This window comes from Photobacterium proteolyticum (assembly GCF_001939735.1).
GTDB classification, from domain to species: Bacteria; Pseudomonadota; Gammaproteobacteria; order Enterobacterales; family Vibrionaceae; genus Photobacterium; species Photobacterium proteolyticum.
Window position 1 is genome coordinate 57,672 of the sequence record NZ_MJIL01000084.1, and the last position, 115,343, is coordinate 173,014.

Annotated in this window: 104 protein-coding genes and 1 CRISPR repeat array (1 of these 105 only partly in view); of the genes, 51 read left to right on the forward strand and 53 right to left on the reverse strand. The window is 46.4% G+C overall.

The annotated features are described in order from the left end of the window. On the reverse strand, positions 1-130 hold the beginning of the coding sequence (locus BIT28_RS16660) for a hypothetical protein (RefSeq protein ID WP_075765749.1). It extends 524 nt beyond the left edge of the window; the window shows 130 of its 654 coding nt (coding positions 1-130); its start codon is at positions 128-130; its stop codon lies beyond the left edge, outside the window. A gap of 264 nt (positions 131-394) precedes the next feature. Further along, on the reverse strand, positions 395-850 hold the full coding sequence (locus BIT28_RS16665) for an acyl-CoA thioesterase (RefSeq protein WP_075765751.1): 456 nt from the start codon (positions 848-850) through the stop codon (positions 395-397). 426 nt (positions 851-1,276) lie between these two features. On the opposite strand from BIT28_RS16665, the gene BIT28_RS16670 reads away from it, so the two are divergent. Beyond that, positions 1,277-2,323, forward strand: a complete 1,047-nt coding sequence (locus BIT28_RS16670) for a bZIP transcription factor (RefSeq protein ID WP_075765753.1) — start codon at positions 1,277-1,279, stop codon at positions 2,321-2,323. 64 nt (positions 2,324-2,387) lie between these two features. Here BIT28_RS16670 and BIT28_RS16675 read toward each other — a convergent pair whose 3' ends face one another. Both BIT28_RS16675 and BIT28_RS16680 read right to left on the reverse strand, forming a co-directional pair. Then, complete coding sequence (locus tag BIT28_RS16675; RefSeq protein ID WP_075765755.1) at positions 2,388-2,768, reverse strand: hypothetical protein; 381 nt, start codon at positions 2,766-2,768, stop codon at positions 2,388-2,390. Positions 2,769-2,785: 17 nt separating this feature from the next. After that, positions 2,786-3,094, reverse strand: a complete 309-nt coding sequence (locus tag BIT28_RS16680) for a monooxygenase (RefSeq protein ID WP_075765757.1) — start codon at positions 3,092-3,094, stop codon at positions 2,786-2,788. A gap of 103 nt (positions 3,095-3,197) precedes the next feature. On the opposite strand from BIT28_RS16680, the gene BIT28_RS16685 reads away from it, so the two are divergent. Next, positions 3,198-4,097 (forward strand): LysR family transcriptional regulator, encoded by a 900-nt coding sequence (locus tag BIT28_RS16685; RefSeq protein WP_075765759.1) that lies wholly within the window; start codon positions 3,198-3,200, stop codon positions 4,095-4,097. 91 nt (positions 4,098-4,188) lie between these two features. Here the strand turns inward: BIT28_RS16685 and hppD are convergent, their stop codons facing one another. Beyond that, a complete protein-coding gene (gene hppD / locus BIT28_RS16690; RefSeq protein WP_075765761.1) occupies positions 4,189-5,265 on the reverse strand; it encodes a 4-hydroxyphenylpyruvate dioxygenase in 1,077 nt (358 codons plus the stop codon). Between the two features lie 310 nt (positions 5,266-5,575). On the opposite strand from hppD, the gene BIT28_RS16695 reads away from it, so the two are divergent. Both BIT28_RS16695 and BIT28_RS16700 read left to right on the forward strand, forming a co-directional pair. Further along, entirely contained in the window at positions 5,576-6,541 is a 966-nt protein-coding gene (locus tag BIT28_RS16695; RefSeq protein ID WP_075765763.1) for a CHAD domain-containing protein, read from the forward strand. Positions 6,542-6,618: 77 nt separating this feature from the next. Next, positions 6,619-8,448 (forward strand): hybrid sensor histidine kinase/response regulator, encoded by a 1,830-nt coding sequence (locus BIT28_RS16700; RefSeq protein ID WP_075765765.1) that lies wholly within the window; start codon positions 6,619-6,621, stop codon positions 8,446-8,448. A 178-nt stretch (positions 8,449-8,626) separates the two neighbouring features. Here BIT28_RS16700 and BIT28_RS16705 read toward each other — a convergent pair whose 3' ends face one another. Continuing rightward, complete coding sequence (locus BIT28_RS16705; RefSeq protein WP_075765767.1) at positions 8,627-9,106, reverse strand: glutathione peroxidase; 480 nt, start codon at positions 9,104-9,106, stop codon at positions 8,627-8,629. A 197-nt stretch (positions 9,107-9,303) separates the two neighbouring features. Here BIT28_RS16705 and yhfZ point away from each other — a divergent pair, with 197 nt between their 5' ends. From yhfZ to BIT28_RS16750, 9 genes are all read left to right on the forward strand, one after another. Next, on the forward strand, positions 9,304-10,200 hold the full coding sequence (yhfZ, locus tag BIT28_RS16710) for a GntR family transcriptional regulator YhfZ (RefSeq protein WP_075765769.1): 897 nt from the start codon (positions 9,304-9,306) through the stop codon (positions 10,198-10,200). 40 nt (positions 10,201-10,240) lie between these two features. Continuing rightward, positions 10,241-10,618, forward strand: a complete 378-nt coding sequence (locus BIT28_RS16715) for a hypothetical protein (RefSeq protein WP_075765771.1) — start codon at positions 10,241-10,243, stop codon at positions 10,616-10,618. Next, the gene (locus BIT28_RS16720) at positions 10,612-11,490 is read left to right on the forward strand and encodes a phosphotriesterase family protein (RefSeq protein WP_075765773.1); all 879 of its coding nucleotides are present in this window, start codon (positions 10,612-10,614) and stop codon (positions 11,488-11,490) included. The genes BIT28_RS16715 and BIT28_RS16720 overlap by 7 nt, the downstream gene beginning before the upstream one ends. Before the next feature lie 16 nt (positions 11,491-11,506). Then, entirely contained in the window at positions 11,507-11,866 is a 360-nt protein-coding gene (locus BIT28_RS16725) for a DUF2620 domain-containing protein (protein ID WP_075765775.1), read from the forward strand. 12 nt (positions 11,867-11,878) lie between these two features. Then, a complete protein-coding gene (locus tag BIT28_RS16730) occupies positions 11,879-13,180 on the forward strand; it encodes a YhfT family protein (RefSeq protein ID WP_075765777.1) in 1,302 nt (433 codons plus the stop codon). A gap of 99 nt (positions 13,181-13,279) precedes the next feature. Beyond that, positions 13,280-14,458 carry a YhfX family PLP-dependent enzyme gene (locus tag BIT28_RS16735; protein ID WP_075765779.1) on the forward strand — a complete coding sequence of 393 codons (1,179 nt, stop codon included), beginning with the start codon at positions 13,280-13,282 and terminating at the stop codon, positions 14,456-14,458. Beyond that, positions 14,451-15,662, forward strand: coding sequence for a phosphopentomutase (locus BIT28_RS16740; protein ID WP_075765781.1), 1,212 nt, complete (start codon positions 14,451-14,453; stop codon positions 15,660-15,662). The genes BIT28_RS16735 and BIT28_RS16740 overlap by 8 nt, the downstream gene beginning before the upstream one ends. A gap of 250 nt (positions 15,663-15,912) precedes the next feature. Next, positions 15,913-17,238, forward strand: a complete 1,326-nt coding sequence (locus BIT28_RS16745) for a PTS sugar transporter subunit IIC (protein WP_075765783.1) — start codon at positions 15,913-15,915, stop codon at positions 17,236-17,238. A gap of 146 nt (positions 17,239-17,384) precedes the next feature. Continuing rightward, positions 17,385-17,966, forward strand: a complete 582-nt coding sequence (locus BIT28_RS16750) for a hypothetical protein (protein ID WP_139310485.1) — start codon at positions 17,385-17,387, stop codon at positions 17,964-17,966. A 59-nt stretch (positions 17,967-18,025) separates the two neighbouring features. Here the strand turns inward: BIT28_RS16750 and BIT28_RS16755 are convergent, their stop codons facing one another. From BIT28_RS16755 to csm6, 3 genes are all read right to left on the reverse strand, one after another. Next, a complete protein-coding gene (locus BIT28_RS16755) occupies positions 18,026-19,045 on the reverse strand; it encodes an adenosine deaminase (protein WP_075765787.1) in 1,020 nt (339 codons plus the stop codon). 69 nt (positions 19,046-19,114) lie between these two features. Beyond that, entirely contained in the window at positions 19,115-19,393 is a 279-nt protein-coding gene (locus BIT28_RS16760; RefSeq protein WP_075765933.1) for a hypothetical protein, read from the reverse strand. A gap of 265 nt (positions 19,394-19,658) precedes the next feature. Continuing rightward, positions 19,659-20,990, reverse strand: coding sequence for a CRISPR-associated ring nuclease Csm6 (gene csm6 / locus BIT28_RS16765; protein ID WP_075765789.1), 1,332 nt, complete (start codon positions 20,988-20,990; stop codon positions 19,659-19,661). 553 nt (positions 20,991-21,543) lie between these two features. Here csm6 and BIT28_RS16770 point away from each other — a divergent pair. Next, entirely contained in the window at positions 21,544-22,686 is a 1,143-nt protein-coding gene (locus BIT28_RS16770; RefSeq protein WP_075765791.1) for a GlyGly-CTERM sorting domain-containing protein, read from the forward strand. A gap of 115 nt (positions 22,687-22,801) precedes the next feature. Here the strand turns inward: BIT28_RS16770 and BIT28_RS16775 are convergent, their stop codons facing one another. The 10 genes from BIT28_RS16775 to csx16 form a co-directional block, all read right to left on the reverse strand. Continuing rightward, positions 22,802-23,575 (reverse strand): lipid-binding SYLF domain-containing protein, encoded by a 774-nt coding sequence (locus tag BIT28_RS16775; RefSeq protein ID WP_217696642.1) that lies wholly within the window; start codon positions 23,573-23,575, stop codon positions 22,802-22,804. Between the two features lie 53 nt (positions 23,576-23,628). Beyond that, positions 23,629-24,162, reverse strand: coding sequence for a molybdopterin adenylyltransferase (gene mog, locus BIT28_RS16780; RefSeq protein WP_075765793.1), 534 nt, complete (start codon positions 24,160-24,162; stop codon positions 23,629-23,631). A gap of 168 nt (positions 24,163-24,330) precedes the next feature. Further along, complete coding sequence (cas6, locus tag BIT28_RS16785; protein WP_075765795.1) at positions 24,331-25,227, reverse strand: CRISPR system precrRNA processing endoribonuclease RAMP protein Cas6; 897 nt, start codon at positions 25,225-25,227, stop codon at positions 24,331-24,333. Next, positions 25,227-27,512 carry a TIGR03986 family type III CRISPR-associated RAMP protein gene (locus tag BIT28_RS16790; protein ID WP_075765797.1) on the reverse strand — a complete coding sequence of 762 codons (2,286 nt, stop codon included), beginning with the start codon at positions 27,510-27,512 and terminating at the stop codon, positions 25,227-25,229. The genes cas6 and BIT28_RS16790 overlap by 1 nt, the downstream gene beginning before the upstream one ends. Then, positions 27,512-28,027 carry a hypothetical protein gene (locus BIT28_RS16795; protein ID WP_075765799.1) on the reverse strand — a complete coding sequence of 172 codons (516 nt, stop codon included), beginning with the start codon at positions 28,025-28,027 and terminating at the stop codon, positions 27,512-27,514. Before BIT28_RS16795 ends, BIT28_RS16790 begins: the two co-directional genes overlap by 1 nt. Further along, complete coding sequence (locus BIT28_RS16800; protein ID WP_075765801.1) at positions 28,024-29,496, reverse strand: RAMP superfamily CRISPR-associated protein; 1,473 nt, start codon at positions 29,494-29,496, stop codon at positions 28,024-28,026. The genes BIT28_RS16795 and BIT28_RS16800 overlap by 4 nt, the downstream gene beginning before the upstream one ends. Continuing rightward, positions 29,489-31,081, reverse strand: a complete 1,593-nt coding sequence (locus BIT28_RS16805; protein WP_075765803.1) for a type III-B CRISPR module-associated Cmr3 family protein — start codon at positions 31,079-31,081, stop codon at positions 29,489-29,491. The genes BIT28_RS16800 and BIT28_RS16805 overlap by 8 nt, the downstream gene beginning before the upstream one ends. Before the next feature lie 2 nt (positions 31,082-31,083). Further along, positions 31,084-31,695 carry an RAMP superfamily CRISPR-associated protein gene (locus tag BIT28_RS16810; protein ID WP_075765805.1) on the reverse strand — a complete coding sequence of 204 codons (612 nt, stop codon included), beginning with the start codon at positions 31,693-31,695 and terminating at the stop codon, positions 31,084-31,086. Continuing rightward, positions 31,692-33,407: a Cas10/Cmr2 second palm domain-containing protein gene (locus tag BIT28_RS16815; RefSeq protein ID WP_075765807.1), complete on the reverse strand. Its 1,716-nt coding sequence runs from the start codon at positions 33,405-33,407 to the stop codon at positions 31,692-31,694. The genes BIT28_RS16810 and BIT28_RS16815 overlap by 4 nt, the downstream gene beginning before the upstream one ends. A gap of 150 nt (positions 33,408-33,557) precedes the next feature. Then, complete coding sequence (gene csx16 / locus BIT28_RS16820; RefSeq protein ID WP_075765809.1) at positions 33,558-34,790, reverse strand: CRISPR-associated protein Csx16; 1,233 nt, start codon at positions 34,788-34,790, stop codon at positions 33,558-33,560. Positions 34,791-34,956: 166 nt separating this feature from the next. Between csx16 and BIT28_RS16825 the strand changes: the two genes are divergently transcribed. Beyond that, complete coding sequence (locus BIT28_RS16825; RefSeq protein WP_075765811.1) at positions 34,957-36,093, forward strand: Card1-like endonuclease domain-containing protein; 1,137 nt, start codon at positions 34,957-34,959, stop codon at positions 36,091-36,093. Positions 36,094-36,490: 397 nt separating this feature from the next. Then, positions 36,491-37,872: a CRISPR direct-repeat array (repeat unit 35 nt; unit sequence GTATTTCTACTGCCCGGTTTAGACGGGATTAAGAC). A gap of 11 nt (positions 37,873-37,883) precedes the next feature. Here the strand turns inward: BIT28_RS16825 and BIT28_RS16830 are convergent. The 3 genes from BIT28_RS16830 to BIT28_RS16840 are packed head-to-tail and all read right to left on the reverse strand — an operon-like array spanning position 37,884 to position 40,484. Beyond that, complete coding sequence (locus BIT28_RS16830) at positions 37,884-38,966, reverse strand: hypothetical protein (RefSeq protein WP_139310486.1); 1,083 nt, start codon at positions 38,964-38,966, stop codon at positions 37,884-37,886. Next, positions 38,963-39,523 (reverse strand): hypothetical protein, encoded by a 561-nt coding sequence (locus BIT28_RS16835; protein ID WP_075765815.1) that lies wholly within the window; start codon positions 39,521-39,523, stop codon positions 38,963-38,965. The genes BIT28_RS16830 and BIT28_RS16835 overlap by 4 nt, the downstream gene beginning before the upstream one ends. A 16-nt stretch (positions 39,524-39,539) precedes the next feature. Continuing rightward, positions 39,540-40,484: a hypothetical protein gene (locus tag BIT28_RS16840; RefSeq protein ID WP_075765817.1), complete on the reverse strand. Its 945-nt coding sequence runs from the start codon at positions 40,482-40,484 to the stop codon at positions 39,540-39,542. 153 nt (positions 40,485-40,637) lie between these two features. On the opposite strand from BIT28_RS16840, the gene BIT28_RS16845 reads away from it, so the two are divergent. Further along, positions 40,638-41,636: a PorV/PorQ family protein gene (locus BIT28_RS16845; RefSeq protein WP_075765819.1), complete on the forward strand. Its 999-nt coding sequence runs from the start codon at positions 40,638-40,640 to the stop codon at positions 41,634-41,636. Between the two features lie 38 nt (positions 41,637-41,674). Here the strand turns inward: BIT28_RS16845 and BIT28_RS16850 are convergent, their stop codons facing one another. Genes BIT28_RS16850 through BIT28_RS16875 form a run of 6 tightly spaced genes read right to left on the reverse strand, consistent with a single transcriptional unit; the run spans position 41,675 to position 46,487 of the window. Next, entirely contained in the window at positions 41,675-42,400 is a 726-nt protein-coding gene (locus BIT28_RS16850; protein WP_075765821.1) for a 3-ketoacyl-ACP reductase FabG2, read from the reverse strand. Next, on the reverse strand, positions 42,397-42,861 hold the full coding sequence (locus tag BIT28_RS16855) for a hotdog family protein (RefSeq protein ID WP_075765823.1): 465 nt from the start codon (positions 42,859-42,861) through the stop codon (positions 42,397-42,399). Before BIT28_RS16855 ends, BIT28_RS16850 begins: the two co-directional genes overlap by 4 nt. After that, positions 42,854-44,086: a beta-ketoacyl-[acyl-carrier-protein] synthase family protein gene (locus BIT28_RS16860; RefSeq protein WP_075765825.1), complete on the reverse strand. Its 1,233-nt coding sequence runs from the start codon at positions 44,084-44,086 to the stop codon at positions 42,854-42,856. The genes BIT28_RS16855 and BIT28_RS16860 overlap by 8 nt, the downstream gene beginning before the upstream one ends. A 57-nt stretch (positions 44,087-44,143) precedes the next feature. Further along, on the reverse strand, positions 44,144-44,572 hold the full coding sequence (locus BIT28_RS16865) for an acyl-CoA thioesterase (protein ID WP_075765937.1): 429 nt from the start codon (positions 44,570-44,572) through the stop codon (positions 44,144-44,146). Between the two features lie 52 nt (positions 44,573-44,624). Next, a complete protein-coding gene (locus tag BIT28_RS16870) occupies positions 44,625-44,993 on the reverse strand; it encodes an ApeI family dehydratase (RefSeq protein ID WP_425439641.1) in 369 nt (122 codons plus the stop codon). Between the two features lie 18 nt (positions 44,994-45,011). Continuing rightward, on the reverse strand, positions 45,012-46,487 hold the full coding sequence (locus BIT28_RS16875; protein WP_083651917.1) for an AMP-binding protein: 1,476 nt from the start codon (positions 46,485-46,487) through the stop codon (positions 45,012-45,014). 1,051 nt (positions 46,488-47,538) lie between these two features. Between BIT28_RS16875 and BIT28_RS16880 the strand changes: the two genes are divergently transcribed. Beyond that, positions 47,539-49,278, forward strand: coding sequence for a CHRD domain-containing protein (locus BIT28_RS16880; protein ID WP_075765829.1), 1,740 nt, complete (start codon positions 47,539-47,541; stop codon positions 49,276-49,278). A gap of 54 nt (positions 49,279-49,332) precedes the next feature. Here BIT28_RS16880 and BIT28_RS16885 read toward each other — a convergent pair whose 3' ends face one another. From BIT28_RS16885 to BIT28_RS16900, 4 genes are all read right to left on the reverse strand, one after another. Further along, positions 49,333-49,704, reverse strand: a complete 372-nt coding sequence (locus BIT28_RS16885; protein ID WP_075765831.1) for a hypothetical protein — start codon at positions 49,702-49,704, stop codon at positions 49,333-49,335. Positions 49,705-50,209: 505 nt separating this feature from the next. Continuing rightward, positions 50,210-51,061 carry a GNAT family N-acetyltransferase gene (locus BIT28_RS16890; protein WP_075765833.1) on the reverse strand — a complete coding sequence of 284 codons (852 nt, stop codon included), beginning with the start codon at positions 51,059-51,061 and terminating at the stop codon, positions 50,210-50,212. A gap of 50 nt (positions 51,062-51,111) precedes the next feature. Beyond that, positions 51,112-51,891 carry a ribonuclease H family protein gene (locus tag BIT28_RS16895; protein ID WP_075765835.1) on the reverse strand — a complete coding sequence of 260 codons (780 nt, stop codon included), beginning with the start codon at positions 51,889-51,891 and terminating at the stop codon, positions 51,112-51,114. Between the two features lie 162 nt (positions 51,892-52,053). After that, positions 52,054-52,962 carry a LysR family transcriptional regulator gene (locus tag BIT28_RS16900; protein WP_075765837.1) on the reverse strand — a complete coding sequence of 303 codons (909 nt, stop codon included), beginning with the start codon at positions 52,960-52,962 and terminating at the stop codon, positions 52,054-52,056. Positions 52,963-53,114: 152 nt separating this feature from the next. On the opposite strand from BIT28_RS16900, the gene BIT28_RS16905 reads away from it, so the two are divergent. Continuing rightward, the gene (locus BIT28_RS16905) at positions 53,115-53,663 is read left to right on the forward strand and encodes a carboxymuconolactone decarboxylase family protein (RefSeq protein WP_217696640.1); all 549 of its coding nucleotides are present in this window, start codon (positions 53,115-53,117) and stop codon (positions 53,661-53,663) included. Positions 53,664-53,737: 74 nt separating this feature from the next. After that, positions 53,738-55,318, forward strand: a complete 1,581-nt coding sequence (locus BIT28_RS16910) for a 2Fe-2S iron-sulfur cluster-binding protein (protein ID WP_075765841.1) — start codon at positions 53,738-53,740, stop codon at positions 55,316-55,318. 45 nt (positions 55,319-55,363) lie between these two features. Here the strand turns inward: BIT28_RS16910 and BIT28_RS16915 are convergent, their stop codons facing one another. Further along, the gene (locus BIT28_RS16915; RefSeq protein WP_075765843.1) at positions 55,364-56,263 is read right to left on the reverse strand and encodes an AraC family transcriptional regulator; all 900 of its coding nucleotides are present in this window, start codon (positions 56,261-56,263) and stop codon (positions 55,364-55,366) included. 186 nt (positions 56,264-56,449) lie between these two features. Between BIT28_RS16915 and BIT28_RS16920 the strand changes: the two genes are divergently transcribed. Next, entirely contained in the window at positions 56,450-57,601 is a 1,152-nt protein-coding gene (locus BIT28_RS16920) for an iron-containing alcohol dehydrogenase (RefSeq protein WP_075765845.1), read from the forward strand. A gap of 36 nt (positions 57,602-57,637) precedes the next feature. On the opposite strand, the gene BIT28_RS29610 is transcribed toward BIT28_RS16920, so the two are convergent. Both BIT28_RS29610 and BIT28_RS16925 read right to left on the reverse strand, forming a co-directional pair. Beyond that, the gene (locus BIT28_RS29610; RefSeq protein WP_175577553.1) at positions 57,638-57,808 is read right to left on the reverse strand and encodes a hypothetical protein; all 171 of its coding nucleotides are present in this window, start codon (positions 57,806-57,808) and stop codon (positions 57,638-57,640) included. A gap of 314 nt (positions 57,809-58,122) precedes the next feature. Continuing rightward, entirely contained in the window at positions 58,123-58,575 is a 453-nt protein-coding gene (locus BIT28_RS16925) for an Lrp/AsnC family transcriptional regulator (RefSeq protein ID WP_075765847.1), read from the reverse strand. 160 nt (positions 58,576-58,735) lie between these two features. Here BIT28_RS16925 and BIT28_RS16930 point away from each other — a divergent pair, with 160 nt between their 5' ends. Beyond that, the gene (locus tag BIT28_RS16930) at positions 58,736-59,671 is read left to right on the forward strand and encodes a DMT family transporter (RefSeq protein WP_075765849.1); all 936 of its coding nucleotides are present in this window, start codon (positions 58,736-58,738) and stop codon (positions 59,669-59,671) included. 102 nt (positions 59,672-59,773) lie between these two features. Here BIT28_RS16930 and BIT28_RS16935 read toward each other — a convergent pair whose 3' ends face one another. Together BIT28_RS16935 and BIT28_RS16940 are read right to left on the reverse strand one after the other, a co-directional pair. Next, positions 59,774-60,607 (reverse strand): MipA/OmpV family protein, encoded by an 834-nt coding sequence (locus tag BIT28_RS16935; protein ID WP_245823724.1) that lies wholly within the window; start codon positions 60,605-60,607, stop codon positions 59,774-59,776. 157 nt (positions 60,608-60,764) lie between these two features. Further along, on the reverse strand, positions 60,765-61,772 hold the full coding sequence (locus BIT28_RS16940) for a succinylglutamate desuccinylase/aspartoacylase family protein (RefSeq protein ID WP_075765851.1): 1,008 nt from the start codon (positions 61,770-61,772) through the stop codon (positions 60,765-60,767). Between the two features lie 225 nt (positions 61,773-61,997). On the opposite strand from BIT28_RS16940, the gene yidA reads away from it, so the two are divergent. Then, the gene (gene yidA, locus BIT28_RS16945; RefSeq protein WP_075765853.1) at positions 61,998-62,807 is read left to right on the forward strand and encodes a sugar-phosphatase; all 810 of its coding nucleotides are present in this window, start codon (positions 61,998-62,000) and stop codon (positions 62,805-62,807) included. 64 nt (positions 62,808-62,871) lie between these two features. On the opposite strand, the gene BIT28_RS16950 is transcribed toward yidA, so the two are convergent. The 4 genes from BIT28_RS16950 to BIT28_RS16965 form a co-directional block, all read right to left on the reverse strand. Beyond that, positions 62,872-63,192 (reverse strand): protease inhibitor I42 family protein, encoded by a 321-nt coding sequence (locus BIT28_RS16950; RefSeq protein WP_075765855.1) that lies wholly within the window; start codon positions 63,190-63,192, stop codon positions 62,872-62,874. A gap of 70 nt (positions 63,193-63,262) precedes the next feature. Further along, the gene (locus tag BIT28_RS16955; protein ID WP_075765857.1) at positions 63,263-63,562 is read right to left on the reverse strand and encodes a hypothetical protein; all 300 of its coding nucleotides are present in this window, start codon (positions 63,560-63,562) and stop codon (positions 63,263-63,265) included. 356 nt (positions 63,563-63,918) lie between these two features. Then, a complete protein-coding gene (locus tag BIT28_RS16960; RefSeq protein WP_075765859.1) occupies positions 63,919-64,110 on the reverse strand; it encodes a hypothetical protein in 192 nt (63 codons plus the stop codon). 302 nt (positions 64,111-64,412) lie between these two features. Then, entirely contained in the window at positions 64,413-64,823 is a 411-nt protein-coding gene (locus tag BIT28_RS16965) for a GFA family protein (RefSeq protein WP_075765861.1), read from the reverse strand. Positions 64,824-64,932: 109 nt separating this feature from the next. On the opposite strand from BIT28_RS16965, the gene BIT28_RS16970 reads away from it, so the two are divergent. Further along, positions 64,933-65,292 carry a winged helix-turn-helix transcriptional regulator gene (locus tag BIT28_RS16970; protein WP_075765863.1) on the forward strand — a complete coding sequence of 120 codons (360 nt, stop codon included), beginning with the start codon at positions 64,933-64,935 and terminating at the stop codon, positions 65,290-65,292. 130 nt (positions 65,293-65,422) lie between these two features. Here the strand turns inward: BIT28_RS16970 and BIT28_RS16975 are convergent, their stop codons facing one another. Next, positions 65,423-66,406, reverse strand: coding sequence for a SphA family protein (locus BIT28_RS16975; protein WP_083651915.1), 984 nt, complete (start codon positions 66,404-66,406; stop codon positions 65,423-65,425). A gap of 735 nt (positions 66,407-67,141) precedes the next feature. Between BIT28_RS16975 and BIT28_RS16980 the strand changes: the two genes are divergently transcribed. The 10 genes from BIT28_RS16980 to trxC all read left to right on the forward strand — a co-directional run bounded on the left by BIT28_RS16980 (position 67,142) and on the right by trxC (position 77,230). Further along, a complete protein-coding gene (locus BIT28_RS16980; protein ID WP_245823725.1) occupies positions 67,142-68,683 on the forward strand; it encodes a hypothetical protein in 1,542 nt (513 codons plus the stop codon). A gap of 14 nt (positions 68,684-68,697) precedes the next feature. Next, on the forward strand, positions 68,698-69,534 hold the full coding sequence (locus tag BIT28_RS16985; protein ID WP_089153686.1) for a hypothetical protein: 837 nt from the start codon (positions 68,698-68,700) through the stop codon (positions 69,532-69,534). Between the two features lie 133 nt (positions 69,535-69,667). Then, a complete protein-coding gene (locus tag BIT28_RS16990) occupies positions 69,668-70,954 on the forward strand; it encodes an OmpA family protein (protein WP_075765867.1) in 1,287 nt (428 codons plus the stop codon). Between the two features lie 322 nt (positions 70,955-71,276). Next, positions 71,277-72,344: a dihydroxyacetone kinase subunit DhaK gene (gene dhaK / locus BIT28_RS16995; protein ID WP_075765869.1), complete on the forward strand. Its 1,068-nt coding sequence runs from the start codon at positions 71,277-71,279 to the stop codon at positions 72,342-72,344. 14 nt (positions 72,345-72,358) lie between these two features. Further along, complete coding sequence (gene dhaM / locus BIT28_RS17000) at positions 72,359-73,084, forward strand: dihydroxyacetone kinase phosphoryl donor subunit DhaM (RefSeq protein ID WP_075765871.1); 726 nt, start codon at positions 72,359-72,361, stop codon at positions 73,082-73,084. A gap of 237 nt (positions 73,085-73,321) precedes the next feature. Then, positions 73,322-73,735, forward strand: coding sequence for a FixH family protein (locus tag BIT28_RS17005; RefSeq protein ID WP_245823726.1), 414 nt, complete (start codon positions 73,322-73,324; stop codon positions 73,733-73,735). Between the two features lie 97 nt (positions 73,736-73,832). Continuing rightward, entirely contained in the window at positions 73,833-74,981 is a 1,149-nt protein-coding gene (locus BIT28_RS17010; protein WP_245823728.1) for a cytochrome-c peroxidase, read from the forward strand. 31 nt (positions 74,982-75,012) lie between these two features. Beyond that, positions 75,013-76,032 (forward strand): hypothetical protein, encoded by a 1,020-nt coding sequence (locus BIT28_RS17015; RefSeq protein ID WP_075765875.1) that lies wholly within the window; start codon positions 75,013-75,015, stop codon positions 76,030-76,032. Positions 76,033-76,441: 409 nt separating this feature from the next. Next, on the forward strand, positions 76,442-76,639 hold the full coding sequence (locus tag BIT28_RS17020) for a hypothetical protein (RefSeq protein ID WP_075765877.1): 198 nt from the start codon (positions 76,442-76,444) through the stop codon (positions 76,637-76,639). Positions 76,640-76,792: 153 nt separating this feature from the next. Continuing rightward, positions 76,793-77,230, forward strand: a complete 438-nt coding sequence (trxC, locus tag BIT28_RS17025) for a thioredoxin TrxC (protein ID WP_075765879.1) — start codon at positions 76,793-76,795, stop codon at positions 77,228-77,230. 208 nt (positions 77,231-77,438) lie between these two features. Here trxC and BIT28_RS17030 read toward each other — a convergent pair whose 3' ends face one another. Then, complete coding sequence (locus BIT28_RS17030; protein ID WP_075765881.1) at positions 77,439-77,798, reverse strand: DoxX family protein; 360 nt, start codon at positions 77,796-77,798, stop codon at positions 77,439-77,441. Positions 77,799-77,881: 83 nt separating this feature from the next. Here BIT28_RS17030 and BIT28_RS17035 point away from each other — a divergent pair, with 83 nt between their 5' ends. Next, the gene (locus BIT28_RS17035; RefSeq protein WP_075765883.1) at positions 77,882-78,802 is read left to right on the forward strand and encodes a LysR family transcriptional regulator; all 921 of its coding nucleotides are present in this window, start codon (positions 77,882-77,884) and stop codon (positions 78,800-78,802) included. A 622-nt stretch (positions 78,803-79,424) separates the two neighbouring features. Then, complete coding sequence (locus BIT28_RS17040; RefSeq protein WP_075765885.1) at positions 79,425-82,967, forward strand: Ig-like domain-containing protein; 3,543 nt, start codon at positions 79,425-79,427, stop codon at positions 82,965-82,967. A gap of 54 nt (positions 82,968-83,021) precedes the next feature. On the opposite strand, the gene BIT28_RS17045 is transcribed toward BIT28_RS17040, so the two are convergent. Genes BIT28_RS17045 through BIT28_RS17060 form a run of 4 tightly spaced genes read right to left on the reverse strand, consistent with a single transcriptional unit; the run spans position 83,022 to position 87,944 of the window. Then, the gene (locus BIT28_RS17045; RefSeq protein ID WP_075765887.1) at positions 83,022-83,858 is read right to left on the reverse strand and encodes an FAD/NAD(P)-binding protein; all 837 of its coding nucleotides are present in this window, start codon (positions 83,856-83,858) and stop codon (positions 83,022-83,024) included. Further along, positions 83,851-84,939 (reverse strand): 4Fe-4S dicluster domain-containing protein, encoded by a 1,089-nt coding sequence (locus tag BIT28_RS17050; protein WP_075765889.1) that lies wholly within the window; start codon positions 84,937-84,939, stop codon positions 83,851-83,853. The genes BIT28_RS17045 and BIT28_RS17050 overlap by 8 nt, the downstream gene beginning before the upstream one ends. Position 84,940: 1 nt before the next feature. Next, positions 84,941-87,037 carry a formate dehydrogenase subunit alpha gene (fdhF, locus tag BIT28_RS17055; protein WP_245823730.1) on the reverse strand — a complete coding sequence of 699 codons (2,097 nt, stop codon included), beginning with the start codon at positions 87,035-87,037 and terminating at the stop codon, positions 84,941-84,943. 58 nt (positions 87,038-87,095) lie between these two features. Then, positions 87,096-87,944, reverse strand: a complete 849-nt coding sequence (locus BIT28_RS17060) for a formate/nitrite transporter family protein (protein WP_075765891.1) — start codon at positions 87,942-87,944, stop codon at positions 87,096-87,098. A gap of 200 nt (positions 87,945-88,144) precedes the next feature. On the opposite strand from BIT28_RS17060, the gene BIT28_RS17065 reads away from it, so the two are divergent. Beyond that, positions 88,145-88,996: a hypothetical protein gene (locus BIT28_RS17065; protein WP_075765893.1), complete on the forward strand. Its 852-nt coding sequence runs from the start codon at positions 88,145-88,147 to the stop codon at positions 88,994-88,996. Positions 88,997-89,308: 312 nt separating this feature from the next. On the opposite strand, the gene BIT28_RS17070 is transcribed toward BIT28_RS17065, so the two are convergent. Further along, complete coding sequence (locus tag BIT28_RS17070; protein ID WP_075765895.1) at positions 89,309-90,238, reverse strand: carbamate kinase; 930 nt, start codon at positions 90,236-90,238, stop codon at positions 89,309-89,311. Between the two features lie 769 nt (positions 90,239-91,007). On the opposite strand from BIT28_RS17070, the gene BIT28_RS17075 reads away from it, so the two are divergent. The 4 genes from BIT28_RS17075 to BIT28_RS17090 all read left to right on the forward strand — a co-directional run bounded on the left by BIT28_RS17075 (position 91,008) and on the right by BIT28_RS17090 (position 95,910). Further along, positions 91,008-92,363 carry a serine/threonine protein kinase gene (locus tag BIT28_RS17075; protein ID WP_075765897.1) on the forward strand — a complete coding sequence of 452 codons (1,356 nt, stop codon included), beginning with the start codon at positions 91,008-91,010 and terminating at the stop codon, positions 92,361-92,363. Beyond that, positions 92,360-93,826, forward strand: coding sequence for a chromosome partitioning protein ParA (locus BIT28_RS17080; protein WP_075765899.1), 1,467 nt, complete (start codon positions 92,360-92,362; stop codon positions 93,824-93,826). Before BIT28_RS17075 ends, BIT28_RS17080 begins: the two co-directional genes overlap by 4 nt. A 3-nt stretch (positions 93,827-93,829) precedes the next feature. Beyond that, positions 93,830-94,393: an ECF-type sigma factor gene (locus BIT28_RS17085; protein ID WP_075765901.1), complete on the forward strand. Its 564-nt coding sequence runs from the start codon at positions 93,830-93,832 to the stop codon at positions 94,391-94,393. 152 nt (positions 94,394-94,545) lie between these two features. Further along, positions 94,546-95,910, forward strand: coding sequence for a hypothetical protein (locus BIT28_RS17090; protein ID WP_075765903.1), 1,365 nt, complete (start codon positions 94,546-94,548; stop codon positions 95,908-95,910). 78 nt (positions 95,911-95,988) lie between these two features. On the opposite strand, the gene BIT28_RS17095 is transcribed toward BIT28_RS17090, so the two are convergent. Further along, on the reverse strand, positions 95,989-96,609 hold the full coding sequence (locus tag BIT28_RS17095; RefSeq protein ID WP_075765905.1) for a LysE family translocator: 621 nt from the start codon (positions 96,607-96,609) through the stop codon (positions 95,989-95,991). A 160-nt stretch (positions 96,610-96,769) separates the two neighbouring features. Here BIT28_RS17095 and BIT28_RS17100 point away from each other — a divergent pair, with 160 nt between their 5' ends. After that, complete coding sequence (locus BIT28_RS17100) at positions 96,770-97,072, forward strand: DUF1330 domain-containing protein (protein WP_075765907.1); 303 nt, start codon at positions 96,770-96,772, stop codon at positions 97,070-97,072. 53 nt (positions 97,073-97,125) lie between these two features. Here the strand turns inward: BIT28_RS17100 and BIT28_RS17105 are convergent, their stop codons facing one another. Beyond that, positions 97,126-97,701 carry a TetR/AcrR family transcriptional regulator gene (locus BIT28_RS17105; protein ID WP_075765909.1) on the reverse strand — a complete coding sequence of 192 codons (576 nt, stop codon included), beginning with the start codon at positions 97,699-97,701 and terminating at the stop codon, positions 97,126-97,128. 99 nt (positions 97,702-97,800) lie between these two features. On the opposite strand from BIT28_RS17105, the gene BIT28_RS17110 reads away from it, so the two are divergent. Then, complete coding sequence (locus tag BIT28_RS17110) at positions 97,801-98,256, forward strand: HPP family protein (RefSeq protein ID WP_075765911.1); 456 nt, start codon at positions 97,801-97,803, stop codon at positions 98,254-98,256. Here BIT28_RS17110 and BIT28_RS30010 read toward each other — a convergent pair. Further along, a complete protein-coding gene (locus tag BIT28_RS30010) occupies positions 98,242-98,613 on the reverse strand; it encodes a PhzF family phenazine biosynthesis protein (RefSeq protein WP_245823732.1) in 372 nt (123 codons plus the stop codon). The two genes, BIT28_RS17110 and BIT28_RS30010, sit on opposite strands and share 15 nt — an antisense overlap. Between BIT28_RS30010 and BIT28_RS30205 the strand changes: the two genes are divergently transcribed. Continuing rightward, positions 98,562-98,690 carry a hypothetical protein gene (locus BIT28_RS30205; RefSeq protein WP_281251580.1) on the forward strand — a complete coding sequence of 43 codons (129 nt, stop codon included), beginning with the start codon at positions 98,562-98,564 and terminating at the stop codon, positions 98,688-98,690. The two genes, BIT28_RS30010 and BIT28_RS30205, sit on opposite strands and share 52 nt — an antisense overlap. 36 nt (positions 98,691-98,726) lie before the next feature. Continuing rightward, positions 98,727-99,830, forward strand: a complete 1,104-nt coding sequence (locus BIT28_RS17120; protein WP_075765913.1) for a DNA alkylation repair protein — start codon at positions 98,727-98,729, stop codon at positions 99,828-99,830. Positions 99,831-100,695: 865 nt separating this feature from the next. Here the strand turns inward: BIT28_RS17120 and BIT28_RS17125 are convergent. Further along, positions 100,696-103,800 carry an efflux RND transporter permease subunit gene (locus BIT28_RS17125; RefSeq protein ID WP_075765915.1) on the reverse strand — a complete coding sequence of 1,035 codons (3,105 nt, stop codon included), beginning with the start codon at positions 103,798-103,800 and terminating at the stop codon, positions 100,696-100,698. A 3-nt stretch (positions 103,801-103,803) separates the two neighbouring features. Continuing rightward, positions 103,804-104,895, reverse strand: a complete 1,092-nt coding sequence (locus BIT28_RS17130) for an efflux RND transporter periplasmic adaptor subunit (protein WP_075765917.1) — start codon at positions 104,893-104,895, stop codon at positions 103,804-103,806. 133 nt (positions 104,896-105,028) lie between these two features. Here BIT28_RS17130 and BIT28_RS17135 point away from each other — a divergent pair, with 133 nt between their 5' ends. The 7 genes from BIT28_RS17135 (at position 105,029) to BIT28_RS17165 (ending at position 115,283) form a co-directional block, all read left to right on the forward strand. Continuing rightward, positions 105,029-105,964, forward strand: coding sequence for a LysR family transcriptional regulator (locus BIT28_RS17135; RefSeq protein ID WP_075765919.1), 936 nt, complete (start codon positions 105,029-105,031; stop codon positions 105,962-105,964). 315 nt (positions 105,965-106,279) lie between these two features. Further along, positions 106,280-110,365 carry a protein kinase domain-containing protein gene (locus BIT28_RS17140; protein ID WP_075765921.1) on the forward strand — a complete coding sequence of 1,362 codons (4,086 nt, stop codon included), beginning with the start codon at positions 106,280-106,282 and terminating at the stop codon, positions 110,363-110,365. Positions 110,366-110,378: 13 nt separating this feature from the next. Continuing rightward, entirely contained in the window at positions 110,379-111,296 is a 918-nt protein-coding gene (locus BIT28_RS17145; RefSeq protein ID WP_075765923.1) for a hypothetical protein, read from the forward strand. Between the two features lie 68 nt (positions 111,297-111,364). Next, entirely contained in the window at positions 111,365-112,588 is a 1,224-nt protein-coding gene (locus BIT28_RS17150; RefSeq protein WP_075765925.1) for a YcaO-like family protein, read from the forward strand. Beyond that, positions 112,585-113,916 (forward strand): TfuA-like protein, encoded by a 1,332-nt coding sequence (locus BIT28_RS17155; RefSeq protein WP_075765927.1) that lies wholly within the window; start codon positions 112,585-112,587, stop codon positions 113,914-113,916. Before BIT28_RS17150 ends, BIT28_RS17155 begins: the two co-directional genes overlap by 4 nt. After that, a complete protein-coding gene (locus tag BIT28_RS17160; protein WP_075765929.1) occupies positions 113,916-114,260 on the forward strand; it encodes a hypothetical protein in 345 nt (114 codons plus the stop codon). Before BIT28_RS17155 ends, BIT28_RS17160 begins: the two co-directional genes overlap by 1 nt. Positions 114,261-114,299: 39 nt before the next feature. Continuing rightward, positions 114,300-115,283, forward strand: a complete 984-nt coding sequence (locus BIT28_RS17165) for an FHA domain-containing protein (RefSeq protein ID WP_075765931.1) — start codon at positions 114,300-114,302, stop codon at positions 115,281-115,283. Positions 115,284-115,343: the final 60 nt, after the last annotated feature.

A 115,343-nucleotide genomic window follows, 5' to 3' on the forward strand; every position in this document is an offset into this window, starting at 1 on the left:
CATCCCCTGAAGCAGCCTGATTGTACAGGTTGATAATGGCTTCGATTTCACTTGCCTGGACAAAGCTCGGTACCAATAACAAAGTGCTGACTAACACCACCCGTAACTTTTTGGCAATTATCTGAATCATGTGTCTCTCCATTTACGTTGATATTTGTCTCGATAGTAAACACGGGGATTAAACGGCGTGTATCAATGCGACAAATTGCAAAACCAGAGAGCGAAACGAAGTAAAACGCGACCGAACTGTCACGCTATAGAGCGAAAGAAAAACAGTATAGAAGACAAAGTAAAAGGGAAGTGAAAGGAAAGGTTAGATAATTTTTTGCAACCAATGCGGCAACGTAAGCTGCCGCATTGATACCCGAACAGTCTCAAGGTCTTTCAGTGAGAATTACTCAACCGTTACCTGCTCGGCCGAAACGCGCGACTCAATGCTTTCAATGGCTTCAACTAGCGAAGGTAACAAATTGGCTTTTTGGTTGGTTTTGAAGTTGAACATGACCACTTTTGCTTTCCCTGACGTCGTTACCGCCCCGAGCTTCTTGCTGACGATCTCGTATTCCATGGTGAACCGATCTTCCTTGAGTTCGGAAACCCGGCTACCGACATATAGCGTATCCGGATACGTCACCGGCAACTTGTAGCGGCAGCTAGTTTCACCCAGAACCGGGCCAATACCTGTATGTTGTATCTCCTCCATCAAGGCGACCTCTCGGAAGTACTCAATGCGTGCGGTTTCGAGGTAGCGGAAATAGACGACATTGTTTACGTGATTAAGTGCGTCCATTTCTCCCCAAGCCACCGGGATCTCAGTGATCACTGGGTATCCTTTCAGCAGGTCTTTCATGCGTGCTCCTTGCGTTATGGTGATGATGCCGTCCCGCCCGATACAACTACTATTCTATTCACTACAGTCCGGCCATAGAGCTTTTAATCTAACCCCGCACTAACAATATAGCAACATTTAAGCAAATATCATCTTGAATTCACCACTGTATTCAAACCTTTCCGACAAGTGATCACTTCAGGCTGGCAGGTCTTAGTAGCACTAAAATGACGTATTAGTTATTCCCCACAACCAACAGTTGACGAACTTTTCTTCAGTTATGAAAGCTCAGTGTAAAAATCCGTCGAAAAACGTGCGGAGGCCTTATTTAATAAGGGCTAACACCTTGTTTTAGGGTATGCTTAGCCACCTTTTTTTTATTGCCCAGCGGCTAAAGCCGACGGGTTAAACATGAGCAATGGCGCTCATAGTTAAAGACACTGTTATATGCTTTACAACAACAATCTACCGGTGCGGTTCCCGAAAGGAACGTTCGCGATGTGGACGGTATACAGTTTCACCGGCGCATCCATTTTTGCTTCCATCATCTTTTCGCTGCTTCTTTTCCTCTCCATTGACGAAAATCCAGTGATGCAACTACTGTTTGGCGGCCTCGCGGTCATTTTCGAGCTGGGAAAATTCTTTGCCTGGTATGAATTTGGAGAGCGCCGCGCCCGCCGCAACTATACCGGTGCCTTCTCTGCTTTTGCCTTCTATGCCGTCCTTGCTGCTATCTCTATTGGCGGCTCAGTAGGCGGGATCAACAGCGCCACCAACAAGGCGCAAGGGCATGTCAATGTTCAGCAAAGCAAGATCAGCACATACAACATGCAAATTGACGCAATTGAGAAACAAATCGAGCTCAACAATATCGCTGCCGAAAAATACATCCAGATGGAGCGAATCGCAACGGGTGTCGCCCGGATCCAGAAAGAAAATGAGCAACTGCGCCGCCAACAGCAAGCCCTTGCAGCAGAGCGAGACAGCCTGCCGGTAGTTAATCAGGGGTCAGTCATTGGCCTTATCGACAGTTTGGCTAAGTCGCTCAATGTAAAAACGCAAACAGCACAATTAGGTTTGGTCATCTTCCTGTCTGTGCTATTAGATTTCTTCGCGGCTTTCTTTGTCGGATTAATTGGCGAGGAGCTTCGTTTCAGGAACCAATTCCGCCGCGTCAACCCAATCACTATCGATGCGTTCGAATCGGCAGAGCCCAAAGAGCCTGAGCTGCTTACCAATACAATGGAAACCAGTAATGAAGCCGAGCCTACTGCAGTACAGGAAGTCGAACCCGAACTGCCAAAGAGCCCTTATGAGAAAGCGATTGAAGCCTTGAGTTCTAACCAGGTTAACTGCACCAAGCGAGCTGTCACCCGATTTCTTAAGATCAACAACGAGGAAGTGGATGACATCTTCAAGCAACTACTCGAGGAAGGGATTGTGAGCAAGAAGCCCAATAACCATTACCAATGGCATGGTGTAACAGAAAGCTAACACTTCTCCGCAACATCCAAAGCCCGCAGTATTGCTACTGCGGGCTTTGTTATATATGAGCGTATTAGCCAAGCTGTACTTTCTTGTACTGTGCATAGCTTAGGAAAGACAGCAGAGCAAAAAACGCAGGATCACTCCAGCCAAATCCAGCAAAAACACCAGTAAAACACGCATACAAGGTAATCACGACACCTAGCAGGTTGGTAACCAACAAGCCCTTAAACAACTTTTTCGCCACTAAGCCCTGCTCAATCTCACGAAGCAAAAAACTGATCGCTGCGATTCCACCCAGGAAAATACTGTTATGCTGCGACAGAAAAAGTGCATATTGGTCATTGAGTTCAACGCCGTACATCGGCCACATCAAAGCGGGTACAAAAAACAAAGCCAGTGCAAAAACACCATAAATTGCAGCATGTACCGTCAGGAATGTTTTACTGTTCATCTCACTACTCCCGGCCATTACTTGTCGATCGGACCTTTGTTTATCAGTGACAAAGGCTCGTTTATATCAAACACAATACCTCTGACATCGGTAATGCCCATTTGCTGCAACCGAGCTGTATGCATTTCCAGATAAGCGAGGGCACTCTGCTCATCTTCGAATAGATAAACCCCTCCACCCTGCTGAGTCTGTGCATTCTCTGTCCAGATTTTCCAAATCATTCCCGGCTCTTGATTAATCGATTCTGCCAACTCTTTCAGCAGTGCTGACATCTCCTCACCAAAAGGGCCCTGAAAAGTAAAATCGACCTGTAGCAACTTACGCATAATTTAGTACTCCACTCTCTTCGGTATGTGCAATAATCATAATCAGCAAAAATTGAACAGAAAAGTTCAAAGTTTCCCCACTTACTGTGCAAAAAATTGACCAATGAGACTTAAAACTACCTTAGAACAATGGCTCACCTTATATGAAGTCAACCGCTCGGGGAGTATTCAGGCTGCTGCAACCCAGCTAAACAAAAGCCATACCACGCTGATCTACGCGATCAGAAAACTCGAAGAGCAGCTGGATATTTCACTCGTTCAGGTAAAAGGACGACGAGCAGTACTGACTGACGATGGCCAGTCTTTACTTCGCAGAGCAACCTCCATGCTTGAACAGGCCCGTGATCTTGAACTAATCAGTAACCAGCTATCCATGGGGGTAGAGTCTGAAATCACGGTATCAATCGATCATTTATGCTGCCGGGAATGGCTATATCAGCCCTTATCCGAGTTTTTTGTGCAAAACAAAAACACCTCGATTCAGGTGGTTGAAACATCGCTATCAGGTACCACTGACGCTGTGGTCTCAGAGAAATCCGACGTGGCTATTATCAATCTTCCAGTTATCAATTATCCGGCAGATGCCTTCGGTATCGTTACTATGGTGCCCGTTGCTGCCCAAAAGCATCCACTGGCACAAAAAGACAACCTTTGTTTCAGTGACATGACTACCGAAACCCAAATCGTCATCAGAGATCTTGGCGTCGATCCTGAGCAGGAAAAGCAAAACGTTGGTTGGCTTAAATCCCAGCAGCGCATAACTGTAGATAATTTTGACCATGCCTGGCGCGCTGTTGTCAACGGTTTGGGGTTTTGCCGTCTGCCAGAGCATATGGTCAACGAGATGAATTGTGATGATATCGTGAAGCTGTCAATTGAAGGGGCGCAGCGCTATCAGGTGCCGCTTCATATTACTCTGCCCAAAGGTGCCAAAACCGGTCCAGCTGCTCGCGATCTGTACGATCTTCTGCTCGCCCATGCTTCAAAGCGTCTTGGCAGCTAATCAGGTTGGCTAATAACGCTATTACCAAAAACACATTGGACAGGAGGATTACTATCCGCCTGCCCAATGCAACAGCTAATCTCAACTGCCATTACTTATCGCTGGCATCCAACACACCGCGACGGATCTGGTCTAGCTCTATAGATTCAAACAAGGCCTGGAAGTTACCTTCACCAAATCCCTCATTCCCTTTACGCTGTATAATTTCAAAGAAGACAGGTCCGATAACGGTATCTGTGAATATTTGCAACAAAATACCGGTCTCATCACCATCAATCAGAACTTTCAGCTCATTGAGCTTAGCCACATCTTCATGGTGACCGGGAACCCGCTTATTGATGCCCTCATAATAGGTATCAGGGGTGTCCATGAACCCCAGCCCACCCTGCTTGAGCTTTTCGACTGTCGCCAGGATATTTTCGGTACTCAAGGCAATATGCTGAATACCTTCACCATTGTATTGGTCCAGATACTCGGCGATCTGGGACTTGTCATCACTTGACTCGTTAATTGGGATCCGGATTTTGCCGCACGGTGCCGTCATGGCCCGCGAGAGCAAACCGGTCATTTTACCTTTGATATCGAAGTGGCGTATTTCACGGAAGTTGGCTATTTTTTCATAGAAACTTGCCCACAAATCCATATTACCGCGCTTAACGTTATGGGTTAGATGATCAATAACCTCCAGCCCTGCATCCAGCGCTGCCATCCGCTCTTTGTAATCGGGATAGTAGTCAAAATCAATGTCGTAGATATCGTGCTCGCCATAGCGGTCAACCAGATAAATCAGTGACTCGCCGATACCATAGATAGCAGGAATGTTCAGCTCCATCGGTCCCGCCTGAGGCGCACACGCCGTGGCACCTTTCTCAACCGCATAAGCAAGTGCCTGACTAGAGTCAGCCACGCGAAACGCCATGGCATTCACGCTGGCACCGTGTATACCTGCAAAACCTGACGCCTGAGAATGAGCCTCACCATTAACAATAAAATTAATATCGCCCTGTCGATACAGCCACACCGACTTGTGCTTGTGCTTGGCGACCTCGGCAAACCCCATTAAGCGAAAAAGGTTTTTCAAATTTGCAATACCCTCTGGGGTGGGTGCGGTGTATTCCACAAATTCAAAGCCGTCCGTGCCCATTGGATTATCAATCATCTTGCTCATCCGTATTATCCTCACTGTATGTCTTCAGCTGCCGTGTTTCAGGAGATCCGGCGCTTACTAATAGGATTAGCATTTCTGGCGAAATGATGAGACATTTCCCGGGCGAAAAATGTTACGCAAATGTAAATCAATTTCGTAAACTCAGATTGACAATATGCAACTTAAGTCTTTAGCAAGGTAAAGAATAAAAAGTTGCCAGATAATATTGGTAACAAGATTATTTATATTTTTTGCAACCCAGCTAGCAGTTTCGAAAGCTTTACGCCATTCCTCTGCAACAACAACTAAGCTTTGTTAAAGAGGTGAAGGAATGAACGTTAATAAGAGAGATCAGTTAAAACTACCCAAAAGAGTTAACCCTAAAATAAAGCTGTCGGCCTCAGCTGAAATATACCTACCCACTTTCCATTTTCTCAATAATGAATATCTCCATGCATTACGGCATGAAAAAGGTATTATCCGTGACGATGATATCGAGTTTCTTCACCAGTACCGAGTAGCACTTCGCCGTTGCAGGACGCTAATCAGCTTGCTCAAGGCCTTGTTCGAGCCTCGCCCAAAAGCCATGCTCAACAATGAACTCAAAACCATGATGCAAAAGACCAACCTCCTGAGGGATCTCGATATCTTTCTGTTCAAGATGGATGAGTATTTTGTCTGCCTGGACCACTCTCACCACCAGGGGCTGATAAGGTTTATCGACGAGCTGCAAGACGAACGGCAAAAAGCTTTCAAGGAACTAAAGAAATGGCTGAAAACAGAAAACTATGAACAGCAATGTACTCTTATTCAAGGCTTGCTGGCCGAAATGGAAAGTCACCAAACAGAAAAAGGACATATCAATAGCCGGGAGTTTGGCCATCTAGTCATTTGGCGCCACTTTCAGGGAACACTGTCACTCTGCAACCAACTCGATAGCAATAGTACTGACAATGCCATACACCGACTAAGAATTCGCTGCAAGAAACTCAGGTACCTACTCGAATACTTTGCCCCTATCCTGCCGCCTAAAGCCCGTAAAAAGCAGATAAAATGTTTAAAACAACTGCAAGATGAACTCGGTGAGTTCAATGACTCTTCGGTACAGATACAATTTTTCGAGCACTACCTCCTTGGTAAGAAAACAAGTACCCACCACTATAAGGCAGTCACCCAACTCAAAGAGATATCTCAGCGACACCATATCAAATCAAAACAACAAGTTATTACCAAAATCGCATTGTTTACCCAGCCCGATAACGTTGAAAGCTATAAAATCTACTCTCCTAAGAAATAGCTATTTTTTCGTGATAATTCATATTGTTGAACTATACTCGCAAATGAAACCAATTGAATTACCACTGGATGCACCTTATGCCTCAAGACCTAAACAAGGTGAAAAAACTAAAAATCTATATCATTACCTTGATATGCATCCTGGGGTTTAGTGTAATCTCGCTCATCCCGTTTCTGGTCATTAATCTTCAAGAGAGAAATACCCTAGACAAGCACCTCCTAGCGGTTAAACAGGCAACTCAAGACATCATTTACTTTGACGAAGTATTAACCATGTCTGCCCGAATGTACGCATTCACCCAAAATGCTGATTGGGAAAAACGTTATTTGCTCACGGCAGAAAATTTAGACAACACATTAGAAGTGGTACAGTCTCTAGAGCCAAAAGTAAAAGATGCTATTCAAGCCACTTCAATAACTAATGACCAGCTTATTGCGATAGAAATGAACGCTATCGAGTTAGTCAAAAGCCAACGCTTCACTGATGCTCAATCTTTACTATTAAATGATAAGTACTTTGAATTAAAAGCCGAATACGAAGAGTATGTACACCAAGCACTACAAAATGCCATACACCACAATGAGGTAGTCATCTTACAAAAGATTACCAAAACCAAAAACTGGCTACTCAGTTCAGCGTTTTTACTCTCAATTTTGTTTTTTTCACTGGTTATCTACTTCTATTCTTACAACAAGAAAACAGAAGCTTTAATTCGCTCAAAAATTGATGAATTAAACAACAAAGTGCAAGAACTCGAAGCGTTAGCCTTTGAATTGGACTCAGCAAATAATGCAAAATCTGAACTGCTTGCGAAAATCTCCCATGAACTCAAAACACCTATCAATGGCATACATGGCAGCCTACAACTGATTAAGTATAAGAAAGTAAACGAAGAGGCGCTGTTGCTGGTTAACAATGCAATATCATGTAGCGACATGCTAGTGAGGCTAGTTGACGATATCCTGGACTTCTCCAAACTAAAATCAAGCAAATACACCCTCAATGCAGAAGAGTATGACCTCAGCGCTTTGTTCGCTTCTGTTCAACAGATCTACACTCAAGAATGCAATGCCAAAGGCATCAAGTTCCATTTATCTCAGAGGATAAGCTACCCAAATCGATTCTGCGATGGATTACGCCTGAAACAAATAATCTTTAACCTTCTCAACAATGCCGTAAAATTTACTCACAGCGGCACCGTCTCTCTTACCGTAAAAGAACAAACTACCCCGGAGGTAATATTCATAGAAATTACCGACACCGGAATCGGGATGAACCATTCAACACAAGCCAAGTTATTTAACGAATTTGAACAAGGTGACAGTTCAATCACGCGCGTTTATGGCGGCACAGGCTTGGGGATGTCTATCGTTAAAGCGCTTGTGGAGCTTATGGGTGGAAAAATACATGTTTCAAGTGAACCGAACATGGGGACCAAAGTTACTCTGAAACTTAACCTGACAATCTCCAAAGAAGTGGCAACGAAACCAGATACAACATGTAAGCCTGATTATCTTGATTCACTAAAAAACCTAGATGTTCTTGTGGTAGAGGACAACAAAGTGAATCAGTTCATCATAAGTAAACTTCTTAAGAGTATTGGTATTTCCCCTGCAATCACTAATAACGGACAAGAAGCACTGGATTCAGTCTCTAATGATACTCAACTGGTCTTAATGGACATTCAGATGCCGATAATGGATGGTGTGACCGCATGTCAATACATTAAACAATCCAGACCAGAGCTGCCTATTCTCGCTGTAACAGCAAATGCCCAACAGAGTGATATCAAATACTACCTCAATAAGGGATTTGAAGATGTTATTTCCAAACCTATTAAAATGGATGACTTATATCTGGCTATTCAAAAAGCCGTTGCTAGCTCCAACATTGATATACATTATTAATTTAGAGCCACTAGATTTTCTAATTGGTGCCTAGCCTGCACGGCCCGGCCACACCCCAAGTAATTCTCGCTGAAACGAGCATCTTGAGGTAGCTGGGGTATATATAGGGAAAGTAAAAAAGCCTGACTAGATCAGGCTTCCAGAGATAAGCTATTAGCAATTTAGCAATGAATCACAATCAACCCAAGGCTCTTTTGATATCACCTTCAATCGACTCCGGCGCTTTGGTCGGCGCATAACGCTTCATTGGCTTGCCGTCTCGGCTGATCAAAAACTTGGTGAAGTTCCACTTCACTTTCTGCCCCAACAACCCAGGCAGCGCCCTTTTCAAATATTGGAACACTTCATGGCTATCCGGGCCGTTCACATCCACCTTCTCGAACATCTGAAAATCAACGCCATAGTTAATCTGACAGGCTTCAGCTATTTCATCATTGGCACCCGGCTCCTGACCGCCAAACTGATTACACGGAAAACCTAAAATAACCAGTCCTTGATCTTTGTACTTGGCGTATAAGTCTTGCAGTCCCTGGTATTGAGGCGTAAAGCCACATTCACTGGCCGTATTAACAACTAACACCACTTTACCGGCGTAATCACTCATTGAAATCTGCTCACCCCGGATCGAATTAGCAGAGAGGTCGTAAAACGTTGTCATTTTGAATCTCCATTGGCTACCTTGCCCATCACTCTGATGCTAGCACTTATACGTAGTAACTTATCAGATCAGATTAGAATTATTATTCTAATTTTAATTTAAGAACCTGATCGCATATTTAATTTACCTCACTATAAATAAACCACTGCTGCTGCTAAATTAAACATTCAAAATATTGAAGATAAAATAACGACATTATGACAGCACAGTACATCAGTAAAGAAGGCGCGGCGATCATCAACGTTGCCCGGTACTTAATGACAACCTCAGTCAATGACAGACTGAGAACTATAGACTCTTTATCTGAAGAGATCGGTGTGTCTGTCGGTTTTATTCAAAAAGCGCTGATCACCATTGAAAAACAAGACGCTGTCGCGTTATCCAAACAAGGAAGAAATGGCACCTTTATCTCTCAACTAAACTATCAGGCTCTGGTCAAGCTTGCCGGATTTTTACATGTTGTTTGTGCCATGCCGCTGCCCTATACCAAGCACTATGAAGGACTTGCCAGCGGACTAAAGAAACAAATTGGTGACCTACCGCTGTACTTTGCCCATATGCGAGGTGCAGACGTTCGAGCCGAATGTTTAAAAGCAGGCACCTATGACATTGCAATCATGTCCAAGCTGGCTGCACAAACCTATTCAGACGGCTTTGTAACCGCCATCGACCTTGGTAAAAACTCTTACTCCCACGAACATAGGTTGATTTATCGAACAGGTGAATATGATGCCATTAAACGTGTCGGTGTTGACCCCGACTCACCGGATCAAAAAGTACTTACGACACTGGCATTTGAAAATTCACCTGTCGAGGTTGTAGAAATCAATTATGCCGATAGCCTTACTCACTTAGTTAACGGTGAAATAGATGCTGTTGTCTGGCTGCCGGAAGCCATCGACATGAAGAAGTATGGTCTTACGGAAAAATCACTGGGCCATATCGAGCAATGTAACCTGGCTTCAGATGCTGTGATGTTAGTACGCGGTGATGCAACACATATCAATGCACTGCTTCGAAAGCTCATCAATATTCCCGAGTTACTGGACCACCAACAGAAGGTCGTAAAAGGAATGATTACCCCGAGTTACTAAGCACTACCTGTGTATGGCTCAATAGATAGTAGAGGTTGCTATGAAGGAACGACTCGCATTGTTAAGGCAAGCTGATGTTATAACCCAACATGCCTATACAGGGACACTCGAGGCTGCACAGTTTCTTGCCGGGCACCTGAATATCGACACTCGTAATGAGCAATTCCAAATGGCAATGACGCATCTGGCAAGGGCTATCGATCGCATCACTGCCGGGGAGCCTATTTCAGAGGGGTTGGATCCAGAACTCCTCGGCGAAATCTACCAGGATGGCGCATATGAACAAATATCGGCACTCAATCTCGCCACGTTGACATTTTATGATATTGTCGCGGTTCCCGAGGCAGAGAATTCCTTTTTAATCAGTAATTTATTTTCGCTCTTCTACGCCAATCAGTTTGAGGAAGAAGCATGCTAATCAACGCCGACGGTTATACCTATTGCCACGAGCACCTGCACATCGATCTCTCTTTGCAAAAAGGGGATATCGACTGTCGACTCGACCAATACGAGCTTCTTCGCGACGAGATGCATGATTTAATCCACGCCGGTGTATATAACATCATCGAAGTGACAAATTCTTTTATGGGTAGAAATCCTCAATTTATTGAAAATTTAATCCGCGACACAGGTATTAACGTTGTTCTTTCAACTGGTTACTACATTGATGGCTTCTTTCCTACGCCATTGTACTCGCAATCTGCTCAAACGATCTGCAAAGAAATGGTCAGAGAAATCGTTGTCGGTATCAACGGTAGCCACCTCAAGGCCAGTGTCATCGGGGAAATTGGCAGTAGTGAGAACCGCTTTACAGATACTGAGCAAAAAGTCTTCAAAGCCGCAGCAATGGCACACTATGAAACGGGCAGACCAATTTCGACCCACCAGTCGATGAGCACTATGGGAAGGCACCAAATTGAACTACTTAAGGGCTACAGCGTCGATATGGAAAAAGTCACCATTGGCCACTGTGATTTAAAAGATAATCTCGACGATATTCTCTGGCTGCTTGATCAGGGCTGTTTCGTTCAATTCGATACGATTGGCAAAAACAGTTATTACCCCGACACCAAGCGTGTAGCAATGCTCAAGGCATTGTCCGAATACGGTTTACTCGAACGGGTGATGCTATCCATGGATATCACCCGTCGCTCTCACTTAAAACAAAATGGCGGATTGGGTTTTTGTTATCTGATCGACACCTTCATTCCAATGCTTCGGAACAACGGCATAAGCCAGAAGGAAATAGACGCCATGCTCAAACATGCTCCCTACTCACTATTCGGTTAAACAAAAGGTTATTCCTATGAAAAAGATTGGTATTGCAGGCCTTCAACGTGAGCAAATAAAAGAACAAATCAATATCGCAGCACCGGACCAATTCGAGTGCTTCATCCTCAACGATATGGATGCGGCAATGAAAGTGAAGGCCGGTGAGCTTGACTACTATATCGGCTGTTGTAATACAGGGGCTGGCGCCGCACTCTCCATCGCGATAGCCATTATCGGGTTTAACCAGAGCTGCACCATTGCCAAGCCGGCAATACGAGCCAAAGAAGGTGAAGTACAGCGTTTCGTCGCCGAAGGAAAAGTTGCCTTTGGCTTATCGGTCGAGCATGTCGAACATGCTGTCCCCATTCTCGTCTCAGCACTTGCTAACAACTGATAGGGCAAGAATATGGATATCATGAACTTAGGCCTGGTCGCCATACTCTGCGCCATGACGGCACTGATTGCCAACATGAGCGCCTCTGTCTTTCATGATGGGATCCGCCCCATCTTGCCGCAACTGGTCGAGGGCTATATGACACGCCGTGATGCAGGCTCTGTCGCCTTCGGCCTGTCGATTGGCTTTGTTGCTTCTGTCGGGATCTCGTTTACCCTGTCAACCGGCCTGCTAAACCCATGGCTGCTTTTTCTCCCGACCGATATTCTCGGCGTTATGATCGGAAGCAGGCTACTTGCGGCACTGGCAGGCGGTCTATGGGGCATACTGGTGGTAACTTCACTGAGCGGGGTTAATGCCGTCCTGACCGGGTTACCTATCGATGCACTGGGCGCATTAGGCGAACTCGGCACACCCGTTATGTCTGCCTTTGCTCTTTTCCCTTTGCTAGCCATCTTCTATCAGTTCGGTTGGAAAGCCGGGGCGTTAGCGGGTGTCGTTATTCTGGTATCACGCTTGCTTGTGATGAAATATACTGGTATTTATCCCGAATCTATCCAAATCTTTGTCGGTATGCTGATGCTGGTCGGTATTGCTATCAACAAAGACATCACGGATAAAAAGAACGGCATTAACCCGCCTGATATGTCCGGTATGCATAGCCTGTTCGAAGAGCGCACCAAGCGCATCGTAAAAAACCTGCCCTTGCTGGCAGCAACAGGGGCATTGATCGCCATTATCACCAATGCAGGGATCTTCGCAGGCTCGGAGGTATCCATTTATTCCCTGGCCGATGCCTACAAGATTGCCGATCCTCTCGAGCAAGATAGTGCTATCAAGCAGGTCGCGCTCTCTGAGTTTATGCGGGGACTTGGCTTCATCCCGCTGATTGCTACCACCGCTCTGGCAACAGGGGTCTACGGCGTAGTCGGTATGACCTTCGTCTTTGTCGTCGGCTACCTTTCACCCAATATTCCAGTCGCAGCCATACTTGGCGCACTGACAATCTGCGTTGAGGTGATGTTGCTACGTAAAGTCGGCCACTTTCTCGAGCGTTTTCCCTCTATCCGAAACGCGTCCGACAATATCCGGAACTCGATGAATACCCTCATGGAGTTTGCGCTGCTAATTGGTGGTGTCCTTGCCGTAATGAAAATGGGCGAGACAACCGGCTTCACCATTTTCGCCGTTTTGTACTTCCTCAACGAAGTAATGGGACGGCCAATCCTGAAGATAGCAGCACCGGCAGTGGCGGCCATACTGACAGGTATCATTTTAAACCTGCTCTATATTTTGGGACTGTTCGCTCTCTAACCACCGGGTCAACAGAGCCAGTCTCACTCCCCCAAATGGTCATGATTATTTGATTGCCCTTGTGGGACTGGCTCACCTCGTCTTGAAAAAGGTAATTTCATGTTCCTTACAGCGCTAAAACAGCAAAATCCGGCTCTGATTGATAGCGCCATCACATTGCTAGAACGTGGCTTGATCCTTCCCGATACCTACGTGATCGACGTTGATCAGTTCAGGGAAAATGCCCGGCTGATAAAAGCACAGGCAGATAACTACGGAATCCGCCTTTACGCCATGACCAAGCAGTTTGGCCGCAACCCCGTATTGGCAAAGATACTGATTGATGAGTTCGACTATGCCGGCATTGTCTGTGTCGATTTCAAAGAAGTCCGGACAATGCATCAGGCTGGGGTGAAAATCGGTCATATTGGCCACTTGGTGCAGCCGCCCAGCCATCATGTACCTTTCGTTGTTTCAACCATCCAACCTGAAGTCATCACCGTATACTCATTAGACAAAGCACAAGAAATATCACTCGCCGCGCAACAGGCAGGTCGATGCCAAAACATTCTGCTTAAGTTCTATCGCTCGACAGACCGTCTCTACGTCAATCAAGAGGCTGGGTTTCCATTAGAGTCACTCGCCGAGATCATCGCGCAAGTCAGCCAATTACCAAACGTCCATATTATGGGCCTTACGCACTTTCCCTGCTTTCTCTACGATGCGGAGGAAAACAGCACGCTGGCAACCCCGAATATGGACACACTGCGTTTAGCAAAACAACGTGCAGACGAACTGGGTTATCAATTGGAGCAACTCAATTGCCCCTCTTCCACCAGCTGCGAAACCATCCCTCTTATCAAGCAACTTGGAGGTACCCACGGAGAGCCCGGCCATGCCCTGACAGGGACGACACCATCGAACAGAAACGGGAGTCAGCCTGAAAAGGTTGCCATGCTGTATATCACCGAAGTATCCCATCAGTTCGAAAATAATAGCTACTGCTTTGGCGGCGGCTACTATCATCGCTGCCAGCTCGATAAAGGCTTGGTAAGAGAACAGCTGCCAAACCGCACCGAAGACAAGCTCGTCACTATCAGCAACGATGATGATTCGAATATCGATTACCACCTGAAACTTGATTATGCATGCGCCGTCGGTACACCGGTCGTCATGGCATTTCGAACCCAGGTGTTCGTCACCCGTAGCGATATCGCCCTTGTTGAAGGCATTTCTAGCGCACTCCCCAAGCTGCTTGGCATATACGATTCACTAGGAAATGAGGTTTATCATGGCTAAATTCATTGTTGTGGTATTAGATGGCTTCGGTGTCGGTGAAATGTCTGATGTACCGACCGTTCGTCCGCAAGACTGCGGTGCCAACACCGCTGGTAAGCTACTCAATCACTTTCCTCTCAAACAATTACCTACTTTGGAAAAGCTGGGACTAATCAACATCGTAAACGCAACAAACTCAATCATGACTCCCAACCCGGAGGCAAGCTGGGGGATAGCGGACTTAGCCCACTACGGTTGCGACACTTTCATGGGTCACCAGGAAATTATGGGTACCCGGCCCAAGCCCCCGTTAGAAATACCATTCAGTGAATCGATCGACGATATAGAGCAAGCATTGCAACTCGCCGGTTATCAAGTTAAGAGGATCTTCGTCAAACACCTTCAGATACTCATGGTCAGCAACAGTGTTGTTATTGGAGATAACCTTGAGGCAGACTTGGGCCAAGTTTACAACCTGACCGCAAACTTCAACCAAATTAGCTTCGAAGAGCTCAAAGAAATCGGTCAAATCGTACGATCTGCCAATGCGGTGAGCCGAAATATTGCCTTTGGTGGTTATGTCCCCTCAATGGACAATATTCTCAACGCCATTGAACTCAGAACAGATGAATTCGGAATCGAAAAGTATATCGGGATCAACTCGCCTGACTCTGGAACCTATGACGATGGGTTTCAGGTTGTTCACTTGGGGTATGGTGTCGATGCCAATACCCAGGTCCCTTTACAGCTAAACAAGGTTGGCATTCACACCTACCTGTACGGCAAAGTTGCCGATATAGTCCAAAACGAGACCGGGACGTCTTACACATCTGTTGTCGATACTGATCAGGTATTCGAGTTACTCATCAATGATCTTAAAGATAAAAGCGGCTTCTTTTGCGCCAACGTTCAAGAAACCGATCTCTCCGGTCATCAACAAGATCCCAAGAGATATTGGAATATTCTGGAAAAAGCCGATCGCGGATTAGCTGCCGTCATAGAGACAATGGACCAGAACGATCTTTTGGTGGTGATGGCTGATCACGGCAACGACCCTTTTATCGGTCACACCAAGCACACCCGTGAACAGGTTCCATTAATGCTTTATAGCTTAAAAATGCAGGGCGTTGCTTTAGGTAAACGAAAAACAATGGCCGACATCGGCGCCAGCGTTTCAAGCTACTTTAAAGCACAATTACCCGAATCAGGCCAATCCATAATATAGGAAACTAGAAACTAATTTATCACTATACATTGAACTATATAAACAAATTAATATTAATAACAAGGGATCAATATTAACACCGTTAATTACATCAAAATCAATTTGTAAATAGTCATCAAACTTAAATAAAAAAGGCTTATGCAATGAAACTACGTCTTTGCTGTTCAGTTGGCATATATATCTATATGCGAAAAACAATAGTGGAACGTGTAATAACAACTAATAACCCAATAACGTAGAAGGACCTACCATGTCTATTTTTTCAAAAACGATGGACTTTGTAGAAACAATAGTTTCTCCCATGGCGGCAAAGATATCTTCTCAACGCCACATAAACGCCATAAAGGATGGTTTTGTCGCTACAATGCCGTTCTTGATTGTCGGCTCACTGCTGCTGGTATTGGCTTATCCTCCCGGAGACGGTAACTTCTTTTTGGATGGCTGGCATGCACTGATAGACATCATAGGACAGCAAAACATCCTGGCTCCTTTCCAAATAAGCATGGGAATCTTTGCCATCTATGCCGCATACAGCATTGGCTACAGCCTTGCTGAATCCTACGGCCTGAGAGCACTTAACTCTGGCTTGCTGTCAATGTTTACCTTCTTGCTAGCCGTTGCCCCTGTGCAGTTCATCGACAATGTCGGCGGCATAATGCCTATCACCAATATGGGAGGTACCGGTGCGTTTACAGCCATCTTATCCGGCTTGTTCGTCCCAGAGCTACAGCGCTTCCTTAAAGCCAAGAATATCAGGCTCAACCTTCCTGAAGCTGTTCCACCCAAAATTTCCGCATCATTTGACTTATTGATCCCCGTTATTGTGATCAGCATTATTGTCACTGCAATCAACGCAATACTGGGTAATTATGATTTAAATATTCCATCGGCAATAATGGCTTTATTTGCACCGCTTATCTCTGCCTCAGATTCATATATTGCATGTCTATTTGCTGTCATTATGATTCAACTGCTATGGTTTGGTGGTATTCATGGTTCATCCGTTGTCGTTAGTGGTATTTTATATCCGATATTAATCATCAACCTTGGACTCAATCAAGACGCACTAGCCGCTGGTGAAGAGCTTCCTAAGATATTCGTCAACCCGATCCTCGACTTTTTCATCTTTGTCGGTGGCGCTGGCGGTACATGGGGATTTGTTGTTCTTATGATGCGTTCTAAATCAACCCATCTTAAAACCATTGGCAAGATGTCAATTATCCCAAGCTCATTTAATATTAACGAGCCCGTAATTTTTGGTACGCCTATCGTAATGAACCCTAACTATTTCATTCCCTGGATGCTTTCACCGATCGTGAACACCAGTATTGTATGGTTAGCTTTTAAAACAGAAATCATTTCAAAAATCATCGCCCTTCCACCCTGGACAATGCCGGCACCTATTGGTGCAGTCATTGCCACCAACTCAAGTACAGCTGCGATAGTTGTTGTATTGTGCGTTGTGGTCAGTGTCGTGATTTACTACCCCTTCTTTAAAATTCACGAGAAGCAATTGCTAAAAGAAGAAAATGCGAGCACTGACGAGACAACTGAACTGAAACCTTCAGAGGCCTAAGAGGTTTTGGTCAGAAGAAACACATAATCTAATCTCTTACCGGCAGGACCTTAACTCAAGGATAACCATATCGTTGAAAAGGTTCTGCCTTTCATGTTTCGACATGCGTATACTACCAGCAAGACATATCCTTTTTCTCGGGTACCATGACGCAACTACACAACGCGCTTCAACAAATGGGGCTTTCCGCGCTGGATTTCAGCGAACACGAGCATACTTTTCTCGATCAGTTTCTGAACATTAGTGCTCCTTTATTCGACAAGATCTGCCAGCATCGGCCAGACAAGCCCAGTCATGATTTGATACTCGGGCTATTAACCAAATCCCACCAAGAGGCACTCGATAACTTCCAGGCCACTGAACCTAAAACGGCTGAACTAAAAGCAATGTTCAGTGATAAAATCGGGGCAGAACATGCAGATAAGTTCACCGAACTGAGCCACGATGAAGTTACCATTATCTCAACCCTGTGGTTTATGGCTCAAGGTTATACCGGCATTGATTATAGCTATGCCAATGATCATGCAGTGGAAATCGCAGAAAAACTTAATCAAGATACGTCGGTCGAAACAAGGCAGGAAAAGACAGAGCTATACCGAAATCGCTTCATGAGAGCCTATTACACTGGCATCGACTTTGCGCGTAAAGAATCTAAAAAGAATAACAGTTCGACAAATCTAGTTGAGACGATCAAAAACGGTCTAAAAAGACTATTTGGTAACAAGTAACAAGTCGTTACCCATCACATTACTATGTATATGACGCCTGCCTAGCACAGGTAGGCATCTTAAATTATCGGTCTAAAATTCAGATCCAAATAATGCTGCAAGCGCGTACGGAGTGCCGCCTTCTCATCTGATGTCAGAAAGCTCGCCTCAATGGCATTTGAGCTAAAGTTGGCCATATCCTTTTTAGATAACTTAAACGCGTTAGCAACCGCCATGAAATTATCAATCATATAGCCATCGAAGAAAGCCGGATCATCGGAATTGATCGTGACACATACGCCCCTTTCAAGTAGGTCGGCAATATTGTGTTCGTTCATCGCCGAAAACACGCCCAGCCTGACATTCGACAAGGGACAGACTGTTAACGGAATACGCTTTGATACCAAGTGCTCGACCAGCTTTTCATCATCAGAACAACGCACACCATGGTCAATTCTGGCAACTTGTAATTGCTCCAAAACGTGCCAGATATTATCAACAGGGCCATCTTCCCCAGCATGTGCAACGGTTAGAAAGCCAGCCTGTCTGGCCTTTTCAAACACCTGAGCAAACTTATCGGGCGGATTTCCCGGCTCTGATGAATCTAAACCAACAGCAATGATGGAGTCTTTATACGGCATCGCTTGCTGCAATGTCTCCAATGCCTCTTCTTGCGATAAATCCCGCTGAAAACACATAATCAAACGGCTAGTGATCTCCAGTGTTGAACATCCTTCTTGCAGGGCTCGACTAATGCCATTAACCACAGTGCCAAATGCAACGCCCCTTCGGGTATGAAGCTGGGGATCAAAAGAAATCTCGGTATGCAGTACATGCTCTTCTTTGCACCGCTCTATGTACGCCCATGTCAGATCATAAAAGTCCTGCTCGGTTTTCAGTACTGAAACACCCAGGCTATACAGTGCGTAAAATGCTGACAAATCGCTAAATGCATAGGCCGCACGAACATCTGCAATAGTTTGATATGGGATAGACACCTGATTCCGCTTTGCCAATTCCAGCATCATTTCAGGCTTTAATGTGCCTTCAATATGGAGGTGTAACTCAATTTTAGGCAGCGCCCGAATAAACCCTTCCATACACACCTCTCTCGATAATCGCTCGCTGAAAGATCACCTGAGTAATAGTGTAGACGGCGCTAGCTAAGCTTAAAACTTATCAAGCTGACCTCGCATCATGAGCATGCCAAACAGAGACAGCACAATTCCGGTAGAAATAATGACCACGTTTTTATTCTTGGCTTCGGCAATGGCGTGCTCTGCGCTGAATGAAGAAAGCAAATCACCACCGCCAGCGGCCAAAAACTGGTTCATATCCGAGAACACCTGCTCCTGGCCGAGCATACCGCCCAGTGACACACCTCCCCATAATAACGAAAGCACACCAAGAAGAATTGATATCAGCCCCCAGCCTCTGTTAACATCCATATTATTACCCATGTGAATAGATGAGACGAAAATAAGATAGCGATACCATGCTAAAATCGTGAAGAAAGCCTGAATAAATATCAGTTTGATATGCGCTATGAATTATCTAAAAAGAAAATGATGACTAAATCAAAAGCAATTCACCAAGCTACGAGCCACCGCACTTAATGATAAAACTATTCTTTGTGGGGATGAGAATTTGCAGTGTTTATTTGACATATGGAGTCATAAACGACTCCATATCATTAAGTTTACTCACTATATATCAAAACACGCCAGACATTATCATTGACTGTTTGTACGATATATTTTCTGGCTTTAGCCACAGGCCATAAGCCCCTCCTTGCTGTCCACCTGATGAGTATTCCCTCAGCTTTGACCTATCATGCTTATCATAGACTTGTGCGGGCCGTATAACCTCAACAAATTCTATTGGAAAATGCTCTTTTAGCTTTTTAATCAATAAGTTTCTTTTGTCATTAAAGAAGCGATAAGACATGCCCTCTCTAATCTGATTGTAAGTCGCTGATAAGTCGGTCGTAACACCACCTCTTACCAAACCTTTCTCCGTAAGTTTACTGGCACGGGCAATAAATGCCTCCTCATCATAGGCGAATTCATCATTCTCCATGATCTCTTTTAGAAAGCAGTTTCTTTTCACACCAGCGATTTTTTCCATTTCTTGTAGAAATAATTCTGTCAGGATTAAACTTTTCTCACCATTTCGGAGAGAAAAAACATCTGTAAAACCATGTAACTTGATCTGGTTTGCTATCATGCTATAAAAGGCAAGAATAATGGAATCATCCTCAAAATAGATATCTTTTGTAGGTATAGTCTCACCACTAAAAGTAACTTTTCTCTGAACCAAATGAAAGTTAAGTTTAATTTCATCTATCTCATTGACACCATTCTGAAAAAGAGTCAGCTCCCTATATGATACATTTTCATTATTCTTCAAATAATCAGTATCTAAGTGACTTTGATGTCGAATATAAGGTATTTCTGCCAGTACAATAGTTGCTTCACTGGCATTTAGATATTCATTTTTACCTCGTCCTTCAATCCGACACGTTTTCTTGGTTCGATAGTAAAAATGAGGGTTAAGTTCGTACTTTGCATCGACTAATACATGAGTTAATCGGTCACTAGCACGAGAAAATAAAGCCATTGCATATCCAAGAAAGAAGGTCATCGTCTTTCTTCCACCTGCTAATGAAGCATGCAAGTGGACATTATCATCTGAGCATAAGCGAGCTACGTGCCTGACAATGAAGTTAGCCAACGCTTCTTGATCTTCGCACGTACGGGCATCATCAACAGCACAACCATTAGCATCCGGGATAACAAAGATCGTATCCTGACTAAAATGCGGAATCGGCACATTATATTCTTCACAAAACTGCTCAATAATCGTCTTCTCACCTTCATTCGCTGTAAGCAAATGTGTAACAACACGTTCTTTACCGGTAGCCGTAGTGATTATCTGCACTTCATCTGGCCAATCCAATCCACCATCAACAATACCGTTCAGTGTTTCAGTAACAACCTGAGGTGCTAGCCCAGTTATGGCCAGTAATACATTTTTCTTTGTCATTATTGTTGCACCTTTCTCTAACCCAGTTCACATAATATATATATCAACTGTTGAATCTGGGGCTTAATGCAAATTTGTGAAACTAACATGTAATATACCCAAGCTACCTCAAGATGCTCGTTTCAGCGAGAATTACTTGGCTTGTAGGCTAGGCACCGATTAGAAAATCCAGTGGCTCTAAATTAATAATCGGTAACAACGCATAGAAGTCCCTATCTATTTAAAAGAACTAGAACTCGCCCTTTGGGAGTGAGCCAGCGACCCATTTCTGTGTCAAATAACGTTGAAAGGGAGAAGCCATTCCTACCGTCATTTTCCTTGAACTGAGCTCGCTGGTCTCACTCTGAATCCTGCATCTTGAGGTAGCTTGGGTATAAACCATAATATTTCACTCGGCTTTCTTACTTATAGTGTTTAGTCACAAATTCGTGATGGAAAATTTATTTTTCCCTTATCGTTAAGCTTTCCCTCAACAAGTCACTATGAATGCAGAGACGAGTCATAAAAGTAGTTTGCCAATAGGAACTATTTAGTGACCCAAAGAGGGAATATCATGAAAAACTTAAATCTTACGCCAGTATCAATCACAATTGCCGCGCTTCTCAGCACTAATGCCATTGCCGAAACCATCACTCACGACTCTTATGTCATCGGAACTGATCAACCTCCGATTATTTTTACTGATGGTTCGATGGCTGTTACCAAACAATACCGAAAAGGTTACAACGATTATATCGTTAAATACGAACGACAAGACTTTAACGGTAATCTCGTTGAAGAGTTTGTACTTGACATGAAAGATAACTTAGTCTGGAAGGCCGCGTCAGAGAACGGTGATATGTGGCTCTATAATCGAAACCAGGAGCTAGGAGCATGGGATAACAGCACCAAATCCTTCTCTAAAATCAACGTTAACTTTAATGAGGATAGTGACACCGGTATCGTGAACGACAATAGTCATCTTGTATTCTTCGTCAAGTCATCAAAACAGCTGACCGAGTTCGACAATAAAATGAATACAGTGAATTATACAAACTATGATTCTTGCAACACCTCATCTGGCTACTTTGAGTGTCAAAGCGGTGGCAATACAGTGTTTGTCGACCCAACCAGTTTGGCTGAGTACTCAAACACCGATACGTTTAAAAAACTCAACATCAAATATAGCTATGTGCGTAACGGGAACAATATCCAAATTTCAGATAACAACAATACTGTCGTCTATGACTACCCTGTCCATCAGGATAGCAGAACCAGACCTGTCGCCTATTCCGACAACCTCATTGCCTTTGAAGTCTATAACGATGACAAAATTATTTTCACAGACTGGCAGGGAAATATCGTCGATACGCTTCACGCATTTCGCCCAAACAGTACCTATGTCTTCCACCCGGCCGGATACTTTATTTACGGCGAGTTTAAAACCCAGTACTTTTATTATAATGATCTGATATCTGTCAGCCGGTTCGACACCATGGATTACCTAAATAGCAAGAACCCGGCGACGATCAATGACTATTCAATTACATTGTCCGGAGAAATCACGCCTCCAAGTGAAAATAATGAAAGCATAATGCCCGACGGTTCTACAGCCCCCGGCGTATCTACTTCAACGTCTGGAGGTTCTGGAGGTAGCCTGGGTATAGCTGGAATTGGGTTACTCGCCTTATTGGGAATGCGCAGACGTAAATCGTAAACACAAAATCTAGGCCGCAAACCATACGCTACTTCTTTACCAATTCAAGGCTGAAGTAGCGTGTTTGCATAGGTTCTTTGCATGGTGACAAAAACAGAATTTTATCCAAACTATCTCAAGGAGTGAGATCAGTATCAATCCAGTATTTTGAACCAGATATATTGGCATCAAGCAAAAAGCCTTTTTCATCAATCTGATAGATTGCTATACCACCATTATATTTTGCCGTCAGCTCCGCACTTTCCGTGCCAGCCACTGCGCCCATTTCTGAGGTAGCCTCCCAGCCATCATCGACGAAGCCATCAAAGGTTTTCTGGTCTTCAAACAAAATAATCTGCTGATAAAACTTACCGCCAATTCCTGCTGCCAGTCCAGCGCCAAACATTTTCATGTAGGTGCGTTGATCTGTTTTCCGATTAACGGCAACGCCGGCCCCTTGACTGGTATGAAGCATCAGAGAAAATTTACGCGAATCAAATACGGCATAGCCATAGGCTTGGTCAAACAACAACTTCGCTGAGGGTTGCTCATTGAACAGCCGCACCAGCGCGGTATCAGACATCGTATCCAGGGCCAATCGTGCTTCCTCGGGGGTTTCAGGCTCCAGCATCTCATCGAGCTTGGCTTCACCGGCTGCCAGCCACTCTTTGCCCTTCTCGATAGAAGCATCTGTCCACTCACCGGCGGTATTAAACGCCTCCTCGCCCCAGCTTGATACCGAATCCCAAGTCTCTTTCGAAAACTCCGACACGCTATCCCAAGCTTTTTTTGAGCTTTCGCTGACTTTGCTGCCGATATCTGATGCTGTTTCCTTCAGCTTCTCCCAACTGGCATGTGCTGGCATCGCCAGCAAGCTCACCAGTACAACAAGTGCTTTTACCTTCACGATATCTCTCCGAGTAGTGCTGGCAACCCAAACGGCTACCAGCATATCAGTTACGATTACTTCTTTTTAGGACGGAAAGGCTTCATCACCTCTTCGTTACACTCAAGGTAGGGGCCTTCCATCAAATCAATACAGTAAGGTATAGCAGGGAAAACGGCATCCAGACATTCACGAATAGATTTCGGCTTACCCGGTAAGTTCACAATCAGGCTATCAGCACGAAGTCCTGCTGTTTGACGTGACAAGATGGCAGTCGGTACAAACTTCAACGACTCGGCGCGCATTAGTTCACCAAAGCCCGGCATCATACGATCACAAACAGCTTCTGTGGCCTCAGGAGTAACATCACGTTTAGCCGGACCAGTACCACCCGTTGTCACAATCAGGCTACAGTCGAGTTCGTCAGCCATTTTGATCAGCGTCGCTTCGATAACGTCCTGCTCATCAGGGATCACTTCGTACACCGGCTCCCATTCTGAAACGAGGTAGTCATTCAATGTCTCGATAATTGCCTTGCCTGAAATATCATCGTATACACCAGCACTTGCACGGTCGCTGACCGTTACAATACCAATTCTAGCTTTTGTCATTTGTTATCCCTCAGACTTACGTCTTGCATGTTAGGTAGATCCGTTACGAGCCGACAAAAACTAATCAGCCCGCAATACAATCAGATTAAATGCAAGTTTAAGGAATAAAATGAGCGGGATAAACCTCTAAATCACAAAAAACGTCCTGATTAAATCGGTTAACCGTTGTCATGCCAGCGATGGAGGTTGAATAAGCTGATACCGCCCCAATCCAAACGTTGTTTTTCCGCCAATATTCAGCTGTTCACCGACTACAAGTAACGGTAGTGCTTCACCTATCTCACCATAAAAGCTTACCTGCCCTTTTAGACCACCAAACGGTAGCTGGGATTTCGCTTTCATCGAGTAGCGCTGCCAATCTTCAAAGTAGCAATGGCTCGTCAGCTGATAACCACCAAGCTGCGGACGTTGCTCATAAAGGTGGTCAAACAACGACGCATCATCACACACCCAAAACTGACTGAGCTGTTTGAGTCGCCGTAATACGTGATTAAGCCAAAACTCCAACTCCGGCGGCTGCCGGTCAAGCAGCCTGCCATGATGTTTAAACCTCACTGGTGTTTGCAAATAGAGCGCCAACTCACAATCAGCTATCGGCAGTGTTGCCGGTAACGACTGAGAAAGCACCTGAGCCAACGTGAAGGTTTCAACACCAGCGCACACTCTTGACGGCAAGACTGAACTGACACTGATTACTTGAAAGGGAGTGTGTGCTCTGCCAAAGCCCATTTTCTCCCCCAACTTCAGTGCCAGTAACAGCTTGTCCACCAAACTTACAGCGCTTCCGAACAATGCTAATTCAAAGTGCAGCAGCTCCCCTTTCCTCCACTGAATCTTATGATCCTCTGGCGGAGAGATCAGGTACGGCTTTGGCTGACGATTAGCATGTTCGCCATAGCAAACAAAATACGCCTGTTCATCGGCTTTTTTCAGGGCATGGCCAAACCAGCCATGCAACATTGAGCCTTTGAAAGCCGGCAGCGTGCAATCTTGTTGTAATTGCACGCACACCCGCAAACGCAGCAGTTGAAACTGTTCGGCGAGGTAAGCAAGCGCTGGCCCCATTAGCTTTGCCCCTGAAGGCCATACTTATCTTCCAGCCTTTTCAGTTTTTCCTTTCGTTGATTTAATTTTGGCTTATTCCTTTTATTGTTAGCCAAATCCAAATAAGCACTTACCTTTTTGTCACAACACATATCATGAAACTCTTGATGAAAATCTCCTTCAATACCCCCTGCCAAGCACTGATCTAACAACGACTCAATCTGGTTATTGTAACTCTGCCGCATATCCTTGCTGGCCTTGACCTCGGTCAGGTTGAGCTTCTCTTTTAATGCATAGAACGCTTGTTCCTGTTCAGACATTGCCGCAAACTTCTCTGCTTTCTCTGCGACTTTACGCTCTTGCTCTGACGCTCCGAACAAATTGCCTTCATGGGTCGACAAACTGCCTTCATTTCGACAATGCTCAACCAGTGCACTTAACCTCCCCTGGCCGAAGGCACTCCCTACATCACTGTTGGTGAACAACTCATTGCGCGATAAGGATTTGCCCTTATGCCGCCAGTCTGGCAGTACTTGTTTTTCTCTACCCTTAAGCGCACTGGTATAAGTAGTCACACTATAATCCTTGCTTTGCAGCGGCATATAGGACAAAGGCTTACCTTCATTCTCAGCCAGATTGGCAAAGGCCAATAAGTGCTGTAATTGTGGGCTTTCCTCCCACTGTTTGCCGGGGTAGTGCTCTTCCATCATCGACTTGAATTTTGCAATATATGCCTGGCTGTTTTCAGCCATTTCGCCCCTTGCCGACTTCGCCTTGCACTGTTCAACGGATACTTTCACCGCACCAGCCCCAAGCGGTTTACCATGGCCCAGAATATGGTGAGCCTCTTCACAGCCCCCCCACTCTAACGCCCAAAGCAGTGCCCCCAACTCTTCAGGTTTGAGGTTATGAAATACTATTCTGCCGCTAAACTTGCTGCCAGCTTGCATTAGCTCAAGCTGAGTCTGAACTGCCGGTTTATTTTTCAAGTCCTGAGGCAGGTGAGCTTTAAACGTTGGCCTTGCCGGATAATACTTCCAACCTTTCAAGGTGGAATTGGCTTCATACTGGCTGAGTTCATTGTAAACAACCGCTTGTTTACCACCATTCTGCTCTAGGTATCCAGCCAAAAAACTTGCCTTGGGTTCACCGAGAATGGCCGGTGAAGAAGTCGATATCCCCTTGTTGTCATCACAACTGAGATCAGAGAAAAACACACGGCTCTTCAGGCTGAAACCTTTCTCGCGAATAGTACCAAACATCAGTTCTGCCATATCAAACACATGAGCCGATTCCGCCAGCTTTTGAGTCTGATGGGCAACCGTTTTGACCGACTTGTCATAAAGTTTTCGCGGCATCTGGGCAAAGCCGAGTGCCAGAATTTTCCCTTGTTTCTCTTTGGCAAAAACCGGAATACCCAACTGTGGGTGAGGATTTTTTTTCAGATAAGAAACCAAGCTTTCACTGTGATTATCGAACAGTTTATTTGCCATGCGATTTAAATCGGGCAGGCTAACCACGGTTTGCTCTTCACCGTAAAATAGGTAACTGAAATTCAGTCTTGTCGAAGTATACTTCTTGCTCCCTGGGCGGAAGCTGGTAAAAACAGGGTACCCATGAAGCTTACCATCACCCAGCGCGGCAGCCCGGGCCACCTTCACCATTTTGCCCTTTGTTCCCTCTATGCGCCTTTCTGCGACATCAAAAGAAATAGCATCATTTTTCAAAGGCCACTTTTGGTATTTCTCTTCGGCTGGCTGCTTGTGAGATTCATTAACGATTTTACATTTAGTGTGTTTATTAAACTCATCGTGGAACAAAACCGTATGGCTTGCTCTTCGCAACGTCCAACGTTTCAGCTCAGCATCAAATTTTAGCCAATAGGCTTGAGTGTCGGATTCGCGCACTTCTCTGGCGTATCGAGTCTCGGCATTTGAGATATCACGAAACGAATAATGATGATCATCAATGGAGCCAAATTTACCAAAGGTTGCTATTTCCAGTACATTACGGATCATGCCTTTGAGGCTGGTTGACGGAATAACCGGGTTGCCCAGCGGATCTCTGGCCCACTGAACCAAGGTTGGTTGAGTGCGCTTACCATGAACATCTTTCTTACCCTGCTCGACCTGGTGCCCGCCTACACACAAGGGTGTTTTGTTTTTCAGAGAGTATGTAATGACACCGCTCAAGCCATCTTCAAATGGCACATCATGGCTAACCAAGTTGGCCCAACTTGGCATAAAGTTCCACTTCGACAACGGTACAAAATGGTAAGGGGCATGAACATCTTTACGGTATTCCATTACTTACTCTCCTTGTGAAAGCCAACAAATTGCTGAGCCAATGGTATCCAGCGCCCTTTTCTCGGCCCCTGTTTCTCCTGCTGCCACCAAAGCCGATATATTGCTGCCTCAGGGTTCTCCAGAGCATCCACTGCCAACCCCGAACGTAAGTAAACCACTTGCTCCCGGCAGGCATGCTCCCCATTGTCTTTCTCGTCTAACTGCATGCTGATTAACTGGTAAGTACCATCGCCCAGCAGGCGAGTTTTCAGGCTATCCCCACCACGACACCATTCACCTTCAATAAAATCATGTCGACTCGGCGCCCTGTCATCAACCACCACTCGATCGCGGTACATTACCCAGCCCTGGACAGGTTGAAAGGCCTCTACTTCCGAGGCAACCTGTTCTGCAGTCAAGTCCCTAAAGGTATTAATAACTAAATGACACCCAGCGAGATCGGGCAATTCGCACCCGAGCACATTTTCCATGGCTTCGTTATGGCCTTTTAACTTCTGATAGTCGTTCATGCTCATTGTCCGGCCTCCTCAGCTACCGCCACAACGTTCAGCGTTGATTCATTCACCAACCATGGCTGTTCTTGATGGTGTTCAACCAGGCTTGCCCCTCGACCGCTTCCTGCACCCAACGGCAATAACCCGTGTTTCAAATCATCCAGCGTATCTATAATCGCCTGTGATAAAGCAGGGCTAACGGCATTGTCCGGAGCAACCCAGAGCTTTAAGGTAAATTCCGGCTGATACAGAAGCTGTTCGTTAAAAAGTGCCCCTTGACGGACACCACCGGTAAAACGGTCAATACTGTTGTGTTGGCGGATCACGGTATGCTGAAAACTTACCGGGCAATCATCAACAAATAGCTTACCAGCCAGAGAGTTATCGTGTTCTTCATCAGCAAGGCCAAAAATGGCGCTCAGTTCTTGGGGAGCCAGCTCCCACTGCTGATGGATAAAGTTGGCTTTGTGCGCCTCGGCTTCCCCTGGGGCATAGCGAGTCGCTTCCTGTTGCCAGGCTTGTTCGATAACTTGATCTTTTTGCTCGGCCCAGTCGCCACTGTGACGGCGGTAGTGGTAGGCAATACGATGAGCCAGCATGCCTTTGATGCTGCTGCCACACAATACTGGCTCAGCGTCGCCTAGCTTGCCGACATTATTCGACCAGTTTACAGCGGCCTCGCTGTAAGTCAGAATATCTACCTCAGCGTTTTCCTCTCCCAGCAAGACAGAACCCGCACCGCAACGCCAGTTATCCAGCGCCTTGAGTGGCAACGAGGCAAACAAGAGACCGTCATCATCTGTCGGCCAGCTCGCGTCCAGTGTTGTAGGTACCTTGTCGAGTTTTCTAGCATCTTGCAGCAGGCGACCGCTCTGAGGCCCGGTAGAAAGGTCGGCCTGAGTATACTCACAAGCTACAACCCGGATCTGCCCCAAGCCATTACGCGTATTGGCACCTAAAGCAAACCGTCTGTCGCCCCAGCAGGCCAGCAGCTCCGGCCATTGCACCTGCAACTCTTTGGCAGCGTTATCATGCCAGTCAATGCTCAGGCTAAACCTCACGCCTTTCGGCAGCAATAACTGATCAAACTTACCCGTATCGGCAGCAACGCCCCGATCATTGATGCGGACTCTCTCGCGGTGCAACGGGCGCTCCTGAGTCATCAGCGCCAATAAAGGGTCTGTCGTCAGCGACTGCTGACTTCTCAACCCGGTTACCGGACAATTCGTGCTATCGTGGATAAGGCCATTGGTAATGGTGAGTACCGAGCTCACCTCCGTCGAACCAAACCACAACTTGCGCACGTCCTTGCCAAGACGGGATTCAACCAGATGCGACCAGACACCGGCAACTGCCGTAGCCGGAATATATGGCAAGCCGTTCGCGTCTCTGGCTAGCTGGGCATCAAAACCCGTTTCACGCCCACCGGTATTGATAGCCATTGGCGACTGAGTTTCGATTACAACGCGATAATGGTGAACTTTACTCATCCGTGGTGTCCTCCAGTTCCTTATCCAACACCCTTGCCATTTGTTTCAAACCCTGCCATGTCGAGAGATCATAGCGGCACAGCCTTTCCAGTAATATTCGCATTGTCGCGATATCCATTGCCTTTCCGGCCGGATGGCTTATCCCCTTAAACAAAGAGGCAAAGGTCAGCAATTTGTCTGTTCCCTGCCACTGGATACCCCAACCCAACTCGTCATTTCCCGGTTTGCATATCGCATGCTCACCGTCAAAAATGCCTTCAGTCCAGCATCCTTCAGCCAAACGAACCCGCTCGCTAATCCGCCGCCACTGTGTAGAAGACGGGCCAGCCTCGTTGCTGATCAGAATATGGTTATAACGCCTTGCATTGAGGTACCCCTCGCAAATCTGGCCAAGCAACGTCTTCACCGTTTCCTCACGGGTAGAGTGAATATGATCCTGACCAAGCTGCTCCTCAACCCAGCGGATCAATGGAGAATCAACCCCCAAAGCGGATTTAGAAGTTGCCACTGGCGCCTCTATCGATGAAAACAACCGTTCAGATTGCAATACATCCTGATATGACCAGTCAGGATTTACATATACCCAACCCAAACCTTGCTGGCGGTTAATCCCGATACCTTGCTGCTCTATGGCATGAACAACCTCGCTTATCTCTGCCGGTGTCATTGCCTCTTCAAGTGCATATACCAATACCGAACCTTTGCTAATCAGCACCTGCTCACCATCTAACCCTTTACGTTTCTGGTTAAACCGGCTGATTTGCTGGCTGCGAACGAAAGTGCGATCTGCGACCAGAGAAGCCCGCAGCGATGGGTGAATTAAACTTGCCTCAGGCGACAGGGTTGGCATTCCATTGTTATCTAACAGCTCACAGTCACTCAGACACCACACGGTCAGATAGCCATTACCCTCGGCTCTGTCTGGTTGCAAAGCCGCGGTTTCCGGCAAGAAGGTAATCGTCACCCGTCCAAACTCGGTATTTCGTGACCGGCCAATTCGTAACGTACCCTCTAACGCTGCACGCAAATCCTGTTCATCCGCGCTATCGCAATCAACCCAGCCCGCAAATGTCTGATCCGACTCGATATAGGCATAAGAAAATAACTGACCTTCTTTTGCACTGCCGGTATCAGGATTCAATGCCGTTTTCGTGGTCAGGGATTGCTTGACGCTTGCAGCACCGCCTTCCGGGCTCAAGTAACCGTCGCGGCACTGCTTGAACTGGATACTTTTGTAGTTTTCATGATCACGCTCGAAAGTCACACAGGCATGATTGGTGATCACATCAACATCGTAGCGATCGGCATTTACCGCTTTTTTGCCTTTTTGAAAATGCCAGCTTGCTGGTGTAGGAAAGGCCAGTTTGCCTTCTACCACTGGATAACATGGGCTAAATCGAGTTTGGCCACTGTGAAAACGTCGCCAATTTTCAGCATCATTGCCTTTGGAATACAACTGAGCAGCAACAGCACCGAGTATTGCACTGCCAGGAATATAATCCAGGCACTCATGGTTATTGGTTGTTGCAGCACTTTGACTGACAATAACGGGATCACGTGTGGTTAATGTGTAGTAGATGCGCATGGTTACTCTCCACTGTTGGGCTGTACGGAAACCATCACCTGACCTAAGCCCCGATGGCGCTTGGCCCCCAACGAGGTGATCATCGTCACCGCTTCAGATAAATAACGAGAAAACAGCTCTTCGGTCAGCCCCGAGGCTGCATAAGACGGATGTGCCGTATTCATTGTGACTTCCGCCTCCAGCACTAAGGGCACGACTACCTCCATGCTCCGCAGGCTGCCTTTCAGTGCAACACCACTTTCATGGTCAATCGCCGTCGATTGCACCACACGGTATAAATACCGCTTTGCATCCGGGTGCTGAATAAAATACGCCTGCTCACCATCTGATAAGCGGCCACTGGAAATCTGCAACATTCCCTGAGCCTCAACGCCCGAGTACTCTTCAACCCCAAACAATTGGTTAACCAATGCATCACTGTTATCACCGAACCACTGATTTTTTGCGCAAAGACTAAATGCCTCCTTCAACAAGCCCTTAATTCCCTTGCCGGGCAAATAAGGCAGGCCGTGAGCATCTTTAAGAACCATTGCATCGGCATAGGCGCCGGCTTCTTTGCCATTACCGATATGCCAGTCAGAACATAACTCAAACTTTAAATACAACGTGCTCATAGTTCAGCCTCCTTACTGACTGGCGCTTCAACCGGGCGGAAATGATCAACAATCAGCAAATCGCCAATAATGCTCTCACTAACTCCCTTCTCTTTATGCCAGAACCATCCCGTTGCCTTTCCTTCCGGCGCAAAGGCACGGAGCATTTCTTCAAGCTCTTCCCGTAACATAGGTTGAGTCGTCAACGACATAGCTCGCTCATACAACCTGTCGGCTTCGGCAAAATTACCCTGGCTTAGCCAGGTCGCCATCTGACGCCAGCGGTTCATTGGCATAACGGCGCCCCGCTGTCGACAGCATTTAGCCAACCGCTGTAACAACTCAAGGCTGCCTCTTTGCCCCTGGGGCTCAACGAAAAAGGCTGACTGGGCGTAAGCAATACTGCGTTTGTTATCCAAATCAAACTGGTAGGTTTGCTTGTGCAATTGCTCAAAGTCATCGGACACGGCATTAGATAAACGGAAGATAGCCAGAGCTGCCGGGCCTACCTGCTTATCCGTTTCGTTTACCGACTTAGTCAGCTTCTTCGCGGCATCACATAAACTTTCAACCAAATGATGACTATGAGTAAACGGGTGGCCAGCCTTATGAAACAGCACGCCACCACTGGCGGTAAGGAAAGGCTTCAGGCTGGTTTTCTTGAGGTACTGACGGAAAAGTGGTTTCAGACACTGCTCCGAGGCTTTTTTAAATGTCTGGCAAAATACCCGGCTATATTCCAGAGCCAGATCGGCACGGCATAACAAGGTCAAATCATCGCCGCCCAGTACCAGCGGACGCATAGGCAAATAGGTTTTACCGTCTTTATTGTATCGTCCATGCTCGTAGACAACTGCCGTGGCCTCCCTGGCAGCCTGAATAGTGGCTTCCCCCAGCGATTCGGAAAAAAGCCTGAAGCCTTTACGGTATTCTTCATCCGTTTTGCCCTCGAGGGCATCACGCATCGCCATCAACAAAATACCCAGCCCATTCCCGTCAATATGAATCAGGGCGATATCCTTGGCCGCATCACTGTTATCGCCAATAACACCACTTGCCGAGAAGGCAAAATCTTCTTCGATATTAATAGGGTAATAAATCTCATCATGCCCAGTCGGAGTAAAGCGCTGCTGAAGCGGAGAGGTATTCCTTAGCCCTATTACCTGATAGGCCTGACGATGAAGCGAGGTATCAAGATCGAAGGTATCGTCTTCAAGCTCCGATTTCAAAGACGCCCGTTTGGCATCCTCAATCACGGGCACCCTAACTGCGCCAGTGCGTTGGTACCGAGAGGTAATCGCCGAGGCGAACGGTAGCTTAATCACCGGGGCGTTTCTATCTGCGGCCAACTGTTTATGCCCGGCGGAAACAGCCTCTCGCAGCGACGGCGCTTCCGTCAGTGCATCGGTAAACTCAAGGGTCGGAAACAACTGTTGTATCGACAGGGTCCACAAAGAACGTAACTGAACAAGCGGCGCTTCCTCGGCGCAATAGGCATAAAACGCCCCGCCTTTGCAGCGCAGAAAACGAATCAGTCCCGCTTTTTCTTCCATATCCGGTGACAGCAAGTCCGATATCAAACCTGCATTATTAAGTACATAGTGCAACACACTGGATTCCGAGGAATCAACCAGGCGGTCCAGCCTTTCACTGGCCGCAATCACATCCTTCAACTTGCCATTACGAAACAGATAACTCTGAATCGACTTTGCCTCGAAGAGATAACAAAACATAATCAGAACTACTCCCTGTCGATAATTCGAGAGAAAACCATACAAAAAACACATATTGACACAGAAAATATATTCAAGACGCTGCATAATGCACACTTTTAAACTTATGCAGCCTGTCTCATTACTTACCTGCCGAACTGAGTACCCGGCCTATTTTTTCTGTGGAAGATTCAACTGCAAATCATATTGCGTAAGTGACCCCGTTCCATCCGTGCTGACATACTGAAATTGCGCCCGGTTGTGCAAGGTAGCCATTGCACAGGCTGTACTTAAGGTTGACGTACCGCCTGTTATATCCACGGTGATATCCGTTTCGTCATATCCCTCTTCAATCAGGGAGCTGATCATCGTGTTATAAACGTGGTAGGAGCGGCTTACATCACTCACCTCGACAAACTCGGAATGAAGAATGATTTCAGTATTACTGCCTGCAAAATAAGACGACAGCAACTGCCTGGCCATCTCGCCACCTTTATCGGAGCCCGCAACTTCTCTCTCCCCGTTACGGGTTGTTTCGGTCATCACTAATATGATCTTCTCAACTTTATGCTGATGGCTATTAATACCGCGCAGCATTTGCGTCCAGTTCCACCTTATTCCATCACCTTCCAATTCAGTTAATGTCGAGATATCACTTTCTATATTACTGCCATGCAAGGTAACCTGCTTATTGTCATCAAAGTTAATGACGAACTGACCATTTTGTATTTCTAATTTATTTTTATTTTGCAAGGGAGAAAGATTAAAAATAAGCACCTTGGTAGGCTTTGACGTCTTGCGCATTTTGACATCGCGAATTGGCGGGAAAATTTTCCGGCCGACTTCAAATAATCGCCAGCTAAAAAACAAATAAAAGCAGAAAAACACCACACCAAAAAAGCTTTCGTAATTTTGCTCTTCATAAATGACTTTTGACGAGAAGAAATCTTTAAACACTTCGGTGCCAGAAATCGCGTCACCAAACCAGGCAAAGCTCAACAATGACAGCGTCGTATAAACCCACACCATAATGGCATGCTGCTCACAGCGTTTAAGCCATTTCCAGAACCGACCCGGCCAGCTTTTTATCGTTTTCAATTTTGATATCAAGTTGTTATTGCCTCGCTTAACTCTGAACTCTTCGATTTCCGCCCCCAGGCGATTCATTTCTTCGGCCGTCAGTTCCTTTCCCCGATGGCTTTCGTCAAGATTTAGTTTTATGTGGTAGTAACGAACACCGAGAAGGGTCAGTTTTTCAATCAGGTTAACAGGCAATGTTCCGACAACAGTATCTCCTGCCTTTAACTGAAAAGGATCGACATGTTCAAGCAACTGGTCAATAGCAATCCCTTTATTCTCCACCCACTCCTTTGCCCCTGAGTGACGGGTTACCAGATAGCGCATTAATTACCTCTGAATGAAGTGTTAATTATTTATTGAGTAATTAGTAAATATAAATATCCCTAAAACATCCTACCCAGCTCACAGCGAATATACTATCGAGCAGCTAACATATTTGGAGATAATACAAATTTGTGGACAATCGACTTAACATTTAACAGGAATGAATATGCTCGGTAAGCCCCATACGCAAATAGCCATTCTCGATGATGATCCTGTTTCGGTTATCACTCCCTTTCTTTGCCAGGATATTATCTGCGAGCGCTTAGTGCTACTTCATACTCAGCCATTATCATTCAAACTCAGCTGGCTGAAAGCGTATTTACACCAGTCGGGTACAGAGCTGGAAACGATTAATATCAAAGAGCAGTCGCTGGATACAGGGCTGTCGAAATGGAAGCAGCAACCTCTTGCCATTAATGTCACTCAGGGAAATATTGGCCTTCAGGCACAGCTTATAGAATGGGGGAAACAACAAGGCCATATTGTTTTCTGGCTAGACAGCCGCACCGACCAGCTTCGTTTTATTCACCCTGCCACACCAGAGGCGATTGACGTGCCAGATAAGATCTCAATCTCTGACTACCTCGGTATTCTTGGCATCCGTACCCTCTCGACCCAGCGAGATATTACCTCGCTAGCCCCCAGTCTCCCGCTTGCCAGATACTGGGCGAGTCATGCCACCGATGTTCAGAAGGCCCTTAAGCACCTCAACTACCTGGCAATCCAGACCAATGCGACATCACTCACCAGCCGTCCTCTCAACCTTGTACAGCAACAACATCGCGAGCTGCAAGCAATGATAGACGACATCTGTAGTGCGGGGCTGGCCCGGTACCGAGAGCAAAAACTATTTTTTGCCAGTAATGCCGCCCGGCAATTTTGCTGTGGCTACTGGCTGGAGCACTACTGTTTTGACCAGCTCCACCAGCTAAAAGCACAACGAAACGACATTCATGACCTGGCCGCCAATGTTGAAATCGAAATGGGCAGCCCGCACGATCCGCTACGCAACGAGCTTGATGTCGTCGCCCTGATCAATAATCGCCTGTATATTTTCGAATGCAAAACAAGCAATGCCGATGCCAAGGAAAGCCAGCGCACCTTATACCGCCTTGATATGCTGCGAGACCGACTTGGCGAACGAACCCAGGCATTCTGGGTAAACTGCCATCCCATATCGGACGTACTGAAGAAACGTGCGCGGCAGGCAGATATTTCGCTCATTGAAGCCGAAGCGATTGGTGATTTCGCCACTCTGGTTAATCGAGTCGCCAAGCGTCACCAGACACCGCAACAATCTTGACCTGCATAACTTCGGAGGACTACAGTACTTCCATTGCCCGGTCTAGACGGGATTAAAACACTATATCTTTAACGTATTCAGGACACTTCAATGAGTATTTCTACCGCCCGGCTCAGACGGGATTAAGACGGCAAGTTCAACATGGAGTGGGATCAATTTCCGCAACATTCTATGTTATCGATAATTAAAATCACGAGGTAAAAAACTGGATTTCTTATTCAGAAGATAGTGAAAATGAAGCACGCTTTACAAAACAGCATGTTATGGCAGAACAAACCTTAGCGAAGAGGCTTTTAATGATTATTTATTCAAATAAAATGAGTAGACTTAATTCACATCACATTCTGAAGCAGAGCACCTCTGCAGCCCTTGACCCATGCGGCCTCTGAGGGGTACAGTATTTCCATTGCCCGGTTTAGACGGGATTAAGACAAATCTTTTTGGTTGTTGAGAATGCCGTGCCACATACATGTATTTCCATTGCCCGGTTTAGACGGGATTAAGACCCATTGTCTTCAAAATGGCAGTTTTAAGACTATTAGTATTTCCATTGCCCGGTTTAGACGGGATTAAGACGTGATATTCTACAAAGTTTAAATTTACCTTCTGCGTATTTCCATTGCCCGGTTTAGACGGGATTAAGACGCCACCTGTTGTGGCAACTGTCAAGTAGTCACCAAATGTATTTCCATTGCCCGGTTTAGACGGGATTAAGACATAACTTTTTTCTACACCTTCACGCCAACATGAGTCGTGTATTTCCATTGCCCGGTTTAGACGGGATTAAGACCCAGAAAAAAACAGTACTGCCAGAAGAATCATTACGTATTTCTACTGCCCGGTTTAGACGGGATTAAGACTTTACGCTTACGGTGCTTACCGTTGCGAATATGAGTGTATTTCTACTGCCCGGTTTAGACGGGATTAAGACTCTTATGAAGCTTATTTACTTCAATCAGTTCAGTTGGAGGAGTATTTCTACTGCCCGGTTTAGACGGGATTAAGACCGTTGATTCGGCAAGCAAGAAGAAAAGAGTCAAGTATTTCTACTGCCCGGTTTAGACGGGATTAAGACTGAAGCTCATTCCCACAAATAAAGCGATAGAGCGTATTTCTACTGCCCGGTTTAGACGGGATTAAGACAAAGACTCTCCTTCTTTGGTTGCAATTGTTAGGTAGTCACGTATTTCTACTGCCCGGTTTAGACGGGATTAAGACGATCTGTTCCGACCCACGTGTAACCTTCTGCTGGTATTTCTACTGCCCGGTTTAGACGGGATTAAGACCCCGTTCTTACTTGCAGCATTCCCGCTACTACGGTATTTCTACTGCCCGGTTTAGACGGGATTAAGACGGCTCTTCTGCATAGAAGATATTGCCTGCAATGAAAGTATTTCTACTGCCCGGTTTAGACGGGATTAAGACGCCATCTTTGATGACAAATACGTCGGTAATGCGTACCATCTCTGTATTTCTACTGCCCGGTTTAGACGGGATTAAGACCTCCGTTAAAGAAGAGTTTTTGACTTGTTTCGTTGTATTTCTACTGCCCGGTTTAGACGGGATTAAGACCACAAGGCATAGGCGCCTTGCGATTTGCTTTTTGTATTTCTACTGCCCGGTTTAGGCGGGATTAAGACTATTTAAAATGGAAACAGCCCTACTGACGGAAAGCGTATTTCCACTGCCCGGTTTAGACGGGATTAAGACGGTAGTTTTTTGATGATTCTCTTAGGAACTTCATGTATTTCTACTGCCCGGTTCAGACGGGAATGATGAAAAAACAGCCATCAAGGCTGCTGGTAGATAAGATCTTCCATACTGGCGTAGCTAATGATGCTATTAAGATGAAGAGTCTGGCGGGTTTGGTTTCCGTCTGTGGCAATCAGCCCCGTGGTGAGGCGGTGCCGTTCCTGCAAGGTGATATCGGGGCGGAAATAGGCCTGAATGATCAGGCATCGGCTGGGTTTGATCAGCCGGATTTTTTCTGGCTCCAACTTTGAATAGTTGCTATCAATATCTTGCTTGTTGAGGCCAAGGCTAAGTTCATAAAGGCTCTGCTGCCCGTGGTTACACAGTTGATACTCCTGCATCGTTTTAACCCCGGCGGTAATCGGCTTATTGTCTGGCAACGGCGTCAGAGCAAGGTTTGGCGGTCGATATGCCCTAAGGGTTGTACTTAACGACAAATGGGTGTTCCCCTCCAGTGACTGATCCCGCTCTTTGGCCAGCATTGTCACCATGCCTTCCTGGGTCAGGCTGCCATAATGGTTTTTGATGCTAACCTCAAAGTGCCGTTTTTCTCCTACCTCTAAACTGGCAAGGTTATATTGACTCGGCTGAATGCTCAGCGAGGCTAGCTTACTCTGAAATACAAACATTAGCTCGTCGGCACGGCTTTCACCGATATTCTGTACGCTAATGTTCACCATCCCGGTTTCACCGGCATCTAGAATGCGGTTACCGTCAAGATCTTCCAGCCGAAGTTCTGCCTTGAGGCGCGGCGGGGCATCGAGCTTGGCCAGTCTTTCGCCCTTAATAACTAGCTGCTTTTTCTGATAACGGATCTTTGCCAGATACTCGTTCGGATAATACTCGACGCGGTTGCCGTAGATCTCTCGCGAGACATAGCACTTCTTGGCACATTCCAGACTTGAATACTCACTGCCTGAATCGACCAGGAGCTGTGAGTTATCTTGGCCCAGGTACGAGGTAGCCGCTAACATCATCTGCTCGGCGGTATCATAGTGGCCGTTATCAAACGCTATCGTGCCCTGTCGGTAAAGGCTATAGGCCTGATTGGCAATCGTATAATCCTGGGCACAGGCAGCCAGCATACTGGCTGCCATCATTACCGCATATCGCGTGTTCACACTTCCTCCTCATTGCTCAATCTAAGCATACTGCCAGCACTATGTGCCTTGCCGGGACGAGCCTGTTTGGCCTTTTCTCGCAACTGTAATTCAGCCAGCTGCTGCGCCCGCTTTATCTGGGCTTCCGGCAACCCCACCAATACCCATACCCGGCCTGATGCATCGGTAACAGTCCGGTACAGTCGCATGCCGTACATCTGGGAGGACAAGGTGGTGCTGAACACCCTCTGGTACGCTTCGGAAGACGTCTCCAATCCCAGCTCACTGTCGCGCTGGTATTCATCGTTGGTCTCCCTTCGTACCTCTAGCATCAGGGTTGAATACAGCTCCTGCTGCCCGCGGTTGACAGCCAGTTCTTTAACCAGTTCGTAATCTCCCGAGCCCTGGGCAGAGCTGACAACAAACCGGGTTGGCTCTTTAACCGGCACGGTTGGATCACATACCCAACTGGGCGCATCTTCGGCCGATGTCGGATAGGTACAGGTTTGAACAACCTCGACCTCACTGGCACAACCTGCCAGTGTCAGCATAACCAACGAAACAATCTGCTTTTTCATCGTAAATCCCCTCTTCTTACTCAAATGGTGTGTAACGAACGGTGGCATAGCGGTAGTGATTCTGTTTCATCGCTTCTATTACCTGTGAAAGCGCCTGCCGTTTAAGGTACGCTGCTGATAATCGCCCGACATTGGGCAAATACGGCCTTAGCGGCTCATCATGTTCCAGCAGCACAAACAACTGCGGCACCACAGGCTCGTAAACCTCAAACAGCCGTGAAACTGTTATACTTTGTTGCGAATGGCTGACATCAGCTTCGATAACTTCCAGTTCTCCAAGCTGACTAATACGTAACAAGGAAACAAAACGCCGCTTGGTTTGCCACGACAACTCTATCGGTTTGCGGTACTGGCTGAAGCTGTTAAATTGACCATCCAACCGAAGGTGCGACGGTGCCTGCTCAAGCATGTCCAGCAACTCGCCTCCGCTCAAAGCCACCTGCTCGCGATGGGTTTTCAGCCACCAGCTCTGGCCAAGCCGGACAACATGCCAGTTGCTCATCAGCCTGAACGCCTCACCAACCCCGTCTACGTTCGGGTGAAGCTGTTTTACCTCTGTAACAGAGGCCGACACTCTTTCTTCGAGTGGGCGAGTATCCAACTGTGCGACCACCATTTTGTCTCCGCCCTGACATTGGTAATAATCAAAACGAGCGCCATCAAATCGGTTTTGGGAAGAGAACTCTGCCACAGTGGTGAAGCGGGCATCAGCCTTACCAGCCACGATTCTTGCCTCTTCACGACTAAACACAAACACCTCCGTGCTATTACTCTGATTAAGGCTCCTAAGCGCCCTTTCTCTGGCAATCTGGTAATTTTCTCCCCGGCCTGTCCCGATCAATATTTCTACAGGTTTCCTGAGCGCTCTGGCTTCAATGACGTCGCATTGATGCATTGGCCCCGACTGCGCACAACCAAGAAAAAGCACTAGAGAGGCTACCCACCCTTTCATCACTGTCATCCCCCCTCTCCTTCTTGCCGTTCTGCCTTGTCGATACCGCCAAATTAGCGCCTCGATTTCATTTGTGTTGTGAATGCAAATTTGTGATACCGGATGAGTATCCACAGCGAGGATATGATGCAGAAAATTGCTCGCGTCAGAAGGGGAAATACGATGGCGATACACACTCAGCGTTGGCTAATGGCCTCACTACTAATGGCGTTATCTGCTAATGGACAGGCAACCAGTACCCGGGCTCTCGGCATGGGAGGCGCTTTCGTGGCCCAGGCAAATGATGTCAGTGGTATACCTATTAACCCGGCAGGCATGGCCAGCCTCTCTGAAAGGGGCGTTTTCGAGTTTGCCCTCGAAGGCAACCAAATCCTGCGCTATAACAACAGCGCAGAGACACCAGAGACTGAAAATATGGAACTCACTTATCTGGGGGCTATGCTGTCGGCATTTGATACCGGGCTCGGGCTCTATTGGAGCCAGGATGCCAAAACATCACCGCTATCAGTCCACAACACAACGGATATGGCACAACGAGGCGTGTTGGGTATGGGGGCCGGAAAAGGATTTTACGACGGAACGATCAAACTGGGGGCGACAATTGACTGGCCGGCCTATACCCTCGAGAGCCAGAATCACACAAGCAGCTCGGCAGGCGGTTATACAATCGGGACCATTATTCAACTGGCTGATCGGGCATCACTAAGTGCCCATAGCGGATTGCAATACTCACTGAGTGCCGGTGTAACCCAACAATCTGATATAGAAGACGATCGCATTCTGAATCGTGCCGAAAGCCTTCGCTATGGTGTCAGCATGGCGCTAAGCGGTCTGTTTGGCAATCAGGTATCCCGGCTGACCCTCAATGGTGAAGTCGAACAAACCGACATTGACATATACCGCAACATCGAAGATTTAAAGACCTATAAACTGGGTGCAGAGTGGACATTCTTTTCTATCGGCAATGAACACCTGCAATATACCTTGCGTAGCGGTATCCGCCAGTTTGATGAGCAAGACCTGAGTAACGCGTTATCCTTTGGTGCGGGGTTAAACTGGAAAAGCCACACTATCGAAGTGGCAGGCTGGCAAGAGCCTAGTGAAGACTTCGATGATTACCTAGTGGGCCTTTCCTATACCTTCAGCATGGAAAAAGATTAAGACAAACCTAAACGGGGCTCATGCTACTTACAGGCTATTTATATCAACCCGCCGTTCACCGATATCACCTGGCGGGTAACATAAGCAGCAACGTCTGACATCAAGTAGCCCACCAGCCCCGCGACTTCCTCCGGTTCACCCATGCGGCGCATCGGAATAATGGGTAGAGACTGCTCTTTGACATGTTCTTCCACCATGCCGGTATCAATGAGCCCCGGTGCCACACAGTTAACGGTGATTTTGCGTTTCGCCAATTCCAGTGCCAGTGATTTAGATGCTCCTATCACCCCGGCCTTGGCCGCACTGTAGTTCGTCTGGCCGCGGGTTCCCATAATGCCAGAAACCGACGCCAAGGTCACAATTCGCCCGCCTTTACGCAATTTCACCATTGGCATCACGCACGGGTGAAGGACGTTATAAAAACCATCCAGATTGGTATGCACCACGCCGTCCCAATCCTCTTCGCTCATGGCCGGGAACGCCGTATCGCGTGATATACCGGCATTGCTGACAACCCCATAATAAGCACCATATTCAGCAATATCAGCCTCAATAACGTCACGACATTGCCGGCGGTCTCGGATATCAAACTGGATCAGCCGCCCTTCCCCACCCAGTTGCCGGATCTCGGCCAGGGTTAATTCAGCCCCAACGTGATCGCCCATATAATGGACGACGATTGTAAAACCATCTTTTGCAAGCTGGATGGCAATAGCACGTCCAATACCTTTACTTGCGCCTGTCACTAGCACCTGACGAATCATATAGGATCCTTTTTTATCGTTTGTTCCAACTTTTTCTTTGACGGTATAAATAGGTTCAACTGACTGCTGGCAAGCAAGTTCCCCTGATGTTCTATACGGCAGGCAAACACAGCCATGCCGTTATTTTCCATCACTTGCTCGGCATAGATATCCAGCGCCTGGTTTTCTTCAAAAGCACTGCATTCGGCCTGATAGCGACGACAACCAAGCAGAAAACCCACAGGGGATGCTTCTCCCCGGTTTGCCGCATGGTAGCCCGACCAGCCCGCCACAGTCTGTGCCATCAGCTCGACCCCGACATAGCCGGGAATAACCCGGCTCTCAGTATCAAAAAACAGATTCTGCTCGCCCACTATTACCCGACAGTGAACATGGCTATCACCAACATCCACCAGCTCGTCAACCAGAGCCATCGGCGACTCATGAGGCAGCAACTGATGCAAATGAGGATGTTCAGCCATGGGTATACCCGAAGATTAAACTGATATTATTTCCGCCGAAGGCAAACGAGTTGCTCAGCAGCGCAGGTTCAACCAACGGTGTTCCCGGCTTAACCAATGCCACCGGTGCCAGTGACGGATCTATCTGACCGTCATTCACCTGAAACGGTAGTGGCAACTGATAGCGCAGAACGTGCCAGCAAATGGCGGCTTCTACCGCACTCGCCGCCCCCAGCGTATGACCGGTAAGCGGTTTAGTTGAGCTGACGGGGGTATTGGCGCCGAATACACGGTTAATCGCCTTGGATTCCATGGCATCATTGAGCGGTGTCGATGTTCCATGGGCATTGATGTAGCCAATGCTCTCAGGCTTCATGCCGGCATCATCGAGCGCCTTGCGCATTGCTTCCTCGGCACCATTACCTTCCGGGTGCGGGGCAGATATATGATGGGCATCGGAGCTGTCTCCGGCTCCTAGCAAAGCAATCGGCGAGGTGGTGTCAGTATACTCAGAGTCGTCTGCGGCCAGTGACAACAACATGAACGCTGCGGCCTCACCGAGATTTATCCCTTTGCGATTTACGCTGAACGGGTTGCAAAATGTATCGGACATGGCCTCCAGCCCACTGAATCCGTTGAGCGTAAATTGACACAGCGAGTCACAGCCACCGACAATCACCGCATCTACCATACCAGCCTTGAGCAGCCGCTTGGCAGAGATAAACACTCGTCCGCTCGATGAGCACGCTGTCGAAATCGTATATACAGGGCCACTCAGGTCAAAATAGGCTGCGATAAACTCACCGAGGTTATTCGCTTCATGCACACTGTAATCAAAGTGCTCCGGCAGTTGACCGGACTCTAAGTTCTCTGTGAGCGCGATTTCACTATCAGACGTTCCAGAGGTGCTGGTACCAGCAATAACGGCAACGCGATCACGGCCGTATTTATTAATTGCCTGCTGAATCGGATCGGCAATTTGCAGCAAGGCAGACAGTGCCAACCTATTATTATAAGCATTATAGATTTGAAGATTTTCGGGGATCTCGGGAAGTTCACCGGCCACTTTACCAATCACGGTATCTGCCCCGCTATTTAACAAATCGGAGACCGGCTGCAATTGAGGGTATGTTCCATCCCGAAGCCGCTGGTGAATATCCTGATGATTATCACCCAACGCTGAATTAAATCCGCACCCGTGAATATAAACTGGTGTAGAGGTGTACTTCGCTATTTTCGTAGTCATTGCTGTCCTTCGCTTTTTATATTGACGGCGCTTGTATTCAAGGCTGCCGATGAATCACTAGGCTTGGGCGATCAACGCCTCGACCTTATCGGTAAAAACACGTGGCGAGGCCAGCCGCATTTCATCGTCATCAACGCCAACGGCCACTTGCACGGTATGCGCCTTGCTCATCCGCTCACCAGTCTCGGCATCTTGGATCAGATAATTGACCCGCAGCCGATCTTCCCACTCCACCAAAGTTGCTATCACGCGGATTTCGTAATTAAAGGGGATCGCCCTGATGTACTTGATCTGTGCATCGATCACCGGCCAGGTATAACCCGATGCCTTCATCTCGCGGTAACCATATTGAAGCTTTTCCATTAACACCCGGCGCGCTTCCTCAAAGAAACGAAAGTAGTTACCGTGGTAGACAATCCCCATCGGATCGGCATCGTTGAAAGAGGTCACTAAGGTGACTTCTGCACTCAGTGCCGGGCTCTGCATTGAAATGGTGCCCATCGTTTTCTTCCTTACAACTAATACATCAAAACGGCTATTACGCTGCTTCCAGCCTAATTTTTCCCGAAGAGTGAGTAACACGCTCTTCAGCTCTGTCGGTGACAGAATAAAAACTGAACTGCAACTTCCCTTTTTCCGCGAGCCAGTTCAGCGACAGCTCGACTATCGAGTCAGGCCGAATGGGTTCCTGAAATTTAATAGCTTCCATACCGCCAAACTCGGAAGGCGTTTTTAATAAGGTCTTACCGTAGTAGATCGCCCAGTCAATTTGGGTGACACCGGGCAATAACGGGTAGGAAGGAAAGTGCCCCTGAAAATCAACGATATCGGCATCCACCTTGAGCCGAAGAAGGGCACTGCTGTTCGTAAGCTGGGTATCGATAACGGTCGGCTTGCGTTTATTCACTGTAACTGTGCTCATGAGTTATTTGAAAAACTTTTCCAGCTCCCGCACCAGACGTTTCCCCTGGCTATTGAGCGGGATCTCTTCGACCTCACGAAAACGGCGGGGGATCCCGACAGGTTCCAGCCAACGTCTTAACTGCTGTCGCACATCGAGCCAGAACTTCCCTTTGCCAATAGTGAGCATATGCTGCTTTCCTTCTGTCGTCAGGGTGATCACGGCAGCAAGCACCACACGCCTGGAATCATCGACAGTCAACACAGCCGCTTCATCAACCCAACTTAACTGGCAAAGGCGACGCTCCACCTCGGTCAGTGAAATTCGTTTCTCTTCCACCTTTACAACCCGATCCGAGCGACCATTTAGGGCAAAGTGGCGCTCACCCATTAGTTGGCACTGATCACTGGTCTGATACCAATTATCCGGGTCGATAAAAGGTGAGCAGACACGCAGGCAACCATCGGCGTTAAGAGCCACATTTATGACATCAAAAACAGTCCATGACGTGCTCGCCTGATGCTGCTGACGATACGCAATCCCGCCGGTCTCCGTACTACCAAATACTTCAATTGGAAGTTGATTAAACAAAGCATAACTTTGCCTTGCAGCCGCTTCACTCAGCGGCCCGCCGGAAGAGAATACGGCGCGGTATGGGCGGGTGGTTTGTTCATCAAACAGGCGCTTAAGCAAAGCTGGACTGGTGATCAAAACCGTATTCGCGGTTGCCTGTGCCATCACCTGCTCCGGATAACTCAAGTCCTCCCGCCCAAACGGACGACCAGCACAAAGCGGCCATAGAACACGAAAAAGCAAACCATAGATATGCTGGTGAGAGACCGTGCTGACCACATTTGAGTTGCTGAGCAGATCGCCCCAGGTTTTCTCAAGCTCTACGATCTCGGCATTCACACACTCGAGCGTTTTGGTAACTGCTTTAGGCTGTCCGCTCGAGCCGGAGGTAAACAAAGTAATGGCCACCTTGTCCAAAGGTAATTCAGAAAGAAGCGGGAATGCGGCAGAGGAAGAGGAATAATCGAAACCCTCGTCTGTTGGCTTTGTCTTTGAGCTTAAGGCCAACTCAGGGGTATTGGTAGCGTCAGCGTCAAGTATCGAAGGCATCAACACTTGCTGACCAATGAACTTACACAGTTCGAACCTGTCATGAAGCAAGACATCAAAATGAGTAGCCAACTCAGCCAATGCGTCTTCCTGATGATTGCCCGGTAAGATAATGTGCTTCTTGGCATAGGCTGCTGCTATAAAGGCAACAGAAAAATGGTAACTATCATCAAAACAAAGAGCCCATTTTTCTTGCGGGCTCGCCAATAAAGCCTGGGTTAACGCTTCTACGTCAACTTTAAATTGAGACCAGCAAACAAAGGAATCGGAGCCGAAGGCAACACTACACTTGTCATCTCGTTCAGCATTCATCAATACTGACAACGGGTAAAAAAATGTCTCTGCCCTGCTCACTGCTTTTATATGTTGGATGTCCATATCCGCTTTCATTTCACCTAGCTATGCCACTGATTTATAAAGTGAGTTCAAGATATAGACACATTGAAAAATACGCAACAGCACTCATATACTGTAGCTAAAGTTTATAGTTGTTTTTTCCTGTCATGCGATGAACTTCACCCTCTCAGCGGATATAGCTATACCCATATTGATAATCCTATTGTTTTTATTGCTCTATTTTCAGTCAATTATGATGGCAAGGTATGCTCTGTGGATGTGAAGTCATTAAGGTCATACGCCCTGGCCAAGTAGGGAGATAGGTAGTTAACAACTGCCATATGAAACCAGCATTAAAAATCAAACCTAAATCACACTTTTGCAATAAGCATGAAGCGCCACCAGGCAACGCAGGTACAGCCGTTAACACCAAAATCAGGGTTAGTTGCGATATTAACCAGCAAGGTGAGCATATAGTTTTATATAAAATTTTACCCAACACGGATGCTTGACAAGTTTTATATAATCTTCACTAACAACATTAAGGATTCCTATCGCCTAGCAGTTCGGTATATTGAAACTAAGCCTTTGGGAACATTCGGATCTAGAGAGTGCATCCTCTCCGAAGTTGGAGCCGAAAGGTGACGTCGTCACACCAAATCTCAGGTTATATATTGATGTTTTACGAATGTTAGTAATCTTTGAAAAGGAGTTTAATTATGGCCAAGCGCGTATCTAACAAACGCATCAAAGAAATATTGGACAATGCAAAACCTAAAAAGTAATCATTGAAAAGCCTCCTACCCGGAGGCTTTTTTTATCCCCTTGCAATATTTGACTAAAACAGTCCACAAATAAACACCAAAAAACCATAATAAATCAATAGCACAGTGTGAGTGACTAATTCATAGCAAAAGCTTAATGAAAAAATATAGCCCATCAGCTAAACGGTAACCATCTGTCTTTTCACTCGACTTTTAGAAAATTCCTCGCCTTCAAGATCTTCGCCTCACCACTAAGACTGAGAATCAAAACTGAGAATCGTCTCTCTGCCTACACTCCTGTTGGTATTAATACCGTAAAGGAGCAACCCATGAGTAAAAGACTCTGCCTAGCAGGCATGTTGGCTTTATTTTCTCTACTCGGTTGCCAGGAAGAAGAGCTTACATTCGATGTAGCCCTTTCCGGCGATCAGGAAGTCCCGCCTGTTATTACGGAGTCACAGGCAACAGCCACAGTGACTTTATTAATAAGCAGCGGCGATGATGGTGATGGTGGCGACGGTAAAGATCATGATCTCGATTTAGACCTTGACCTAGATTTGGATCTGGATCTTGACCTGGACCTCGACCTTGATGGCGACACCAACAAACACTATGGTGATAACGATTCACAAGACTACGATGATACACACTACAACGACGACTCTGACTACGGCCATAACGATAAGGGTGATGGTACTCCCCCCGACCCAGAACCTGAGCCAGAACAAACATACACTCTCAGTGCTGAGCTCGACATCAGCATGGTCGAAGATGTTCAGGCTGCTCATATTCACCAAGGCGGTATTGGTGAAAATGGCCCGGTTGCGTTTGAATTTATCGATAACGGCGATGGGACAATGTCCGTCGAAGCGACTGAGATCACTCAAGAGCAAGCTGACGAGCTATTAGCTGGCCAGTGGTATATCAATGTTCACACTCTCGATAACCCTTCTGGTGAAGTCAGAGGACAGATAGTCGACAGTAGTATCGTCGTTATCGTCACCTTCAGCCTTGACGGTTCTCAAGAGGTGCCTCCTGTTGATTCCGAAGCATCGGGTACTGGCTATGCCACTGTAAACACCGATACCAATGAGGTTGAGTTAACCGTCATCACCAAAAGCGCCGAAGATGCAACAGCGGCACATGTTCATGAGGGTTTCGTCGGTGAAAATGGTGATGTTGTTATAGCGCTTGTTCCGGGGAACTCACCTGGCGTATGGACAACCCCAGACGAATCGATCCTGGATGATGAAACACTCCAGAGACTGGTTAGTGGCGGACATTACGTCAACGTTCACACACCTGCCAACCCACCAGGAGAAATTCGCGGCCAGATCCTCAGCAGCGATTTCACCCTCATTACCTTCTCGCTGGATGGTGGGCAAGAAGTGCCGCCGGTCGAAACTGAAGCCAGCGGTGATGGTTACCTTACCTACAACAGTGCAACGGAAGAAGTCGACCTCAAGGTGATTACAACTGGTGCTGAAGACGCCGTTGCCGCCCACTTGCATGAAGGGTTTGCGGGCCAAAACGGTGATGTGGTAACCGCTCTTGAGCAAGACGCTGAGGATCCGGGGAAATGGACAACACCTGAAGGTACGACATTAGGCAGCGATATCATTGAGCTGCTGCTCAGTGGCGGACATTATGTCAATGTCCATACTCCAGCCAACCCTCCGGGCGAAATTCGCGGACAGATCCTGACATCGGACTTCACCTTGTTCGTCTTCCCGTTGGACGGTTCACAGGAAGTCCCTCCGGTAGAAACAGAAGCCTTCGGTACGGGTTACGCCACCTTTAATAGTGAAACCAGCATACTTCAGGTTAACATTGTCACTTCCGGCGTTGATGATGCTGTGGCTGCCCACGTTCACGAAGGCGAAATTGGTGAGAATGGAGATGTCGTCGTAGGCCTGGTTCAGGATGGAGATGACGTTACCGTTTGGTCGACACCAGAGAACACTGAACTTGACGATGACACAGCCGAGACGCTTCTCAGTGGCGGACACTATATCAATGTCCATACCCCAGCCAATCCACCGGGTGAAATACGAGGGCAAATAGAATAAGCAAGCAACAACTATCGAAAATTGCCGCAGCAGGCCCTATGGCTTGCTGCGGCTTTACTCTAGTTCTGAGGTATCCCAATAGACATAAACGGATTCTTCCTGCAGCTTAAAGATCAATCCTTTCTGCCCTAGCCCTGATTGTCTGTACACCGGATAGCCCCTGCTATCTTTATAATTTCCGGGTGTTTCGCCAACAGGCGTAAAGTCATAATAAACGCCATCATCACGCTCGATTGTGATATAGCCCTGGCGCTGAGAAAAGACACACAGGTACTGTGCCGAAGGCTTGTCCGAACCTGGTAAATGGATATCGCAACGTGCGTCAGTTGTATCGGCAAACGCCTGCGGCATACTCCCAATAGTCAGGACAGCCGCCAGTGAGACCTTAAAACTGCGCGTCCATCCTTTCCGGCAACCCGCTTTCATACCATTACCTCCTCGCGCTTTAATTCAAGAATAAACCCACCTCATGATGGCAGGTTTATTTTAAGGTAGCAGTTTTCAGGAAACACTGAGGATTAACTCACAACAGGACTTGGCCAGTCATTATGTACAACCCAAAGCCCCTAGATTAACTAATTGTGCAAAGACATTAAAAAATCAAACAACTCGGGCAAAATATAATATCCAAAGATAATGGATACCATTACAGTAAAGCAAAATACGACAAACTCTGCGATGAAGCTCTTAATTCAACCCATAATAACCAAGGCTTATCTTATTTTCATATTGCATGAATATAATTCCCTATCAATCATAGAGAAGGTCAGGCGAAATAATACCTTCGCCTGGTGTTATGCAATTTGAATCGTTAACGGTTGCTCTTCTCTGGGTTGTTTTATCGAAATACGAAACAAAGAAGGCATCAAACGGCAGTTTGCTACCAGGGCTCCGTTAATATAATCAGGGCAGAGAAAGACTGGATGATGGCTCAACCAAGCTCAAACGTCGTCACCCCGAAGGTTCGATCCAGCGGCAGATCAGGAAACGACTTGGTATACATACGAGCCGTTTTGAACACCGGTGTCATCGTATATTTCTCGGCGATTGCAACAGCGTTTTTATTGACTTCTGGTACATCGAGATAAACCAAGTCGGAGGATTTTGCCTTGGCCTTAAGAGCAAGAAACAGTTCCTCCGCCAGTTCTGCATTCTCGGCCAGAAGCGGGCCAACCTTATAGCCAGAGCGACAAGGACGGATCACGCCGTAGCCTGCTAATTGCCCATCACGTTCAATCCCGATGGCGTAGGATCCTTCCTGCTTGATCCAACGCTTCAAAAATTCCGTTCGCTCTGCAGGAAAAAACGATTGATCGTAGGCATCAATACGTTCAAACGGGAGATCCGAGAGATCGACCAGCCCTTCGACTGCTGGCGCATTTCCTCCTCCCTGCCCTTCATAGCGAATATTACCGTATGCCAATTTAAAACCAGACTTTTTATAGTTGACCTGTTGAGCCTCAACCCCATCAAGCCCGATATTTCGCCCCGCCAGGTATTCAAGGCCCGCTTTCCATATCTGCAGTCCGTAGCCTTGGCCTCGATATTCAGGTTTAACGATATAAAAACCAAGAAAGCCAAACGAATCGCCGTATTTCACAACGGATATCGAAGCTATCGGCTCTCCGTCTAGCAAACCGACGAGAAAGCCATTCGGATCGACACATCGAAACGAGTTCGCATCATACAGGCCAGGATTCCATCCTTCCTGGGCAGCCCAGTCAATGGCAAGGTCTAGCTGCTCCGGTGTCATCACCTGAATACAATACTGTTTATCTGCCATGTCTCCCTCCATAGATAGCCAAATTCACGTAAATGATTAGTACAGGTTAATCAGCCAGCTCTTAGCGCAAGTATCGCCTCAATATCAAGCGGCTCCCTATAGCGGCAAAAGTCAGTATCCCGTCGGTCGACAGCCAGAACAGACATACGATCGGCAAGCTCGTTGCCCTCAATACCGGCATGGCCTTTTACATGGGACAGGGTTATCACATCCTTTAAAGCAAGATACAGCTCATGGGAAGCCTGAATAATTTCCAGATTTTTGATATCACCCGGCTCTTTGCGCTGCCAGCCTTTTTTCTTCCAGCTATGGGCCCATACCGAAATACAGTTAATCGAATAAACAGAATCACTCAACACCTGTACCGACTTTCCTTTAGCAACATTTTCCTTGGCAATAAGCAGAGCCTGATAGAGCGCATTGAGCTCAGCGCTGTTATTGGTGCCGTTAGGATTATACAGACCGTACCAGAGCTCAATAAGGCGGTTGTCGCTGTATACGGCAACACCAGATCCAGCTTCACCAGGATTCGGATCACAGGCCCCGTCACTGTAGATATTAATATCGAAGTCCGACATTTCCGGCTTTACAGGCGTGGATGTTGCCTGCTTCTTAGTCGGTTCCTTTATCGCCTTTTTATTAGTACCAGGTGACCGTTTAGATTTATGGGAAGCCACACCGGATCTGAAAGCACTTTCCGCTTCTTCTCGTGTTTTAAATGACTTGTATCTTGCCTGCGGGTATTTATCAACGAGCTTTTTGGTATAGTCCCAGCTTGTAAACACCCCGGTTTCGCGCCCCACCCATACAACATAAAATTTTTGTGCCATTTGTTTACCTTTATCTGATGAGAGTGAAGCGCTCGCAGAACGCTCCAGCGAAGGCGCTGCGACGTAGAATACTAGAGTAACCTAATCTCACCATATCTCTGCAGCTTGGTTAATGATTCATAGATAACTATTAGTAACTTCACACTAGTAACGTGGAGTGTATCAATCCTTTGAGGTAAGTGCCGCATCACTTCTTAACCGCTGCGCCAGCATATCAATAAAGGCTCTCACTTTAACAGAAGCATAGCGCCCCTCCCTGTGCACTATATGTACAGGGCGCGGCTTCAATTCATGCTCAGAAAGCAATACTTTCAGCCTTCCATCTTCAATATGGCTTGCCACCTGATAGGACAGGACGCGGGTGATCCCCAATCCATTTACAGCAGCTTCTATCGCGGCATCATTGGTCGTCACCGTAAGACGCGGCTGTAGCCTGATCGACTGCTCTCCTCTTGGAGAAGTAAATCGCCAACCTATCGCAAAATTACCCGCACTGGACGCTATAACAGCATGATGTTGAAGTTCACTCGGAGTCGCCGGCTCACCATGTCGTTCAAGATAATCTGGCGATGCCACCACCACCATACGAACAGTGCCGACTCTCAGGGCGCGCATACTTGAATCTGGCAGCTCACCAATACGAACACCAACATCCAGTCCCTCCTCAACCAGGCTGACAACCCGGTCAAGGAAAATGGCATCAACTTTCATCTCCGGATAACGCTGAAGGTATTCTACAATGCCCGGCATGACAAACATTCGGCCAAACAGGACCGGTGCCGTTACCGCAAGATGCCCTCTTGGCTCGGCATTTACTCCGGCCGCGGCTTCATCAGCCGCATCAACCTCAGCCAATAAACGCCGGGCATCTTCCAGGTAGCGCTCCCCCGCCTCAGTAGTGCGAACATAACGCGTAGTTCGATTCAGGAGTTTAACACCCAGCCGATCTTCCAGGGCTGCTACGGTACGAGTAACCGCTGGCGGGGACATTTGCAGCCGCCGGGCTGCCGCGGCAAACCCTTCTTCTTCGGCGACAGCCTGAAACACCTGCATCTGATGAAAGCGATCCATACATAATTCCACTAAATGAAATAATCAATTGCCTTTAGAGGATATTCTTTAATTCAACGAAATCAACCATAGTTACCTCATTCGATATCCACTCGCATCTGACGCAACACAGCAAGGCAGACACAACAAACATTTTTCAACATGAGGAAACAATGATGAACCGTATTACCGCAATCGAACGCAACCATGCCAGCAATGAGCAAATTGAGCTATTGGACGCCATCCAGGAACAACTCGGGATGGTACCTAACTTTCTGAAAGTGTTCGCCAACTCGCCCGCAGCACTGCGCGCCTTCCTCGGCTTACACGGAATTACCGGAGAGGGCAGCCTGGACGCGCTAACCCGAGAACGAATTGCACTTGCCATCGCCCAGCAAAACGAATGTCAGTACTGTGTTTCGGCCCACTCGGCTATCGGCCTCAAAGCGGGACTCAATAGCGCTGAGATCGAAGCTAACCGTGCTGGCTCCAGCCAAGATGCAAAAGCGGCAGCAGCCGTAAAATTTGCCAAGGCACTGGCCGAACACAATGGTGAAGTCACCACGGCCGAGCTGCAGGCGGTACGAAATGCCGGTTACAACGAGTCCGATATAGTGGAAATTATCACCCATGTCGGCATGAACATACTGACCAATATTCTGGGTAAAGCCAGCCGGGTCGATATCGACTTTCCAAAAGTCTCACTCCGTCAGGCGTCCTGATCCCATTCGCGCCGCAACTCACCAATGTAGCGGCGCGATTCAACTCCACAGGCAAATCTAGCGAGGATAACCTCATGGGACATAAATATGCAGAAATCGCCTTTACCCGTAATGTGCGAGATATTCAAACGGCCAATGGTAGCAGAAACGGCTATTCAGCGATGGATCAAGGCCCGGCTCACAATCACCTTCTTAGTGAACGGGAAGCTGCTTTTATCCATGCCCGTGATAGCTTCTACATGGCCAGCGTGGGTGAAACAGGCTGGCCATACGTGCAGCACAGAGGCGGACCGGCAGGGTTTATGAAAGTACTCGATGCCCGGACCATTGGTTTTGCCGACTATTCCGGTAATCGTCAATATATCAGTACAGGCAACTTCATCCACGATGATCGCGTCTCACTGTTTTTTATGGATTACCCAAACCGTACGCGTCTGAAAATGTTCGGCCGGGTCCGTGTGATCGGACACAATGAGCACGACTTGCTTGCCCTACTCGAAGATGAACATTACCGTGCCCGGATCGAGCGTGGTTTTATCATTACCATCGAAGCCTTCGACTGGAACTGCCCGCAACATATCACCCCACGCTATACAGAAGCGGACATTGATAATTTGCTTGCCCCACTGATTGATGAAAACCGGCAGTTAAAAGAAGCGGCTAGCTCGATGGTGAAACCCATAACCAATGTACTTGGTACCGGAGAACTGGAACTGGTCGTCAGTGGTATTCGCCAGCTCACCCCCCGTGTTCGCGCCTTTGAGCTGCGCGCGCCAAATGGCAGTGAGTTACCCGCAGTTGAAGCAGGTGCCCACCTTGAAATACCCATCATGTTGGAATCGGGCAATATCGAAACACGGCATTACTCTATCGCCTCCAACCCTGCCCGCCGGGACGCCTATGAAATAGCCATTCTTAGAGAAGACGACGGAGCCGGGGGCTCCAAAGCTATACATGACAGCTATCAAATTGGCACAACAATTCGTACACCACTACCTGCCAATTACTTTAAGCTTCACCAAGATAACCGCCCTGCGGTATTGATTGCAGGCGGTATCGGGATCACACCGATAAAGGCGATGGCACAAGCACTTGTTGCCCATAAAATATCAATGCAGCTTCATTACGCCGGTCGCAGTTTCGCCGATATGCCCTATAGAGACCGTCTGCAAAGAGAGTTTGCACAGCAAATCACCCTCTACAACTCAACTGCCGGTGAACGCCTAGATATTCTGGCGACTCTAAAGTCTGCCCCTGATAATGCCGTTTTCTATGTGTGTGGTCCTACCCGACTTATTGACGAAGTACTGACTACGGCCCAAAAGGTTGGTATCAACAAGGACCGACTCCGCTTCGAGCGCTTTAGTGCCGAAAAGCCTGGCGATGCAAAACCCGTCCACGTTGAGCTAGCGCGATCTGGTGTGACTCTTCAAGTGAATGCTGACCAAACCATCCTGGATGCCATTCAGGCTGAAGGGGTAAATATCTCGCATAGTTGCAAGGCGGGAAACTGTAAGTCCTGTGCTGTCAAAGTGATCCAAGGGCGTCCCGACCATCGCGACTCAGCACTTTCAACCAATGAAAGAACCGAGCAACACTTGATGTGCCCTTGTGTTTCCCGCGCTGTTACCGACAAACTTGTACTGGATATCTGATAACACGACTAGGCACTATCATGCTCTTACATGAATGATTCAGGACTATTGCACGAAACCAATATCAGCGGCCTTGCTCGGTGGCAGGCCAAAGTAGCGCTTGAATTCGCGGCTGAACTGGGTGGCACTTTCATAACCGACTTTTACAGCCGCGACATTGGCAGGCATTCTGTCTTGTACCATCAGGGTCCTTGCTTTATTTAAGCGGATTTTCTTGATGTATTGCAGCGGAGGATCTGTCACAACCTGCTTAAAGGCACGGTGAAATGAAGACACGCTCATCCCCGCCATATCGGCCAGCTCATCAATCGCCAGCTTTTGCTCATAATGGGCCTGCACATGATTGATAACTTTAGAGACACGAGACAGGGCGCTATCTTGCTTACAGTATTGGGCAAGTAGGTAACCTTGCTCACCCTGCAAGAGCAGATAAAAGAACTCCCGTAAAATCTGAGGCCCCAACACCTTCGAATCAAGCGGACTATGTAAAGCCTTCAGTAGGCGAGTCATACAACTGGTTATATCAGGCGTGATCCGGGCAGCTGCGACACCACGCCCATTCTGCTCGGCCCTTAATATGTCAGCAGCTCCATGTTGCTCGATTAGCTCAACAAGCTGTTGGATGACGGTAAGATCGAACCCTATATCAATCCCGATAAGCGGTGATTCTTCCGATGCAAAAGTTTCACAGGCAATAGGATAAGGCGTTGCCACGATCAGACAATGCTCTGTATCATATTCAAAACGGTAGTCATTCAAATGGCCTACCTTGTTGCCCTGGAAAATAATCACCACGCCCTGCTGGTACATCTGAGGCGTCACTTTATGGTATTTATTTATTCTGAATAACCTGACACCCGGCAGACAGGTATCAACTCGCCCTATCTGTTTATCCAACCCGTATAGTTCACATAGCGATGTCGCTAAGCTGACTGTATTATTCATGTCTACCTCCGATAGGGCCATCATCGCCGTTACAGTCACGAATGCAAGCACCTCTCGAAAAAAAGTAGAATTAGGCAAGCATTAGAGAGAATCGTGTATTAAACAGTTACCCGAACTCTCCTAGACTATACCCTATCGATTCAAGGCCGTGATAAGGCTGATAATGACTCTCACCGGAGAACAATGATGAACAAATTTACTTATCAAAACCCTACTCGTATTCATTTTGGTGAAGGCCAGATCGCTGCTATCACCAACGATATTCCGAAAGATAAGAAAGTTCTGGTTACCTATGGTGGTGGCTCAATCAAAAGCAACGGTGTCTACGCACAAGTAGAAGCGACACTGACAGATCACCAATGGGGAGAGTTCGCTGGTATCGAGCCAAACCCGCAATACGATACCCTGATGAAAGCCGTTGATATGATCAAAGCAGAAGGCTATGACTACCTGCTGGCCGTAGGCGGTGGTTCAGTTATCGACGGTACAAAATTTATTGCGGCTGCAGCTAGCTACGAAGGCGAAGATCCATGGAACATTCTGGCAGCCAATGAAGCGGTAAAAGCTGCCGTACCACTGGCCTGCGTGCTAACGCTACCGGCAACGGGCTCGGAAAACAACATGGGGGCTGTTGTCTCTCGCGGTAAAGACAAGTTGGCATTTATGTCTCCTCTTGTTCAACCTATCTTTGCTGTACTGGATCCGAAAACAACCCTGAGCCTGTCGCCTCGCCAGGTCGCAAATGGCGTTGTTGATGCTTTCGTCCACGTTATGGAGCAATACCTGACCTTCCCTGCTAACGCCAAAGTGCAGGACCGTTTTGCCGAGGGTCTATTGCTTACCCTTATTGAAGAAGGCCCTAAAGCACTGGCCACTCCAGATGATATGGATATACGTTCCAATGTTATGTGGTCGGCAACTCAGGCGCTTAACGGCCTGATCGGTGTCGGTGTACCTCAAGACTGGACGACCCACATGATTGGACATGAGCTTACCGGCAACTACGGTATCGATCATGCGCGTACTCTGAGCATCGTTCTGCCTGCCGTCATGCAAGAGCGTCGTGCCGACAAAGAAGCCAAACTACTTCAGTACGGTGAACGTATCTTTGGTATTGCCGAAGGCACTGTTGATGAGCGTATTGATGCTGCCATTGCCCAAACTATTGCTTTCTTCAAGCAGATGGAAGTACCAACACGTCTTGCAGATGTCGACCTTGATACCTCAGCGATTGACACACTCGTCGCCGGTCTTGAAAAACATGGTATGAAGGCACTGGGCGAGCACGGAAACATTGCCATTGCTGACAGCCGAGCTATCTTAGAAGCTGCACTGTAATCAGTAAGACATTAGCTACGAGTAACAGTAAGCCCATCACACTTTGTGGTGGGCTTCTTTATTGCCGACACTTGGTTTTTCATTGCCAGTGAATTGCATTGCCATTGCCGCACAGCGCTTATCCGCAAGATGTTTTCTCTTCGTTCTCGCCAACAACTGCTGGCTATTTTGACTAATAAGCCTGCGTATTTTCTGTTGTTCAGTCATAGCTTGATAACATGTTCACAGTTAGAGCACTTCCAGATGGACGCATAAACTAGCCTTTGCCACCAATTGCGGTGAACTCGAATCATTGCACCATTGCATTTTTCGCACATAACCAACATTAACCTCAATCGCAGCTTGTTTCTGCCATGCGTAGTAGCACGGCATTTACGGGCCATTATACGCATGCCGTACTGTAAATAAACACTGTTCGGCAAAAAAATTTCATCTGTTTGATTTGTAGTAACATAAAACCGCAAAATCAAATAATAGCGAAGCTGTATGTGGGTCCATTGAGAGTGAGCAGGCACTTTCTGCTAGGTTACCGGCAAAGGTGTTCCTTGTTTCACAGAGCGGATCGCAAGGTTGGTATTGATATCTTTAACCATATTGAGAGTCTGTAGTTTACGCATAAAGCCTTCATAGTGCTGTAGATCTTTACTCACGACTTCTAGCAAATAGTCGTATTGCCCGGAAATCACATGACAGCTGATCACTTCATGCATGCACTCAACGGCATTTTCAAACTCATTGATAGCCTGATCACGATGGTTACTTAAGCTGACGTTGACAAAAAACGTCATCATCAGGCCTAGTTTTTGTCTGTTCAGCTTAACCTGATAGCCGTCAATCACCCCTTCTGATTCGAGCAGCTTGATTCGCCGGGCGCAGGGAGAAACAGACAACCCGACGGCATCTGCAATCTCAGCTGTCGTCTTACGTACATCTCCCTGTAACTCAGCCAAAATCTGCTTATCTTTTCTATCCATTATTTCCCTCCTCACCAGAAATTAATAATAAGCACCAATATATAGATAATTATTAGAAATAATTATCAAATTCCCCACCAGAACACCACACATTTGCCAACATTAGCCACGAATAATTATTCATACTTCTATTTCCAGCCACTATATACGCGAAATAAATATGGAATGTATAGCAAAGAAGGAAAAGCTGTTGGGCTTGCTGGCCATGGCAGCAACCTTGTTAATCTGGGCCAGCTTTTTTATCTCACTGAGGGCTTCAGGCCAATCCCCGCTGACTGTAGGTGATATAGCGCTTCTACGCTTTGTCCCAGCCGCTCTGGTATTCGGTATTTTAAGCCTGCCGAAAACAAAGCAAATCAAGGCCACTGCCAAGCGCTACCTTTTAGCTATCGCTATTGGTGCCGGATTGCCTTTCTTTCTATTGGCAGCCAACGGGCTACGCTTAGCACCTGTTGCCGATGGCGCTTCATTAATTCCGGGGATCCTGCCACTCTTCGTGTCTTCCATCGCGGCATATTGCTATCGTGAGAAAATATCCAATATCAGAAAGCTAGGTATTAGCTTGATATTTATCGGTATCGGCCTGTTTATCACTCACTCGTTATCAAGCGGTCAGCATCAAGTTCTGCAGGGGCACGGGTTACTGCTGACAGCCAGTTTCAGTTGGGCCTGGTATACCATTGGAATGAGGGTAAGTGGGCTGTCCCCCATTGCTGGTGGTGCCATACTGGCAATCTCGGCCTGTCTCTTGTTACCTGTTTTGTATACGATGGGCTGGGTAGAATTTAATTTGATGTCGGCACCTACCAATGATGTCATCTTCCACTTATGTATACAGGGGATCGCCGCCGGGATCATCGCAAACTTCAGCTATGGGTATGCCATTTCACGACTCGGCGCAGAAATGAGTGCGGCCCTGGGCTCGTTCACTCCTGTTATCGCGGCCTTGATGGCTGTTGTGATTTTTGATGAATCACTGACGCTTACAACAGCGACTGCCATGGGGTTGATTGTTATAGGGGCACTTTCGGCCAGCGAAATCATTAAGCTAAGGCCAACGATCATTCGCTCGCTTGCCAAGCCTACCAATCCATAGACGGGATTTAGTCTAAATGCAGAAATAGAGTGGCGGAGATAAAAGAGATCAGTAAGTCTTTACTCGCTTACTGACCTCTTAGCAGTTAACTAGTCGCTTAACTTAAAATACATAAGAAATACCGACAGAACCCTGGCTGGTTACTGACGCCGCGATTATCGGGCTTTTCTCAATATCACCTTCCAGGTTGGTGTATCGGACACTTGCGTTTAGCCTTAAGCTTTCTGTTACAAAGACATACCCGCTCAAACCCACGAAATATTGACCATCCCAATCGGCTTCAAATGCATCCAGATCAGAGCGTAGCGACTCCTCATTTGAAACACCATATAAATGGTTGTTAATACGATCGCTATTGTACGCATAGCCGAGTTGTGGCGTGATACCAAAGCGGTTCATCCTGATAGGAAGCCTCCAGGAAGCTTCTGCGTATAAACCGTTGTGCTTGTTACCCAGATCAGTACCGGCTCCGACTTCAAAAACACCAACCTGCGAGATCATCTGATAACTGACACCACCAAGCACCGATGCTTCACGCTCATCCAGTTTCTGAATTTGGGCATCATTTGAGTCTGATGGCTTCAGTGTTCTTGGATCATAGGCCAGCCGGAAGATCACATTTGTCGGAGTACCTATTGGATATAACCTGACACCAGCAGATAAACCACGAAAGAATACATGTTCACTTTCATAGCCGACGGCAGGTATTACAACAACATTGGCATCGGTATCCCGATAGACTTCAGGTGCATAAGAGGTTATCGCACCTAATGCTACCTGGCCTGCAGTGGCGGTACCTCCGAGTGCAATCAATACAATGCTAGTTGCTGCTTTCAATGCCCTTTTGAAGCTCCCCCAACCAGCTATACCCCCTTTTGAGACTGTTGCCTTCCTTACCATTAACACTTCTTCTTTTATGTTCATTACAATTCTCATAACTTCTGCTTTTTCTACACAGCTACTTTCAATTAACCTGAATGTCGTACGGTATAAATCCAAAATAAAAGGCGAATAAATCGCCCTCTGCATAATGCCCGCACTATACCGTCATGATGCCTGTAAATCTACAAGTTCCTTATATCAATGCGACATACTACTTCAGCAAGCGAACCAACAATGTTCCCGGCTCACGCATAGGGTCCTGATTGACACTGAGCACATACCCGCTTGATGGGGCTTCATAACGCTTAAGCTCATCACCAAAACTATCATATTGAATCGCCACCAGCTGTCCGGCTTCAACACGAGAACCAATTTCCACCTGAGGCAATGCAAAGCCTCCGACTTCTGAACGTACAGTGATCACTTTCTTGCCCTCATAATGTTCCTGAGTGGCAGGCTTCGGCTCACCGTCAATAACACCTTCGGCTTTTAGAATGTTCAATACTCCCTGCAAGGAGCGCTCGATCATATCAGGTTGCAGCACCTTACCGGCACCTACCTCAACGGTAATCGACGGAACACCACTCCGGTTCCAGACCGTCTCAAGTACACCTTCATCACCGGGATCATCAAAAATGCAATCCGGATTCATCAGGCGCGCCATTTTTACGGTTTGGGGAATACGATAATCAGCAAAAACATAAAGCGGATACTCCGCACCTCGGGTTTGGGTATGTAAGTCGATCGCAAAATCAGCATTATGGCCCAGCAAATTCTGCCAAATCGCAGCGATATAGCGCTGGGCAGCATCGCCATCCGGGTTGCCCGGAAAAATACGGTTGATATTCGTCGGTGAGGCATCGGGGTCAGACGGGATAAAGTCACGGCTGTGCATGAGCATCCCTGATACATTCACTATCGGCACAACGGTTACTGTCCCTTTAATAGGCTGCGCCTGCAATTGCTGGATGATCTTCTGCGCCGTGATTACGCCATTTAGTTCATCACCGTGGACACCGGCAGTGATCATGACTTTTGGTCCATCGACCTCTTTTTCCCCGCGAAATACGATCACCGGTAAATGCCAACTTTGACCGATACCGTTATTTTGCGGCCGAAACCAAAAACTGTGGATCCCTTCGGGCAATTCTTCTGCCTGCAGGTGTTCTATCACCTGCCGGCCTTGCAACACATCTTGCGTGTATACCGTTTTACTCACTTTACATCCCCTACCCTAGCTCTTCTGACATGACTTGGTTTCATCTCTTCACTGTAAGCAACATACCATTCAAAATAAAGCAAAGCTTCGCTAACAGACGCTGCAACTAAGTTATCTATCGGTAATAAGCGAACAAGTAAGCTCACTGTCATCTATTTATGTCGAGTTGATCACATAAATTGATTATTATGTGCGTTCTAAAATTTATGACTGTGGATACACACTATGTACAAACTGGTTGCACTCGATATGGATGGCACCCTGCTTAACTCGCAGAAAGAGATTTCTGTACGCACCAAGCAAGCAATTAAAGACGCTAGAGAGCAAGGCGTTCATGTCGTATTAGCTTCTGGCCGACCACTTGAGGGAATGGCGGACTACCTTGCACAGCTAGGCATGACCAGCAATGACGACTATGTACTTAGCTATAATGCGTCGCTGGTACAGCGCGTTGAAAGCAAAGAGATTATCAGAAAGCAAATCATGAAAGGCAGCGATGCCAAGAACATTGCCAGCCTTGGCCACGATCTGGGAGTGTTCGTCCATGCGTTTTCACCGTCTCGCGGCCTGATCACACCTCAAAACAACACCTACACTCAGCATGAATCGACGATCAACGGCGTTGAAGTCACCGAGATTGATTTTGCCGAGCTCGACAACGATGAAGAAATCATCAAGGTGATGATGGTCGCCGATCCTGACGTTCTGTCATCAGCGATTGCCCAGCTACCTGAGTCACTATACGAGCAGTACACGATTGTGCAAAGTGCACCATTCTTCCTTGAGCTGCTAAACCCTAAAAGCAACAAAGGCGCTGGTGTTGCCATGCTGGCTGAGCACCTTGGGATTGATGCAAGTGAAGTGATCTGTATGGGTGATGCCGGTAACGACCATCACATGATCAAATATGCCGGACTTGGTGTGGCTATGGGTAACGCTACTGAAGATACCAAAGCCTTAGCGAACCATATCACAAACAGCAATGATGATGATGGTGTTGCCCTGGTGATTGAAGAGTTTATTCTTAAGAAATAACTGAATAGTAAAAAGCAGGCTGTAAACACAGCCTGCTTTGTCGCTAACCAATGCTTATGATGGCTTAAGCAACTTCGATTGTGACTTCTACCGTTTCTACCGCTTCGCTACTGCCCGGTGGGCAATGTACAAAACACACTCTTCCCGTCCCCTGACGGATAGCTTCAAACTGATAAATGTTCTTAACCGGACTACCAAGTAAACCAATGTTGGTTTCAAGATTTACAATTTGGGTGAGTTTATAAGTCCCCGAATTATCCGGAATCACAGACCAGGTATACCCAGTCGAAACATTCGTATCAACAATGAAGTTAGCAAGTTGATGCAACGCAACTTTGTTTATTGCACCTGGAACCGGCAAAATTTCCTGTTTTTCCATAGTCATAACTTGTCACTCCTCATTCCATTGAGCCCAAAATGTAGCCGTCTAATCAATAGTATCCAGGTTGTGGACATTAAGGTGCAACACGCTCAATTTCAGTAATGGAATAATGGACTTTTCCTTCCCGGTCTGGCAGTGATACAAAAATATGTACTTTAGCCATGTAGGCTTCGGCATCAGGATAAACAGGCTGCGCACGGCAGAAGTAAACATAATTTGTACCTGCGACAACTTGTTGCTGACCGGCAAGCGGTGTGTAGTCAACGCCCACAATAGAGTGCATGACTTCAAAAGCCGCGACCATTTGTAAGGGAAACTCTTCAGGTAGAAGAAGTGAGCCGTAAGCGCCAACGATACTGACATTGTTTGACATAATATGTCTCCTGATTGATGGTGTTATTATTGGACTGATTAATTCAGGAGAGATGTTATAGCCATTCAAGAAAGATAACGATTACACTTTATTACACGAACTATAGGAATTTGATTACTAAAGCTTTCTTCATGGGTTATTCTCTATTACGGGTTGATATTAGCCACAGGACGTACCATACAAAATACCCTCAACGAGACATACAATTGCAACAATGAGATAGTTATATTTAGCGCATTATCACTGCCAACAAAAAAGCCGATCTTATTGATCGGCTTTTCTTCAGTTATTCAGCGGTTCAATTGTCGTTTGTCACCGGGTTGAGCGCCCTCTGTTAGCGACAACAGACAGCTTGATCACAGCAGTCCCTCAACGCGAGCCTGGTGCAAAACAATGGGATCCACAGCGGCATAAGCCGCATCCCATAGTGCACCAATATACATTCGTTCTTTACCTTTTGCCGCGCGTTCCAACTGGTCAAGCTTTCGTAGCTCATCCAATGTTAGCGGCTGCTTAAACAGTGCCTTAGCCCTCTCTAGTTTTTCCATGTGCCTATCCTCGCAATATCAAATTGAGAAGCTAACTAGACTTAATAAGCTAGCTGGCCAGTTTGATATCACGATGGCGTCATCCGTTCAGATCCCATCGCCTCAGTTCGCAATTCCATTATAAATGTAAGTGTATTTTGATGTGTGATAGATAGCGTGACTCAAGCCTCAATAGCTGAAATATTATTCACGGATTTGTCTGTAAGGTATGAGGAAGATAAAAGGAAAGCATCGCATTATCGTTCAATAATATTCAGCCTCCAACTTTACTGGAGGCCTTCTCGTTATCTTATATGGCATCTCTACATTTCAGGCATCATCTCAAATTTCGGTAATGCCGGGTCCATATGATCCCAGGACGCCCCGCGGCTGGAATACACAACCATTTCAGGTTTGAATAACTCCAAATTGTGCAAACTCCCCACCCGAATAAACTCAAACTGTGGCATACCACTATTCTCAGCGTAAATGTGACAACCACAACTAGGACAAAATCCCCTTCTCACCACATTACCGCTTTCAGCTGTCTTCTCATGAAAACTCAACTGCCCCTTGATCTTTAAACTCCCTTTAGGAACAGCGATATTTGAAATATGGCCTGCCCCGCTTATTTTCTGACAATCCGTACATTGACAGTGCCCCGCCATAACTGCGTGTTCGGTACATTCATAGGATATTGAACCGCATAAACACTCGCCTGTTAGCCTTTCCATGAGTCGCCTCCTAATCGTTTACATAGTTGAAATTAAAGATAGTAATGTAACTTCAAAAACGCAAGTAACTATACTAAAATTCAGAAGAGTTGCTTTAGTGGAGTACTCAATGGATAACAAACCTTCGTTTAAACGCTCTGGCTGCCCAATCGTGAATAGCCTAGATATATTTGGAGATAAATGGACACTTGTTGTATTGAGAGATCTTCATTGTGGTAAGAAAACCTATAGTGATTTAGTCAGCTCACCAGAGAAGATCCCAACTAATAGACTGGCTGAAAGACTAAAACGGCTTGAAGCTGAAGGCATTATTTCAAAAGTTGCCTATCAACATCGCCCCAAAAGATATGAGTACCTATTAACGCAAAAAGGGAAAGATCTCTTACCTATTCTTCAAGAGCTAGCAAGGTGGGGTAACAAATATGTTGAAGGTTCTTGGATACCACCGGAGTGGTTTATGAAAGTCTAGATATATGCTTTTAAGCTAATTAGGTAGAATCTCAAAGTCATAACGGACCCAAAGACAGATTGCATGTAAGGTAAAGGTTGCAGGCAGCGCATCACCACTGTTTTTTCTTAGACAAACCCGCCTGCAACCTTTAATACTCAGCGCGTACTTTTATTGAAATGGTATCACCCTCAAATCGTCCGCTCACCTCAATGTCATGAAGCCATTTCAACTCAGCCGCAAGTTTGGTTCGATGCCACTTAGCTCGGTAACTCAATACAGGGCCAATACCAATAGCCTGACTCTTCATTTCTCCCAGCACAGCCCCTTGACCACTATCACCGGTTAACTGTTGATACCAGTAACCGCTGACGCCGATACCGGTAAACCCTCCCAGCAAGATAATGTTCTGAACAAATGTCGACTCGATATGAGCTTGTGTCCCCGTCAGGTAATCAGCATCACTGTTACTGCTATTGAATTCTATTCCACCAAAGACTGAGAACTCTCTTCCGATAGCCGGTTCGATATGCACAAATCCCAACGAAGGACTAATGGTCCAGTAGTTCTTACCCGTATTGGCCAGACGCCCTAGTTCGTAATCGCCCGTTGGGGCATAAAGAGCAAGGCGATAATCCCCCCACCACTCTCTGTTGATTGTATGAGCGAACATCAGAGGCTGGATGACCACATCCCCCAAGCCGCTTTGCTCTGATACGACTCTTCTGGAAACAGTATCTTGCCCCCCCGTTTCATCCACAATGTCAGCTGATACTCTCATCGATATATAAGGAAATGTCACTCCCGCGTTAAACACCCAGCCATCAGCAAATTCATCGGCAGGGCTCCAGCGAAAATCCAGGGCGACCTCGTCAGTCTCAATATCCGCCTCTGTTACAATTTGACCAGCCATTGGCAACTTTGAATTGCCCGACGTTCCTTCGAAGCTGTTGGCTATCAAGCGCACTAAAACGGCTTCATTTGACAGTGACAGATCAATGCTCGACGCCATATAACCGGGAAGGTAATGGCCACTTCCTCCCTCTTCGGCAAAAACCGGTGATGAGATAACAACCGACCAGCCGCCAAACATCAGTAATGTCCATCGCAAAAAACACAAAACGTACTCTGCCATAAAACAACCAATCCGACTTATAAATGGGCAACTCCATTCAAGCTAGAGTGTCAAAATTCCGTCAGGTGCTGGGTATATACAGAACAGCTTAGCCAACGCAAGGCTGAAAGCTGTAGCCACGATAAGAAAACCCTCGATAATATTATTGATGAGATGCTTCACTGAGAATGAGATAAGGCACAGGAGATACTATGATGTCAAAGCTCCCCCATAAAACCCATATCAGAAATGCGTAATTTTTGTGCTTTTAATAAATCTCATAATAAATTTTACGTACATTTATCACAAAACCGTACCTTGATAGAAGATCAGCAATCAGTAAGTATTTACCGCTTGGGTGACCTGCTTTTCCATAACCTTGACATTGCTCAATGTTACACACGGTTCAAGTCATCTGACCAGAATGTAACACAATGAAAATGAAAGCTAACTGGAAAAATCAGCATAGTTTATGATATTATCATTTAGTTAAGAAACTAATAGAGCTAACTAAATTTACATGACTAAGTTTTGTAGTTCTTGCTATTACCAAACTGCTCGAAAGCGAACAATAATCAAGCAAGATAAACATTGGTAATAATATTCATAACTCATAAGCAGCATGTTTTTTGAATTACATTCACTTGTGAATGTTCAATCGATAATGCCTGCCTGTTTTTCGAAACAAACATTAAACAATCATCAGGGACTGATGATGCTAGGTATATCAACAAACACTAAAATAAGAGAGAAGCTATGAACGATTTGATTCAGTTAGCCTCACAATACCGTGGGCTACTGTCGGTTGTGGTATCCACACTGTCCTTCTTGGTAATAACTTACGTGTGGTGGAGTAGAATTTCACTGTGGTTAAAGTCAATTTCCTACCGCCTTCCACTCATCGGCATCAACAACCGCCTATCACGTCGTCTTGAAATGGACGATCAGGGTTGGTTTAACGCTGAACGTGAAGTCTGTAACTCATTCGTTCGCGAATACGACAAATACAGCGCTGATAAAGAGCACTATCAACAGGCAAGCATCTACCTGGATAAAGTCGGAGACAAAGGGATCACTCCGCTTAAATGGTACCACTGGCTTGGTCTATCTGTTCTGGTTCTCATCGAAGCAGCTGGTTTTGCCTATGTATTGGCTGGCTTTACCCTTCAGGACGCGAGTGAAGCGCTGCAAAAAGAAGCAGCGATTGCGATTGCGATGCTGATCAGTGCTTTGTTGGTAGTACTTACTCACGCCATGGGTGGTGAGCTATACCGTAACCAGCAAATCGACAAAGTACGACTACGTTGGCAGAACTCGCCTAACAAGCCAAACATCATCGAGCCAAACAACAGTGTGAGCTTGAAGTCGAAGCTAAACCACATCGATGACAATGAACCGGGCTGGCAGCAAATGGCTAACCGTCTGGACAAGGTTAATGCCAACTTCTCCAAAACCTGGGTGATGACAATCGTAACGTTGATCTTCATTGTTATCGTTGCCTCTGGCGCAACCTACGTTCGTGGACAGGTACTTGAAAAACTTGCTATCGAACAAGTTCAAGGAGAAGTTTCTTCCACTGATGATGTGTTCACTTTTGACGACCCGTTTGCACCACCAGCAGAAGCTATCGAAACGAACGACGCTGCAGATAAGAAAGCCTTGCAAGAAAAAATGTCAGCCCACAAGAAAGCAGGCTGGACGACCTTCATCATCCTGGCCGTTATCTTCATTGCTATGCAGTGTTACAGTATTTACCTGGGTTTCAAAACAACCTTCTCAGGTAAAGAGTCCAAAGATGCCTACGGCTACGTTCATGAGTTCGAAAACGTAACCAGCTTCGTCGCCCACCACAATGCGAAACGCGATGAAGTCGCCCGTATTGCACAGCGCGTACTGTCTCACCTGCAGGCTAAAATTTCTCGTTACGCCCAGAAGAACTCTGGTGAACAGCAAGTACTGCACGCTGCGGCAAACCCGACCAACCGTAATTTCATCAACTTCATCAAGCTGGAAGTACTGCGTCACACCCAGAAAGTTACATTGGCTGAAACGGCTAAACCAGCACCAGTTCAGCCAGCTGTAGCGCCAGTTACGCCAACACCCGCGGCTCCAGCAGCTTCAGCAGCTTCAGCAGCTTCAGCGGAAGGTGATATTGATCCAGCTATTATTGCACGAGTGAAAAATCACGATATCGAAGGTCTTTCTGACGAAGTTGTTATCAAAGCGATGGCACAAATCAAGCAGCAGAAAGAAGAAACGCCGGAAGAGCGTCTGGCGCGTCTGCAGGCAATGGTATAAACAAGGATCACATAATGAAAAGATCATGGATTCTTCCGGCTCTGCTGACTCTTGGTTGTAGCCTGTCTGCCAATGCTGCGATTGATCGCAATGATGTGCCGAGCTGTACAAGTTCGCTACCTCAAGAGCTGGTTAACCACTCGAATGAGCGTGAACTGTTCATTGTTCTCGACCGTACGATGGCGCACAGCCTGCATGACAACATGAAGAGCGAAATGTATCAGCAGATCAAACGCTTCCTTGAACCTGGTGATGCTGTTCAAATGGTTCAGTTCTCGTCGTTCTACAACGATGGCTATACCAATATCGCGTTTCAGGGTAAAACGGATTTGCCACTTGCTCCCGAGCAACGTAACCATGTCAGAAAATCTCAGCTGGCGAAGCTTGATAAGTGCCTGAAGAAGCAGTCGGTGTTCTTCGTCAACAAAATCGGTCAAACACTGAAAGACTCTTTTGTTGCCCAGGAAACCCCAACCAATACCGAGCTGATTGGCACCCTAAGTGACATTGCCAGCCAGATTGTCGCCAACTCTTCTGCCAAGCGTAAAGTTGTTCTGCTCGTTAGCGACATGCTGGAAAACTCGGATATTACCTCCTTCTACGGTAATGGCCGTATCCGTACGATTGACCCGCAGAAAGAGCTTGCTCTGGTTAGCCAAAAGAGCATGTTTACAGACTTTGCGAATGCGGATATCTACATCATTGGTACCGGTGTACTACCTGGCGGTCAGTCCTATGTTTCAACTCAAAAGATGAAACAACTGCAGACATTCTGGCAGGGATACTTCCAGCAAAGTAATGCCAAGCTCCTGGGGATGGGGCGGCCTATGTTACTTAGCCAAATGAAGTAACACTCAATACCCAACAAGCCAACTTATGTTGGCTTGTTGGGTGTTTGCTTTAAACAAATAGAATCTTGTAGTCCAATCGCTGACTTAACCCTGACTGCAAAAGAACCACTTTGAAAAGGACTAGGTTATCAACGTGCTTAACGTATTCACTGGCTATCAACACAACAGCTCGAAGCTTGCCAGAAAACTACTCTTAGGCTTGGGTCTCCTCTTGGTATTATCTGGTTGTTCTTCCACCGATAAGGTAAAGAGCACTGAGAAAAAGGGCTATTCGGACCAGCAACTTGCCCAAATGTATGCATCCGAGATGGACATCCGGACTGAAGATATCTACCTGTCTAATAACGGCAGCAAAAAGAAAGTGGGTACCAAAACCACGTTTCTCAAATTATTCAAATCCGGTGAGACAACGATCACCAACCGCTCTTACCGAGGCTACTTCTACGGTCGCTCGCTAAATATCAACAAAAGGCAGTCATATGTGTTGATCCTTGGCCATACTGACAACAGCGGTAAGGCTGACTTGAACCTGGAAGTCTCTGATAAGAGAGCCAAGTCAATCAGCAACGAATTACTCACGTTCAAGGTCAACAATAAGCATGTCTATTACAAAGGACTGGGCGAATACCAGCCTGTCGCCTCCAACAAAACTGCCGCGGGAAAAGCCCTTAACCGCCGGGTAGAACTGCTTGAATTCTATAACTTCGATGATCTGCAAGCTTATTACGATCACCACTATGCAACGCTTTTAACCGCCAAGTATTACGAGCGCAAAAAGCAGAAGCAACAGCAGCAGAAAAAGAAGAACCAGACTGCCAGCAAAAAGCGTAAAACACCGCCCAAGAAGCTTCCAACGAAGAACTATATCAACTTTGGCGGCGAGCCATACGATATCAATAAAGTCGATATTGTTGATGCCCTTGGCCCGATCAAGCAAAGTGGCTGGTTCGACTTGTTCACAAAGGCCCATGCCAACGAGCCCCCCCCTCCAACTTGCCTTGACGATATGCCGAAAGACAAGATTAAGGAAAAGACCCTATCGACCAGCGACTACCTACCGGGAATGAGCCACAAGGCCTGGTGGGCAAAAATGGGAAGAAATGCTGTGCTGATCAACCCTGTCGCCATAGCTAAAAAAGACGCAACGCCAGTCGCAATCCCGACGGTAAGCATCTATAAGAACTATAAAACAAACAAGAAAGCGCTGGCGAAGTATCCTTCTGCAGTAAAAGTTTACAATGCAGAAGACAACATTCTTTTCCGCCTGTTCATTGAAGATAAAAAATCTTCACTGCGCTGTATTGACCTTGTACTTCCAAAGTACGCGACATCAAAGGAGTACTCTGCACTCAAAGGCAAACTGTATTACAACGCAACAAGAGGGATCAGAATGGTTGATTTTCTTCCTAAGAAACCATAATTCCCCTTATCTGCAGGATACCCGCCCTACTCTTTGGGCGGGTATCCCGTTTACTGCTTTCATTACCACTCTCGACATAACGCCACATAACCTCAACCTACATAACGTCTTTCCACCAAGCGCTTGGCCAGGCGCTCGCTGAGGGGCTGGCAGTAAACATCGACTAGCATCCGCAGCAACCTATTCAATGAAAATATGATCACCGATGTCTATTTCAAGGCTCCTTAACTGGAGCCTTTACCTTTTACGCTCAGCTCTATAACGCAATTTGGCGACCGTCTACTAACATAAACAGACAGCTTCCCTGTCTGAAAGGCCGCCAATGAAAAAGATGATCAACCACGTTGATAACGTCGTCAAAGAACAGCTTGAGGGAATGGCCAAAGCCTATCCTGAGCTCACAATAAACCTTGCCCCTTATTACATCTACCGCGCTTCCCAGGGGCGTCCGAAGGTTGCTTTGATATCCGGTGGAGGCAGTGGTCACGAGCCTATGCACGGTGGTTTTGTTGGCTATGGAATGCTTGATGCCGCCTGCCCCGGTGAAATATTTACTTCCCCGACGCCTGATCAAATGTACGAATGCGGCCGACAGGTGGATCGCGGAGAAGGTGTTCTATTTCTCGTCAAAAACTATACCGGTGATGTAATGAACTTTGAGGCAGCCGTTGAACTGCTGCATGCTGATGGCATAAACGTTCAGGCCACCCTGATTGACGATGACGTCGCAGTTAAAGACAGCCTTTACACAGCCGGTCGCAGAGGTGTTGCCGCAACCGTTCTGGCAGAAAAAATACTCGGTGCAGCCACTGAAGTCGGCTACACCCTGGAGCAATGCTGTGAACTGGCCAAACGTATCGCCAATCAGGCGCGTTCGATAGGCGTTGCCCTGTCCGCCTGTACGGTGCCCGCAGCCGGACAACCCGGCTTTCAGTTGGCTGACAATGAAGTGGAATTTGGTATCGGTATCCATGGTGAGCCGGGCATCAAAAAGGTGCCGTATTCAGATTGTGATACAACCACCAGCGACATGATGGCGCAATTGCTCGACAACACACCATATCAACGCACTGTGCGACGTTGGGACAGCAATAACGGTGACTGGCAAGATGAGCAATGGGTAACCGCGACTATCGAGCAGGGAGACAAAGTCATCGTGCTGGTTAACAGCCTCGGCGGCACACCGTTATCTGAGTTATTTGCTGTTTACCGGAAAGCTGAAGAAGTTCTGGCTCAGGCAGGGATCACCATCGAGCGCAGGCTCATCGGTAGCTATTGCACGTCGCTCGATATGCAAGGCGTCTCCATCACCCTGCTCAAAATAGACGATGAGATGCTGACACTGTGGGACCAGCCCGTTAACACGCCAGCCCTGCGCTGGGGCCTCTAGTTGTAACAACGCTAATGGTCAGCCTTGTTATTGTTTCCCACAGCCTGAAGCTTGCACAGGGATTGTTGGAGCTTGCCGAACAGGTAACCCAGGGCACAGTAAACATTGTACTAGCCGCCGGTATTGATGATCCTGAAAACCCGATTGGAACAAATGCCGTTGCGGTTATGGAGGCTATTGAAGCCGTTTATTCAGCAGACGGCGTGCTGGTAATGGTCGACTTAGGCAGTGCGATCCTCAGTGCTGAAACGGCACTTGATCTTATCGCACCAATACACCGTCAATCCGTCCAAATCTGTACCGCCCCTATTGTCGAAGGCTGTATTGCCGCCAGTGTCTCAGCGGCATCAGGATTACCGCTGGAGACGGTTTTCCAGGAGGCAAACAATGCCCTTAGCGCCAAAATCCAAGCCCTTGAGCAGCCACTGAAACCTGAAGAACCGAAAAGCGAAAATACAGAAGTTGATGCCAGCCATCATGAATCACAAACCGTTATCTGGAAGGTTCACCACGCCCATGGGCTCCATATCCGCCCCGCCGCAATCCTTGCCAAAGCACTTAGCGCTTTTAACGCTGAAATTAGGCTGGCAAAAGCCGGCAAGTCCATCGATGCCAAGCATATCAACCAGATTCTCTCACTGAACATCCAACACAATGACACGCTTATCTTCACCATCCTTGGCGAGGATGCCGAACAAGCCGTCGAAGTCTTGCAGCACATCTCTACAAACAATCTTTAGTTAATTGACAAAAGTCGATTCTATATTTGTCACGTAATTTAATTTTAAACAAGCGCACAAGCAACCATTAAGCATCAGATATAAAATAACAATATTATTAACCCTGTAATATAACGTTAACCCTCCAGCTTTTATCAATATATTTATTGTGGTTATTCTCAAAGCTGAGGTTGAAGATGACTATCACCAAAACAATACTAAAACAACAAACACAACAATTAATAACGCTAGGTTTCCGTGTTTATAAAATATACCTTAACTACCTTCATCCTGATGTTAACTCATCCTCTGTTTGCTGGTACTGCGTTACCTATTAGCGTGCAGAGTGCCAACTATAACGTCAACGCTGCCCCGGAAGACTTCCCTATCACGTTGAATAATATACACTCCTGGCTCATCATCATTGATGCCCCTTCAGGGCACCCAGTTGAGGATTTAGAGTTCACAGTCAAGGGTGGCATGCCTGAGCACCAACACGGCCTCCCCTCCCAGCCTAAGCTAATTGATGAAATCAATCCGGGGAAATACATTATTGATGGCGTGAAATTTAATATGTATGGGAAATGGCAGATTGAACTTATTGGTATTAATAATAGTTCAGACTTCTATCAAAAAATAGAATTTGATTTAGATCATGACAACGCCAATTAAAATATCATTAATAACTTCATGTGCTACGGCCTTATTAGCTATTAGCCTAATAATAAATGTATCGACGTCTGAAGAAGCACAATGGAGTCAAAATGAGTTGGCTATTCTTAGCAGCTTGCGCCTCCCTAAAAAGTGGGAGGTAAATGACGCCTCAAATCTATATCTGCACGATAAACAGGCGGTATTGCTTGGGGAACGACTTTTCAGTGACACCCAACTAAGCAGATCTAAACAAGTTGCTTGTGCAAGCTGCCACCAGCCAGAACATTATTTCACTCTTAATCCAGATAATGATCTATCAATAACAAAGCAAGTTCCGTCATTGCTCGGTGCAGCCAACTTTAACTGGTACATGCTCGACGGAAGGGCTGATAGCCTATGGGCCCAGGCTCTGAAGCCACTAGAGAACCACATCGAACACGGCGGTACACGCACTCAGTATGTACTACACGTCCTTGACAAATATCCGCAACTTTACCAAACAATTTTTGGTCCTATTCCTGATGAGCTCACCGATACAGTACTGCCAGCCCAAGCCTCCCCAAGCAGCCAGTACCCTACGGAGCAACAGCAGTGGCACCAGCTAGACAAAAATATCCAAGAAGCCATTAACCGAGTTTTCGCTAATATTGGGAAATCTCTAGCAGCTTATCAGGCAACCCTATGGCCGGTGGATACACGATTTGATCGTTATGTCGATCAAATGATGGCTGCAACAGAGAAATCGAGTCTGACTCAAGCTCCTCTCCTGGATGCACAAGAAGTCGCAGGGCTGAAAATTTTCATCAACGAGCAAGGGCAGTGCTTACGATGCCATAATGGCCCATTGCTATCTAATGGCGGATTTCATGCCACAACCATTCCCGAGCCTCATCCCGATGCGCAAAAAGGACATAGGAGTGGCCTTGAACTTGCCTTTGCCGATCCATTCAACTGCCTAGGTCGCTATAGCGACAGCCTGCCATCACAATGCAAGGAACTACTGTTCAGCAAAAGAGCCGCAGACGAACTCAAGGGAGCAACGAAGGTCCCAAGCCTGAGGAATGTTTCAGCAACAGCCCCTTATATGCATGCCGGACAATTTAGCACCCTAAAAGACGTACTCCAATACTACAACCGGGCTGCAAAAACTATCGGTACACATTCAGACATTGCAGCACTTAAATTATTACCCTATCAACTCAACCAGCTCGAAGCATTTCTCTTGACGCTGACGGCAGCACCCAATAACGAGTCAGCAAAATGATCCGAGATAACCCTTTGAGAGGATACAATTAATGAAAAGAATGAAATTACCTCATGGTAAGGCTTGGTTTGTCATTACCGTCAGTTTGGCTTGCCTTTGTTTTAGCAACCCCGGATACGCCCACGTAAGGTGGTTTATCCCCGATGGCACCAACCCAGATGTTAACCTCCCCTTCGATCTGATTGCACTTGCACTTACTGTGGCAACACTCAGCCTGTTCACCTTAGCCGTACTATTCACCCGAGTCACAATCGTGCCGCAGTCATTAAAAGCAGGTCTAACCCGCCCTGTTGTTACGTCCCATCCATGGCTGTGGTACTTCCTGGTGCTGATTCTTAACTGTTACCTTGCCATTAACCTATTGCAGGGGGAGTTCCTTGCCCCGAACCTTACTCTCTCACCCCAGCTTGCACTATACGGTGTCATCATCCAGGTTGCTGCTATCGTCCTTATGGCAATTTCAGTTAGCCTCACGGGTGTTGCAATTGTACTCACCTCTCTCGCACTGCTGCTTTTCTTTCCTTTTTTTATCGCGCTTGATTATCTGTTCGAGTTCTTGTTCGTTGGTCTTGCACTGGTTTTTATTGGTCCGAGCCTTAACAGAAATGACTACAGCCTTTGTAAATCCTTGGGGCAGAATAAGAATCAATGGCGAAGAACTGCTGTTCATCTCATTCGGATAGGACTTGGGCTTCAGTTATTAGAACTGGGGATCCACAATAAACTTATGCTTCCAGGCATGGCATTGGCATTTATCGACCAAAACGAGTACTACAATTTCTTTCCTCTACTCAATCTCCCCCAGATCAGCAACCTTCACTTCGTCCTATTCGTCGGGGTAAGTGAAACAGTTATCGGGCTACTCCTTATAGCCAATCTTGCCAACCGAATAATTTACACCCTGTTGCTGGCGATATTCACCACAACTTTTCTGCTTTCTGGTTGGGATGAGCTTGTCGGACATATGCCAATCTTCATCATCCTCTTTATCTTATTGCTGGAAGCAGGGAGTTCAGATTCGGAACAAGTAAGGAGACGTGCTTGGCCATAATGCTTGGTCATTAACGCAGTGAATATTATGTGGGGGGAATGGACATATATGCAACTGGGAGACAGCAGCATCTTCCCATTTATTCAACTCGGCTGGATAAGATGTAACCATCTAATATATAACAGTTTTATTACAATTTAACTGCAGCAATAAATGGGACGAAAACGACACAAAAAGAGGACGAATAAAACAAAACAGGTGTACGCAAAAAATTTGATCTGCCACCATGATTTCTCAAGAGCTGGAACAGTCAAAGGTACCCCCAAACTCGCCCAATTCAAAGCAGGTTTTCATACAATTTGCACTATTATGCGATATGTCACAAAGTGGATTTTATCGTCTTAACTCTTCCAGTTTCGTTTGGTAAAGATAAGTTGATTTCGACGCAGGGTTTCTTTAGGAGGTAATTGTGTCTATCAATTCTATCGACCACACAGAGATTGCAGATGTTGCTTCTAAGTGGGATTACAAAGATGAAACTGCCTCAAGCGTAGCTCAATCCAAACGCCAACAGGCAGAAGCAAGACGCCGTATCGAAATGCTTCGCGACATTCGTGATAGCGGCCTGACTATCGCGGAAGCAAAGGAGTTGGGGTTAATTCACTAACAAACAAAGTACTTGACCGAAGTCAGTTAAAGTGAAGTTAGCCAGTACTTTAACTTGATAGAAACAATCTATCGTATCAATCTATTATTCCGGCTTTTCTAATCTTGGGGTAGTCGTTACATTATTGCCAAAGACTCTTAATGGAATACAATGATGACCACTATGACTACCCGTTGCCCACACTGCAAGGCACTCAACCGTTTCCCGACCGAACGCGTTAACGACGTTGCCTCATGTGGCGCATGCAAAGATAAGTTACTGGACGGTAAGCCCGTTGAAGGCACAACCGACAACTTCCTGTCCCTGATCCAGGGCGATAAAGCTGTGGTAGTCGATTTTTGGGCACCATGGTGTAACCCTTGTGTAGGCTTTGCCCCCATCTTTGAAGATGTTGCCGCTGAGCGCGACGGAGATATTCGCTTCGTTAAAATTGATACCGAAGCTCAGCAAACACTTGCAGCTCAATACCGGATTCGTTCTATTCCAACGATTATGGTGTTTAAAAACGGCCAAGTTATCGACACAATCAACGGCGCACTACCTAAAGGCCAGTTCGACCAATGGCTAAACCAGGCGCTGACCAAAGCCTAGTACCTGGATCTCGCCAATTCGAAGGGTGGATACAGCCGCGAGTATCCATCCCTGTTTGACAGTAACTCAATTGTGACTTGCAGCATCTTTCCTGATACCGGTATCAGCTCTTCCCGTCATACATATTTTCTAGTTCGACAGCTCGCTGGATGGTAATCATATTCGGTAAATTGTGTAAAGCTCATGTTCAAGAGCCCAAATACGAGCACTATAGGAATGGCTGTACGGCATACACCACAGCACTCGATAGCAATAAGGTGATCATCGCCGGGATCCCATCTTTCCATGTATCAAACCGCAGGTGACAGACAATGGCCCCCATTGATGTTCCAGCCAGAGCCAATGCTCCCAGCACTCCCCAAAAGCTACCCTGAAACCAGATAGCAATACCGCCAAATAACTCCGCTAATCCGACCAAAAACATAAACTGGCGATTAAGTCCGTATGAATGGAAGAAGGCTAACTGCTTATCAAAAATCATCTTCTGCCAGCCTAGTAGCTTGATAGAACTGGCAAACATGAAAAATGCCGAAAGCAACCCGGTGGCTACTGAAGTAAAAATGTTCATTATGCTCTTTATCCTATTGATGGGTTGAAAAGAGCTTACACTCGCACCATTATTATCAGTAGTGATTACGCCTGATAACAATTATGAATAGAAATAATATTTCAAAAGTTGACCTTAACCTCTTGAAATCACTGTACGCCTTGCTCGAAGAAAAGCATGTCGGGCGTGCAGCAGCAAGAATGAATGTCAGCCAGTCCGCGATGAGCCACACATTGACCAGGCTGCGAACGACATTCAATGATCCGCTGTTTATTCGAAATGCAAAGGGACTGGAGCCAACCAGTTACGCCCTCGAGCTTTCAGGCAAGCTGAGATTCATACTGGATGAAATAGATACCCTCTTGACACCGAAGTCCTTGAATTTGGCGACGGTAAGATGTCAGTTCAGGATCCAGACCCATGACTTTCTCATTGCAACTTACCTTGCAGACGCCTTCAGGGCGATCAAAGATGAAGCGCCAAACATCATCTTTGATATACAGATTTTAACAGCCGACAGCGACCAGAGACTGGATAAAGGTGAACTGGAGATGATCATTGGTGCCGGCCTGCAAGCCAATCCCCGCTTTATGCAAAAGCGCCTCGCCGACGAGGAACTCGTTTGCTTGCTGGATAAACACCACCCGGTGCTGGCGAACTGGAATAGCAACGCGATATTCCTCTATCCCCACATCCAATCCAGCCTTCTCGATGACAAAGATGATCCCGTCACGCGGTATGGGAAAGAAGCAGGACTGCCTGAACGGCAGATTGGCCTCTATACCGAGACACTCAATTCACAGTTAGCTTTGCTACCAAACTCAAACCTAATTGCTTTCCTTCCTATGTCAATCGCAAGGCAAGGTCAGCAATTTTACGGACTCGAGCGAAAGTCATGCCCCTTTCCTCTCCCTGTCGTAACCATCCGCGGAATTTGGCATGAGCGACACCAAAATGAGCCTGTTCACCAGTGGATCCGAGATAAAATTGATAATGCATTCAAGCAGCTCAAAGGAAATAAATGAAAGTGATATACCAAACACTGTAACCGTAGCGTTTTTTCAGATATCTGATTGCATTGGCAATATAAATTACACAACATTTTATTTAGACGTAAATCTCAACCTTTGAGTAATTGTTTTTAATCTTTTTACAAAAAAACATGTAGAAACTCTGAGATTTAAAAACACAGAAACTAATCCTTACAAGGAATATTACCATCTCGTTTTGAGATACAATTAGAAAACAAAACCAATTTAAATCATCACTACAGTTCTTACAACTAATACAACCCTGTCTAAACCCAACCAAAATCAAACTGTAAACAGCTGATACAAAACAACAAATAAAAACAATCATGATAGATGAGAATATTACCTAAATAGATAGATATAAATAAATCCATAGTGAATATTTGTCATACTATTATTTCAACTCTCAATAAAAACAGACTTGAACAATAACACGGCTAAATTTAACCTCCCGCCGCATTGTTATTTTTCATATTGAGATATCAATCAAAGTTAAGAAGCGATAAAAGTTAATTTTGTTTTTAGTTTAACTTAAAACTAAAAACACGTGTTAGGAATGAAATTTTTGAATTTGTTTATTCAAATAATGTAGCGTTTAAATCATTAAGGATATGGAATGCACAAGCCTATATTGATGAGTGTTTCACTCATTGCAATGTTGACTGGTTGTGGCGGTTCAGATTCAGACAATAAAACTGAACTTGAAAAAAAAGCACCACAAAATACGATTACATTTAGCGGTACGGTATATGATGGCCCAATGGCCGATACCACGGTGTCTATTTATGCCGGCAACAGCCTGCTCGCCTCAGGAAAAACAAACACTCTTGGCCAATACTCTGTCAACGCCTCGATCCCTGTTGCTGAGTTCGACAAAATTAAAACACAACCAATCACTTACCATGCTCAACGTAATGATATTATCCTTTATCAGTTCGCGGGAAAAAGTTTAGCCGAAGCGTTTGAGAGCAAAAGAAATCAAAGCCTCATTACTAACTTTTCTACCGTTGAATATGTGCTTGCCGACGTGAACAAAAACAACTTTGTCACCGAGGCAGAATGGAATGCGCTGCAAAACATCGACCGTAATATCACGGAAAAAATGGTAGTTCGCTACGGCGTAGGCTTAAAGTCAATCATTGATTACTCGGCCACCCTGGCAGGCTTCGACAATAGTACAATTTGGTTGCGAGCCCTGCTAGACGATACCTCCTGGGAAGAATGGTACCGACTCAATATCGTGCCTTACGGCGAAGCATGGGCTGCATTATTTGCCGATACCTGGTTTTTAGATCAAGAAGCCGGCCGTTTCGTTGATCTCGCGGCCTGGGAATTGAAATACGACAACGTAGTCATCCCGGCCCCGACAGAACCCGTTGAGCCAGTCGTTAACTATCTCCTTATGGAAGGCTTACCGCTAAAGGTTAGTGTCGGTGATACGATCAACCCTTCTGTCAATGCATTATGGTCTAATGCCCACTCGACCAATGTGACTGCGCTTGCCAACTACGTCGTCACCCCTGAAGGCGCGTTGGTACAAAACGGCACTCAGTGGGAAGTGAAACAAGCTGGGACTATCACGCTCTCGGCTGAATACCAAGGCGCTTCCACAGAAACAACCATTGAGGCCGGCGAGCCGATAGCTGAAGTTGAGCACATCGTCATCAGTGGTGTTGACCAACAGGTCACCGTCGGTGATATTTTACGCCCGCAAGTGTCCGCAATATGGTCAGATGAGCACACAACAGAAGTAACAGGAAATACGGCCTGGGCAGTAAGCCCTGCTGATGCCGTTGTATTCACAAATGGTAACATGCAAGTCGTCAAGCCAGGAAATATTCTCCTGCAAGCACAATATCAAGGTAAAACAGCCACAATCGGTGTTAATGCGGACAATGCTGTCTTGGTTTCATTACGCTTAGATGCCGAAAAACGCCAGCAGTACCTGGAAGATGAGCGGCAAGTCTCCGCTCACGGTGTTCACCAGAATGGCTACATTGTGGATTTCAGCCAGGAAGCCGAATGGTTATCAAGCAATCCAGCGATATTGGAGTCATTGGGTAACGGTCGTTTCCTTGGCAAGGCGGTGGGCACCGCAACAGTAACTGCCAAATTTGGCGAGTACAGCGCCACACAGGAATTTGATGTGGAAGCGAAGATGGTTCGCGTAAGCCTGAACTTGCCCAACGGTACCATTTCACGCGCCGAGACCTTGCAATTATCGCTCAATGGCGAATTTAATGACGGTAGCGTCAGTGTAGTCACCGATGGTGTTGTGTGGAGCAGCAGCAACCCAGAGTTCCTGACTATCGATGAAAATGGTGTCGCCACCGGTATCGCAGAAGGCCAGTCAGTCGTTAGCGCAACCTATCAAGACTTTACCCTGGAAGAAACCGTCACCGTCATCCAGCCGAAGATCATTTCCTCTACCCCAGCGTTTGTTGATGGGGTGATGACCTTACATGAAGGCGAAACTCTTGAGTACGGCTTTAAATTTGTCCGCTCAAATGGCGTTGAACATGTCTTTACCGCAACCGAGAACGGGCTGGATTTTGAATCCTACGGATTTACAGGACAAGTTGATACATCTGGAATCAAAGTGGGAGTCATCGATAAAGACGCTGATCGTATTCGTGCAATTCGTTCAGGCGAAGATAAATTACGAATTGAAAATGTCCCTGTGGAACTACAGCAAATTTTCGTAGAACTGGGCGCGACGACTTCAGCAAATGACTATCCAAGTAGAGTGACTTTAAACGCCAAGATACTGGATAACCAAGATGTGTACCAGTGGAACGCGCTAACAGGAAAAGCTCCCGTTGGTGAGACAGTAACCTTAGTGCAAGCAATACAAAGTAACAATTCGTTATATCGTTTCTGGCAAGTACAAGGTGCTGAACAAGACGGCATTTATGCTACTCAACTAACATCCGAAGGCGAGTCTGAAGCCATATTGGTACTTGCTGATTCAGAACTTGTATCAAATCAGATCATCAGCGATAACTATGACTATGTATTGTTGGTAACCACTGACGCCACAGGAGCAGAAGTAAGCTACCGTTACCAGTTGAGCAGCGGGGCACTAACTCAAATTGTCATGGCTGATTTCCCAAATGGGAAGTTTAACTTCACTTATGACAGCTTCGCCTTTACACCAAACGGAAACTTAGTAGTAACCCATAGCGATAGTGGTGTTACACCATATGTTTATCTTTTTGAAACAGCGGTATGGGAGCAAAAAGCACAAATTCCTGGCGTTCGTATTCAAACTCCGGCCAACACAAAACAGATAGCTGTCTTAGATACCGAACAAATGAACTACAGTCCATTTAGAGCGCCTGTGCTCAGTGTCTTAGATTTAGAAACGCTAGAGGTAACAAGCCAAGAAATTACTTACCCGGGTGATGCTGAGTACTTCTGCCGTAGCAACGAAACATTAAGCTTTGCTGTTTCGGCAACACTTAAGGACTCTGGAGCAGGTTGTCTCGTTTCTAAAACTGGAAGTTATGATGGCGTTGGCTACTGGCTATGGGACTCTATTGCAGAGCTACCTAAGTTACACCTCTTTGCCGATGGTAAAGTTACTGCAACGGTCGAAAGCTATGCAGTAGCCTCTCGCAAACTCGATGGCCACATCGTGTTTAATGCCGGCCGACTGAAAGATGCAGCCAGAAATGAACATGTTGAGGTCACTGAAATTGCTGATGTCGAGGTTGAAGGCGTCATTGAGCAGCACATACGTCATCAACGCCTTGGTAAATTTGGCGAAAAAATGAAAGGGCAATACAGCTCTAATGCTCGCTTACAGGATGGTATGCAATTTACTCTCGACAACGTTGATGTGCCCAACGAACTAATTGCTGTATTTAACTATGGTACCGCTGTCCGGAATGAAAGCGGAAACTGGTCAAGCGATCCGTTGATGTATCAGCTACCGGTTGCTATAGACACTCATTGGAAACTATACAACCTCGGTAACACATTAATTCTTAGCAACGAAGAAAGTACGGATCCGAAATACTGGCAGCTTCAGATGCGTAAGCCGACAGTTGCTGAACAACCAGAAGAACCTGTCACACCTGAAGAACCGGTTGCTCCAGAGGAACCTGTACCACCAGTAGAACCTGAGCAGCCTGTAGATCCTGCACCTGCACAGTAAATACTGTTGATACTCACCAATCATACCGATTAGGGCTACGCATGTAGCCCTTTTTTATTTGCTCGGCAATTGATCCCAGCGAAACGTCGGCCCATCGGTACAGGCATATTGGCTATCCATATAGCAATGACCGCAGGTTCCTACTGCACAGTGCATTCGCCGCTCTATCGACAAGTAGATAGCCTGAGCCGAAACACCATAGGCAACCAGATACTCCGCTATCGAATACATCATCGCCTCTGGCCCAGCCAGCAATACCACTTCGGGTAATTCGCCAAACGTATCCAGTACCGAAGGCAGAATATCACTCGGCGTACCAGGATATTCATTATCTCTGCCGTTTGTCAGTCCATCTTCTATGGTGTTGTACACCGGTATGATATGTTGCCAACGTTCCCGTTCCGGGTTCAGCATCTGTGCCTGCCGGGTACGGGCACCATAAACCAGTGTCAATTGGGTGTAGTTCTGCCGCTCAATAAGCTGATCGACAGCACTGACCAAAGGCGCCAGGCCACAGCCACCTCCGATGGCCAGTACCCGTTTATTGGAAATCTCATCCATGGGCCAGCCGATACCAAACGGGCCCCGAACGCCCAATACTTGACCGGCTTCGAGCTCAAACAGTGCTGATGTCACCGCCCCCATACGGCGGATCAAAGCACGAAAGTGACCATTCTCGTCGGGTACCTCTGTAAAGCTAAACGGTGCTTCTCCCAAGGACGGTACGGTGAGCATAAAAAACTGTCCGGTCTGAGTTTGCTGCCAGTGAGACAGGTGTTCACGGCTCGTTCCCAAGGGCTCTTCCAACAAGCGAAAATGAAAATGGCGCGTGTGCTCGCCGTCATCATAGAAATCAACTAATTCAGCAGGCAAAGGCGTTAAGCTATGCATCGTTGACTATCCTCTTCATGATCGAGTGAACACCGATAACACCCGGACATGTTCGCTCGCATCGACCACAACCAACGCAACCATAACGGCCAAACTCGGGAAGAAAATCATCACTGAATTTGTGATACCAAAAACGCTTTACCCGCTCGCCAGCCTGTTCAGCCGGGTTATGAAAACTGGCTTCACGCTGGAAACCTTCGTATAGGCAAGAATCCCAAAACCTTACCTGCTGGCTCACAGGCTGATCTTGCCCAAGTTGGCAGTCTTGCCCTGCCAAACTGCCTTGAATTGCCGAGCTCTCTTGAGTGGAGTTATTAGGAACCTGATCGATTTGCAGACTCTGCGTTCCATAGCAAGAGCAGGTCGGGCACAAGGTCGTGCAGCCAGAACACCCAAGACACTGCACACCAACGTCCTGCCAGAATGAAGCCGACATATCATCGGCATTAAGCTTGTTGATCCCAGTGCTGATATATGAATGATCTTCAAACTGCTGCTCGCAATGGCTCAAATCATCCCAGCGGAGACTTATATCATGAGGGGTGGCCTGAACAAGCGGTAAACCTTTAAGCGATTCTTTGCCCATTGCAGTAACAGCCACCAGCAGCCAGTTGCCATCTGACAGCGGGTGCAAAATCAAATCTGCCGTCTCATCCCGGACACCTGGCCCGGCATTGACCAAGTAGCAAAACCCTTCCTGACAAGGGTGAACACAGTCTATTCCCACCAACAGTGCTCGCTGTCTACGGGCCTGATAATAGGGATCCTGCTCAAAGAAAATATCCTGATAGTGAATCGCCATCAAATCACAGCTCAATACCCCAAAAAGAACAAAAGGCTCTGGCTCAGGTAATGTTTCGCGAAAAAACTGACCATCGAAAACATACAGCGGCTCTTGCTCGGCAAAGAAGAAGCTCTTGGCCGAACTCAATGGCATGTTATGAGTCATTGGATGAAACTCACCCGGCTCAACATACTGCCAATGAGGATCCCCGTCATCGTCGACGACCTGAAAAAACTGACGGGAGCGGGATAAATGAAGTTGCAGTTCATGAAGCGACTCTAGTAAGTACTGCTGCATCCTACTTTTCCTCCCATAATTGCTGAACAGTTTTGGGGGCTTGGTTAGGTGGAAGCGGAAAGACCGACACGGCACAGGCTTTCAGCTCGGGCATTTTGGTAATAGGATCCTGAGCCGTATTTGTTAACTGATTCGAAGGGGCTTCCTTAAAGTGGTAAGGCATGCTGACTAAGCCCGGCGGCACATCATCCGTTATCATGGCACGCGTCTCCAGATACCCGCGACGGGAGCGAACCCCTATTGGCGAATAGCGCTGGAGTTGAAGCGCTTTCGCATCATGCGGATTAATAAACAACACGCCCGCAGGCGTTTCTCTCTCCAGCAATGGCGACTTACGTGTCATCGATCCGCAGCCATAATGAAAATGCAGACGGTTGGTGGTCAGCACAAGTGGAAACTGCTCATCGGCAGGCTCGTCAATGTCAATATAGCGAACGGGCAATAACTTGGCCTTTCCAATGGGAAAGCTGTCGCGATGCAGTATTTCCGTCCCCATCGGCGCGTCCTGATTACAAGGCCACTGTAATCCCTGATGCCGATCCAGCCCTGCGTAAGTCATCCCCTGATAGGCTGGCGTCAACGTTGCCATCTCGTCAAATACCTGCTCGCTTGTCTCCCAGCTCAATTGCTGACTACCCAGTTGTTCAGCCAGGGCTTTTAACCACTGCCAGTCGCTCTTCGCAGCACCGGGAGGAGCCAGTACTTGCGATATTCGCTGTACACGTCGCTCGCAGTTGGTGAAAGTACCCGCTTTCTCGGCAAACGAGGCCGCAGGCAAAACAAAATCAGCCAGCTTGGCGGTTTCGGTCATGGTCAGCTCGGCAACAACCAGCAGGTCCAGTGCCTTTAGCGACGCCTTAACATGGTTCTGATCCGGATCGGTCACAACGGGATCTTCTCCAAACAGAATCAATCCACGAAAATCACCAGACAGTGTCGCCTTCGTCATACCGAGCGAGGTTAAACCCGGCTTGCTTGCAACCTCTTCTCCCCAGCTCTTGGCAAATTTACTCTGAACTTCAGGAGCGGTGGCATCCTGATAACCGGGATACACATTAGGCAAGCAACCCATATCGCAGGCACCCTGCACATTATTCTGACCTCGCAATGGATTAATGCCCGTTCCGGGGCGGCCCATCTGTCCACACACCAGGGCCAAATTAGCAAGAGCAATCACGTTCTGGGTTCCACTGACAAACTGGGTAATACCCATCCCGTACATGATCATCGCACTGTTGGCCTGACTATATGCTTTGGCAACCTGACGGACTAGCTCGGCACTAACGCCAGTAATCGACTCGACAGATTCCGGCGTCACTTGCTCGACATTACTTGTCAACGCCTCAAAACCTTCACAGCGTGCATCAATAAAAGACTGGTTGTGCCATTGCTGAGCAATGATGGTGTGCAGCATGGCATTGATAAGAGCGATATTACTACCGGGTTTGAGCTGCACATGGATATCCGCGACTTTTGCCAACCGCGTAACCCTGGGATCAATAACAATTAGCTGCGCGCCTTTCCGCTGGGCATCGACAATGTGGCCGCCAAGAATGCTATGGTTTTCCGTCGGATCGGCACCGATCACCACGATCAAATCCGTTTTATAAATATCACTCGCACTATTGGTCATCGCCCCAGAGCCCAGTGTCTGTTTCAAGCCAGCAACCGTCGGGCTATGGCAGATCCGCGCGCAGTGATCAATATTGTTGGTTTTCAATACTGCACGGGCAAACTTCTGCGCCGCATAGTTATCTTCATTGGTTGCACGGGCACTGGAAATTACCCCGACCACTTCGGGCCCGGCTTCATCTAAAATGGCTTTAAGGGAATCACCTATCGACAACAAAGCCTCATCCCAGCTAATTGGCCGGAATTTATCTTTGATGCGCTTCAGAGGCTGAGTAATTCGATTCTCGGGATCAATAGCGTAAGCGGTACTCCAGCCTTTATCACAAAGTTTACCGCGGCTTATGGGATGGCTGAGCTGCGGTTCAACACCAACTAATTTCTGTCGTTCATCGAGCTTAAGGCAGATACCACAGCCCACTCCGCAGAACGGACAGATGGTTTTTACAATCGAGGCAGTCATAGTCATTACACAGTGCGTGTCCGGTATTGGTCTGAGTATAGCAACCGCTTACCAACATGATGCTTTATTGCTTATCTTCCGGTCTGGACGCTGGCTGCTCCCGCAAGTAGATAATATGATAGACAAAACCAACCAACACGCTGCCACCGACCAGGTTACCGAGGATCACTGGGATCAGGTTGCCGATAAAGCCCAGCCAGGTCACCGACTCGGCCACAGTGGCGGCCCCGGTATCACCCAATGCCTTGATTAACATCGCCAAAGGGATGAAATACATGTTGGCAATGCTGTGTTCAAACCCGGCAGCAACAAAAGCCGATATAGGAAAAACAATAGCCACCGCCTTGTCGATCACGCTACGTCCGGCAAGTGCCATCCAGACTGCCATGCAAACCAGTACATTACACAATACGCCACGGAAGAAAGCCGTCCAAAACGGTAAATTGCACTTTGCTTCAGCTATTTTTAGATACTGATCGGCTATCGCTCCCTGATTCAACTCGGTATGGCCCGACAGGAAAACCAACACAGCTAGGCCAAAGGCACCAATAAAGTTTGCCGCACAGACAACCAGCCAGTTATGAAGCAGCTCTGCTGTGGTTATTTTTTTATCCGCCCAGGCCATCGCCAGTAGGTTGTTCCCGGTAAACAGTTCGGCACCAGCCACAACAACCAGCAACAGGCCAAGCGAAAATGACACCCCGCCCAGCACTTGCCCGGTGGCAAAGCCAAAACCGGGCTCAGATTTAACCAGAGTAAAATACAGTGCGCCCAGACCAATATAGGCACCGGCGAGGATCCCGAGCATTACCATCGACAGAAGTGGCAACCGTGCTTTAGCCACCCCAATATTATCGACTTTCTCAGCAATCTGCTTCGGGGAAAAAGCATCAAAACCGTATATATCTGCCATGCTGGCTCCTAAGCATCAAAAATGCGTCCACGCAGAAATAGCCCTGCCACCTGTAAGGTGGCTTTATCCAGTTTAGCTACTATCTGCCTTCACTCATTGCTTAATATTGAGAGACATCCATCGCGGTTTTTTGCTTGCAACTTTGGTTCGCACTATATACTTAACTTTATTCGGCATAGTGGTTACAGGTATCGTTGTATATGCATGTCCGCCAATTTCAGTCCAGCATCCTCGGTCTTATAACAGCTTTTTTCGTTATTGGCTGTAGCTCAACATCAGAGTCATTTTTCAGCTCCAGTGAATATCGATTTCATGACTCAACCCAGAGCTTCATCGCGCTTAACGATACACGTAGAAATGGTGCGGTTGTGGATAAGGGACTGTTCTACCCCAAGAGTGCGTTCTCATTTACTTATAGGTATTGCGCCAACAGCCAGCAGGAAGCTAACAACGATATCCAGGAATTCCACCAACTGACAAAACGGGTTTGTGACGCCAACGTCGGCGATCTTATTCATCAGGATACAGGTACATGGTGTGTCTATAATCCCAATTCTGTCGATGAGCGACCGATCTTCTATTCAAGAATATCCAGCACCGCACTGTGGGCAGATCTATGCCTCGACGGGCCATTTGTTACCTTGAAGGTCATTGAAAATACTGAGGCAAGCCCGGATGAGTGGTATGACGCCGCCAAGATCCTAGGCTACCAACCCTACTCCCCGTACCGAAAACTGCTCACCCCACCTGAAGTCGGGCAAATCCCTCAGCCAATAAAAGAGCCCGTTGCAACAGATCTTTGGAATGAAGAGAGCGAGTATATCTATACCAACATAGGTTCGGTCGTCTGCCTCTATAACCGGCCTAAAGATTCCGCCATCGGCTACACCTACCTGGGTACGGTTCATAGCGTCGGCAATGGCTTGGTTAAGGTTGCCGCAACGGCGAAGCTGAAAGGTGACATAAGAACGGCACCGACGTTGGAGCAATTGGAGTGGCACCGGATGGCTTATATAACAGCCGCCGTGAACTCGTGGTTTGTGTGTGGTTAAGTTAATCGATTCATTAAGCAAGGTTAAAAAAGAATAAATAAGCACTTAATATAAATAACATTATCAACCTTCACCTTCAATAAGCGTAATTAAATCTATCATATTAATCTCCTATCTGGAAGAAATGCTGAGAGATTGATATTTCATACTAGTATCAGAAGTTTTACTCTGGGATTATATCGAAAATTTTTTAGTCTTTCCTCGTGCACAAAAAACACATAATAATTGAACAACAAATAGCAATAACCTTCAGATTAAAAACCTGAAGGTTATTGTGAAAGACAACGTTTTAATGGGAAATAACGCTCAGAATTAGTAGTAGATAATTCCTTCACCCTTAGTAACTAAGGTGCCTGCTTCATTAGTAACAATTTTATCTAATTCAAAAAGTGAACCGATAGCAGCGTTACCCAATCCGGTTTCGACAAATTTACATACTGCTTCAATTTTTGGCCCCATTGATCCGGCTGGGAAATTAAATTCAGCCAGGCCAGCAGGTGTTGCCTGCTTCATTTCGGCCTGATCTTCTTTTCCATAGTTACGGTAAATTGAACCGTCAGTCAGAATAATAAATAAATCGGCATCCAGTTTCTCTGCCAATAGTTCAGCAGTCAGGTCCTTATCTATAACACATTCCACACCGACACTTTGCCCTTGCTCGAAGCAAACAGGCACTCCGCCACCACCGCAGGCCACAACCAAGTTGTCCGCTTTTAGCAAGGTCTCAACTTGCTTGAGCTCTACAATGTCTTTTGGCATCGGAGACGGAACAACACGGCGGAAGTACTCTCCATCGGCTTTAAAGACCAAGTCAGAGTCAGCCATCATTTCTTTTGCGCGTTCTTCTGTATAGACAGGGCCAACAAACTTTGTCGGATTAGCAAATGCAGGATCATCTTTGCTAACTTCTGTCTGTGTGATTAACGTTGCGATATCAAGCGAGGAGTCGATATTACGCAGCTCCTGCTGCAACATATAACCCACCATTCCGCAAGTTTGCGAGCCTAATACATCCATAGGATAAGGCGTCGTTTCTGGGGAGTATTCCTGGTAAGCCGCATTCTGCTCCATTAATAAACCCACTTGCGGCCCATTACCGTGAACAACCACTATTTCATGTTCTTTTGCAATAGCCGCAATACTGGCTGCAGACTTTTTTATATTAATTCTTTGGTTTTCAGCAGTTAATGCCTGGCCTCGAGCAAGCAATGCGTTACCACCTAGTGCTAATACTATACGCATATGATCGTACCTCCTATGTTATGGAGTGATTATTATTTTTTGATTTTAATAAAGCTAAGTAATTTTATATTTGTATCAAATAATACTTTCAACGAAGAAGTGAAAGTGTCGATATAGTATGTGAAAAATTATACGGGTTATGTGATAAGTATCAAAATACTATTTCACTAGATATGGTTTGTTAACTGTTCATTTATTCATTATTCGATTAAATATCCGTTCTTTTTCAAATAATCTGCCTGTTAAAGTCATTTTCTTGCGAATGATTCGTCAATAGTGAATATTCTCTCAACAAATAAAAAACGCCATCGGCTAGCTTTTATTCAATAATGATAGGCTGATCACAATAAGTTCTGTTGAAATAACATTCTGTACTGGATGAACACCTAGAGACCTAATCGCCCCAATTTATAGCTATACCCAAGCTACCTCAAGATGCAGGATTCAGAGTGAGACCAGCGTGCTCAGTTCAAGGAAAATGACGGTAGGAATGGTATTCCCTTTCAACGTTATTTGACACAGAAATGGGTGCGCTGGTTCACTCCCAAAGGGCGAGTTTACTTGGCTTCTATTCGTTGTTACCGATTATTAATTTAGAGCCACTAGATTTTCAAATCGGTGCCTAGCCTACAAGCCAAGTAATTCTCGCTGAAACGAGCATTTTGAGGTAGCTTGGGTATGAACACATGAATAAATTAAATAACTGTTGCCAATGCTATGACTTTTTTATATAACCAAGGGCGTATGAATTAATAAAACTATCAATACCTTGGAACCTAACCTCAGTACAACAGAACTCTTCTATGACTTGCTGGATCTCACTGAAGAGGAACAGCAACACTATCTCAGTGAACTCAAGCGCGAAGATCCCGAGCTATACCATAAGATTCAGCCTCTGCTCGAAGCTGACTCGCAGGAGAGCGGACAACTTACCGAGCTATTTGGCTTTCATGCCCAGCAAGCCGTTTCTGACGAAGTGTGTTTTTCTCATCTCCATATTGATAAATACAAGGTTCAGGATGAAATAGGCCGTGGCGGTATGGGCATTGTCTATGCCGCCGAACGTTGCGACGATACCTTCGACCAGCAGCTTGCTATCAAATTTATCCAGCCTTCTTTGACTCAAGTACTCGGTAAGGCTTTCCTATTTCAGGAAGCACAACTGCTGGCAAGGCTCAATCATCCGTATGTGGCGAAAGTGTTCGATGGTGGTGAACATCAGGGCTATGTCTATGTCGTTATGGAAATGGTCAAAGGCCAGACTCTGCGTGAAGTGATCAACTCACAACCTTTAAGCATTCAACAGCGACTAAAACTGTTTGTCCAAATATGCCAGGCGATATCCCATGCCCACCAAAACCAAATTCTTCATGCTGATATCAAGCCGGAAAATGTGCTAATTGATGAAGTTCTTGCACCTAAAGTGCTCGATTTCAATATTACTCAGAAACAGCACTTATCTCCTTCTGCAACCTCGCCCATCTTGGCATTCAGTGAAGACTTTGCCAGCCCGGAGCAGAAAGAAGGAACATATCTCACCCAGCAGAGTGATGTGTATTCTCTCGGCAAGCTACTGCTGTTTATGATTGGTGAGCAACCTGCCTACTCGGATTTAAAGGCGGTGATTAATAAAGCCACCCAGCCTCTTGCCGACAAGCGATATGCCTCTGTCATCGAGCTCATGACAGATATCGAGTGTATTCTCACAAAGAGACCCGTAAGCCTGAAAGCGCATCAGCCTTTCTATGTGGCAAAAAAGCTGCTCCAGCGACGGCCCGTATCATCGGCCCTCAGCCTCAGTCTGCTCTTGTGTGCAATGGTATTTTCCGCGGCCCTAATCCAAAAAAACCATCAGCTCGAACAGGAAAAGACAATCGCAGAGAACATGATGTTCGAAGTCACCAGCTTGCTGTTCCACAGCAAGGGAGACGTTAACAAATATATGTCAGTACAGAACATGCTGGAGCTGACCCGTAGACGGATACTGTCTAACCCCGATCTGCCCCAACACATAAAACAAAAGATGCTGCTGGCCATGATGACTCCGGTTCCGGATAAAAGCCGGGTGACCGAAGACTGCCATCCTGCCTGCACACAAATAACAACAGAAGGTAAAGAACAGTGATTAAACGGACTTTGACGGTTACAGGCTTGGCGCTCGCTTGTCACACAGCGCTCGCAGCCCCTGAGCTGCAGACAGGGTATTTTATCGATGCCCCGGTGACCGGCCTCTACTATAAAACCAGCTCCAACTACCAGGGCTTTACCGAAAAAGGGGCGTTCAAATACAACACAGGTGATGTGATCACTTTCTTTATCGGCAATGACGACACATCCTTTCCGCTTGCGACCCTGTCGGGCCAGGAGGTGATTACACCGACACTGGCTGCGACGACTCCAAGCCGCAGTGTGAACATGACAAGGTTACTGTTATCCCTTGACAGTACCCCGGAGAATCGCGAAGAGATCCATCTGGTTAGCAAAGCACTCTCCGACCCTGACTTTCAGCAGCGGCTCAAACAGATTAACTTACAGGCGCTAGACACCTCCCGAGAGGTACTTGGACTAGAGCTGGTCTCCGTCAAAGAAGCGGCTCAGCACTTGAATGAAAGCCAGTCCTATATCGAGGAGAACTTCACATCTAAAGATGTAATCCTGCATCCAATGAACGTGAAATATAAGAACATCATTATTAAAAGACGCGATTGGCAGGGAAATCTATGCTTCTTTGACGTCGCGAGAAAGGCGACACCCGAGTATTTCGGCCCTATAGGCAGTATGACCTATATGATCACTCCCAAAGGGATATACGAATACCCGGATGTAGGCGATTACTTTGGCAGTACCGATAATTCAGTGCCTAGCTGCGAGCTCAACTATAGCCGCCGCTACAAGGAGATAATGTTCGAGCCAATCTCCGTTTTTGAAGGATGGGACGGACTCATCGGCTGTGCCGCCAATGGCTGCACTCGCTCAGATCTCAACGGTTTCTCGATTGATGACTATGACGATGAAGGAGACTGGAAATACCGTACTGTCGCGATTAACTATGATCCCCATACCCGTCTGCTAATGCAGAAAAATCAGGGGCTGGGCCCGAAAGATACTGTGCCACACACCAACCAGGCCGAGTACATATGGTTCACCTATGATAATAAAAGCAACCAATCTATCGACTTCGAAGGGATCTGGCTCGAAACCCACTACAGCAATAACAGTGATGTCTCGAATCAATGTCTCTGGATCATGCCCGACGCAATCTTTTCAGCAGAAGCCAGTGGTACTGAGTGTCCAACAAGCCAGAGCGCCTACCGTGACAACGTAACCAGGCAACATGCCGATATGTGGTGGCTGGCACCGAACAACACCAAGGCAAGCCTTGCCCAGCTCAATGCACCGGTAAAATGGTATGACGAGGCATCAACCCCCCGCTACACCAGTTGGGAATACCTGCCAAGCGGCCCTAACTGGGATCAGGGAGTGCTTTACCGATTGCAGCAACATATAGTGATCGACAAAGAGGGCAAGCAACAGGCGCAAACCCACCAAATCACCGAGCTGAAAAAATACCACCATCAAGAGTCATAGTTCATGAGTCAACAAATCACGCAAATCATCCAGCAGTGGCATTCAGGTGACAAACAAGCAGAAGCCGAGCTGTACCAATTTGCCTATTTGCAACTACGGGCAATTGCCCAGCAGGAGCGCGCCCGAAGTGCAAAAAAATATGGAGAAAGCAATCAGGTACTTAGCGACTGCATCAATAACACCACCGCCCTGATCCACGATGCCTACCTCAAACTGGAAGGGACAGACTTGTCGCTGATAGAGAACCGCCGCCAGTTTTATCTGATGGCGGCCAAAGTCATGCGTCAAATCCTGATCGATCATGCCCGCACGCTGAACGCCAAAAAAAGACAGCAAGTAACCGTGGTCCATCAACCAGATGACGATAAGATTGAGCAGCTGCTGAGTATGAACAAAATGCTAGATACCTTCAGCCTGCACTACCCAAGGCAGTCGGAAGCATTGAAGCTGAAGTATTTATTAGGCTTGAGAAACCAGGAGATCAGCGAACTTCTCAAATGCAGCAGTAGCTTAATCGAAAAAGACCTCAAATTTTCTCGCAGCTGGCTTCAGGCTAAAATGGCTTAGTCCGGTTTGTATATTCAATAAAAAAATTAGGCAAAAATTTGCGGTTTTTTGCCTTTTTTCCGTCCCTTGTCAGTCCTGCGTCCCATTAGTATTTTTCCCTTATAACAACACACCAATATCTATCCGGTACGGATCTATAAGGGAATTACATAATGAAAAAAATCGGTTTACTTGCAGCGTCTGTAGCTTTGGCCCTCACTGGTTGCGGTGGCAGCGACAGTAACTCAGGAAACGGCAATACAGCGCCGGTCGAAGCTACTGATGCAGTCATCAAAGCCATCGATGGCTACCTGGTCGGCGCTGAGGTATATGTCGATCGCAACAAAAATGGTATTGCTGATTCGGGAGAAAAACTTTCTGCCCTGACCGATGCCAAGGGTGAAGTCACAATCAGTGCCGCAGACACCCAATTCCCTGTGATCATTAGAGCCATCGCCGGTAAAACGTACGATACCGACAAAGGCGGACGTCTTACTCAAACCGTCGAGATGACTGCCGAGGCAGGCTCTAAAGTTGTTACTCCATTCACCACACTCGCAGCCATCGAGAACTTGTCTCTGCCTGAGCTAGCAGCCAAACTGAACTTGCCAGAAGAAGTGATCTCAGGTGACTATGTGGCTAGCAAGGCCGACACAGATGTCGCAGAAGAAGCGAAAAAGGTCCATGCCGTTGCCCGCTCTCTTACCCTGGAACTAGGCAGCACTATCTCAGAGTCTCAGAACGAATCTGACAAACTAATTACCAAGTCAAACGACATCATCACTGTAGTAGATACTGCCATCAACAACGGTGATGAGCTGGATGATGTGCTTATTTCTTTTGATGACAGCGGAAGTGCAAGCCAAATTCCGATGCCGCCTACAGTCAAAGAACACTTTACAGGCAAAACGTTCTACTCTGTCAGTACCAACGAGTCATACTTCAAGCGTGAAGGCCTGGTTACCGCAACCTTTACCGACACAGAAGTTCACGACCTCGATGACAACGGCAAAGTTATCGAAGAGTGGCCAATCACCTATACCACCAATGGCTTCAAAGGCGGCGACGGGCTGGACGAAGTTATCTATATGAGTGATGCCTTCACCATGGTTGTCACGTCTGATAACGACATGATCTTCTACACCGAGACCGATATTGACAATGGTTTTACCGCGAAAGATGCAACAGAAGCCATGTTCAAGGGCAAAACACTCTACCACCTGTGGGACGACTCAACGACCAGCAAAGCCAGACCGACGTTCGTAACCCTGAAGTTTGATGCCACAGAAAATGTCGTGAATGTGATTGAAGACGGTGAAACCAGACAACAAGACTGGTCAATTTCTGATGCAGGCCAAATGGTCATTAAAGGTGTCATGGATGGAGATGACTGGGTGATCCAGCCAACCACTCTTATCAACGATGACTTCACTGTTTTCTATGAAGGCACATCAAACGAGAGTATTCCGTACTTCTTCACCGATAACCAAGACTTGGCTGTCAGCCTGTATGATGAGTGGTATTCGCTAGCACAATAATAACGCGGTAGATACTAACACTATAATGAGCCCTTGATGATGCCGTAAGGCCTTCACAGGGGCTTTCTTGCATCAACATTAGCCCATCACCAGCCAGACACTGACCCCCATCATCAAGCTTCCGGCAATTCGGTTCATTAGCATGACATTACCGCGTTGCTGTAACAGGCCGCGCAAAGTCCGGCCTCCTGCAGCGTATAGCAACATGCAAATCAATTCAAAAAACAAAATCACGCCGATCAAAACAGTTGCTTGTGGCTGAAGTGGCAGACTCGCATCAATAAACGGTGGCAAAAGGGAAATCATAAATGCCCAGGCTTTCGGATTGGCAATGGCCGTGACGAAGCCCTGAGTGACCAAAGAAAGCGGCTTGACGCTTACCTGAGTATCCAAATCGGACGGAATGGCCATCTTCCCTCGAGATCGCCACATCTGGATCCCCAGATAGAGCAAATAAGCGCCGCCCAGATACTTCAGTGCCAGAAAAAGGTTAGGCCGAGCCAGCAACACAGTGGCAACCCCCACCAGGGCAGACAGAGAAACTAGCCCCACACCAGCAAGCTCACCGACCATCATCCACAAACTTCGACGCACACCGATGGTCATACCCAATGTCATCGCTAGCGTCATACAGAGTCCCGGGGTCGCAGACACGGCAAAGAAAGTGGGAATAAATATTAATAAGACAGAAGGATCCATGAGGCTCGGTACAAAAATGGGAAAAAAACAGTCTACACATTAGTCAGACAAATGCCAAAGCAATAATTGATTACCGACTAGTCAATAGCCCTTGCATATTGATAGCAGAAAAGGCATTTTGAACGGGCATTCAACAAATATCTGCTTTAGGGAAAATAAGATGTCTTATGAACTGTTAGTCGGCCTTAATGTTATTAATGATCGCCGATATCAAGAATACAGAACCGCAATGAAACCGATCCTGTCACAATTTGGCGGTCGCTTCGGCTATGACTTCAAAGTTTCAGAAGTCCTGCAATCTGAAATCGAGAGCAACGACATTAATCGCGTCTTTACAATCAACTTCCCTAATCAAACGAACATGGAAGCTTTTTTTTCTGATGCAGAGTACCTAAACGTTAAAACACGTTACTTTGAAAGTTCGGTGAAAAGTACAACGATAATTTCGAGCTATGAAAAGTAAGCTCGAAATTTTTAACGGTAATTCCCGCTCGTCGTATCCGTCGGCGGGTTATCTTAGCACTCTAAATCAATCAGCGTTGAAACCGTTGGAATACACTTCGACGCTGCCTCTTTGTCACCACCGACAAACGCAGAAACTATCGCCCCTTCTTTTAACAGGCAAATCGTATCAACCAGCAGCATCTCTTTGGCAGGCTCGAGAGTTAGTACCCTAACCTTCAGTCTTATCAGCTCTCGAAGTTTTTCTTTGTGTTGCAGACAGTACGCTCTGACAGCCGATTTCGGATCACTAAATTCAGCTGCTGTGTTAATGAAAAAGCAACCTTTGAATTCATCAAGTTCAGTGACCCGATCATTAAACCAATCATCCAGCCCAGAGAACAAAGCAATGACGGACTGCTTAACGGACATCTCACTGTCTAAACACGATTTTACCCAGTGATAAAAAATATCATCCCGATATTGCAGCGTTGCCATTACCAACTCTTCTTTGCTGGCAAAGTGGTTATAGAGGGTTTTCTTCGCCACTCCCGACTCTTTTAACACTTCGTTGATACCCACCGAATTGACCCCTGCAGAGTAAAAAAGGCGCAAAGCCGTTTTAACCAGCAACAATTTCTTTTCATTCATCTTGCAACTCCTGTTTAGAAACAGATTGACACAAGGAGACAGAGTTGTCTACCCTGACAGGTAGACAACTCTGTCTCCCAATCAGATTAAGGAACAAGCATGAACAAGGTTCAATTTCCGGTTGCAGCAGGTATCGCCGCCACACTGGCTATCGGCATCCTGTCCTATCTCGATAGCCTGACTCATACCGGGCTATGGTTAATGGCTCCGTTTGGTGCAACCGCCGTGTTGGTATTCGGCCTGCCCGATAGTCCCCTTGCCAAGGCTAAAAATGTTATAGCCGGACACTTTCTAACAGCCCTTATCGGTGTATTTTTTGTTGAGTTTATTGGCGTGTATCCGTGGTCTCTGGCATTTGCAACAGGACTTGCTATCACCACAATGCTGCTAACAAGGACCACCCACCCGCCAGCTGGCGCAAACCCTATGCTTATCATGTTAACCGGGCAAAGCTGGCCTTTTTTGATAACGCCGGTATTAATCGGCGCCAGCGCGATCGTCTGCCTGGGTCTGGTATTAAATAAAGTACGCGAAGCGTATTTAAAAGCAGCCTAAGCGGCTGCGGATAAACGGACGTAGCACGCAATCAGTTTGCTTTGAGCAAACTGATTGCGTGAAGGTGCTGGCTAAAGAGTAATATCCATCTGCTCTATTACTTTGCCATAGGCTCCTGCCATGAGCCCTTTGACCTGGGCATTCTCGATAATTAGCTCTACTGAAATCTGGCTGGGTGAGGCAGGAAAAGGTGGCGATCGTGGCATGGCCACAGTGTGCAATACGCCGGTTAGGAGTGAAAAAAGCTAACTTAAAATCTGCTACATCCGATTGAGATACAAAAGCCGTTTCTGACAGGCCGAACGATGCTAATCGAAAACGACCTCGAAGCAGGCTTTCTGGAAAAAGTCGGCCCACCGGTTAGCATGCAATCGAGCTATTGGTTAGTCTGCTCTGCCAGCTTTGCCGAAACAAAGCGCTTCGAAGATGGCTAAGCGCCGAGATAAAGAAAAACAATACAACAGGACGTTATGAGTAATTTATTCAAAGATATCTATTCAAAATCCTTTTATGAGGAGTTTTCACAGATCCTCGCGCAGACTCTCCCTGTATTTGACAAGGAGGAATTTAATACGCTGATATTCAACGATGCATTTGCCGAACTCGAACTAAAAGAGCGAATGACTCATACCGCAACAGTTCTTCATCACTTTCTACCGGCAGACTTCGGCGACGCCGCTGAAACCATCAAACAGATCATTGATAACCTGCGCTCGGCTGGCATCAGGGAGAAAAGCATTGAGTACATGTTTTTCCCTGAGTACATCGCTATGTATGGGATTGATGACTACGAAAATTCAATTGCAGCATTGGAATATGTTACCCAGTTTACCAGCTGCGAATTTGCTGTCAGGCCATACATCGTGAAGTACCAAGATAAAATGCTTAAGCAGATGCTCAGCTGGTCAACACACGACAATAACAAGGTGAGACGGCTTGCCAGTGAAGGAGCAAGGCCAAGGCTGCCATGGGCCATGGCCCTGCCGAGCCTGAAAAAGGATCCCAATCCCATCGGGCCTATATTAGACAACCTCAAAAATGACAGCTGTGAAGTTGTCAGAAGAAGCGCTGCCAACAACCTCAACGATATCTCTAAGGACAACCCGGAGTTCGTTATCTCACGGGCAAAAGAGTGGCTAGGTAGCAGCAAAGAAACTGACGCGCTAATCAAACACGCTTGCCGGACATTGTTAAAGCAAGGAAACCCTGACGTTCTTCAGATCTTCGGCTTTGATAGTACAGACATTGAGTTATTCGATTTTAGGGTGACGACACCAGCCGTACAAATTGGCGATCAGTTGGAGTTTACCTTTTCACTGTTGAACCGCGGAGTATCACCGACAATGCTGCGTCTCGAATACGGACTTTACTACAAAAAACATAATGGCGACCTTTCGCGTAAAGTCTTTAAGATCAGTGAGCGAGAACTTGAACCTGGCCGGATATACGACATAAAGAGAAAGCAGAGCTTCAAGCCAATTACAACAAGAAAGCTTTACATTGGCACCCACCAGGTTTCTATCATCCTTAACGGGAAAGAGAACAAACGCGTGGAGTTTGAACTGATGGTATAGCCAAACAAATGAGAAAAGCCCTGCCTCTCTTTTTAAGTTCAATAATCACACGTTATGTAGAGGCTATGCTGTATTAAGACATTCAGGCCAGGCTTTGAGGCTTCCAAAGTATGAACCTTCCCTCTTCAGCCAGAAGATAGCTCACGCCTAGTTGCAATGAGCGTTTCTGGTGATGCCATTGTGAATTCATTACTATGAAAGAACTGGAGTAACGCTACCTTTCAGCACCTATTTTCAGCTTTTAATCTATTTTACCAGTAATAGTTCAAAGAAGTTTCATGATTAACTTTTATTAGATAACCTTTACAACATTACAGTATTTAGGGGGAATATCACAAGCAAAAAAAAGCTGGGCATCCAGCCCAGCAAAGAAAGAAAGAAAGAAAGAAAGAAAGAAAGAAAGAAATAACAATAACAATTAGCAGTGGCTCCTATGAAGCCTTGGTAAGAAGTATAGCGAGATAATATTGAATCTTAGCTGAACATAAACACGCTTATTGAAATACACATCAACAATAATCAGAACAAATTCAAACGTTTAAATATTAACAACTTAAACACACAAACACTTAACAAGTAAGTGTTTGTGTATAAAATCTCTGTCATCAAGCAGATATTAAGCAACCGTTTGATTATGTTTCCAATAAGGTGTTATAGATAAAACTTCGGAGGCTTAACAATTAGCTGAACCTGAGGAATATCACTTGCAAAATATATCTCCAAATACCCAGACAACCAAAATCCAGCAATGGATGGAACTATAATAACGAAAGCAAAGACTATAACGCGAAATATAATGGGCATAATTACTTGCTTCATTTTTCTTCCCCGATAAAAAGAGGGGATTGTCCCCTCTTTTTAATTTCTAAACTGAAGCCATTTCCAACTTTTCATCCACTGACGAGTGCTGATTCGGTATACGGAAGATCATTGCGTAACTTACCGGAAGTACAACTAGCGTTAGAATGGTTGCAAAACCTAACCCAAATACAATGGTTACTGCCATTGCGGTAAAAAACGGGTCAAAAAACAATGGAATCATCCCTAGCATTGTTGTACTGGCTGCCATACAAACAGGACGAACACGACTTACCGATGAATCAAAAACAGCTGCATACATACTCTTGCCTTCGGCAAGTTCAACATTGATCTGATCAACCAATACGATACCGTTTTTGATGATCATCCCGCTCAAGCTCAACATACCTAAAATTGCCATAAAACTAAGCGGAGCGTTAAACAGTAACAAGCCGGATGTAATACCAATCATTGCCAGCGGCACATTAAACCAAATTACCAATGGTTTTCTCACCGAGTTAAACAGCACCACGGTGATCAAAAACATGGCAAGATACCCCATCGGTAACGAACTGAAAATACTCGTCTGAGCATCTCGGGAGGTTTCATATTCTCCCCCCCACTCCAACTCGTAGCCTTCCGGTAAAGCAATCGCCTCAACCTTATCGCGAATTTTGCGCAGTGCAGAGTCAGACGTCTCACCACTATCTAAGCCCGGATCAGCAAGAACAGATATCATTCGTTTGCGATCACGGCGCATGATCAGCGGATTTTCCCATTCAGTTGCAAAATCATTGACCACCTGCGTAACCGGTACAAATGCACTGTTTTCTGTGCTCCATACCTGAAGTTTCAGCAAACTATCGGCATCCAAGCGCTCCTGCTCCGGCGCACGGGCAACAATTGGCATCAAATGGCTCTGTTCACGATATGTGCCGACCGATTTACCACTGAAATTAATCAATAATGCATTGTCGAGATCTTGCTTGCTGATCCCCACCTCTCTTGCCTGAGCGAGGTTTAATTGTGGCCGAACAACGGATACCTGATTACGCCAGTCATGACGAATATTGGTAATAGACGGCTCATCCCGCATGATTTTTTCTGCCTGCGCAGCAAGTTGACGAAGCACATTCGGATCTTCTCCGTAAAAACGAGCTTCAATTTTCGCTGCAGGTGTCGGGCCGTTTTCCAGCATCTTGACCCGGAAATGAGCTTCAGGGTAGTTATCTTTTAGATACGCCGTTAATCCAGGCATTGCAGCCACCTGCGATTCCCGATCATCCATTTCAATAATTAGTTGCGCATAAGCTGTATACCCCTTTTCAGGCGTATAAGGTAATACGAATCGCTGCGAGCCTTGTCCAATAACAGATGTCAGGTTCTTCAAACCCATATGATGCTGCTGATCATATGCCATCAAATCCTTTTCTAGCTCACTGACAAACGCTTCTGTACCGCGTGAATCTGTTCCTTCCTGCATCCAGACATCCACAAAGAAAATTGGCGTATTAGACGGTGGGAAGAATACATTTTTGACATAGCCCATCCCGAACAAGGCGGCAACCAACATGACAACCACAGTCGAGATAGTCAGTACACGAAAACGCATAGCGAAGCTCAAAATGCCTCGGTAGGCATTAAAGAACCAGCCTTTATACAGATCCTGAGGTTCATCGCTGCTGGTATTGCCATCTTTAAATAGCAAATAACAGAAAAACGGCGTAATCGTAATCGCAGTGATCCAGCTGATAAATAGCGAAATCAACAGAACTTTGAACAATGACGCACAGAACTCACCGGTCGCATCTTGCGACAGACCAATTGGCGCAAACGCCAAGATGGCAATGACAGTCGCGCCAAGCAACGGCCACTGGGTTTGCTTTACCACATCACCAGCAGCTTCCAATCGAGTCTGACCGCGCTGTAAGCCGATCAGAATGCCCTCGGTTACCACAATGGCATTATCAACCAACATCCCGAGTGCAATAATCAGTGCCCCCAGAGAGATAATTTGCAGCTGTATTCCCAGCACATTCATCACGATGAAGGTGCCGAAGATGGTCAACAGCAATACTACTCCCATCAATATCCCGGAGCGCAACCCCATAAACACCAGCAGAATAACAATAACAATGGCGACTGACTGGCCAAGGTTCACCAGAAACCCGGTGACCGATACATCTACCACAGCACCCTGATCATAGACGGTATTCAATGCCATACCCATCGGCAGACGACTTTCCAGCTGTTCGATTTTATCGGCTATCGCCTTGGAGACATCAACAACATTTACTCCGGTACTGAACGAAATGCCCAGCGACAGTGCGCGCTCTCCCATATTGCGGTACAGCAGATCTGGCGTTTCCGTTATCGTTTTATAGACCTTGGCGATATCACCCAGATAAACCAAGTCACCGCTACCCGGAGGGCTGACCAGCAAACGCTCCATCTCTTTCACCCCCGAAAACTCCCCCGTCGGATGAATTCGGATTCGGCCATCACCAATGCGGATCTTACCGGCGTTAGAAACCACATTTTGAGTCTGGATCAGGCTATAGATGTAGTTCTGATCCAACCCCAATGCGGCTAGTTTCTGCTGGCTGATCTCAACAACGACCTGCTCTTGTGGTCCACCCACAACAGAAACTTTCTTTACACCATCAATCAGAACCAGTTCACGGCGCAGAAAATCAGCATAGTTCTCGAGCTCGCGATAGGTATATCCTTCGCCCTTGATGTTCATCAGAATGCCAAACACATCGGAGTAATCATCAATGACCATCGGCGGTACAACACCAGGCGGCAACTTTACAACAGCATCATTGACCTTACGGCGCAGCTCGTCCCAAATTTGCGGCAGCATAGTCACGTCGTAACGCTCCTGCATTTCCACTTCAATTTGAGACAACCCTGCACTGTTTATCGATGTGATGTGCTTTACCTGCTGCATCTGCTGTATGGCATCTTCCAGCGGTAGCGTCACCTCTTCTTCGACCTGTTCTGGCGAGGCACCAGGATATGGTGTAATTACCAGCGCACTTTTGAGGGTAAACTCAGGAAACTCCAGCTGACCGAGGCCGGTAAACGACACAGCCCCGCCAATTAACATCAGCAGGACAAACATCCAGCTGATCACTTTGTTCTTGATACTGTAATAAGCAATATTCATGGATTATACGCCCCGCTCCCAACGAAGTGGTTTAACATCCATATCCTGCTTTAACACGCTCGCTCCAACCGCGACGATCTGATCACCTTTAGTAATGCCTGACAGTACTTCAATTCCCTGTGCACGTACTTGTCCCAGCGTAACCTCGACGGACTCCAGCTTGTGAGAGTCCGCATTGTAGCGCCATACGCTAGTTTGCTGTGTCTCGTCACTTCGGAATATGGCTGTCTGCGGCAGCACAGCGATCACCGAACTGGCTTCCTGGTTCATCACTGCCATATCAAGCAACAGCTCAGCACTCATTCCCGGCAATACGTTGAGGCTTTCAGGACGAACAAGGCTAAACACCACTTCATAAGTCTGGGTACCCGGGCTGACCTTGCTGGCATGCTCTTTATAGGACACCGGGTAAAGTGCATCTCGCGATCCGAAACGCACCAGAGGTTGGTACTTCTCGCTCAATCCCTTGTTATTGAGTGTCAGCAACAAGGATTCCGGCACCTGGATTTGCACATCCAGTAACTGATCTCCCTGAAGAGACAAAACAACCTGTGTCGGCTGGATCATCTGGTGATTATCCAGCGCAACCTTGGCGACAATGCCGGAAAACGGCGCTGTCAGCCGTGTGTAGTCAAGCTGATCGCGAGCTATTGCCAATGCCGCCTTGGCTGACTTTAGTGTGGCTTTGGCGGTATCGTATTCTGCCTTCGAGATCAGCTTTCGTTTATAGATCTCTTCTTTACGCTTAAAGTCGACAGCTGCCAGTTCATAATTGGCTTCTGCATCCATTAAGGCATTCTTGGCATCACGCTCATCCAACTGTGCCAATAGCTGGCCCTTTTCCACCTTTTGTCCTTCGATCAGATCTAGGTTGACCAACTCACCACCGATTCGAAATGCCAAGTCAGCCTGCTGGCTGGCCGCTACTCTGGCCGGGAAAATTCGAGTCTGTTGGCTGGATGCATCTCCGATAGTCATGAGCTTTACCGGGCGCGCTTTATCCTGTTGCGGGGCGGCACTTTCCGCAAAGCCACACCCGGTAAGAAGAGTGCTTGAGATCAAAATAGCGAGAGCACTCAAAGAGGCCGATTTCATAAAAGTCTTTCCATTATTGTGATTTCTATAACAATTCTATCGTGCTAGAGTGTTCATAAATACAAAACAATTAAAGACTCTCGGTTCCGGATTTCGGTACAACCGCCGATTTCATACGATTTAGGCATACTCAATGAAGACAGAAGATCTCAAACTATTCCATCAGATAGTAGAAACAGGCAGTATGAGCAAGGCATCAAAAATACTTAATTTGCCAAAATCAAGTATCAGCCGCCGATTGAAAGGACTGGAAGACGAGCTGAATTTGCAACTATTTCATAGACAGAATCGTTCAATACTGCTGACTGAAGCCGGCAACATTCTTTACGAAAACTCCAAATCCGCTCTTAACCAGCTCGAGCTCAGTATTGAAAAAGCAACAGCACCTAAGCAAGAAATCACCGGTCATCTACGTATCCAAGTACTGCCTCTACCCAACCTGCTCAACATTGGCAGCACGATTTTCAAATTTATGGATCGCCATCCGAAACTCACTGTCGAGGTTATCAGCAGCACAGAGGATAAAAACTTAGTGAACAATCACATTGATGTGGCGTTTCGCATCGGTGAAAAGATAGATGAGCCAAACCTCATCGCCCGCCCGTTTATCTCCGCTCACCTAGGGCTATATGCAAGCCCAGACTACATTGAAACACACGGAATGCCGACAAAGTTTGCTGATCTTGATAATCATAACGTCATCCGTTTTCGCTTTCCCGACGGGCATATCCTTGATCGTCTCCCCATTGGCAAAGAGCCAGAATTACAGAAAGTTTCCGGCGATCTAATCATGAACAGCATGCCGTTAATCATTGAAGCCTGTATCCTTGGCAGGGGCATTAGTTATGTGCCAGAGCAACTTGCCAGCCGTTATGTAGAGCATGGCGAATTAATCCGATTATTCGACCATATCGAGCCCTTTGTCGGCCACGGCTGGATGGTTTATCAGCCACTTGCCAACCTCTCACTCGCAGCCAGAACCTTTATCGATTTCGCACTGGCGGAGATGGAAGCCAGCGCTGACTTCTGCAGCTCGGATTCTGAAGTATTAGACAAGCTATTGATTTAAGAACTCAGCCAGCCTGAGAGCGCCACCCGAACTCAACACATACGAAAAAGCCCTTCAACGGCAGGGCAAGCCTCAACGAATGTCTTGCCCTGCACACAAGTTCAACGACGTCCAAGGCACACCTGCTCCTATGCCCTACGAAAAGCTCACTTAACGTTCAAACAATCATCCCAAAAAATACATTCTTAACACTTCATCACAAAACCGTTAGTGGTTATGCACCTGATTTTGTACTATGCATCACTGTTAGCTATAACTCAGTCAAAGCTATAAAAATTGAAAATTAACGAATCAGTGGCTTTCAAGAAAGATATAATGAATCAGGCGCAAGGAACATTTAGCACTATTGAAGATCGCTTTTGTTCAAATAACTACACCATCTTAGAAAAAATAGGTGAAGGCGGTTTCGGACAAGTTTATAAGGCTAGGCAAATAAGCACTCAAAAACTTGTCGCCATCAAGTTTCTAAGGCTGAATGAAGCTGAATCTCAGCAGAAAAAGCAAAGGAGCATCGCACGCTTTAATAGAGAGTGCGATCTGGTGCGTCGCCTTAACCATCCGAATATTGTTTCTCTGATTGATAAAGGTCAGCAGGGTGATGGACTGCTATACGCCGTATACGAATATGTCAATGGTGAAACACTAAAGGAGCATTTGGACTCTCAAGGTCCGTTACTCCCTGCAGATGCCGCGGAGATCATGGCCTGCGTCCTTGATGCGCTAGCTCATGCCCATGAACTAGGTATTGTTCACAGAGACATTAAGCCAGCCAACATTATGCTATTTAAAGTTGGGGCTAAGCAGCATGTCAAAATCCTCGACTTTGGTATCAGTACACTTAAAAGCGACGCCAAGCAAACTGACTTTCAAACGCTGACCTTAAATGATGAAGTGCTCGGTACCCCCAAATATAGTGCTCCAGAACAGCTAAGAGGAGAACCATCACTACCCCAAACTGATATATATGTCTGGGGACTCGTGTTTATCGAGTGCTTAACTGGCGTCTCTACGATTAAAGGCACTAGTGCTGCAACGGTTTTTTACCATCAACTCAGTTCTACCAATGTCCCGCTAGGCATCTTAGCTGGGCATCATTCAGCCTCATTTTTCAGACGTGTGCTGCATAAAAAAGCCCTTGAACGCCCGGGAAATACTGTCGATTTATATAACGAGTTTCAAAAACTCAATTTCTCCGACCTAGTACCTTCCTCTGCCAAGCTGAACAATGAGGCGGGCGATCATGCGACAGAAATTCTCGCGACTCAAACGGGAACATATTCATCAACTTATTCCCGGTTTATTGAACGAAAACAAATCTCTGCACTATGTGTCATTTTGTCAGAACCAGAAGGCACACCTGATTATATTACCTATGAAAAGCAAGACATCATTGAAATGCTTTTGGCTGACCAACATCACCAATGTGTAGACATTGCATTGCGTTATGGAGCAAGCCAAGTGGGTACAATTGGCGACACCACTCTATTCTATTTTGGCTACCCTGTCGTGAGTGACAATGACAGCCGCCTCTGTGCAAGAGCTGCGCTCGACATCTGGAATAACTTGAACAGTAAACAAGAACAGCTGTTTGAAAAGCACGGCGTGAATCTAGAGCTAAGAATTGGGCTCACAAAAGGGATGATGCGAAGCATTGGCGGAAATCTCCCCGAAGGAAGAGTTGCAACAGATGCCATGTCTTTAGCTAGAAATGCAAAGCCAGATGAGATCGTTTGCTCTAGCCAGTTTCAAGGCATGCTCAGCGAGCAACTGATATTCGAGCCACAAAAAGATGTGTCAGTACCTTCATCATTGCAAAAGTATATTCTTAAAGGAGAACGATTCTCCGAATCTTTCGGCTTTTTGCGCACTGTCAAATCCCACGGAGCAATGTTTGGTCGGCAAGATGCCTTCGATAAACTGTCATTAATAGATAGCCCTAGCAGCACCACGCCTCTCTTCCACTTATACGGAGATGCTGGTATCGGTAAATCTCGTCTCCTGTTAGGACTCAAAGAGAGCTACACAAATACAAGCGTGGTAACACTCCAGTGCTTACCTGAATATAAAACAAATGCCTTATACCCGATTTTAAACCTCATCACCGCGTATTTTGAGCTCAACAGTCCCGAAGCTGATCACCACTTAACTCAGGCAATGAGCTCTCTATCAGCACCTTTGGCTGAAAGAGAAAACTGCACAGCTATTTTGCGGGCATGGCTTCAGCCATACTCCCGTCTTAGTGCCTACAGTGAACAGCTGATAAATCACTCTCTTGACAATCTCTCTCTTAATGAACAAAAAAAGCTGTTGTTTATTGCTATATCACATCTACTCTCTTTAATAAGTGATGAGAAGCAAGGTGATGGCCATAGAACATCGACACTCTTTGTGTGTGAAGATCTGCACTGGGCTGATACGACAACAATCGAGTTTATTCGTTATTTCGTCGCTTCCGACTGGTTAGCAGAACACCACATTCGCTGGCTAAACAGTTCGCGTAATCCGCTTCCTGACGCTCTCGTCGAGTCAACTTACTCAATAGTCAAACTCACCACCCTAACAAAGTCCGATTGTCACAGCTTCATTCGATATTTGCTCGATAGCCAACACGTGAGTAAAAAAGTCGAAGACTTACTCACCGAACGAAGCGATGGCAACCCTCTCTTTCTCGAAGAATTAGTTACTTACGCTCAAAGAAATGCGCTCATAAAAAAAGTAAATGGTCAGCTGGACTTTGTAGTCTCTGAACCTGAGTCGCAGGTGCCCGAGAACCTAAGAGAGTCATTACAACAAAAACTGGATGGGCTTGTGTTCGCCAAAGACACGGCTCAACTCGCTGCAGCGATTGGTAGAACGTTTAGTGAGCAGTTGATTCATGCTGCATCTGACAAAGATGCAAGCCAACTACAATCTGATTTAGAAGAACTCCAGAGAGCGAACTTAATCTACATTCAACGCAATGTAGACGGCAACCAATATCAGTTTAAGCACGCGCTAGTTCGTGATGCCGTTTATGAAAGCACAACCATACAACCAACAATCCATAGCCACATTGCATGTGCCATGGAACAGAATTTCAATACTGGGGAATACTCTGCGGCCATGGTTGCTGAGCAATGGGCAAAAGCTCAGCGCCCAAGTCTTGCGGTACCGTACTACTTACAAGCGGGAGAACAATCTTCCCACTCGTCTATCGTGGAAGATGCAATTACCTACTATGAAAAAGCGCTCGCGCTCTCTAACGAGGATATTTCTGAGCACGTTTCAAAGAAGACAAAAATACAAGCGCTTATTGGTTTAAGTGATAATTTGGTACGACTAGCCAAACATACCCAAGCTCGTCAGCATTACCTTGCTGCTATTGAGGAAAGCAGTGATGAAGACAACTTACTAAAAGCAAATTTGTTCCTAAATTATGGTAAGTCTCTGGAAACTCACCACTTGCATGAACAGGCAATAGAAGCCTACTTGACTGCTGAGTCTTTATTAAATGCTGACATGTTAGCCGATAAACACTGGCATCAAATGTGGCTGTCTGTGCAAATGGCAAAGCTCTATGTCTTTTATTGGCGCAATCAGTTACAGGATATGCTCAGCGTCATCAACCTCATTGAAGAAAACGTAGTCGACTTCAACAACCCTACGACTAAAGCGAAGTTCTATGATGCCAAATTACAATATGAATTACGTCACACTCGCTATGCCTTAACGAAACAACATGTGGAATTGGCAAAACATGCCTTTATCGCTTCTCAGGAAACTGATGACTATCCGCTACAAAATAACTGCCTATTTACTTTAGGCTTTACTTGCTTATTTAGCCAGCAATACACAGACGCTCAGCAGTACTTAATACAAGCACTGAAGAATGCAACTGAAAACGCGGATACTACCCTGAAGACACGCTGTTTAGCTTATCTGACCGTACTGTTTCGACTCCAAGGGAATAGAGTGGAAACTCGCCAGTACTTACGTCAGGCGAAAGAGTTTGCTCAGAACTCAGGTATGGATGACTACATTGCGATCGCTAATGCCAACGAAGCGTGGCTCGCTTACAAGGATGAAGACTATAAACACGGCCAGACACTAATAGAACAATGCAACCATATCTGGAAAGCATTATCGAATGAATTTCCATTTCCTCTGCAATGGTTGGCTTTACTTATTGAGCTCGAACTTATCGCCAGTTCAGTACCTTTAATTTCCCAAGATATCACCAACCATCGTGTCATTAATATAATCAAAACCATACTTGATTCAAGCCAACACGCACTACCGGCATCGGTTATTAACCCATTAAAGGAGGCCATTAATAGTAGAAACATCATAGGCAAACAAAAGTACTGCCAGCAGTCTGTATTATTGGCATTAAATCATGCGAAAGCGCTAGGTTATCTATAAACAAGGATAAATTATGGAAAAAATATCGTTAGAAGAGCTGCAAAATCAGTTAAGCCCATACATTGATGAAAAGGGAAACCTTACTCTTCGCTCACAAGATATCTATGTGATAAGAAAAGATGGGAAACGAGCAACTCTTATCAATCATGAAGACTATACCGCCAAAGAGATTAAGCGAATTGAATGGTGCTATAGTGAAACAGATTACCATTTTTTCTTTGGCTCTCAGAATCAGGGACAGAAGTTACAACAGATTAATATCATTGGCCCTGCTCTTACCAAAATCGTTCCTTGGAACTTAGAGAAGGCTCAGTGCCCGGCAGGAATTAATCGCGACGACTTAAAACCGGGCTATTTGCTCGATTTGCGCGTTTTGCAACTAAACAGACTACGTGCTCCACTACGTGAAAGTTCTCAACCTTCATTTGTTCCGGATACTCCAATCGGTCACTTAGAGCCTAAATCAGACCAGCCGATAGTGAGCTTTGCCAATGACCACATCCCCACTTCAGCGCTAGAGCAACTCAAAGAGGCTGTTGGCGAGAACCTCTACATCGTATCCTACGTCAATCCTTTGATGGTAAGAGACGATAACGAATTTTACCCTTACCATATTCACTATCTCAGTACTGATGACCTTGATCGCTTAGATGCTTTAAATCTTGAGGCTGGAAATAAACAAGACCTAAACGAATTGCAACAGGCCATCTCAGAGATGAAGGCCACGATTCACAATCACCGCGATGATATCATCCCCTACATGGAGTCGATAAAAGAGCAGAGTAACACGCTCACGGCACAGTCTTTGGCTCGCTATTATCGCGATGCCGGCGTCCAGGTCGGTGCCGTTAATCCTAAAGATGTTCAAGAAGAGAGCCTTCTTGTTGGAACCGTCTGTACGGTAGCTAACCTCCAAAGCTTCCTTAAATAGCAAGTAGCAATAGAACAAATAGCCAAGCTTTTTGCTTGGCTATTACTGCTTAAATCCAAGGATATTTGATGATCTCAAAAAAACATCAGAGAGGAACCCATCGCTCGCGGTCTCCACAATCTACCTTCGATAAAATTTCCCCGTTCTTAAAGGAGATGGGGATCACCCGTATTGCGAATATTACCGGGCTAGACCATATCGGGATCCCTGTCATCACAGTTTGTCGCCCAGAGTCATGTGCAATATCTGTTGCTCAAGGAAAGGGGCTGGACCTCATCTCTGCGAAAGTCTCGGGGGCAATGGAGGCGATAGAAACCTACCACGCAGAGCACATTGATTTACCTCTGAAGTTAGCAAGCTATAACCAAATAGCGTCAAAACATCATGTTGTCGATATCACTGGCTTACCTAAAATGGCTTTCAGTACTTTTTCTGAGCACAGTCAGCGCCTCTGGATCGAGGGTGATGAACTTTTCACCAACACACCCATCTACATTCCATATGATGTCATTCACTGTAATTACACACTGCCACTCCCAACGGGAAGCGGAACATTTGTTATGAGTTCCAATGGTCTTGCATCTGGAAATAGCACAGAGGAAGCAATCGTGCATGGGCTGTGTGAAGTCATAGAGCGAGACGCCCTGGCCTTGTGGCGGGTAGAAAAGGATCACTTAAGCCAACAAGACACTCGCCTCCTCAAGCTTGATACTGTCGATGACTTAGATTGCCTTTCGGTAATAAGAAAATACCAGGCAGCTGATATTGATATCCAGGTTTGGGATATTACGTCGGATATAGGGTTACCAAGCTTCTACTGCAAAATTATACCGAAAAGCAAAACAACCGGCCCTCACTACCCGTCTGCAGGCTCAGGCACTCACCCTTGCAAAAGTATTGCGCTATTAAGGGCACTCACCGAAGCGGCTCAAACCCGATTAACCATGATATCAGGCTCAAGAGATGACATTGAAGCTAACAACTACCAGACTTCGGCCTCATCAATTAGAAGTATCGACTCAACCTCAACTCACGGCGCAAGAAGCTTTCAAGATATCGTTAGCTGGAACTTTGAACACTTTGAGCACGACATTGAGCTTATTCTGCACAAACTAAATAACGTAGGGTTAACACAAGTTGGGGTTGTTAACCTGACAAAAGATGACTATCAGATTCCTGTTGTCAGAGTTGTTGTTCCTGGCCTGGAAGGTATTGATGACTCGCCAGGATATGTTGGCGGTCAACGTGCACTTAAAACGAAAGATATACTGACTCAAGGAGGGGAAAAATGAGGACTATCATATTCTCAGGGCCAACCCTTACCGCAGATAAGATTTCAACCATTATTCAAGCGGACTGCCGCCCACCCGCGAAACAAGGTGACATATATTTAGCCACGCATGATAAGCCTGATAGCATTGTTTTGATTGATGGATATTTTGAAAGTGTTCCAGCTGTTTGGCACAAAGAAATACTGTATGCCATTTCTCTGGGAATAAACGTATACGGCTGCTCCAGTATGGGCGCGTTACGAGCCGCGGAATTATCAAGCCTTGGTATGAAAGGTTTTGGCTTTGTCTTCGAACAGTTTCACTCTGGACATTTAGAAGATGACGACGAAGTTGCGTTAGTTCATGGTCCAGCTGAACTCGGCTACCCTAGCCTATCTACCCCCATGATTAATATTAGAGCGACGTTAGATGCGGCTGTTGCTCACCACATTATTGACGCTAGTGAGTCAGCTCAGCTTGTACTTGCCTTGAAAGAGCTCCACTACCCCAAACGCTCCTTTGACAATCTCAAACAGTACGCAACAAAGCTAATGGATAAAGCGAAATCACAACCTCTGTGTAACTTTATCGACAGCCATTCTATTGATATAAAACAACAAGATGCGTTATCGCTACTTCAATCTTTAGCAAGTTCAAACGCAGATGAAATAATACCGGAGAAAAAAAGAAGTCATTTTGCCAAAACAGACGCTTGGGAAAGGCTCGTGTCGAAATTAGATCAGCAACGCAAGCTTGAATTGAATTCAGTTACAGATGAAGAGCTAGACAGAGAGCTCAAACTCGAAGGTCGCTACCGAGAATATAAACAGCAGGCTATAGCCAGAAAAGCCGCATTGCGTTCTGCCGTATCTCATCTCCCTGATACCCATAACCTGAAGAAAAGTGCACTTTTGGAGCTTGCTTTCCATCAATCTGCGCTCGAAAAACAAGAATTAGACTTTCCCAAACTCGCTCTCTGGGCTAATTCCCAACAAGTCAGTTCCAATGAATTCGATCGCTTAGTGGAAACCCAATCTCTATTGGCTTGGTTAGATCACTGTGATCAACAAACAGCCAGTGAGATGCTAGATATATTGAAGCTGACAAACCAGTTCGCTGAATACCAGAAGAAAATTGAGTTCAAACGTGCTCATCAACCACAACCTCTTTCCGACTTGGCGCTAACTGAGCAGGAATTGTGGGATTGGTATATAGCTCGAAAGCAAAACACAATCACAACAAAAGACCCAAACGATTTATATCTGATACTGGGCTTTACGTCCCGAGAAGAACTGGCAGAAGCCATAGCGCAAGATTATCACTACTACCTACAGAAAGGAGCAAAATAATGAATGAGAACCTAACACTCAACCTAATCGCAGCATTGGAAATCAAACGTGAAGATGAGCAAAAGTTCAAAGAACTATCGAATCTTGTTTTCCCTCCTCTAGCTCGTGAAACAGCCTGGACATTGACCTCTTTATGGATAGCCCCTGAAGAGAACTCCTCATCATTGAAAGTTCAAAACCAATGGCAAACAAATGCTGAGTCAACGGCTGTTGTCGAGTCCGAACTAAATAGAGCAATGGAGAAGCTTATTCAAACGCTTCCAAACTACCAACAAAATCTCGAAATGTTGGATACACTTATAGACCAAGAGTCCATTTACTATGCAACTAGCTACACAATTTGATATCAGCGACATTTGGCAATTAATAGAGTGAGAAAAAACATGGCTTTTCTAACTAATCAAAAATACTCAAGCCCAGTTTACCTCAAAGCTTTCCACCAGTTCGGGCGCCTATCCTCTACCGTAGATACAACAATTGCCCTTCCGGATGTGTCGAGAATTCATGCTGTTATTGAGTTCCAAAAGCATTGGTATATCAGAGATCTAAGTAAAAACGGGCTACGAGTAAATGGTAAGTTGATTAAGGCAAATCACCCACAATTGCTTCATATCAACGATCAAATTACCTTCTCCAGTGCGCAATGTGCTCCGTTCATTGTTAGAAGCCTAGAGCCACCAAAGGATATCTTGCTGCCTACCCTCCAAGAACATGGCGATGATCATGACATTCAGCCGATTTATCTTGAGCACTATCACTTTTTGCCCGATGAATCCTCACCTGAGCTTGTGGTCTTTTATGATCAAGAGTCTCAGCAATGGCAATGTGAACATTTTGAAAACAGTATACTTAGCCCCTTACATGACGGGGAGCAACTTAAGTTCTCAAAGCAGACATGGCAGTTATTTAAGTGTGAATCCCCTGAAAATATGGACACCTTGTGCCTGTCAGCACAAGAAAAAAATGACCTTTGCTATGTCTTTAATATTAGCCAAGATGAGGAACTGACCGAGTTAATGATTCAAAGTGCTAGTGAGTCTATCGATTGTCAGGCTCGAAGCCACCATTACTTAACCGCAATTCTCGCGCGCTATAAGGCAGAAGATATAAAACAGAATGTACCCGAGCCTTCGCAAGGCTGGCGTTCAATTGAACAGCTGACAAAAGACTTAGGATTACCCGAAACCCACATTAATATACAGGTGCATCGAGCCCGTAAGCAGCTTTCAGAGTTACGACAAACAACGGGAATTATGATTCCAGATCTTATAGAAAGAAAGCGCGGACGCATCAGGCTTGCTATTAATGATTATCAGGTAATCAAAGGAAGTCACTTAGAGATAGATACCAGAGGCTTAGCGGCTTAGTCCAGCCTTACTTGAAGTGGCCACCGTTAAGTGGCCACTTCTGTTGGTGCTCATAACCCG

What these genes read in the sequence shown, in the direction of transcription:
- BIT28_RS16665 (WP_075765751.1), bottom strand. Translation starts at nt 850, where the DNA reads ATGAAAGACCTGCTGAAAGGATACCCAGTGATCACTGAGATCCCGGTG.
- BIT28_RS16670 (WP_075765753.1), top strand. Translation starts at nt 1,277, where the DNA reads ATGCTTTACAACAACAATCTACCGGTGCGGTTCCCGAAAGGAACGTTC.
- BIT28_RS16675 (WP_075765755.1), bottom strand. Translation starts at nt 2,768, where the DNA reads ATGAACAGTAAAACATTCCTGACGGTACATGCTGCAATTTATGGTGTT.
- BIT28_RS16680 (WP_075765757.1), bottom strand. Translation starts at nt 3,094, where the DNA reads ATGCGTAAGTTGCTACAGGTCGATTTTACTTTTCAGGGCCCTTTTGGT.
- BIT28_RS16685 (WP_075765759.1), top strand. Translation starts at nt 3,198, where the DNA reads ATGAGACTTAAAACTACCTTAGAACAATGGCTCACCTTATATGAAGTC.
- hppD (WP_075765761.1), bottom strand. Translation starts at nt 5,265, where the DNA reads ATGAGCAAGATGATTGATAATCCAATGGGCACGGACGGCTTTGAATTT.
- BIT28_RS16695 (WP_075765763.1), top strand. Translation starts at nt 5,576, where the DNA reads ATGAACGTTAATAAGAGAGATCAGTTAAAACTACCCAAAAGAGTTAAC.
- BIT28_RS16700 (WP_075765765.1), top strand. Translation starts at nt 6,619, where the DNA reads ATGCCTCAAGACCTAAACAAGGTGAAAAAACTAAAAATCTATATCATT.
- BIT28_RS16705 (WP_075765767.1), bottom strand. Translation starts at nt 9,106, where the DNA reads ATGACAACGTTTTACGACCTCTCTGCTAATTCGATCCGGGGTGAGCAG.
- yhfZ (WP_075765769.1), top strand. Translation starts at nt 9,304, where the DNA reads ATGACAGCACAGTACATCAGTAAAGAAGGCGCGGCGATCATCAACGTT.
- BIT28_RS16715 (WP_075765771.1), top strand. Translation starts at nt 10,241, where the DNA reads ATGAAGGAACGACTCGCATTGTTAAGGCAAGCTGATGTTATAACCCAA.
- BIT28_RS16720 (WP_075765773.1), top strand. Translation starts at nt 10,612, where the DNA reads ATGCTAATCAACGCCGACGGTTATACCTATTGCCACGAGCACCTGCAC.
- BIT28_RS16725 (WP_075765775.1), top strand. Translation starts at nt 11,507, where the DNA reads ATGAAAAAGATTGGTATTGCAGGCCTTCAACGTGAGCAAATAAAAGAA.
- BIT28_RS16730 (WP_075765777.1), top strand. Translation starts at nt 11,879, where the DNA reads ATGGATATCATGAACTTAGGCCTGGTCGCCATACTCTGCGCCATGACG.
- BIT28_RS16735 (WP_075765779.1), top strand. Translation starts at nt 13,280, where the DNA reads ATGTTCCTTACAGCGCTAAAACAGCAAAATCCGGCTCTGATTGATAGC.
- BIT28_RS16740 (WP_075765781.1), top strand. Translation starts at nt 14,451, where the DNA reads ATGGCTAAATTCATTGTTGTGGTATTAGATGGCTTCGGTGTCGGTGAA.
- BIT28_RS16745 (WP_075765783.1), top strand. Translation starts at nt 15,913, where the DNA reads ATGTCTATTTTTTCAAAAACGATGGACTTTGTAGAAACAATAGTTTCT.
- BIT28_RS16750 (WP_139310485.1), top strand. Translation starts at nt 17,385, where the DNA reads ATGACGCAACTACACAACGCGCTTCAACAAATGGGGCTTTCCGCGCTG.
- BIT28_RS16755 (WP_075765787.1), bottom strand. Translation starts at nt 19,045, where the DNA reads ATGGAAGGGTTTATTCGGGCGCTGCCTAAAATTGAGTTACACCTCCAT.
- BIT28_RS16760 (WP_075765933.1), bottom strand. Translation starts at nt 19,393, where the DNA reads ATGGATGTTAACAGAGGCTGGGGGCTGATATCAATTCTTCTTGGTGTG.
- csm6 (WP_075765789.1), bottom strand. Translation starts at nt 20,990, where the DNA reads ATGACAAAGAAAAATGTATTACTGGCCATAACTGGGCTAGCACCTCAG.
- BIT28_RS16770 (WP_075765791.1), top strand. Translation starts at nt 21,544, where the DNA reads ATGAAAAACTTAAATCTTACGCCAGTATCAATCACAATTGCCGCGCTT.
- mog (WP_075765793.1), bottom strand. Translation starts at nt 24,162, where the DNA reads ATGACAAAAGCTAGAATTGGTATTGTAACGGTCAGCGACCGTGCAAGT.
- cas6 (WP_075765795.1), bottom strand. Translation starts at nt 25,227, where the DNA reads ATGGGGCCAGCGCTTGCTTACCTCGCCGAACAGTTTCAACTGCTGCGT.
- BIT28_RS16790 (WP_075765797.1), bottom strand. Translation starts at nt 27,512, where the DNA reads ATGGAATACCGTAAAGATGTTCATGCCCCTTACCATTTTGTACCGTTG.
- BIT28_RS16795 (WP_075765799.1), bottom strand. Translation starts at nt 28,027, where the DNA reads ATGAGCATGAACGACTATCAGAAGTTAAAAGGCCATAACGAAGCCATG.
- BIT28_RS16800 (WP_075765801.1), bottom strand. Translation starts at nt 29,496, where the DNA reads ATGAGTAAAGTTCACCATTATCGCGTTGTAATCGAAACTCAGTCGCCA.
- BIT28_RS16805 (WP_075765803.1), bottom strand. Translation starts at nt 31,081, where the DNA reads ATGCGCATCTACTACACATTAACCACACGTGATCCCGTTATTGTCAGT.
- BIT28_RS16810 (WP_075765805.1), bottom strand. Translation starts at nt 31,695, where the DNA reads ATGAGCACGTTGTATTTAAAGTTTGAGTTATGTTCTGACTGGCATATC.
- BIT28_RS16815 (WP_075765807.1), bottom strand. Translation starts at nt 33,407, where the DNA reads ATGTTTTGTTATCTCTTCGAGGCAAAGTCGATTCAGAGTTATCTGTTT.
- csx16 (WP_075765809.1), bottom strand. Translation starts at nt 34,790, where the DNA reads ATGCGCTATCTGGTAACCCGTCACTCAGGGGCAAAGGAGTGGGTGGAG.
- BIT28_RS16825 (WP_075765811.1), top strand. Translation starts at nt 34,957, where the DNA reads ATGCTCGGTAAGCCCCATACGCAAATAGCCATTCTCGATGATGATCCT.
- BIT28_RS16835 (WP_075765815.1), bottom strand. Translation starts at nt 39,523, where the DNA reads ATGAAAAAGCAGATTGTTTCGTTGGTTATGCTGACACTGGCAGGTTGT.
- BIT28_RS16840 (WP_075765817.1), bottom strand. Translation starts at nt 40,484, where the DNA reads ATGACAGTGATGAAAGGGTGGGTAGCCTCTCTAGTGCTTTTTCTTGGT.
- BIT28_RS16845 (WP_075765819.1), top strand. Translation starts at nt 40,638, where the DNA reads ATGGCGATACACACTCAGCGTTGGCTAATGGCCTCACTACTAATGGCG.
- BIT28_RS16850 (WP_075765821.1), bottom strand. Translation starts at nt 42,400, where the DNA reads ATGATTCGTCAGGTGCTAGTGACAGGCGCAAGTAAAGGTATTGGACGT.
- BIT28_RS16855 (WP_075765823.1), bottom strand. Translation starts at nt 42,861, where the DNA reads ATGGCTGAACATCCTCATTTGCATCAGTTGCTGCCTCATGAGTCGCCG.
- BIT28_RS16860 (WP_075765825.1), bottom strand. Translation starts at nt 44,086, where the DNA reads ATGACTACGAAAATAGCGAAGTACACCTCTACACCAGTTTATATTCAC.
- BIT28_RS16865 (WP_075765937.1), bottom strand. Translation starts at nt 44,572, where the DNA reads ATGCAGAGCCCGGCACTGAGTGCAGAAGTCACCTTAGTGACCTCTTTC.
- BIT28_RS16875 (WP_083651917.1), bottom strand. Translation starts at nt 46,487, where the DNA reads ATGGACATCCAACATATAAAAGCAGTGAGCAGGGCAGAGACATTTTTT.
- BIT28_RS16880 (WP_075765829.1), top strand. Translation starts at nt 47,539, where the DNA reads ATGAGTAAAAGACTCTGCCTAGCAGGCATGTTGGCTTTATTTTCTCTA.
- BIT28_RS16885 (WP_075765831.1), bottom strand. Translation starts at nt 49,704, where the DNA reads ATGAAAGCGGGTTGCCGGAAAGGATGGACGCGCAGTTTTAAGGTCTCA.
- BIT28_RS16890 (WP_075765833.1), bottom strand. Translation starts at nt 51,061, where the DNA reads ATGGCAGATAAACAGTATTGTATTCAGGTGATGACACCGGAGCAGCTA.
- BIT28_RS16895 (WP_075765835.1), bottom strand. Translation starts at nt 51,891, where the DNA reads ATGGCACAAAAATTTTATGTTGTATGGGTGGGGCGCGAAACCGGGGTG.
- BIT28_RS16900 (WP_075765837.1), bottom strand. Translation starts at nt 52,962, where the DNA reads ATGGATCGCTTTCATCAGATGCAGGTGTTTCAGGCTGTCGCCGAAGAA.
- BIT28_RS16905 (WP_217696640.1), top strand. Translation starts at nt 53,115, where the DNA reads ATGATGAACCGTATTACCGCAATCGAACGCAACCATGCCAGCAATGAG.
- BIT28_RS16910 (WP_075765841.1), top strand. Translation starts at nt 53,738, where the DNA reads ATGGGACATAAATATGCAGAAATCGCCTTTACCCGTAATGTGCGAGAT.
- BIT28_RS16915 (WP_075765843.1), bottom strand. Translation starts at nt 56,263, where the DNA reads ATGAATAATACAGTCAGCTTAGCGACATCGCTATGTGAACTATACGGG.
- BIT28_RS16920 (WP_075765845.1), top strand. Translation starts at nt 56,450, where the DNA reads ATGAACAAATTTACTTATCAAAACCCTACTCGTATTCATTTTGGTGAA.
- BIT28_RS29610 (WP_175577553.1), bottom strand. Translation starts at nt 57,808, where the DNA reads ATGACTGAACAACAGAAAATACGCAGGCTTATTAGTCAAAATAGCCAG.
- BIT28_RS16925 (WP_075765847.1), bottom strand. Translation starts at nt 58,575, where the DNA reads ATGGATAGAAAAGATAAGCAGATTTTGGCTGAGTTACAGGGAGATGTA.
- BIT28_RS16930 (WP_075765849.1), top strand. Translation starts at nt 58,736, where the DNA reads ATGGAATGTATAGCAAAGAAGGAAAAGCTGTTGGGCTTGCTGGCCATG.
- BIT28_RS16935 (WP_245823724.1), bottom strand. Translation starts at nt 60,607, where the DNA reads ATGAGAATTGTAATGAACATAAAAGAAGAAGTGTTAATGGTAAGGAAG.
- yidA (WP_075765853.1), top strand. Translation starts at nt 61,998, where the DNA reads ATGTACAAACTGGTTGCACTCGATATGGATGGCACCCTGCTTAACTCG.
- BIT28_RS16950 (WP_075765855.1), bottom strand. Translation starts at nt 63,192, where the DNA reads ATGACTATGGAAAAACAGGAAATTTTGCCGGTTCCAGGTGCAATAAAC.
- BIT28_RS16955 (WP_075765857.1), bottom strand. Translation starts at nt 63,562, where the DNA reads ATGTCAAACAATGTCAGTATCGTTGGCGCTTACGGCTCACTTCTTCTA.
- BIT28_RS16960 (WP_075765859.1), bottom strand. Translation starts at nt 64,110, where the DNA reads ATGGAAAAACTAGAGAGGGCTAAGGCACTGTTTAAGCAGCCGCTAACA.
- BIT28_RS16965 (WP_075765861.1), bottom strand. Translation starts at nt 64,823, where the DNA reads ATGGAAAGGCTAACAGGCGAGTGTTTATGCGGTTCAATATCCTATGAA.
- BIT28_RS16970 (WP_075765863.1), top strand. Translation starts at nt 64,933, where the DNA reads ATGGATAACAAACCTTCGTTTAAACGCTCTGGCTGCCCAATCGTGAAT.
- BIT28_RS16975 (WP_083651915.1), bottom strand. Translation starts at nt 66,406, where the DNA reads ATGGCAGAGTACGTTTTGTGTTTTTTGCGATGGACATTACTGATGTTT.
- BIT28_RS16980 (WP_245823725.1), top strand. Translation starts at nt 67,142, where the DNA reads ATGAACGATTTGATTCAGTTAGCCTCACAATACCGTGGGCTACTGTCG.
- BIT28_RS16985 (WP_089153686.1), top strand. Translation starts at nt 68,698, where the DNA reads ATGAAAAGATCATGGATTCTTCCGGCTCTGCTGACTCTTGGTTGTAGC.
- dhaK (WP_075765869.1), top strand. Translation starts at nt 71,277, where the DNA reads ATGAAAAAGATGATCAACCACGTTGATAACGTCGTCAAAGAACAGCTT.
- dhaM (WP_075765871.1), top strand. Translation starts at nt 72,359, where the DNA reads ATGGTCAGCCTTGTTATTGTTTCCCACAGCCTGAAGCTTGCACAGGGA.
- BIT28_RS17015 (WP_075765875.1), top strand. Translation starts at nt 75,013, where the DNA reads ATGAAAAGAATGAAATTACCTCATGGTAAGGCTTGGTTTGTCATTACC.
- trxC (WP_075765879.1), top strand. Translation starts at nt 76,793, where the DNA reads ATGACCACTATGACTACCCGTTGCCCACACTGCAAGGCACTCAACCGT.
- BIT28_RS17030 (WP_075765881.1), bottom strand. Translation starts at nt 77,798, where the DNA reads ATGAACATTTTTACTTCAGTAGCCACCGGGTTGCTTTCGGCATTTTTC.
- BIT28_RS17035 (WP_075765883.1), top strand. Translation starts at nt 77,882, where the DNA reads ATGAATAGAAATAATATTTCAAAAGTTGACCTTAACCTCTTGAAATCA.
- BIT28_RS17040 (WP_075765885.1), top strand. Translation starts at nt 79,425, where the DNA reads ATGCACAAGCCTATATTGATGAGTGTTTCACTCATTGCAATGTTGACT.
- BIT28_RS17045 (WP_075765887.1), bottom strand. Translation starts at nt 83,858, where the DNA reads ATGCATAGCTTAACGCCTTTGCCTGCTGAATTAGTTGATTTCTATGAT.
- BIT28_RS17050 (WP_075765889.1), bottom strand. Translation starts at nt 84,939, where the DNA reads ATGCAGCAGTACTTACTAGAGTCGCTTCATGAACTGCAACTTCATTTA.
- fdhF (WP_245823730.1), bottom strand. Translation starts at nt 87,037, where the DNA reads ATGACTATGACTGCCTCGATTGTAAAAACCATCTGTCCGTTCTGCGGA.
- BIT28_RS17060 (WP_075765891.1), bottom strand. Translation starts at nt 87,944, where the DNA reads ATGGCAGATATATACGGTTTTGATGCTTTTTCCCCGAAGCAGATTGCT.
- BIT28_RS17065 (WP_075765893.1), top strand. Translation starts at nt 88,145, where the DNA reads ATGCATGTCCGCCAATTTCAGTCCAGCATCCTCGGTCTTATAACAGCT.
- BIT28_RS17070 (WP_075765895.1), bottom strand. Translation starts at nt 90,238, where the DNA reads ATGCGTATAGTATTAGCACTAGGTGGTAACGCATTGCTTGCTCGAGGC.
- BIT28_RS17085 (WP_075765901.1), top strand. Translation starts at nt 93,830, where the DNA reads ATGAGTCAACAAATCACGCAAATCATCCAGCAGTGGCATTCAGGTGAC.
- BIT28_RS17090 (WP_075765903.1), top strand. Translation starts at nt 94,546, where the DNA reads ATGAAAAAAATCGGTTTACTTGCAGCGTCTGTAGCTTTGGCCCTCACT.
- BIT28_RS17095 (WP_075765905.1), bottom strand. Translation starts at nt 96,609, where the DNA reads ATGGATCCTTCTGTCTTATTAATATTTATTCCCACTTTCTTTGCCGTG.
- BIT28_RS17100 (WP_075765907.1), top strand. Translation starts at nt 96,770, where the DNA reads ATGTCTTATGAACTGTTAGTCGGCCTTAATGTTATTAATGATCGCCGA.
- BIT28_RS17105 (WP_075765909.1), bottom strand. Translation starts at nt 97,701, where the DNA reads ATGAATGAAAAGAAATTGTTGCTGGTTAAAACGGCTTTGCGCCTTTTT.
- BIT28_RS17110 (WP_075765911.1), top strand. Translation starts at nt 97,801, where the DNA reads ATGAACAAGGTTCAATTTCCGGTTGCAGCAGGTATCGCCGCCACACTG.
- BIT28_RS30205 (WP_281251580.1), top strand. Translation starts at nt 98,562, where the DNA reads ATGCTAATCGAAAACGACCTCGAAGCAGGCTTTCTGGAAAAAGTCGGC.
- BIT28_RS17120 (WP_075765913.1), top strand. Translation starts at nt 98,727, where the DNA reads ATGAGTAATTTATTCAAAGATATCTATTCAAAATCCTTTTATGAGGAG.
- BIT28_RS17125 (WP_075765915.1), bottom strand. Translation starts at nt 103,800, where the DNA reads ATGAATATTGCTTATTACAGTATCAAGAACAAAGTGATCAGCTGGATG.
- BIT28_RS17130 (WP_075765917.1), bottom strand. Translation starts at nt 104,895, where the DNA reads ATGAAATCGGCCTCTTTGAGTGCTCTCGCTATTTTGATCTCAAGCACT.
- BIT28_RS17135 (WP_075765919.1), top strand. Translation starts at nt 105,029, where the DNA reads ATGAAGACAGAAGATCTCAAACTATTCCATCAGATAGTAGAAACAGGC.
- BIT28_RS17140 (WP_075765921.1), top strand. Translation starts at nt 106,280, where the DNA reads ATGAATCAGGCGCAAGGAACATTTAGCACTATTGAAGATCGCTTTTGT.
- BIT28_RS17145 (WP_075765923.1), top strand. Translation starts at nt 110,379, where the DNA reads ATGGAAAAAATATCGTTAGAAGAGCTGCAAAATCAGTTAAGCCCATAC.
- BIT28_RS17150 (WP_075765925.1), top strand. Translation starts at nt 111,365, where the DNA reads ATGATCTCAAAAAAACATCAGAGAGGAACCCATCGCTCGCGGTCTCCA.
- BIT28_RS17155 (WP_075765927.1), top strand. Translation starts at nt 112,585, where the DNA reads ATGAGGACTATCATATTCTCAGGGCCAACCCTTACCGCAGATAAGATT.
- BIT28_RS17160 (WP_075765929.1), top strand. Translation starts at nt 113,916, where the DNA reads ATGAATGAGAACCTAACACTCAACCTAATCGCAGCATTGGAAATCAAA.
- BIT28_RS17165 (WP_075765931.1), top strand. Translation starts at nt 114,300, where the DNA reads ATGGCTTTTCTAACTAATCAAAAATACTCAAGCCCAGTTTACCTCAAA.